Origin of the sequence: Shimia aestuarii, assembly GCF_900114635.1 — a bacterium.
GTDB lineage: Bacteria > Pseudomonadota > Alphaproteobacteria > Rhodobacterales > Rhodobacteraceae > Shimia > Shimia aestuarii.
This window is the reverse complement of the sequence record NZ_FOTQ01000008.1, coordinates 1-113,607: the sequence shown is the minus strand read 5'-3', so window position 1 is coordinate 113,607 and position 113,607 is coordinate 1. Positions and strand designations below refer to the sequence as shown.

Genomic DNA, 113,607 nt, shown 5'->3' with positions numbered 1-113,607 from the left:
CTGCTTGAGGTTGACGATCCCGCAATGGAACGGCGTCACACCCTCGGGCCAGATGATGCCCTTGTCGTCATGGCTGGCCTCGATGATCGCCCCCAAGAGACGCGAAACTCCGATACCGTGCGAGCCCATATGCACCGGCACGCTGCTGCCATCCGGCGTCTGCACCGTCGCGCCCAGCGCCTCGGAATACTGCGTGCCGAAGTAAAAGATCTGACCCACTTCGATCCCCCGCGCCACGCGGCGGCGCTCTTCGGGCAGCGCGTTGAACACGGCTTCGTCATGGGTCTCATCCGTGCGGGCGTAGCGGCTGGTGAACTCTTCGAGCACCGCCTGGCACTGTTCCACGCTGTCAAAGTCGATCTCTCGGTTACCGAACTTCAGATCGGTGATCTCTGCGTCATAGAACACTTCGCTCTCGCCGGTCTCGGCCAGCACGAGAAATTCATGCGTGTAATCGCCGCCGATCGGCCCGGAATCCGCGCGCATCGGGATCGCCTGCAGCCCCATCCGCTCATAGGTGCGCAGATAGCTCACCAGGTGGCGGTTATAGGCGTGCAGCGCGTCTTCCTTGGTCAGGTCAAAGTTATAGCCGTCCTTCATCAGGAACTCGCGCCCCCGCATCACACCGAAACGCGGGCGGATCTCGTCGCGGAACTTCCACTGGATTTGGTAAAGGGTCAGCGGCAAGTCCTTGTAGCTTTTCACATGGCTGCGGAACACGTCGGTGAACATCTCTTCAGCCGTGGGCGAAAACAGCATGTCGCGCCCGTGCCGGTCCTGCATGCGCAGCATCTCTTCGCCATAGCCGTCATAGCGCCCCGACTCGCGCCAAAGGTCCGCCGATTGCAGCGTCGGCATCAGCATCGGGATATGGCCCGCGCGCACTTGTTCCTCGTGCACGATGTTTTCCAGCTTGCGCAGCACCTTGAAGCCCAGCGGCAGCCACGAATAGATCCCGGCGCTGGCCTGTTTGATCATGCCGGCGCGCAACATGTAGCGGTGGCTGACAATCTGGGCCTCGGCAGGGGTTTCCTTGAGCACGGGCAGGAAATAGCGGGACAGGCGCATGTGCACTCCTTGCGACACTTGGACGGTTCATTCGCCCTGTCGTTTATGGCTTTGCGCCCGCTCGCACAAGAGCCGCCTTGACGGAAGATACATCCTGGGGAGGTGAAAGGTGCGCTGCCCCCCTTCTGGGGAAAGAGGGACAGCGCGAATGCGGCGGGAACGGCCAGATCAATTGACCTCACCACATGCTACTCCGAAACCGGCTGCCCGGCTTCGACTCACGGAATACCAAAAGTATGTCAACATTCCCGGATTTCAACCACTGCGGATTTCCGCACTGGCAGAAAGTGGCCCATCCGTCCGATAAAGGCCCGTTCAGGCCCCGGTTTCGTGCTGCACGAACAACTGGTTCAGGAAACTGACCTTCGCAACGGCATGAGCGGTGGTTTCCACGTTCAGACGGTCGCGCGCCGCGCGCAGGTGTTTTTCTACAGCGCTGCGCGACAGCCCGGTCAGGATACAGACATCCGCCATCGCCTTGCCATCCGCGATCCAGCCCAGAATTTCGCTCTGGCGCGCCGTCAGCCGCGCCCGGTCAACCGGCAGGGGCATCTGGCTGAGCTTGAGATGCAGAACATGCGTCAAAGCCATCAAACCGTCCTCGTGGGCGAGCCAATGCGCATCCACCTCCTGCTGGCGCACCCCCACACGCGCCGCAAGAGCCATTGCCCCCTTCGAGCGCGGCGTGTTGACCGGGAAGCTGACCGTGTATCCCGCGCGTTGACGTCCGCTGCCGAGCTGGTCCATGACCGCACATTCATCCGCGCTCAGCCGCCCGGCCCGGCGCTCTTCGCGCACCCAGCCCCAACTGCAGGCGCCGACATTCTCGCGCACCCAGCGAAAATCCGCGCTCCTGAGATAGAGCCCGCTGGTGTGATAGTGCTTTATCGCCTCAAGCGCGTGGGTACTCAGGAAAAACGCATCCGCGGGATCACCGATCCCCACCCCGACGCGGTAGCGGGTATACCCATAGTTCACGCGCTCGAACCCAAACGCACCCAGCGCCTCAATACCGATGCGCCAGGCCATTTCGACCGTGCGCGCTTCGGCAATCCGGTTGATCTGCGCCAGCGTATCCGCCGCGCTGACCGACCCGGCCATTCGGCCTTCGGGCGACTCGTCGGAAAAAAACTCGTTGATACGCGTCATCCTCAAAGGGCTAGCCGCCCCGCGCCTGATTGTCGAGCGCAAGGCGGCATTGCCTTGATCTGCAGCCATGCTAGAAGGCGACAAACAGACAGGCAGCCCCATCATGGCACGCGCATACAGAACCGATATCGACGGGCTTCGCGCCATCGCCATCCTTGGGGTGGTGCTCTACCATATCGGGCTCAAGCAGATGTCGGGCGGGTATGCCGGGGTCGACGTGTTCTTCGTGATCTCGGGCTACCTGATCGGCGGCAATATCCTTGATGACCTTGCCGCGGGGCGGTTCAGCTTCCGCAATTTCTACACCCGGCGCGCAAGACGCATCCTGCCGGCGCTGGTGGTCATGGTTCTTGCGGTGATGGTGCTGGGGTGGTTCACCCTGATGCCCCACCCCTATCGCTACATGGGCGGGGCCGCCGTGACCGCGCTCTTGTCGCTGTCCAATATCTGGTTCCTGACCCGCATCGACTATTTCAACCCCGACGCGCTGCTGGACCCGCTGATCCACACGTGGAGCCTCGGGATCGAGGAACAATTCTACCTCATCATCCCCCTGCTGTTGCTGCTCCTGTGGCGCTGGCGGACCGGCCTGATCGCGCCGGTGCTGCTTGGCCTGATCGCCATCAGCCTCGCGCTCGCCGTCACCAGAAGCGGCGAATACCGGACCGAGGCATTTTACCTGCTGCACACCCGCGCGTGGGAATTGCTGGCCGGGGTCATGGTCGCTTGGGCCGAGCGCAACCGCCCCTTGCGCGCCGACCTGCACACACCTCTCTATGCCGTTGGACTGGTCCTGATCCTTGCCGGGCTCTGGATCGTGCCCCCCGCCGCTCCGTGGCCGGGCCTCTGGACGCTGCCAACGGTGGTCGGCACGGCTCTTATCCTCGTGGCCCCGCAAGCATCAGCCCCTTTGCGCGCGCTGCTGGCCAACCCGCCCATGCGATTTGTGGGTCTGATCTCCTATTCGCTCTATCTCTGGCACCAGCCGGTGATCAGCATGCTCAAGGCGTCGAACTTCTGGCCCGCAACCCTCTGGGGGCTGCTTGTGATCCTTGCCCTGATGATCGCCCTTGCGACGCTCAGCTGGCGATTTGTCGAACAACCGTTCCGCACCCCCGGCCCCCTGCCCCGGTTCAAACCGCGCCTGCTCATGGCCAGCGCGTTGGCGATCCTGCTGATTGCCATCGGGGGCGAGGTCACCGAGGGCTACCCGAAACGGATGCCGCCCCAGGTTCTGGACGTGCTCGCGATGCGCCAATCCTGGGGTCCGACCTACCGCAAATGCCTCTATGTGCGCAGCGAAGTGCCCGGCGTCGACCTTTCGACCTCCTGCCGCTTTGGGCCCGACAAGCCAGAGACCATTGCCGTCTGGGGCGACAGCCATGCCGCCCGCCTTGCCGAGCCGCTGGCCGATGACCTTGCCAAACGCGGCCACTCCGTCCGCCAGCTTACCCTGTCAAGCTGCATGCCGATCTCGGGCTTGATCATCCACGGCCAGACCCGCGCCCAGCAATGCCCGGTGTTCAATAACCTCGTGGAAACCTATCTCGACGCTCATCCCGAGATCACCCGGATCGTGCTTTTTGCACATTGGAAGAAATACATGTTCAACGACACCGGCCCAAACATGTTCGGCTAAGTGGGCGAGGACGGGGTCTATGCCAGACCGCTGGACGCATCGGGCCCCAACACCCGCGGCCTGCGGGAACAGGCCATTGTCGAACTGTTTGCCGCCCAGTTGCAGCGCATCTCCAAGGGGCGGCAGGTGATCCTCGTGCTGCCGGCGCCACGTCCGCTGGTCGATATTCCACGCTACTACGCAACCCGGATGTGGTGGGGCAGCCCGCTGCCCGAAAAAGAAGGTTTCCCCCGCGCCTACGAAGACGCGCTGGGAACTCCCCTTCGTGAGATCTTTGCCCGCGCCATCGCGGCCGCCGACCTTCCCGACAACGCCATCACCGTGATCGATCCGGCCGATTTCTCCTGCGACGCGACCACCTGTGACGTGATCCGCGACGGCAAACTGCTGCTCAGCGATGAAAACCACCCCTCCCTGCCGGGGCTGGATCTGTTCATCCCTGCCATAACAGAGGCGATCACCGGGCCTGTCACGGGATCTAACTCAACCGATTAACCGCTCTGGCCTTGAATCTGCGGCCGGATTGGTCACATTCAATGCAAACAAACAGGGGACAGTCATGGCCTTGCCCGTGCGCGACCAGCTCAAATACTGGAGTTTGGCCGCTGTTATCTTTTTCGTTGCGCTCTGGTATCTGGGCGACATCATGCTGCCCTTCATCCTGGGCGGCGCCATTGCCTATTTCCTCGATCCGGTTGCGGATCGCCTTGAAAACATGGGGTTCTCCCGCACAACGGCCACCGTGATCATCACGCTTGTCTGCCTGTTGACCTTCGTGATTGCCATCCTCGCCGTGGTCCCGACGCTGATCAATCAGGCCGTCGCGCTCGTCGAAGTCATGCCCGAGCTGTTCAGCGATTTGCGCAACTTCGTGGCCGCCAAACTCCCCAGCCTGTCCCAGCCCGATTCCGTCATCCACAAATCACTCGCCTCGTTGGGCGCCATGGTGCAGGAGCGCGGCGGCGAGTTGCTGTCCGGAGTCCTGAACTCGGCGCTTTCGGTGATCAACATCGTCATGCTGCTGGTGATCGTGCCCGTGGTCGCCTTCTATCTGCTGCTGGACTGGGACAATATGGTGGCCGAGATCGACCGCCTCCTGCCCCGCGATCATGCCCCGGTCATCCGTCTGCTGGCGCATGACATCAACCTGACGCTGGCCTCTTTCGTGCGCGGCATGGGCACCGTGTGCCTGATCCTCGGCACCTACTATGCCGTGGCGCTGATGGTGGTCGGGTTGCAATTCGGCCTTGTGGTCGGCTTCATTGCCGGGCTCGTGACCTTCATCCCCTATCTCGGCGCCCTGATCGGCGGCGCATTGGCGATTGGCCTCGCCCTGTTCCAGTTCTGGGGCGACTGGCTCTCGATCGGCCTTGTTGCCGGTATCTTTGCCGTGGGCCAGGTGATCGAAGGCAACGTGCTGACCCCCAAGCTGGTCGGAAGTTCCGTCGGCCTGCACCCGGTCTGGCTCCTCTTGGCCCTGTCGGTCTTCGGGGCGTTGTTCGGCTTTGTCGGCATGCTGATTGCCGTGCCCGTGGCCGCCTCCATCGGGGTTCTTGCACGTTTCTTCACTGGCCAATACATGACGTCCCGGCTCTATCTCGGCCTCAGCGTCGACCAACAGGACAAAGACTGACTCCATGGCTGAACAACTGCCATTCGACCTGCCCGTCCGGGCAGCACTCGGGCGTGACGATTTCTTCGTCAGCCCCGCCAATGCCATGGCGCTGGGGCTGGTGGAAAGCTGGCCCAACTGGGCGGGGAACAAGCTGATCCTGTCTGGCCCGAGCGGCGCGGGGAAAACCCACCTGACCCATGTCTGGGCCGCGCTTTCGGGCGCACGCATCGTCGCGGCATCCGCACTTGTGGCCGAAACCATCCCCGCGCTCGCCACCGGCCCCGTCGCGGTCGAGGACGTGCCCTCCATTGCCGATGATCCCGGGGCCCAGACCGCCCTGTTCCACCTGCACAATCTCGTGCTGGCCGAAGGCCACTCCCTGTTGCTGACCGGAGAAGGCGAACCCGGTCACTGGGGGCTGACGCTGCCCGATCTCAAAAGCCGCATGATGGGCACCACCGTGGCGACGCTGGATCAGCCCGACGACATGCTCCTGATGGCGGTGTTGGCCAAGCAGTTCGCCGACCGCCAGCTCGTGCCGACACCGGACACCATCCCCTACCTGCTCAAGCACATGGACCGCTCTTTTGTCGCTGTCACGGAACTGGTCGCGGCGCTGGATCAGCTCTCGCTCAGCGAAAAACGCCCCGTCACCCGCGCCCTGGCCAAGCGCGTCCTCAAGGATTAGCGCCAAGGCATTTGCAAACGCCTTTCAAGCGGCCTCTAAAGCGCTTGTCCCCACACGGCTAACCCGCTGGACGTCCTGAAAAAACACGCCTAGTGTTACGATCCCGTTACCCACTCCCTATATTGTTCGTATCATGACCCAAGCCGACTTTCTGAAATCCGATTTCCCCGCCCCGATCGACCTGCCCGAAATTGATCTTTCCGGCCCGGGACGCTTCTACAACCGCGAACTCAGCTGGCTGGGTTTCAATTGGCGCGTGTTGGAAGAGGCCGAGAATCCCCGCGTCCCCCTGCTCGAACGCCTGCGGTTCCTGTCGATCTCGGCCACCAACCTTGACGAATTCTACACCGTGCGCGTCGCAGGCCTGCGCGAGCTGGTGCGCGAGAACAATTCCACCCCGGCCCAGGACGGGCTGAGCCCCGCCGAACAGCTTGTCCTGATCAACGACGATGCCCGCAACCTGCTGCAAAGCCAGCAGCGCATGTTCATCGCCCTGCGCGCCGAAATGGAATCCGAGAACATCCATATTCTCGACCACAAATCCCTGACCGATGACGACAAGACCCATCTGGAATCCGTCTTTCTGAACAAGGTGTTCCCGGTGCTTTCGCCGCTCGCCATCGACCCGGCGCACCCGTTCCCCTTCATCCCCAACACCGGCTATTCGCTGGCGCTGCAACTGGAACGCAACAAAGACAAGCGCGCGCTTCAGGCGCTTCTGCCGATCCCGCACCAAATCGACCGCTTCATCTTCCTGCCCGCCCCCGAAGGCACCACCCGCGCCTTGCCGCTCGAAGAACTGCTGCTCCTGCATCTGGACAGCCTGTTCCCCGGCTACAAGGCCAAGGGCCACTGTGCCTTCCGCGTGCTGCGCGACAGCGATCTCGAGGTCGAGGACGAAGCCGAAGACCTCGTGCGCGAATTCGAAGTTGCCCTGAAACGCCGCCGCCGCGGCGAAGTCGTGCGCATGAAGATCTCGACAGACGCCCCCAAGTCGCTCAAGGCGCTGATCATGGACGAGCTGCACGTCACCGAAGACGAGGTGGTCGAGATCGACGGCATGATCGGCCTCGCCGACCTCAAGGAGCTGGTGCTGGATGAGCGCTCCGACCTGCTCTGGCCCTCCTTCACGCCCCGCGTGCCCGAACGGGTACAGGATTTCGACGGCGACATGTTTGCCGCCATCCGACAGAAAGATATGCTGCTGCATCACCCATATGAAACCTTCGACATGGTGGTGCGTTTCCTGCAACAGGCGGCGCGCGACCCCGACGTCGTCGCGATCAAGCAGACGCTTTATCGAACCTCCAAGCTGTCGCCCATCGTCGAAGCATTGTGCGAAGCCGCCGAGGACGGCAAATCCGTCACGGCGCTGGTCGAACTCAAGGCGCGGTTTGACGAAGCCGCCAATATCCGCCAGTCCCGCCGCCTTGAACGCGCGGGCGCGCATGTGGTCTACGGCTTCCTCGACCTCAAGACTCACGCCAAGATTTCCACCGTGGTGCGCCGCGAAGGCGACCAGCTTGTGACCTACACCCATTATGGCACCGGCAACTATCACCCGATCACGGCCAAGATCTACACCGATGTCAGCTTCTTCACCTGCGACACAGAACTGGGCCGCGACGCGACCAAGGTGTTCAACTATCTCTCGGGCTACGTGGAGCCGGAAAAGCTCGACAACCTCGCGATTTCCCCGATCTCGCTGAAATCCCGCCTGCTCGAGATGATCGCCGCCGAAAGCGAACACGCGCGGGCTGGCAAACCCGCCGAGATCTGGGCCAAGATGAACTCGCTCATCGACGCCGAGGTGATCGACGCGCTCTACGCCGCCAGCCAGGCCGGGGTAAAGATCAGCCTCGTTATTCGCGGCATCTGCGGTTTGCGCCCCGGTATCAAGGGCCTCAGCGACAATATCCGCGTCAAATCCATCGTCGGGCGCTTCCTTGAACATTCCCGCATCGTCTGTTTCGGCAATGGCCACGGCCTGCCCCACAAGAAAGCGCGCGTCTTCATCTCGTCCGCCGACTGGATGGGCCGCAACCTCAACCGTCGCGTGGAAACACTGGTCGAGATCAACAACGCCACCGTCAAGGCCCAGATCGTGAGCCAGGTCATGGCCGCCAACCTGGCTGACGTGGCCCAAAGCTGGGTGATGAAGCCCGATGGCTCGTTTGAACGCACCCTCGTCCCCGAAGGCGAATTTGCGTTCAATTGCCACAGGTTCTTCATGGAGAACCCTTCTTTGTCGGGCCGTGGCTCTGCCGGCGCCTCGGATGTGCCCAAACTGACCCATACCGAAGATTGACCCGGTCCCGTCACTGGCGCACATTGAGACAGGCACGTATTCGGGGAACGGCATGGACGGTAATTCGGAACCCGCAAAAGACTGGGCGCTCTTTGGGCGTCCGCTTTTTAACGACCCCGAGGCACGCGCGCTGTCGCGCGTCGGCGTGGTGGATGTGGGCTCCAACTCGGTCCGTCTCGTGGTATTTGACGGCGCCGCGCGCAGCCCGGCCTATTTCTACAACGAAAAGATCATGTGTGCGCTGGGTGCCGGACTTGGCGAAACCGGCCACCTCAACCCCGAGGGTCGCCGCCGCGCCCTCGCCGCGATCCACCGCTTTCAGCGGCTGGCCGACGGAATGGGGCTCGACGGGCTGACCGCTGTCGCCACCGCAGCCGTGCGCGAAGCTGATGACGGGGCCGAATTCTGCGCCGATGTGCTGCGCGAAACCGGTGTCACCATCCACGTGATCGATGGCCGCGAAGAGGCCCGCCTTTCGGCACAGGGTGTGCTTCTGGGCTGGCCCGGCGCCTACGGTCTGGTCTGTGACATCGGCGGCTCTTCGATGGAATTGGCCGAGATCAACAACGGCGAGGTCGGCCGCCGTGTCACCTCCCAACTTGGCCCGCTCAAACTGCGCGACCTCAAAGGGGGCAAGAAGGGGCGCAAGGACTTCATCGACGAAACCCTCGACCGTCTTCAGGCCGAGATGGGTGTCCAGAACAACCGCCTCTTCCTTGTCGGGGGGTCGTGGCGCGCCATTGCCCGCATCGACATGGAGCGGCGCGGCTACCCGCTGCACGTGCTGCACGAATACCGCATGAGCGGCAAATCCGTACGGGCCACCGCCCGCTATATCGCCGAGAACGACCTTGAAGAGCTGCGCGCGCGCTGCGGCATCTCCTCAAGCCGCATGGAACTCGTCCCCATCGCCATCGAGGTGCTCAAAGGCGTCGTCCGCCGCTTCAAACCGCATGACATCGCGGTCTCCAGCTATGGCATCCGCGAAGGCATGCTTTACGAACAGATGCCCGACCGCCTGCGCGCCCGCGACCCCTTGATCGAAGCCTGCCGCTTTGCAGAGGCCAAGGACGCCCGCCTGCCCGGTTTCGGCAAATCGCTCTACGCCTTTCTGCATTCCCTGTTCCGCTCCGCCAATCATGAGCGCAAACGCCTGATCAAGGCCGCCTGCCTCTTGCATGACGTGAGCTGGCGCGCGCATCCCGACTACCGTGCCCAGACCTGTTTCGACGCCGCCACCCGCGCCAATCTGGGCGGTCTGAAACATTCCGAACGGGTGTTTCTCGGCCTCGCCCTGCTGCACCGCTACCGCAACAAGCGCGAAGGCACCGGCTTTGAGGCCCTCTCCGGGCTGCTCGACGAAAAGAACCAGGTTCAGGCGGAAATTCTCGGCAAGGCCATGCGCCTTGGCGCGATGCTCTGGATTCAGAACCGCGACGACATGGGGTATCTCAAATGGCACCCCAAGAAACGCGAACTGCACCTGATCCTGCCCGCCGCCGCCGAGCCGCTGTTCGGCGAGGTGGCCGAGGCCCGGTTCCACTCGCTCTGCAGCGCCCTTGACGCCACGCCCCATGTCGAGATCACCGGCTGACAGCCACGTCAAAAGAGCAGAAGACCATGAACAAACCTGTCAAAACCCTGCTTCTGCTCCTCACCCTGTGGCTCGCCGCCCCCCTCCATGCGCAAGAGCTGGTGCTTGCCATCCGCCATGCCGAAAAACAGGACGGCCCCGACCCTGCGCTGACGGAAGACGGACGCGCGCGCGCCGCCAACTGGGCCACGATGCTGCGCCCCGTCGGCCTCGATGTCGTGATCACCTCCGAGGCCCGCCGCACGGTGGAGACCGGCACCCTCATCGCCAATGCCCTCGATCTGCCCCTGATCTCATTTCCCGCCAACACGCCTTCCGCGCTTCTTGATGCGCTGGAATTCGATCACGAAGGCGACCGTGTGCTCATCGTCGGTCATGTCGAAACTCTTCCCGGCATCCTGACCGCGCTTGGCGCGCCGGATCCGGTTGAGATGACACAGGCGCAATTCGACCGACTCTTCATCCTGAACGCCCCCAACAGCGGCGCCGCGACACTCAATGAACTGCGCATGCCCTGACGCACGCGCGCCAGGCCCCCACTTCCTTTTGCCGCAAATATCCCAGGGGTGAAGGGTGAAAATGCCCGCATTTTCAACCGAGGGGGCTGGCCCCCTCAGATATCGGTTTCACCCTCTTCGGGCGTATCAACCTGTTCCTCGGGCTGTTTGCGCCGCAGGATGATATCGCCGTTGGGCAACATTTCCGGCGGATGATAGGCGCTCCAGTCCTCGACCTTCTCCATCAGGTCCTGAAGCGCCGGTCCCATCTCGACAAAGAATGACCGCATCTGCGGGCCCATCTCCTCGGCAAAGCCCTGCAACCCTTCAAGGGCGGGCTCCATCTGCTGCTGCAATCCCTTGAGGAACAGGCGCGCGCCTTCTTCCATCAGGCTCGTGCCCGAGTCCTCTTCGCTGCCCTGCGCTTGGGCCATGACGGGGGCCACCGGTGCGGCCAGCGCCGCACAAACTGCAATCACATATACTCTCATAGCATCAGATATGGGCCTCAAGCCCTGCCATTTCAAATGTCGATATCCAACACCACCGGAAAATGATCTGACGCGGTCAACAGCGCCTCTCTCAACTCCGGCACCTTCCAGCAATCGTGGTCATCAAACGGATGCCAGATCCGCCAGACCGGTTCTCGCGCCCGCAGGTCCTCCGACACCATCACGTAATCCAGCAGCGCCTGCAGATACCGCCCCTGCTTGGGCAGAAAGAACCGCGCAGAGGTCGGCACCGGCCCCAGCCGCCGCCTGAGCGCAGCGCGGGCATGGGGATCAAACAACCCCAACGGCCCCTCTTCCCCCATGACGATCTCGATCGAGGACCGCCCGAACAGGTGTTCATATTCATCCAGCCCCGGCCCGTCATTGAGATCGCCAAGCAGAATGAGCGATTCTCCCGCCCGCAAATGTGCCTCGATCCGTGCCCGAAGCCAGATCGCCTGCGCCAGCTGCTTGCGCCGGTTGGCAATCGAAAGCCGCATCACCTGGTCGCGGTTGCGCGCCCCATGCGGCGCCTTGGATTTGAGATGTGCCCCGATCATGCGCAGCTCGGTCCCCTTTGCCGTGCGCACCGCCAGTTCCAGCGGCGGCTTGGAAAAGCTCACAAGGTCTTCGGTCGCGTCAATATCGAGGTCAATCCGAAACACCCCGTCAAAGCGCGGTGCATCGCCCGCGCCTTTCTTGCCGGTTTCCTCGCCAACCGGATCGTGGCGCGCGCTCAACACGTCCGGATCATAAAGAAGCGCAATCTCCTGCTGGGTGTCATTCATGAACCCCATCACCGCCTTGCGCGTGCGCAGGTCAAAGGCGCGGGCAAAATCTTCCAGTGCGGCCACCGCATCGCGCCGCCCATTCTGGTCTGGCGCCTCGATGATCATGACCGCATCCGCATCCATCGCCGTGAACACGATGCCCAGCGCCTCGGCCTGCTGGGCGCGGGTCACGTCCTGCCGCCCCGACCAGCGATCATCCACGACAAGCTTGTCACGCGCGTCAAACAGATTGTTGAACCACTCCACGTTATACGTGGCGATCCGCATCACGCGGCCTCGTTGATCTGGTCCCAGGCGCGGTTGATGTCGATCATCCGCTTCTCGGCAAGCCGGATCGCTTCTTCCGGCACCCCGCGCGCAATCATGCTGTCCGGGTGGGTTTCCCGCACCAGCTTGCGCCAGGCCTTGCGAATCTCGACAAGCGGCATGTCCGGCGTCACGCCCAGCACGCTATAGGGGTCCGGCTCCGCATCCGGCACGTAACGCGCCCGCATCGCTTGAAACTCCGGTTCGGGAAATTCAAGGATTTCCGCCACCCGGGCAAGAAACGCATCTTCGGCCGGGTGATATTCGCCATCCGCCACCGCGATGTGGAACAACCCCTCCATCAGGTCACAGAAGCCCTGATTGCTCGGCCCGAACAACCCCTTGATCCGATGGGCATATTCCTCGAAACCCGACACGTCCTGCCGCGCAAGGTTGAACACCCGCGCCGCCTGCGCCTCGTCCTCGCGCGCGATCTGGAACACTTCGCGAAAGGCCGTCACCTCGTCGCGTGTCACCAGCCCGTCGGCCTTGGCCATTTTCGCGCCAAGTCCGATCACGGCAATGGTGAAGGCAATCGAGCGCTCCGGCGGCGTGCTCAGCCGCTCGAAAACGGCCGCCAGCCCCTCGCCCTTGGCAAGGGCGGACAAAGCATCGGAAATACGGGTCCAGATCGACATGTTGCGACCATATCCTTTGCAAACGCAGAAGTCAGCGCCGCATCACAGCATTTTTTGCATCAAGATCAAATCCATCCAGCGGCCGAACTTGCGCCCCACCTCGGGCATCCGCCCGACATGCCGAAATTCCATGGCCTCGTGAAAGGCGATTCCCGCCGCGTTCTCCCCGGATATCCCGGCCACCAGGACATGTGCCCCCTCCCGGCGCGCGCCCTCTTCCGCCGCCGCCATCAACGCGCGGCCCACGCCCCGCCCGCGGGCCACCGCGTCCAGGTGCACCGTGTGTTCGAAACTGTGGGCATACCCCACACCGCCGCGAAACTGTGACCAGGTCGCAAACCCGGCCACGACGCCCTCCACTTCGGCCACGATCCAGGCCTGCGGACGCGCCGCTATCATCCCCGCGACTTCCTCCACCGGCTTCTCGACACTGTTGAACGTGCTCACACCGTCCCGGATCTCCCGGTTCCAGATCCGCGCAATCGCCATCGCATCCCCCGGCTCCGCCTGACGCAGCTTCATGCCAGCACCCTGACCCCGTGTGGCGTGTCGAACGCGGCGCGCAACGCGCTTTCGCCCTCCACGAACACCACCCGCGCATCGTCCAGAGCCACCGCTGCCCGCAACGACGCCGCCTGTGGATGCGCCACCTCAAGACGCCGCAAGGAACAGCCCGACGGCGCCAGAAGCTCTGCCGGTGTCACTGCCACATCCCATTGAATCAACGCCGGAAAACAATTGTCAAACGGCAACACACCGCTCCCGGGCACCGCCATCCGCCAGCGCAGATCGCCCCGCCTCAACGCCACCGGCACCCCGGCATCCACATCCAGCCCCGCCAGCGCCGCATCCATATCCGTCACCCGGCAGATCCAGTTCTGCAACCGCGGCCCGCCGGAAAACCGGTCGAGATCAAACCACCGCGCCTGCCCCGGCTTTTCCGCCTCCGGATCAATCGCAATCGCCTCAAGGTACAACCCGCCCCCGAGGCCCAAAAGCCGATTATAGGTGCCAAAATGATCATGCTTGCCACCGGGCAGCATCTCCACCCCCAACGCCTCTTCAATATGCGCCACCGCCGCGTCCAGCGTCTCCCCGGCCACCGCCAGATGATCCAATTCCATGCGCGCCTCCCTCACGTTACCTGCCCGCATAAAACGCCTTCCCTGACCAAGTTGAAAGCCCTTTCACAAACAGGAAAAGGCGCCGCCCTTTCGGACCGCGCCTCTCTCTTCATTTTGCCGGAAATACTCTGCGGGGGTCCGGGGGTGCAAAACCCCCGGCTATCCTGCGGGTCCGGGGGGGCAACCCCCCCGGCAGCCCTTACCCGCGCGCTTGGCGGATCAGCTTCAGAATATCCTGCGCGGCTTCCGGAATATTGGTGCCGGGGCCAAAGATCGCCTTCACACCCGCCTTCTGCAGGAATTCGTAATCCTGCTGCGGGATCACCCCGCCACAGATCACGATGATATCACCCGCGTCTTTCGCCTTGAGCGCCTCGATCAACTGCGGTGCCAGCGTCTTGTGCCCGGCGGCCTGGGACGAGATCCCGACGACATGCACGTCGTTGTCCACCGCGTCCTGCGCCGCTTCGTCCGGGGTCTGGAACAGCGGGCCCACATCCACGTCAAAGCCGATATCGGCAAAGGCTGTCGCGATCACCTTGGCACCACGGTCATGTCCGTCCTGCCCCATCTTCACGACCAGCATCCGCGGACGGCGCCCCTCGTCGTTGGCAAAGTCCTCGACCGATTTCTGGATCGCGGCAAAGCCCTCGTCGCCCTCGTAGGCGGCGCCATACACTCCGGCCAGCGTCTTGACCTCGGCGCGGTGACGACCGAATTCCTTTTCCATAGCCATGCTGATTTCCCCAACAGATGCCCGTGCGCGCGCTGCCTCCACAGCGGCGGCGAGCAGATTGCCTCCCTCTTTCGCAACCCGCGTCAGCTCGTTCAGCGCGGCCTCGCAGGCCGCGTTGTCACGTGTCGCGCGGATTTTCTCGAGACGGGCAATCTGGCTCTCACGTACGGCCACGTTGTCCACGTCCAGAATGTCGATCGGGTCTTCCTTGTCCTTGCGGTACTTGTTGACCCCGACGATCACCTCGTCGCCCTTGTCGATCATCGCCTGACGGGTTGCGGCCGATTCCTCGATCCGCAGCTTGGGCATGCCCGAGGCCACGGCCTTGGTCATGCCACCCATTTCCTCGACCTCTTCCATCAGCGCCCAGGCTTTCTGGATCAGCTCGTCGGTCAGCGCTTCAACGTAATAGGAGCCCGCCAGCGGATCGACCACGTTGGTCACACCGGTCTCTTCCTGCAGGATGAGCTGGGTGTTGCGCGCAATCCGGGCCGAGAAATCGGTGGGCAGCGCGATGGCTTCGTCAAGCGCGTTGGTGTGCAAGCTTTGAGTCCCGCCCAGAACCGCCGACATCGCCTCGTACGCAGTGCGGATCACGTTGTTATAGGGGTCCTGCTCCTGCAAGCTCACGCCCGAGGTCTGGCAGTGGGTGCGCAGCATTTTCGAACGCTCGGATTTCGCACCGAACTCGGTCATGATGCGGTGCCAGAGCGTACGCGCCGCACGCAGCTTGGCCGCTTCCATGAAGAAGTTCATGCCAATCGCAAAGAAGAACGACAGGCGGCCTGCGAACTTGTCGACATCCATGCCCGCATTCATAGCCGCGCGCACATATTCGCGCCCGTCCGCCAGCGTATAGGCCAGCTCCTGCACAAGGTTCGCGCCCGCTTCCTGCATGTGGTAGCCGGAAATCGAGATCGAGTTGAATTTCGGCATCTCGTTGCTGGTGTACTCGATGATGTCCGAAATGATCCGCATCGACGGTTCGGGCGGGTAGATATAGGTGTTGCGGACCATGAACTCTTTCAGGATGTCGTTCTGAATGGTCCCGGCCAGAAGCGCCTTGTCATGGCCCTGTTCTTCACCGGCCACGATATAGTTGGCAAGGATCGGGATCACCGCGCCGTTCATGGTCATCGACACCGACACCTTGTCGAGCGGAATGCCGTCGAACAGGATTTTCATGTCCTCGATCGAGTCGATCGCCACACCGGCCTTGCCGACATCCCCCACCACGCGCGGGTGGTCGCTGTCATAGCCACGGTGCGTCGCCAAGTCGAAGGCCACCGACACGCCCTGTTGACCCGCAGCAAGGTTGCGACGGTAAAAGGCGTTGGATTCCTCGGCGGTCGAAAAGCCCGCATATTGACGGATCGTCCACGGACGCCCGGCATACATCGTCGCCTTGGGGCCGCGCGTGAAGGGGCCAAAGCCCGGCAGGCTGCCCATGTGGTCCAGCCCGTCGGTATCTTCCTCGGTATAGAGCGGCTTGACGTCGATGCCTTCCAGCGTCTTCCAGGTCAGATCGTCCAGCGGGCGCCCGCGCAGTTCCTTCTCGGCCAGTTCGGCCCATTTCTTGGTATCGGTCATATCCAATTCCTCGTCCATGTCTCACGCGGCCCCGCCCGAGCGGGCGCCGGCCATTTTTCCTCCGCCGGGTCAGGCGGACATAAAATTCCCGTGGCTTTCCAATTTGCCTGTCGCAAATCGGGCGCCACCCCATATATTGGACTGAGCAGGAGAGATCATGACCCACCGCTTAGCCCTTGTTCTATCTGTCTTTCTGGCCGCTCCCGCTGCCATTGCACAGGCCGCCGAGACCGATGCGCAAGCGTCGGAAGACGCACTTTTCCAGAATGGCGAAACCGCCACGCTGGAAGAATTCCGCTGGATCAAACGCCCGTTGGTGATTTTTGCCGACACCGACCGCGATCCGCGTTTTGCCCAGCAGATGGAGTTGTTGAATGCGCTTCCCGACGAGCTTGCCGAACGCGATGTCGTGGTGCTCTCCGACACCAATCCGGGCGCAAAATCGGCATTGCGCGAAGCGCTGCGCCCGCGCGGCTTCATGCTGGTGCTGATTGGCAAGGACGGCAATCCGTACCTGCGCAAACCCTTCCCTTGGGACGTGCGCGCCATCTCTGCCTCGATCGACAAGATGCCGCTGCGGCAACAGGAAATCCGCGACAGCCACCGCCCGTCCCGCTGAGACGGGACATGCGCGGCGCACAAGGCTCCCCCGCCCCGGATATGATCCGGGGCTTCGTGCCATATGTGTCGCCGCGCAGACATCGCCTTATTCGAACTCCATGATCACGTCGTCCACGGCAAGGCTGTCGCCCGCTGCGGCGTTGATCTTGGAGACGACACCGGTCTTCTCGGCGCGCAGGATGTTTTCCATCTTCATGGCTTCCACCGTGCACAGCGCCTGACCTTCCTGCACTTCCTGCCCAACTTCCACGTTGACCTTCACGATCAGACCCGGCATCGGGCACAAGAGCAGCTTGGAAGTATCGGGCGCCACCTTCTCCGGCATCAGCTTGGCAAGCTCGGCCTGACGCGGCGTGCGGACATGCACAGCCAGATCGGCCCCACGCGAGCGGATCCGGAACCCGCCCGAGATCTTGCCAACCTTGAGCACCAGAAGCTCCTTGCCAACCTTCACTTCGGCCAGCTGATCGCCCGGCGTCCAATCGCTCGTCACGCGCAGCTTGTCGCCATCGGCAAATTTGACGGTCGAGCCCTTCTTGTCGGCCTTGATCTTGACCGGGAACTCTTCGCCCTGCAGCGTTACAACCCATTTCGTGCCAACGCGGCGCTCGTGGTTGTCCATGCGGCCCGAGACCCGGGTGCGCCGAATTTCCGCCACGCGATGCATCGCCGCGGTGGCCGCCGCGATCTTCTTGAGCGTGTCGCTCGGCAGGGTCACGCCCTCGAACCCTTCGGGATATTCTTCCTCGATAAAGGCCGTGGTCATGTCGCCGCTGATGAACTTCGGATGGTCCATCACCGCGCTCACGAAGGGCAGGTTGTGACCAATGCCTTCCAGCTCGAACCCGTCGAGCGCGTTGCGCATTGCTTCGATCGCCTCGTCACGGGTCGGCGCCCATGTGCAAAGCTTGGCGATCATCGGGTCGTAATACATGCTGATCTCGCCGCCTTCATAGACGCCGGTATCGTTGCGCACGGCATAATCCTTGCCCTCGATCGCCTTGTCGGCCCATTTGCCATTGTCCTGCATCGGACCGGCAGCCACTTCGGCGGGCGGGCGATAGCGGGTCAGGCGGCCAATCGACGGCAGGAAGTTGCGATAGGGGTCTTCGGCGTATACGCGGTTTTCAATCGCCCAGCCGTTGATGCCCACATCGTCCTGCGTGATGCTCAGCGGCTCGCCGGCCGCGACGCGGATCATCTGCTCGACAAGGTCGACACCAGTGATCAGCTCGGTCACGGGGTGTTCCACCTGCAGACGGGTGTTCATTTCAAGGAAGTAGAAGTTCTTGTCGCCATCGACGATGAATTCCACCGTCCCGGCGCTGGCATAGCCCACCGCCTTGGCCAGCGCGACCGACTGCTCGCCCATCGCCTTGCGGGTGCCTTCGTCAAGGAAGGGGCTCGGGGCCTCTTCCACAACCTTCTGGTTCCGGCGCTGGATCGAGCATTCGCGCTCGTTCAGATAGATGCCGTTGCCATGCGCGTCGCAGAGAACCTGAATTTCGATGTGGCGCGGCTGGGTGACGAATTTCTCAATGAAAATCCGGTCGTCACCAAAACTGTTCGCGGCTTCGTTCTTGGACGACTGGAACCCCTCGCGCGCTTCCTGGTCGTTCCACGCGATCCGCATCCCCTTACCACCGCCACCGGCGGAGGCCTTGATCATCACCGGATAACCGATCTCGTTCGAGATCTTCACGGCCTCGTCCGCGTCCTCGATCAGGCCCATGTAACCGGGCACGGTCGACACGTTCGCGTCCTGTGCGATCTTCTTCGAGGTGATCTTGTCGCCCATGGCTTCGATCGCGCCCTTGGGGGGGCCGACAAAGGCCACGCCTTCGGCCTCAAGCGCCTCGGCGAATTTCGAGTTTTCCGACAGGAAGCCGTAACCCGGGTGCACCGCCTGCGCGCCAGTCTGACGGATCGCATCCATCACCTTGTCGATGACGATATAGGACTGGTTCGCCGGGGGCGGGCCGATATGCACGGCCTCATCGGCCATCTGCACATGCAGCGCCTGCTTGTCGGCATCCGAATAGATGGCCACGGTCTTGATGCCCATCTTGCGGGCGGTCTTGATCACCCGGCAGGCAATCTCGCCACGGTTGGCAATCAGGATCTTGTCGAACATGTCATGTCCCTTCTGGTTCTTGTCCCGCGCGACACGGTCGCGCCGGAATTGGCAACAAAAAAGCCACCTGCGCCCGACAGGGCACAGATGGCGTGTTCATTTTCGATCAGCCCAAACCGGGCCGAGGAATTCAGTCGATCAGCACTTGCCAGGGTTTTCCTTGCAATAGATGACGTTTGCGGCGCTCCCGACAAGCGCACCCGCAGCGACGCTGCCCCCGACAACGGCTGACGTGGCCGCACCGGCGCCCGCACCGATGAGCGCCTGCTCACCGAATGTGTCTCCACAGCCCGCCAGCCCAATAGCGGCCACGCCGGCAAGAGCGAATTTCCAAATTTTTGACATTTGCCTGTTTCCTCTGATCGGCCGGGCATTCCTCCCGACATTCTGACCGCGTTATACGCCACGGCTTGACTAGAAAAAACGGGTGATCCCGCAGGGACGCCACAGGACCACCCGAAAGGGGAAGGGTAACGGAATACACTGTTACAGGAGCGGACCCGAACAAGCCCGTGCTCCACATGGTCCATATTGGCATGGTTTCTTGTCATCTCAACGGCTTGCGTCGAGAGATTTTGACCTTGGGCCGCTTTCTGCCCATTCTGCGCGCGGATCGGCAAGATCATGCCCACCCCCCATCGATCGCATCCGGGAACGAGGCCCGCGCCACGTCCACGTCGATCACCAGCAGCGCTTCGTAATCCTCGGGGTCGAAATTGTCGGGGTCCACCGGTTTCACTTCGCGCCCGAAAAGCCAGCTCAGCCGCCCGGCATCAAGGTTGCCCCGCTCAAACGGCTGGTCCCCGAAATGATCCCACAACGCGGTCATGAACCCGGCATCCGCGCGCCGGTCGGCCGGACGGCGGTCCTTGAACCGTTCGCGCCGGGTGATCGGCGTGGCGCCCTTGGGGTTGGCGCGGCGAATGACAAACTGGAAATCCGTACCCGGAAGACGACCCGGAAAGCCCTTGTGCTTGATCATGCCGCGCTCCTCCGGATGACAGGAGCGTTCTGGCTCAGGGCTGGGCGGACAGGCCCGAGGGCCTGCCCGAATCGCTTGGCGCCAAGCTTACTTGTACTTGCCGGTGTAAACCGGTTCCTGCGAGATCGGCTCGGGGTCGACCACGACATATTCTTCAACCTGTGCGGTGTCTGCACAGGCTGCGACAAGTGCAACAAGGCCAAGGGCCAGGAATGCTTTGATGCTCTTTGACATCTGTTTCTCCAGTTCTTGTTTTCATTGGAAACAGGGCCATTCGACCCTGCCTGCCCCACGATCGCCCACGGGCGACGTGACCGGAGAATAGTGGATTCTACTGCAAAAAGATACGGATAGGGCGCCAAGCTAATGTGATGTGGCCGCAAAGCCGCAATCGCGTCCCTGCCTGCATTCCTTTGCGCAAGATATTGTGGTGTCATCAGAAACCCTCCCAGATACAGGTGCCATCTTGCACCGTGAAGGCTTCGAAATATTGCGTCGCGAGCGTGTCCATGACGCCGAATTCCGTTTCCCGGTCGGCCATCGAAATGACGACCTGATCCACCGTTTCGCCTTGCGTGGTCAGATACGGCACCGCAACGCCAATGCACAGGTGGAAAAAATCGTCTTCGATCTCGGCGAACTCGACCCCCTGCCGGATCAGCGGCATGATATAACGGAACCGCGCCACCCGCAGCTTGTCATCTCGGGTCTCAAGCAGGATTTCCTGAAGGTGAATCTCGTTGCCGGAGGGCACGGCCGGTGTCTCCTCCAAAACCCCGGCCGCGGCCGCGCCACAAAGGGCCCCTCCAAACGCGGCGAATCTCGCTACTGCGCCCACAGTATGGCACATCCGGCGCGGAAAATCCGCTGCCGTATGGGGGCGGGACTTAATATTCCCGCCGAACAAATTCCATGCAGCCCACCGGGTCATGACTGCCCCCCTGACCGGCGCGCATAACGGATCCACCGCGACCGCCGTTCGGGGTGCTCAAGCACGTCCCGGATCATGTTTTCCACGTATTCCCGGCTGAACGCTCCGGCGATCTCGCCCCCGGCGGTGATATGCAGCTGACCTGCCTCGCGGCGCACCTGCACCACGGGCGAAAACCCACGCAGCCCCTGGAGCGCGCGCCACATGTCCTGCCGGACCTGGTGCGCGATGCGCAGCCGCCCGGCATCGGGCAACTCGGTGCGCGCCGCCACATCCAGCCGCGCGCGGTTGCGCCGCGCCAGCGTCAGGGTCTCCCCCTCGCTAAGGATATGCCAGCCCGTCCGGCTCATTCCGGTGCGTCCTCGTCATTGGTGGCAAATTCCGCCGGGCTGATGATCTCGATCAGCTCCATGTCATCGGAATGACGGCACTCGCGATGCCTGATCCCCGGCGGTTGCAACACACAGGACCCGGCGCGCAGCATGTGCTCGCCCTGCCCTTCGTATTCGAACACGACCCAGCCCTTGGTCACATAGACCATCTGGAAGTCGAGCTCATGGGAATGCCACGCGCCCGGGCTTTCCATCCCCGGCACGGCCCGGATCACATGCGCGCCGAACTTGCCCTTGGTGGCGGATTGGATGCCAAGGTCGCGATACTCAAAGAACGCCCGCAGCCCCTCGCCCACGAAGGGCGAGTCATCGGCGTGCGAGACGCTGAAGGCTTGGTTGTTCCAGAGCTGTGTCATGGCATCCTCCGTCGGGTGGGTCTGCTACCCACCCTTTCAATGGGTCCGGTGGGTTACAAACCCACCCGACCTTGCGTGTTCAACGCTCCGCTCAGAGCGGAATGTTGTCGTGCTTCTTCCACGGGTTCTTGACCGACTTGTTGCGCAAGCTGGCAAAGGCCCGGGCCACCCGTTTACGCGTGCCGCGCGGCTGGATCACCTCGTCGATAAAGCCCCGCTCTGCGGCCACGAAGGGCGTCGCAAACCGGTCTTCGTAATCGGCGGTGTGCTTGGCGATCTTCTCGGCATCGCCCAAATCGGCACGATGGATGATCTCGGTTGCGCCCTTGGCGCCCATCACCGCGATTTCCGCCGTCGGCCATGCATAGTTGAAGTCACCGCGCAGGTGCTTGGACGCCATCACGTCATAGGCGCCGCCATAGGCCTTGCGGGTGATCACGGTCACTTTCGGCACCGTCGCTTCGCCATAGGCAAAGAGCAGCTTCGCACCGTGCTTGATCACGCCGCCATATTCCTGAGAGGTCCCCGGCAGGAAGCCCGGCACGTCAACCAGCGTCAGGATCGGGATTTCAAACGCATCACAGAAGCGCACGAACCGGGCGGCCTTGCGCGACGAGTCAATGTCGAGACAGCCTGCCAGCACCATCGGCTGGTTGGCCACGACACCCACGGTCTGCCCTTCAAGGCGGACAAAGCCGGTGATGATATTCTTGGCGTAATCTTCCTGGATCTCGTAGAAATCGCCCTCGTCCGCCAGCTTCACGATCAGCTCTTTCATGTCGTAGGGCGTGTTGGGGTTCTCGGGCACCAGCGTGTCCAGCGAATCTTCGATCCGGCCCGGCTCGTCAAAGAACGGGCGGACGGGCGGCTTTTCACGGTTGTTCAGCGGCAGGAAGTCGACAAGGCGGCGCACTTCGGCAAGCGCCTCGACGTCGTTTTCGAACGCGCCATCCGCGACCGAGGATTTCTTGGTGTGAGTCGACGCCCCGCCCAGTTCCTCTGCGGTCACCACTTCGTTGGTCACGGTCTTCACAACATCCGGGCCGGTCACGAACATATAGGACGTGTCCTTCACCATGAAGATGAAGTCGGTCATCGCCGGGCTGTACACCGCACCACCGGCACAGGGGCCCATGATCACGCTGATCTGCGGCACCACGCCCGAAGCCATGATGTTGCGCTGGAACACTTCGGCATACCCGGCAAGCGAGGCCACGCCTTCCTGGATACGGGCACCGCCCGAGTCATTGAGACCAATCACAGGCGCGCCGTTCTGTACGGCCATGTCCATGATCTTGCAGATCTTTTCCGCGTGGGTTTCCGACAGCGACCCGCCGAACACGGTAAAGTCCTGGCTGAACACGTAAACCATGCGGCCATTGATCGTGCCCCAGCCGGTGATCACACCGTCGCCTGCGGGCTTGTCCTTTTCCATTCCGAAATCGGTGCAGCGGTGCGTCTTGAACATGTCGAACTCTTCAAACGAGTCCTCGTCCAGAAGCAGTTCGATCCGCTCGCGTGCGGTCAGCTTGCCCTTGGCGTGCTGACTGTCGATCCGGCGCTGTCCGCCGCCCAGCCGGGCCACTTCCCGGCGTTCTTCCAGTTGCTGGAGAATATCTTTCATGGCATGTCCCCTATGATTTGAAAGAGACCATAGCCGCAGCGACCCTCCATACAAAGCTTAATTCGGCAAATTTGCAAAGTATGGAAAATCTTTTGACTGAATATTGCAAAACAGCAAAAACTACACAAATCAAATACCAATGATGGACAACGCGGCGTCCAGCACTTACCTCTGAACTCATGAGTTCAAAACCGCGCGGTCAGTTCCTCGACCGCTCCACGCCACCGAACATTTTCACGCTGATCCTGCTGGCCGGGATTTCGGCGCTGAGCATGAACATCTTCTTGCCCAGCCTGCCCAGCATGACGGCGCATTTTGACACGGAATACAGCGTCATGCAGCTTTCCGTGGCGGTCTATCTCGGCGTGAATGCCGTGTTGCAGATCCTTGTCGGGCCGATCTCGGACAAACTCGGGCGCCGCCCGGTGATTCTTGGCGGCATGGTGCTGTTTCTGCTCGCCACCTTGGGCTGCATCTTCGCCCCCAATGTCACCCTGTTTCTGACCTTCCGCATGATGCAGGCCGCGGTGGTGGTGGCCATGGTGCTGAGCCGCGCCGTGGTGCGCGACATGGTTCCGGCAGACGAAGCCGCCTCGATGATCGGTTATGTGACCATGGGCATGACCATCGTGCCGATGCTTGGCCCGGTCTTTGGCGGATTGCTGGATCAGGCTTTTGGCTGGCAGGCCAGCTTCTGGCTGCTGTTCGCGGTGGGCCTGCTGATTCTCGTGCTCACCTGGGCGGATCTTGGCGAAACCAAGCAAAGCAGCGGCCTCTCGCTTGCCAAACAGTTCCGCGAATACCCCGAGCTGCTCACCAGCCCGCGCTTCTGGGGCTATTCGCTGGCCAGCGGTCTGAGTTCGGGGGCCTTCTTTGCCTATCTCGGCGGGGCGCCCTTTGTAGCCACCAATATCTACGGGTTGTCCCCCGCCCTGATGGGGCTTTATTTCGGCGCCCCGGCCGTGGGCTATTTCATCGGCAACTTCCTGTCCGGGCGCTACTCGGTCCGCTTCGGAATCAATCGCATGGTGGTCGCGGGCTGCGCCATTGCCGCCGCCGGGATCGGCGTTCTGATCCTGATCGTCTTTGGCGGCGCCGGAAGCGCCGAACTGTTCTTTGGCATGATGACATTTGTCGGCCTTGGCAACGGGCTGACCATCCCCAACGCCACCTCCGGCGCGCTCTCCGTGCGCCCGCATCTTGCGGGCACCGCATCGGGCCTGTCCGGCTCGATCATGATCGGCGGCGGCGCGGGGCTGTCGGCGCTGGCCGGGGCCCTCCTTGTACCCGGTTCCGGCCCGCTCCCGCTCTTGTGGATCATGTTCGCCACCAGTTTTGCAGGCTTCCTGACCATCCTCGCCGTGATCCGCCGCGAACGCCGCCTGCACCTTTGACGGCCAACGCTTTACAGCGGCAAGTTTCCACTTCCTTGCGCCCTTTGCACAATGCTACCACGGGCCATCAAGGGCAGTAGACCACAGGCAAGCCGGATGAAACTGGAATTCCATCACATCAACTTCGTGGCTGACGATGTCGACCGCATGCATGATTTCTATACCAACGTGCTGGGACTGGACGACATCCCCCAGGAAAACTTTCCGCGCACCCAAGCCGACAGCACCTCGGGATATGATGGCAAGATCCGCTTCGCCACCGAAGGCAAAATGGAAATGCACCTTGCCGAACGCGCCTTTGACGTGGCTTTCAAAAACGGTCGGGTCATCAACCCGGTTGAACGCGGCCATATCGCCTTTCGCACCGATGACCTCGCCGCCTTCCTTGCCATCCTTGACGCGCGTGGCATCCCCTATTCCGACTATGGCACCGCCTTTGCCAAGGAATGGCATCAGGTCTTCTTCCATGACCCCGAGGGCAACGTGATCGAGGTCCACCAACAGGTAACACCCTGATGGGCGAACACCCGCGATCAATTCCTCATGATTGGTAAAGCGCGCCGCGTTAACGTCGACAAATTCCGGCAAAACCCAAATCCATACCGACGCAATACCGACGTGATACCGACACGTTACCGAACTCGGATTCGCCAACAAACACTGGGTTAACCCCCGATTCGCCGGCCTCGTCACATCGCCACTGGCGTACGGTGCTTTGCAAAGCTATCTTTGCAGCTACGCAACCCCTGTGACCGGAGCCCGCCTTGCCCACTCAGAAACTCTATGCCGGCGCCAAGCTGCGCGAGATACGCACCCGGCTCAGCCTCACGCAAAAGGACTTCGCCCAGAAGCTTGGCGTGTCTCTGCCCTATCTCAACCAGATGGAAAACAACAACCGGCCGGTGTCGACCACGGTGGTGCTGGCGCTCGCACAGGAGTTCGGCCTTGACGTTACCGAGCTTTCCACTGGCGACAGCGAACGCCTTGTCTCGGACATGCGCGAAGCACTGGCCGATCCGGTTCTGGCCGAAACCTCGGCCCCCCTGGCCGACCTGCGCCTGACCGCCTCCAACGCCCCGGCATTGGCCCGCGCCTTTCTGGAACTGCACCGCGCCTATCGCCAAACCCACGAACGCCTCGCCTCGCTCGACGAAGCCCTTGGGCGGCAGGATGTGCAGATGCAGGCCAGCCCCTGGGACGAGGTGCGCGACTTTTTTCACTATTGTGACAACTACATAGACGCCGTCGACCGCGCCGCCGAACATTTCGCGGTTCAGGCGCCGGATCAGGGCGGCGTGCGCGCCACGGCGATCTCGGCCCTGCGCAACAAGGGCATTTCCGTGTCCTATTCCGACATTGAACCCCTGCGCCAGTTCGACCCGGAAACCGGCCGTCTGCAAATCTCGCGCTATGCCCAGCCCGAAACCCAGACCTTCCAGCTCCTGTTGCAGGTGGCGCTTCTGCAAAGCGACAAACTGCTCGAAGCCACGCTGGACCTTGCCCGTTTCCAGACCGACGCCGCCCGCGCGATTGCCAAGATCGGGCTGGCAAATTACTTCGCCGGGGCCGCGCTGATGCCCTATGCCACCTTCCTTGATGCCGCCCGCGAAACCCGCCACGATCTGGAGCTCCTGTCACACCGCTTCGGCGCCTCGATCGAGCAGGTCGCCCATCGCCTCAGCACCATGCAGCGCCCCGGCGCCAAGGGCATTCCCTTCTTCTTCGTGCGCGTTGATCAGGCCGGCACCATTACCAAGCGCCACTCGGCCACCCGCCTGCAATTCGCCCGCTTCGGCGGCGCCTGCCCCCTCTGGAACGTGCACCGCGCCTTCGAAACCCCCGGCCGCTTCCTGCGCCAGCTTGCCGAGACGCCGGACGGGGTCCGCTACATCTCGCTCGCACGCGACGTGTCGAAATCGGGGGGTCACTACGGCGCACCGGTACGGCGCTACGCGATCTCTCTGGGCTGCGAAATCCGCCACGCGGACGCGCTCGTCTATGCCGACCACATGGACATCTCGAACCCGCAAGCCTTTGAGCCAATTGGAATTTCCTGCCGAATCTGCGAACGCACCCATTGCCATCAGCGCTCGGTTCCGCCTCTGGAACGCCGCCTGACCATTAATGAAAATGCCCGTGGCGTTCTGCCCTACGAGGTGGGGTGATGCGCCTTCTCTTCAAGCTCCTGACGCTTGTCGTTCTGGGGTCTTTTGGCATGATCGCCCTATCGAGCGTGGCGGAGCGGTTTGTGCTCTACCCTTTTGACCCCTCGCATGTGGAACCGGCCGATGCGGGGCTCTCCGGTGTCACCGAGCACCGTTTTCACAATGACGACGAGACCCTAATTGCCTGGACGGCCGATCCTGCGCCGGGCAAACCGGTGATCCTCTATTTCCACGGCAACGCCGGAAACCTCGCGGTCCGCGCAGGCCGCCTCCGCCGGTTTCTTGACCGGGGCTATGGTCTTTTCGCGCCCGCCTATCGCGGCTCTTCAGGCAGCACCGGCACCCCTTCCGAGGCCGCGCTGACTTGGGACGCTGAAACAGCCTATCATGCGCTTTTTACCCGCTTCAGCGATCTTCCCGCCGGCCGCGTGATTCTCTATGGCGAAAGCCTTGGCACCGCCGTCGCTATCGCGCTGATGGCCACCCCGTCCACCAACTCGCATAAAGGGTTCGGACCACCCGCGGCCATCCTCCTCGAAGCGCCCTTCACCTCAATCTCGGATCTGGCCGAGCATCATTATCCGGGCACGGGTGACTTCGCCGCAAAACTTGAGAACAAATGGCCCAGCCTGACACGCGCCGAGGCACTTGGACCGCCGCTTTTGGTCCTGCACGGCACCAAAGATGACCTCATCCCCATAGAAATGGGGCGACAGATTTTCGCTGCCGCCCCATCCCGAAGGAAAGACTTCCTGACTGTCAAAGGCGCGGGCCATACGGACCTCTGGCGATCCGATGCCCTGCCACGCCTCTGGCGCTTTATTGATCAGTTTGCCTTGAGATAGGCGTAGATCTCGTCCTTGAGCGCCGCGCGCCGCTTGCGCAGATCGACCTCGGAAAGCTCTTCGCGCGGCTCGACGTTGGTCTCGGCGCGGTGCACCTTGCGATTCAGCTCGTGGTATTCCTCGTGCATCTTGGCATAATGGGCATCGCTGACCTTCAGCGCGCTCATCTTTTCAACGAATTCCGGAAATTCCTCGGCCAGTTCATGGGGGGTGTGGGACATTGTTTGCGCTCCTGTTTTGTTCTGTTTGACAAAACCGTATCGGTGCCGGGTCGGCACCCGCTTTGACAGGGATCAAACAGCCCGCGCAAAACGCACAAAAATCACCTCTGAGCGGCCTGCCAACCGGGGTGGAACCACGGCTCGTCATTGGCCGATGGCAGACGCCGCCCCAAAAGGTGGTCAGCCGCCTTTTCGCCGGTCATGATCGACGGTCCGTTGAGGTTGCCATTGGTGATACGCGGGAAGATGGAACTGTCCGCCACACGCAGCCCCTCAACCCCGATCACCCGGCATTCGGGGTCGACCACGGCGCCCGGATCATCCGCCCGGCCCATCTTGCAGGTGCCACAGGGATGATAGGCGCTCTCGGCATGTTCGCGGATGAACCCGTCTAGCTCGTCATCCGTTTGCAAAGCTGCGCCGGGTTGGATTTCATGCTTCACGAAAGGCTTCATCGCGTCCTGTTCAAAGATCTCGCGCGTCAGCCGCAAACAGGCGCGGAAGTCGATCCAGTCCTGTTCTTCGGACATGTAGTTGAAAAAGATTTTCGGGGCCGCCTTGGGATCGGCCGAAGCCAGCGTGACCTCGCCCCGCGACCTGGCCCGCATTGGCCCGACATGGGCCTGAAACCCGTGCCCCTCGGCTGCGGCCTGCCCGTCATAGCGCACGGCGATGGGCAGGAAATGGTACTGGATATCGGGATAGTCGATCCCCGCCCGCGACCGGATAAAGGCCGCGCTTTCGAACTGGTTCGACGCGCCAAGTCCGGTCTTTGTGAACAGCCACTGCGCCCCGATCAGCCCTTTGCCGATCAGGTTCCAGTACTTGTAAAGCGTGATCGGCTGCTTGCTGGCATATTGCATGTAGACTTCAAGGTGGTCCTGAAGGTTCTGCCCCACGCCCGGCCGATCCGCCACAACGTCGATGCCATGCTCGGCCAGATGCGCCGCTGGGCCGATCCCCGACAGCATCAGCAGCTTGGGCGAGTTCAGCGACGACGCGGCAAGCACCACCTCGGCATTGGCCCGGATCACCTGCACCTTGCCGCCCCGCTCGATCTCGACCCCGACGGCGCGCCCGCCTTCGATCACGACCCTGCGCGCCAACCCGCGCACGAGATCGCAGTTCTCACGTTTCAACGCCGGTTTGAGATAGGCATTCGCCGCCGACCAGCGCTGCCCCTTCCAGACCGTCATTTCCATGGCGCCAAAGCCTTCCTGCTGGCGACCGTTATAGTCATCCGTCACCGGGTAGCCGGCCTGTTCCCCGGCTTTGACGAAAGCCGCATGCAACGGGTTGCTGCGCGGCCCGCGCGTGATGTGCAACGGCCCGTCCGTCCCGCGGAACCCGTCCGAGTTTTCGCCTCCGTGCCAATGCTCCATGCGCTTGAAATAGGGCAGTACGTCAGCATAGCCCCACCCGGTCGCGCCGCTTTCGGCCCAGTGATCATAATCGCCCGCATGGCCGCGCACATAGACCATGCCATTGATCGAACTGGACCCGCCGATCACCTTGCCGCGCGGGCAGACCAACTCGCGCCCGCCAAGGTGCGGTTCGGGTACACTTTTGTAACCCCAGTCATAAAGCGACATGTTCATGGGATAGCTCAGAGCCGCAGGCATCTGGATAAGCGGTCCCGCATCGGTGCCACCATGTTCGATCACCAGAACCGATTTACCTGCCTCACTCAGACGATAAGCCATGGCGCAGCCCGCGCTCCCGGCCCCGACAATCACGTAATCCGCCTGCATCCGCCTTCTCCGCATTTGATCGGACGCGCCCCTTTGCAAGCGCTCCAGCCCATCCCGTTCAACCACTCCGACAGCGCCGGATCGGGTCACGTTAGCATTCGACTTCAATTTTTTAAATGGGCATTTAAATTTTTTATTTAAACAACAATATTGCGTCCCCCGCCCCAAGCGGCCACAGTTGATCCATGGGCCGAACACGTATCCGCGACATCCGCCATCAGGAATTGATCGAAGCGACCATCACCGCCGTGCATCAGCGGGGCTATGCGGTTGTCACCATGGCAGAAATTGCCGCACTGGCCGGGGCCTCGGCGGCGTCGATCAACTATTATTTCGGGTCCAAGGAACGGTTGATGGAGGCGACCATGCGCCACCTGATGACCATGCTGAAAGAAGCGATGCTGGAACGCTACGCCTTGGCCAAGTCGCCGCATGATCGTTTGATGGCGGTTCTGGATGCCAACTTTTCCGACCGGCTCTACACGATCGAACAATGTTCACTCTGGGTGCAGTTCTGGGGCAGCGCCCCCTATGTGCCGACGCTGGCCCGCCTGCACCAGATCAACCGGGCGCGCGTCACCTCGCATTTCCGCGCCGAGTTGAGCGCGCTCCTGCCGGAAAACCGCCGCGAAACCGTGCGCGTGGCCCTGCAAAGCTATATGGATGGTGTCTGGCTCGAAGCGGCGCAATCGGCAGTCAGGCTCGATCCCATCCAGGCGCGCGCCGAGGCCCGCAAGGTCGCAGACCTGCTTCTGACCTCCGACGTCTGATCCCTGTCAGCGCCAGTATACCAGCGGGTTCGGGTTGCCGAAATAGATCAGCTCCAGCCAATCCTCTGACACATCCTCAATAAGGTAACAAAACCTCTCGCGGCTTTCCGGGTCGGTCTGGATCATCACCGGGCCGACATTGGGCGCATCCTCACAGCGCGGCGCGATCTGGGCAAAGAGCCGACTCATCCTCGCGCCGCCATAGATTTCCTGAACATCCGACCCCTCGATCAGGATCTGCGATGCTGGGTCATCCGTGCTGGTCCAAAGCCCCTGCATCACAATGCGCTCGGCCTGCCAACGGTCCAGCCCCGGAAAATGGGTCACGTCGCACAGCACGACCTCGCCTGCGAAGCCCCCAAGATCAGAGCTTGGTCTGCCCCACCAGCGGTGTGATCTGTCGCCGGTTCAGAACCGCTTCGCGCCACGTAATAAAGCTGATCGCCCCAATGATCACCAGCCCGCCGACGATCACCCAGATATCGGGCGCCTCGTTGAACAGCACCAGCCCCAACAGCACCGCCCAGACCAGTTGCAGAAAGCTGACGGGCTGTGTCACCGTCACCGGCGCGGCGGCAAAGGCCATGGTCATCGTGTAGTGCCCCGCTGTCGCGAAACAGGCGACAAGAAACAGAACACCCAGTTCCCAAGGTGTCGGCGTCACCCAGACAGCCGCTGCCGCAGGGGCCAACCCGATCGTTACCGTGATCGACAACATGCCTACAACCACGGCCGGGCTGGCCTCGTCGCTCAACACCTTCGCCAACAGGTATCCCCCGGCAAAGAACACGGCGGTGAACAGCATGGCAATATGCCCCATGTCCAATTCACGAAACCCGGGACGCAGGATGATCGCCGTCCCGATCAGCGCCACGACCACCGCCATGATCCGACGCAGGGCCAGCTTTTCCCCGAGAAACAGCGCCGCCCCCACCGTCACATAGACCGGCGCGAGATAGTTCATCGCCGTCACCTCGGCCAATGGAATGCGCGCCATGGCAAAAAACCACAGGATCACACCCCCGGTGTGCAGCACCCCACGCAAGCCAAACAGGCCCAGCTGGCGCCGGGTCAGCCGCGCCCGCCGGATCGGTCCGATCATCGGCAAAAGGAAGACGAGACCCAGCGCATAGCGCAGGAATGCCGCTTCGGCTGCCGGGATTCGAATACCAACCAGCTTTACGAGCGCGGTGACGGCCACGAAACACAGGCCCGTCACCAACATCCAGAAGATGCCGATAACAGGGCGATGGGCGGGGTTCTCAGTCATGGCGCCACACCACCACGTTTGCCGCCCCTTGTCGAGATAGGAAACAGGTTAACGACCTTGCGTTCTTCGCATGGCTTCAGGGCAGGGGAATGAACTCATCCGCGTCGCCGGGCGGCAGATGGAACCGCCCATTTTCCCAATCTCCCTTGGCCCAGGCCTGTTTTGCCTCTTCGATCCGCTCCCTGGACGAGGCCACGAAGTTCCACCAGATATGGCGCGGCCCATTGAGCGTTTCGCCCCCCAACGCCATCAGCCGTGCGCCCTGCGCTCCGGCTTTAACCGTGATCGCATCGCCGGGGCGAAACACCATCATCCGCCCGGCCTCAAACCGCTCTCCGGCAATCTCGACGGCCCCTTCGGTCACATAAAGCCCACGATCCTCGTGATCCTCGGGCAATGGAAGCTTCGCCCCGGCCTCAAGGATCACGTCCGCATAGAAGGTCTCGGAAAAAAGTGTCGCCGGCGCCTTTTCCCCCCAAGCCGAGCCGAGGATCAACCGCACCTCCTTGCCTTCGCCTTCGAGCACTGGCAAAGCCGCGCGCCCGTGATGCTCGAACATCGGCGCGTCATCTTCATGATCCTCGGGCAAAGCAATCCATGTCTGGATGCCGAACAGGCTGCTTGGTGCAGCACGGGTGGCCGCGCTGGTGCGTTCGGAATGGGTCACGCCATTTCCCGCCACCATCCAGTTCACCTCGCCGGGATAGATCATCTGATGCGTGCCAAGGCTGTCGCGATGCTCAAACTCGCCCCTGTAAAGGTAGGTCACAGTGCCAAGGCCGATATGGGGATGCGGGCGCACATCGATGCCCTGCCCGGTCAGGAACTCCGCCGGTCCGGCCTGGTCGAAAAATATGAACGGCCCCACCATCTGACGCCGTGGCGCAGGCAACGCCCGGCGCACTTCGAACCCGCCCAGATCACGGGCGCGCGGAATGATCACGGTTTCAATCGACTCCAGATCACCCGCGTCGGGGCAATGCGGTTCCAGCGTAGGGTTCCAGCTCATGTCGGCACTCCTCCTTGTGTCCCTTCAGCATATGGGGGCAGACCGCCCGCCCCCAAGCTTCGAAGACGCACATGGGCTGTGCAGCGAAGGGACGGCGATCAGGGAAGCTCGAAAACTTGCCTTCCAAAGCCCGGATCATCCACCTCCACACGGTTCTTGTGCCATGTCCATTCAACCGGGTTGCAGTCTTCGGTATAGGTGCCCCGCCCGATCTCTCGCCCGGTGGTCAGGTCAACAACGACCTGATCCACCAGCGTCACGAGATAAGAGGTGCCCGGCTCACCCGCGAAAAAACGCATGACCCCGACACGCCCGCCATATTGTGGCAAAGCCCTCCAGAACAGGATTTCAGGCCGGCCGGGCGAATGCATATCCAGCCGCACGGTCACATCCGGATACCGTGCCGATTCCGCGACATAACCATTGTCCCCCGCCTCGACCCGCCAACCGCTGGCTGAAGCCGAAGGCGTGGGTACGGGGCACTGCGCCATCGCAGAGGTCGCCGTCGACAGGGCCGCCGCAACGGCAATTACTGCATATTTTGATTTCATGTATCTTTTCACCTAGCGCAAAAGATCGTCCACGATCCCCACGGCATCCACGACGGTCGACAAGTCATCCGTCACTTCAAGGATTTCATTATCCACCCGGATATAACGATTTCCCTTGCCCGGTGGCTTGAGTTTCCATTTGGACAGGTCGCCAATATCCCTGTATTTCAGATCTCCAGGAAGCTTGGCCCCACGGGTATAGCGTTTGATCTGCCCCGGCGGGATGGCCTTTGGGCCCTTTCCCGGCTTGTCGAGAACCTGGCTGCTGGCGCCCTTCTTGTTGCCTTTTCCGGGTTTGTCCTTGGCCAAGGTCATATCTGCGGCGCCAAGACCAACCGCCAAGGTGACGACGGCAATCATGCCATTTCGGATCATGCGATGCTTCTCCTTGCGTGGTTTCACGACCAGCAAAGCACAAAGGTCCCGGCCCAAACAAGCCCGACGCGATCACGAAGTGAACAGCACCAGCTTGGCCGCAATCGCCCACATGGTCAGCCCGACCAGGATATCCAACCCCTGCCATGCCCGCGCGCTCGTGAACACAGGGCGCAGCAACCGCGCGCCAAAACCCAGCGAAAAGAAGAAGACGAAACTGCTCAGAGCTGCGCCAACCCCAAAGGCCCAGGCCGGGTTGTACTGCGCCGAGATGCCCCCGAGCAGGACCACTGTATCGAGATAGACATGCGGATTGGCCCAAGTGAGCAGCAGGCAGGTGGTCAACGCTCCGTTGAGCGAGCCTGCCGTGCGCCCCTTGTCCTCAAGCTTGCCCTCCCCCTGAAAGGCAGCACGGAAGTTCATCGCACCATAGACAAACAGGAACCCCGCCCCGCCCCACCGCACCAGCGTCAAGGCCCAAGGATTGGCCGAGACCAGCGCCCCGAACCCCGCCACCCCGGCGGTGATCAACAGCGCGTCTGAAATGGCGCAGGTCAACACCAACGGCAGCACGTATTCGCCGCGCAGCCCCTGCCGCAGCACAAAGGCATTCTGCGCCCCGATCGCCATGATCAGCGAAAATCCCAATGCAAACCCCGCGATACCCGCTTCGATCATCTGCGCCCCCTCTTTGTGCCGGGTCTTGCCTACGCCGCTCCGCCACATTACACAAATTAAAGATTCTACCTTAACATAAGCATAGCTAATGCAAATCGACTACGCCCAACTCTCCGCGCTGGCGGCGATCCTGCGCACGGGAAGTTTTGACGGTGCGGCTGCGGCGCTTGGCATCACACAATCCGCCGTCTCCCAGCGGCTCAAGGCGCTCGAAGAACGGGTCGGCACGCCGCTGGTGCTGCGCGGCCAGCCCTGCAGCGGCACCGAAACCGGGCGCCGTCTGGCCGCGCATCTCGATCAGGTGGGCCTGCTGGAACAGGATCTCGCCCGCGACCTTGCCGGTCTCACGCCCCGCACGGCACGCCTGCGGGTGGCGGTCAATGCCGACAGCCTCGCTACATGGTTCCTGCACGCGGCCGCGCGGGTGCCCGACATCCTTTTCGACCTCGTCGTCGACGATCAGGATTTCTCCGCCGACTGGCTGCGCCGGGGCGAAGTCGTGGCCGCCGTCACCGCCCATGAAACCCCGATCGCCGGATGCGACAGCCACCCCCTTGGCGCGATCCGCTACCTTGCCACCGCAAGCCCAAACTACATGCAACGCTGGTTTCCTGAAGCGGTAACTGCCGAAAACATCGCCCGCGCGCCGATGCTGCGCTTTGATGCCAAGGACCGCCTGCAACAGATTTGGATGACCCGGCATCTGGGCCGCGCCCCGACACCGCCCAGCCACCGCCTGCCCTCCTCGCAAGGCTTCGTCGAGGCCTGCCTTCTCGGGCTGGGCTGGGGCATGAACCCCGAGGCACTGGTCGCCGATCACATCGCCTCGGGGCGTCTCGTGCCGCTCCTGCCTGACGCCCCCCATGACGTGCCGCTCCACTGGCAGGCCTCGCGGCTGGTCGCCCCCGCCCTGGCGCCGCTGACCCGCGAAGTCCGCCGCGCGGCCAGGTCGACCCTGATCTGACCCTCTGACTGCGGCGGACCTGCCTCTTGTGCACAAGCCGTCATTTCAAGGGAACCTGTCGTGAAAACGAACGGCGCGGGCCTGCTTTTTGCCCCGTTTGCGTGCAAACTGTCCCCGCAAAGACCGATTTGAACGCCCCCTTTCCGCACCGGACTTGCAAGAGGCCCTCGCATGACTGCACATTCCCTGCCTGACCAGACCCGCGCCGCCATGCGCATCGAAGTAGACACCATCCGGGCCATCGTCTGCTTCATCCTTGTCCTGCACCATATGGTTGGCATTTCCCCCGATTACGGGCTGGAACTGCCTTGGGAAAACACCGTCAGCATCGTCAGCCACACCACGCAGGACATGCGCATGCCGATCTTCAGCTTCATCTCCGGCATGGTCTTTGCCCGCGCCACCGGGCTGTTGCCCGATGCGCGCACCGTGATCCGCAAGAAGGCCCGTCGCCTGCTTCTGCCCATGGCCGTGGTGGGGTCGCTGTTCTGGCTTGCACGTTTTGTCACCGGGGGCGATCCGATGCCCTACCCGATGATCTTCGTGACTTCCTTTGCACATTACTGGTTCCTGCAGGCCAGTTTCCTGATCATGACGGCCTTCGTCCTGCTGACCTGTGTTTTCGGCGGCCCACATCACAAGACCGTCGCGCTCGGACTTGGTGCGCTCGGCATCCTGTGGTGGGGCTTTGCCATCCTGCCCTTTCCCATGACCAACTGGTTCTCGATCGTGAACGCCGTGTTCCTGCTGCCGTTCTTCATGTCGGGCTATCTGCTCACGCAAACCCCGGAGCTGCGCCAGAAACTGCGCACACACCCGCTCGCCCGTTCGGTCGGCGCGGCGCTCCTTGTGATTGGCCTCGTCATCGGCTGGAACATCGCCACCCACAACCTTGATCTCACCGGACTGCCCCGCCGCCTGATCGCCATCTACCTTGGCTTCTCTGCCTGTTTCGGCCTGATCATGCTGCGCCTGTCCTCGGGTTTTCTTGCCCGGATCGGCGCCTATTCCTACGCGATCTACCTGTTCCACGTGTTCTTCACGGCGCTGACCACAAAACTCTGGCACGCCACCGGACAGCCGATCCCCCTGCTCGCCATTGTCATTCTCGGACTGATGCTTGGCACAGGCGGGCCGATGATTCTGCAAAACCTGATCCTGCGCTGGCCGCTTGCCGGGGCCGCCTGCCTAGGCCTACCGCTCGACAAGCTGCGCGCGCGCAAACTGGCCACCCAGCCCAGCGGCGCATAATCCCGCCGCTGCGCCCTAGCCGTCGCGCCCCGGCTCTGCCGGGTTGCTTGAAAACAGCGCGATCTTGTTTCCCTGGGGGTCACGCAGGTATCCCACGTAGAACCGTGGCCCGTATTCCGCCCGAAAGCCCGGCCCGCCCTCATCGGTTCCCCCCGCCGCAAGAGCCGCCGCATGCAGCGCACGCACCTGCTGCTGCGTTTGCGCCTCAAACGCAACCATCGCGCCATTGCCAACCGAAGCAGGCCGCCCGTCAAAAGGCGGTTTGACATAGAAATCCGGCAAAACCTGAGTCTGCGCTTCGTCAACCAGAAGCGAGAAACTCAGCCCCTCCGGTCCCTCTTCCAGCCCAAACCCAAGCGCCGGCAGAAAAGCCGTGTAAAACCGCTTAGCCGCCGCGATGTCATCCGCACCAACCGTCACATAAGAAATCATCCGTCGCCTTCTCCTCAAAAGATGGGAAATGACCGGCCTCGGCTCCGCCCCAATCACGTCCTACGCCATGATTGGCTCGATGCGTCGTCCGGGCAACGAAAAAGGGGCGCGCCCCGTGGCACGCCCCTTGGAAAACTCGCAGGATGCAACCGGCCCTCAGAGCTGGTCCATCACCTCGTCGCTGGCTTCAAAGTTGGCCGTGACGCGCTGCACGTCATCATCATCTTCCAGCGCATCAATCAGCTTCATCAGCTTCTGCATGCCCTCAAGGTCCATCTCGGTGGTGGTGGTCGGCTTCCACACCAGCTTGGTCGATTCACTCTCGCCCAGAGCCGCTTCGAGCGCATTCGACACCTCGTTGAGGTCTGTGTCCGCACACCAGATGACATGGCCATCCTCACTGCTTTCCACATCCTCGGCGCCCGCTTCGATCGCGGCTTCGAAAATCGTGTCCGCATCCCCCGCATCCGCCGGGTAGACCACTTCGCCCTTGCGGTCGAACATGAACCCGACCGACCCGGTCTCGCCAAGGTTGCCACCGTTCTTGGAAAAGGTCGAGCGCACGGTCGACGCGGTGCGGTTGCGGTTGTCGGTCATCGCCTCGACGATCACCGCCACGCCATTGGGGCCATAGCCCTCGTAACGGATTTCTTCGTAATCGTCGCCATCACCGGCAACCGACTTCTTGATCGCGCGGTCGATCACGTCCTTCGGGACCGACTGCGACTTGGCCTCTTTTACCGCCAGACGCAGGCGCGGGTTCTTGTCCGGGTCGGGATCGCCCATCTTGGCGGCGACGGTGATCTCCTTGGAAAGTTTCGAAAACAGCTTGGAGCGCGCCGCATCCTGACGCCCTTTACGATGCTGAATGTTTGCCCATTTACTGTGGCCGGCCATGTTTCGCCTCCGGTAATCTTCTGCGCTTGGTCGCGTTATCGACGCTTCTATAAGGCAGACCGGCCAAGACCCGCAAGCAGCTTGCATTCCTATGCCTGCTGCGTTTGGATCGGGTAAAACACTTGGGGCGCGCATGACCACCGACCAGATCATCCTGTTTTCCCTCTTTGGTGGCGTTTTTGTCATGCTGCTCTGGGGCCGGTTCCGCTATGACCTCGTAGCCTTTTCGGCGCTTCTCATCGGCGTGGTACTGGGCGTTGTTCCGGTCAAGGATGCCTTTACGGGCTTTGGCCACCCGGCCACGATCATCGTCGCGCTGGTGCTGGTGGTCTCGGCCGGGCTGGTGCGCTCGGGGGCAGTGTTCCTGATCACCCGCACCCTTGTCGACAGCGCCCGCAGTCTTGGCAGCCATATCGCGATCATCGGCAGTATCGGCGCCGTTCTCTCCGCCTTCATGAACAATGTCGCCGCCCTTGCTCTCCTCATGCCGGTCGACATCCAGACCGCTCGCAAGGCCGGGCGCAGCCCCGCCAAGTCCCTGATGCCGCTCAGCTTTGCCACCATCCTCGGCGGCATGGCCACGCTGATCGGCACGCCTCCCAACATCATCATCGCCTCGATCCGCGAAGAATCCCTTGGCGCGCCCTTCAAGATGTTCGACTTTGCCCCGGTGGGCGGACTGACCGCGCTTGCGGGGCTGGTCTTTGTCGCCCTGATCGGCTGGCGCCTGATTCCTGACCGCGAAGATGCGGGCAAAAAGGTCTCGGATCTTGGCCAGTATATTGCCGAACTGACCATTCCGACCGAGAGCAAGCTGATCGGCAAGCGGGTCGCCGAGCTCGGTGAACAGGCCGAGGAAAGCGACGTCGCTGTTCTTGGCCTGATCCGCGACGGCAAGCGGCTCTATGGCGCGGCGCGCAACTATACCCTGCGCGAGGGCGATGCGCTCGTGCTCGAAGCCACCCCGGACGCGCTCGACGAATTCCGCTCGGCCCTGTCGCTGAAATTTGCCGATGAGAAACGCGAAGAGCACCTCAATGCCGCAGGCGACGGGCTTGATATCATCGAGGTTGTCGTTCCCGAAACCGCCCGTATCGCGGGCAAGACCGCGCAATCTCTGGGTCTGGCGTGGCGTCAGGGCGCCGTGCTCATGGGCATCTCGCGCAAGGGCCAGCGCATCCGCAGCCAGATCCGCAAAACCATCGTCGAACCCGGTGACATCCTCCTCATCCTCGTGCGCAAGGATTCGGGGCCGGACGTTATCGACTGGCTGGGATGCCTGCCGCTGGCCGATCGGGGGCTGGTCGTTACGGCTGACTCCAAGGTCTGGCTCGCCATCGGCCTCTTTGCAGGCGCGGTGCTGGCCGCTTCGCTCGGGCTGATCTACCTGCCCATTGCACTGGGTCTGGTGGTCGTGGCCTATGTGCTGGCCAAGATCATCCCGATTTCCGAGATCTACACCCATATCGAATGGCCCGTTGTTGTGCTGCTCGGCTCCATGATCCCGCTGGGTGCCGCGCTCGACACGTCCGGCGGCACCGCGCTGATTGCCAATTCGCTCGTTTCTCTGACCTCGGGTCTGCCCGCATGGGCCGTGCTTACCGTGCTGATGCTGGTGACGATGACACTCTCGGATGTGCTCAACAACACCGCCACCACCATCGTCGCCGCCCCGGTGGGCATCCAGATGGCGCAATCCCTTGGCGTTTCGCCCGACCCCTTCCTGATGGCCGTCGCGGTTGCGGCAAGCTCGGCCTTCCTCACCCCGATCGGGCACAAGAACAACACCCTTGTCCTTGGCCCCGGAGGCTACCACTTCGGAGATTACTGGCGCATGGGCCTGCCGCTGGAGGTGATCGTGGTCGCCGCGTCGATCCCGGCAATCCTGCTGTTCTGGCCCCTCTAGAGGCCGTTAACCAAAAGAAAAGCGCGCCACGTTAACCGTGGCGCGCTTTTCTGTTCTCTCCTGCTCACACCGACGCAATACCGACGTGATACCGACGCGAAACAGAACCGGCTTTTCCCAGTAAATTCAGAGATTTACCTTTGAGTCGCACGGGGGAGTCACACCCCCCGCGCAACACCTGCGTTCTTAGCCGTAACTGGATACATCCGTCCCGGCGAGTGCAGCGGTATTAAGCAATCCACGCACGGTGATCGACGGCGTCACGATATGCGCCCGGTTGCCCATCCCCATCAGGATCGGCCCCACTTCCAGACCATCTGCCACGGATTTCAACACGTTACGTGTCGCCCCGGCGGCATCGGTGTTGGAGTAGACCAGCACGTTCGCCTTGCCCGTCAGACGCCCGTCCGGGAACAGACGATCGCGCAGATCGGGGTCAAGCGCGGCATCAGTGTGCATCTCACCTTCATATTCAAAGTCCAGCTCATGCGAGTCCAGCGCCTTGAGCGCCCCACGCATCACCCGCCCCGAGTGGCTGTCGAGATTGCCAAACTGGCTCCCCGAACACAGCGCGATCTTGGGGTCCACGCCAAAGCGGCGCACATGCCGCGCAGCCGCGATCACCGTCTCGGCCACCTGCTCTGAGGTGGGTTCGATGTGGATATGGGTATCAGCCAGGAAGAGCGCGCCTTTATCCAGCAATATCAAAGACAAGGACGCCACCGGATGCAGATCATCATTGGCCAGGACCTGCGTGACATAGTTCAGATGCCAGCGGTATTCGCCAAAGGTGCCACAGATCATGCTATCCGCATCACCCCGGTCCACGGCAATCGCCGCAATCGCAGTGGCGTTGGTGCGCAGAATCGCCTTGGCCGAATCCGGCGTCACGCCGTCGCGACGCATCTTGCGATGGTAATGGGTCCAGTAGTCCCGGAACCGGTCGTCTTGCTCGGGGTTGATCAATTCGAAATCGACACCCGGCTTGATCTTGAGCCCCGTGCGCTTCAGACGATGTTCCACAACCTCGGGCCGCCCGATCAGGATCGGCGTATCCACCGTTTCCTCGATCATTGCCTGCGCCGTACGCAACACGCGTTCGTCTTCGCCTTCCGCAAAGACAATCTTGCGGCGCGTGCGGCTGGCTGCCTCGAAAACGGGGCGCATGATCATCGAAGACCGGAACACCTGCGCCTCAAGGCGGTCTTCATATTCGAAGAGATCAATTTCCTTGGTCGCCACGCCCGATTCCATCGCTGCCTTGGCCACCGCCACGGCGATCGTCGGCAACAGGCGCGGGTCAAACGGCTTGGGAATCAGATAGTTAGGCCCAAATGACAGTTCTTCTCCGCGATAGGCCACCCCCACCTCGGCGCTGGTGGTTTCCCGCGCCAGAGAGGCAATCGCCTCAACACAGGCCAGCTTCATCGCGTCGTTGATCTCGGTCGCACCTACATCCAGCGCACCCCGGAAGATGAACGGGAAACACAGCACGTTGTTGACCTGGTTCGGATAGTCGCTGCGCCCGGTGGCGATCAACGCGCCCGGTGCCGCCTCACGCGCCTCTTCGGGCATGATTTCCGGTGTTGGATTGGCCAGCGCAAAGATGATCGGATCGTCCGCCATCTGTTCGACCATTTCCTTGGTCAACAGGCCCGGCCCCGACACACCAAGGAACAGGTCTGCACCTTCCATGGCTTCCATCGTGGTCCGCTTGGGTGTGTCTTGAGCGAACTCGGCCTTTTCGGGCGTCAGATCGTTGCGCTGCTTGTGTACCACGCCCTTGGAATCCAGCATCAGGATATTCTCGTGCCTGACCCCCATGGTCATCAACATCTTGAGACAGGCAATCCCCGCCGCCCCTGCGCCCAGCGCCACAACCTTGATCTCATCGACCTTTTTATCGGCCACGATCAACGCGTTATAAGCCGCGGCTGCCGCAACGATGGCGGTGCCATGCTGGTCATCGTGAAAGACCGGGATATTCATCCGTTCTTTACAGATACGCTCTACAAGGAAACAGTCGGGCGCCTTGATGTCCTCAAGGTTCACGGCACCAAAGGTCGGCTCCAGCCGGCACACCAGATCGGCGAGCTTTTCCGGATCGGGCTCGTTCACCTCGATATCGAAACAGTCGATGCCGGCGAATTTCTTGAACAGGACGGCCTTGCCTTCCATCACCGGCTTACTGGCCTGCGCCCCGATATTGCCAAGACCCAGAACCGCCGTACCGTTCGAGATCACCGCGACAAGGTTGCCCTTGGCCGTATAACGCGTGGCGTCTGCCGGGTTCTTCTCGATCTCGAGACAGGCTTCGGCCACACCCGGACTATAGGCCCGGCTGAGGTCGCGGCCCGTGGTCATGGGCTTGGTTGCGCGGATCTCCAGCTTACCCGGCTTGGGAAACTCGTGATATTTGAGAGCTGCCTCGCGGGCGCTTTCACGCGCCTTGTCATCCATTGTCATGTCTTACTCCCGGTTTCCCCTCGCACGGCGCCACGCCGCCCCATCAATCTTGCCATACCCAACATACGGTTGGAAAATCCCCACTCATTATCGTACCAGCCAAACACTCGCAACAGGCCACCCACCGAAACCGACGTCTCGCGCCCGCTCAGGATCAGCGACTCCGGACGCGCCCGAAGGTCGGTCGAAACCAGCGGTTTCGTGGTCCAGCCGATCAGCCCGTCGCGCGCCGCTTCCGCCTTCAAAAGCGCGTTCACATCGGTGGCGTTTGTTGGCTTATCCGTTTGTATTGTCAGGTCTATTGCCGACACGCTTGCCGTCGGCACCCGGATCGCGCGCGCCTCGACCCGTCCTTTCAGATGCGGCAGCACCTTGTCGATCAGACGCTGCGCCGACGTCGTCGTGGGAACCATCGACAGCGCCGCCGCCCGGCTGCGCGCCAAATCGCCGCGCGGCTTGTCCACGGTCGGCTGGCTGCCGGTATAACAATGCACGGTGGTCATGTGGCCGCTGATCAACCCGTAGGCGCCATCCAGCACCTTGAGCAACGGCGCCAGCGCGTTGGTGGTGCAGGACGCGTTCGAAATGATCCGATGATCGCCCATCAGCGCTTCATTGGCCCCCATCACCACCGTCATGTCCGCCTCGTCCGACGGCCCCGAGATGAGCACCGATCCGGCCCCCGCCTGCAACCCGCGTTCCGCCACGGCCCGAGCCCCGGCCATGCCGGTACATTCCAGCACGACATCCACCCCCCTAAGGTCAAGCGCGGTCAGGTCGCGTTCGCCGTGAAACGGGATGGTATGACCGTCGATGATCAGGCCCTTGTCGTCATGCGAAACAGATCCGGTGTAGGCACCAAAAACACTGTCATATTCAAAAAGATAGGCGCAGGTTTCCAACGGTTCGATATCGTTGATCCCGACAATCTCCACATCCGGAAAATCGCCGCGCGCCCAAATCCGCAAAAGGGTCCGGCCAATGCGCCCGAACCCGTTGATGAAAATCCGAACCTGGTCTTGCGCCATGTCATGGCTCCCACAGTCATCCTGACGCCTATTGAACGGTTTTGCACCCGAAAGGCCACCCCGAAAAACAGTCCGGATTCGTGAATCAGTTTCCGCGAAAACGCCACCGCCGCTCTTTCTTTTTCCGGAAATACCCCGGGGGTGAAGTTTGAAAATGTCGACATTTTCAAACGAGGGGGCTGGCCCCCTCTTACCGCGGCCCGTCCCGCGTGACCGGCTCGATCAACTGCGCGCCCTCGGCCCGGCTCGAATTCACCGCCCGGTCCACTGCATGAAAAGTCAAAAGATCCTCGTCCGGCGCCCGCATCAACCGCGCCGCGCCATGCCCCTCTTCGCCCAGCCACAGCCCCCAGTCTTTTTGCGCGATGACGACGGGCATCCGGTGGTGAATCCGCGACATCGCCGCGTTGGCCCCGGTCGTGACGATCGCGCAGGTCTCCAGCGGCGTGTCCCCCTTGTCCCAACGCTGCCACACCCCGGCCAGCGCCAGGGTCTGCTTCCCATGGATGTACCAGGGCCAGCGCACCCCGTCGCCGTCCTTGGTCCATTCATAGAACCCGCTGACAGGGATCAGGCATCGCCTTTCGCGACACGCGGCGCGAAAGGCCGGTTTCTCGGCAATTGTTTCGGCCCGCGCATTGATCAGCAGCGGCCCGTCAGAGGGCCCCATGTACCAATGCGGCAGAAACCCCCAGCGCATCGCCACCAACCGCCGCTGCGCCCCCGCCCCCCCAACAACGCTGTGCACCTGGTTTGTCGGGCAAACATTGTAGTTGGGCACAGTGGGCAGGTCATTCGCCGGAGCTGCCGCAAACAGTTGCGCCATCGCGTCCGTGGGCAAGGTGATCGCAAATCGTCCGCACATCGTCCGTCACATGCTCCGTCATCCCTCCGCCACAGGGGCGGCTCCTAGCGATGGGCCTTGCGGGCCAGCTCAATGCGCGCTTCCATCATCGACATCTCTTTCATGATGTCCCGCCGCCGCGTCCGGTCGCCCGTTTCGCGCAGCTCTTCACGCAGTGTCGCCAGTTCCCGCGACAGCGACACGAATTCCGGCACCGCGCCGTTTTCCCTGATCAGCCGGTTGATGAGAGCGTTCTCCGGGTCTTCCATGTTGGGCAACGGTTTTCCCGCGCCTTCGAGATTGTCGAACGCGCCCGCTTCCTCCGCCTCGCGGATTCTCTGGTTGATCAGGTCGATCAGAGGATGGTCCATGCGCACCCCAAAACAAAAGCCCCCGCCAGTCTCCCGGCGGGGGCTGCAAAGGTCAAGCACAGGCTTTATTTCGCCACGATCCGTCCATCCAGATACGGTTTGAACGGCCCCTGCGCAGCGAGATACTCGGCCGTGACATCAGCCAGATCGGGGCCGAAATCATAGGCATTCATCGCGCCGCGGAACATCTTGTAACCGTCCCCACCGTTGCGGACATAGTTGTTCGAGACCACGCCATAGACCTTGTCCATCTCGATCGGCTTGCCGCCCACCATGACGTCGCTGATCCGGCTGCCTGCCGGCTGACTGACGTCAAACGCATAGGTCATCCCGGCGACCTGCGCGAACCGCCCGGCACCTTCCTCATGCTGGCTGACCCCGTTTTCGAGCGCGGCCACGATGGTGGCGCCCGTCACCTGAAACGTGCTCAGCGTGTTCTGGAACGGCAGCACGGTCAGCACCTCGCCCATCGTCACTTCGCCCGCATCAATCGACGCCCGGATGCCGCCGCCGTTCTGAATGGCAATCTCGACACCCTGATCCTTGACCCGGTCCAGCATGGCATCCGCGATAAGGTTGCCCATGGAGCATTCCTGCGACCGGCATGACCCGCGTTCGCCGTCGATGGCCTCGGCCGTTTCGGCCACAACACGGCTGCGGATTTCCTCAAGCGGTGCAGCCGCCTTGGCAATGCGCGCCTTGGTGTCCACGTCCTCGGCCACCGCCGCGTCCATGATGATCGGCTCACCCGTCGCTTCAACGACCTCGCCCGCATCATTGAACGTGACGTTCAACTCTCCCAGGAACTTGCCATAGGCATAAGCCGACACGATCGCGGTGGTTCCGACCATGGTCGGGTACGGCCCCTCGGCCCTGTCCGACGTGTTCGAGAGATAGGTATTGGAATGCCCCCCTACGATCACGTCGACGCCGGTGGTTTCCGCCGCCACGCGCTGATCCACGCCGTAACCGGAATGGCTTAGCACGATGATCTTGTTGACCCCCATCTCGGTCAGCTTGTCCACCTCTCCCTGCACCGCATCCACCGGATCGGTGAAGATCACGTTCGGCCCCGGGCTGGCCAACTCATCCGTATCCTGTGGCGTCAGGCCGATCAGGCCGATCATCTCGCCGTCCTTCTGGATCACCGTCGATTTGCGCAGCGCATCCTTGAGCAGCTCCTCGCCGCTGACATCCGCATTCGACATCAGCACCGGGAAAGTCACCGCATCCATGAAGCCGCGCAACACCTCAGGCCCATCGTCGAATTCGTGGTTGCCCACGGTCATCGCGTCATAGCCCATCTTGTTCATCATTTCGGCGGCCAACTTGCCCTTGTAATAGGTGTAGAACAGCGTGCCCTGGAACTGGTCCCCGCCGTCGACGAGGATCGAATTGTCCGACCGCGCCCGCGCCGCTTCAAGCGCCGTAACAAGCCGCGCCGAACCGCCAAAGCACTTGCCCTCGGCATTGCTTTCTTCTGAACACCCCGAGTCATATTTCGAGATCGGCTCGAACCGGGCATGGAAATCATTTGTGTGCAAAATCGTCAGCGAGTAGTCGGCCGTCGCCATACCCGCCGTTACGGCCAGGGCCGCTGCACCCGTCATCAAACGAGCTTTCATGAGAATCCCCTCTCTGTTGTCTTGTTATGTGGAAATGTTGCCCTTTGCGCCCTCCCCCTGTCAAAGCCTTAGAGCGCTTGACCTTGCTGCCCGCGCGATGCATGTGAACGCCATGCTGATCTTCAAGATATTCCGGGCCGAGGAATGGGCGGCCCTGCGCAGCGCCGGCCACACCGCGGGCGCCCCCGTCGATATTGCCGATGGCTTCGTGCATTTTTCGACCGCCGAACAGGTCGGTGAAACCGCGGCCAAGCATTTTGCAGGTGAAGACAACCTCTTCCTTTTGGGGCTCGAGACTGACACGCTGGGCAACGCGCTCAAGTGGGAACCGTCCCGGGGCGGGGCGCTCTTTCCCCATCTCTACCGCGACCTGCAACTGTCCGATGTTGTCTGGGCGCAACCGCTGCCACTTGTCGACGGCACGCATCAGTTTCCCGCAGGAGTAAGCATATGAAAGCGCTTGAATCCCTTGGCATGAAGGCCCTGCGCGGCATGGACCCCGAGGCCGCGCATGGCCTTGCCATCCGCGCCCTGCAGATGGGGCTGGCTCCGGCCCCCGGAAAAATCACGTCGCCGCGCCTCAAAACCACACTCGCGGGGATCGCCCTGACGAACCCGGTTGGCCTCGCCGCGGGTTTCGACAAGAACGCCACCGCGCTCAATGGCCTCGCCCGCGCCGGTTTCGGCTTTTTCGAGGTCGGCGCCGCCACCCCACGCGCCCAGCCCGGCAACCCCAAACCACGCCTCTTTCGCCTGACCGAAGACGCGGCGGCCATCAATCGTTTCGGCTTCAACAATGACGGTATGGACGCGATTGCCGAGAGGTTGGCGAACCGCCCGAAGGACGCCGTGATCGGCCTCAACCTTGGCGCCAACAAGGACAGCGACGATCGTGCCGCCGATTTCGCCCGCGTGCTCGAACGGTGCGGAATGCACCTCGATTTCGCCACGGTGAACGTCAGCTCGCCCAATACCGAGAAACTGCGCGACCTGCAGGGCAAATCCGCCCTCACTGCGCTGCTTTCGGGCGTGATCGACACCCGCAATGCCCTGACCCAACCGATCCCGGTCTTCCTCAAGATCGCGCCCGATCTCAACGACACGGAGCTCGCCGAAATCGCCGAGGTGGCGCAGGACACCGGCATTGACGGCATCATCACCACCAACACCACCCTGTCGCGCGACGGCCTGCAAAGCCGCCACCGCGACGAGACAGGCGGCCTTTCGGGCAAGCCACTGTTTGACAGGTCGACACGCGTTCTGGCGCGCATGAGCCAGCTCACTGACGGCCGGATCCCCCTGATCGGCGTGGGGGGCATCGCCTCAGCGAAAGACGCCTATGCCAAGATCTGCGCCGGCGCCACGGCGGTACAGCTTTATACGGCGCTGGTTTATGGCGGGCTCTCACTGGCGGAAGAGATCATCCGGGGGCTCGACGCTCTCCTGAAGGCCGACGGCTTTGCCAACGTGGCGGACGCGGTCGGAAGTAAACGAGAGGACTGGCTATGATCACCATCTGGCACAACCCGCGCTGCTCGAAATCGCGCCAAACCCTTGCGCTGATCGAAGAAAAGGCCGATGTCACCATCCGCCGCTATCTCGAAGATGCACCAAGCGCAGTGGAGATCACTGCCGTGCAGGCCCTGCTCGGCCTGCCGCTGATCGATATGATGCGCCCCAAGGAGGCCCGCTTCAAGGAACTGGGGCTGAGCAAAAGCGACGACGCGGCCACCCTGCTGGCTGCCATGGCGGACAACCCGGTTCTGATCGAACGTCCCATTGTGATCGCCAATGGCAAAGCCGCGATCGGCCGCCCGCCCGAGGCCGTGCTCGACATCCTCTGACCCGGCGCGCGCCCTCATCCACTTTCTTTTTCCAAAAATACCCCGGGGGAATGTTGGAAACCTTCGATTTTCAACGTGGGGGCAGCGCCCCCGCCCCTCTTTCCGCCAGCGCCTCCAGCCGCGGATAACGCACCCCCAACGTCACCCCGCGCGCCACGAAGCTGATCAACAGGGCAAGCCACAATCCGTGATTGCCCCAAAGCGGCACCAACGCCCAGACCGCCACCACATAAACGATCAGTGACAGCACCATCATGTTGCGCATGTCCCGGCTCTGTGTCGCGCCGATGAAGATCCCGTCCAGCATCCAGCTCGCCACACCAAGCAAGGGCGCGGCCACCATGTACGGCAGGTAGTCCCGCGCCGCCGCGCGCACATCCGGCGCCGTGGTCATCAGGTCGATGATCATGCCGCCCGCCAGCGCGAACGCCAGCGACAGCACGACCACGCAAAACAGCCCCCAGCCGCTCGACAACAACGCCGCGCGGCGCAATCCCGCCCGGTCGCGCGCCCCCAGCGCCTGCCCCACCAGCGCCTCGACCGCGAAGGCAAACCCATCGAGCGCATAGGCCGTGATGTGCAGGAACTGCAGCAGAACCTGATTGGCGGCAAGCGTGATGTCCCCGAAATCCGCCCCAAGGAACAGGAACGAGACAAAGATCGCCTGCAACATCAACGAGCGTAAAAGTATATCGCGATTGACTGCCGCCATCTCGATCAGGCGGGCGCGGTCAAACACCCGCGCCCAGTCCCGCCACGCGGGGCTTTGAAACGCATCCCGGCACAGCCAGAAGGCCAGCGCAAACCCGCTCCATTCCGCAAGGAAGGTGGCAAAGGCCACCCCCTCAACACCCCAGCCCAGACCCAGCACGAACCACAGGTCCAACAGGATATTGAGCCCGTTCATCCAGACCTGGATCACCAGAACTGCCCGCGCGCGCTCAAGCGCGATCAGCCATCCGGTCAACCCGTAAAGCCCGATCGCCGCAGGTGCGGACCACACCCGGATCGTGAGATACCCGCGCGCCAGTTCCTCGACCTCCGGACTGGCCGGTGACACGAAAAACGACGCGCGGAACAACAGCGTTTGGGTCAGGATCACCAACACACCACCGGCGATCCCGATCATCAGCGCGCGCACAAGCAGAGCCGCAACTTCGCCGCTCTTTCCAGCGCCGTGCGCCTGGCTGGTCAGCCCAGTAGTCCCCATGCGCAGGAAACCGAACACCCAGTAAAGGGCCGACAGGATGATGGCCCCGATCCCGACCGCGCCAATCGGCGCCGCCTCGCCCAGCTGCCCCACCACGCCTGTATCCACCGCCCCCAGAATGGGCACGGTGGCATTGGCCAGAACGATGGGCAGGGCATTGCGCAGAATGCGGCGATGCGTGACGGGGCCGAGGTCAGCCATCCCTGTCGGCATCGCGCGGGGGCATCAGGAAATGCCCCGTCGCCTGTGCAAAAAGCACCGCCCGCTGATCCTGCCAGGCTTCGACATGCACCGACGCATAGCGGCGGCCCGACCGGTTCACACGTGCCCGCGCATAGGCATCGCGCGGCAGACCCGAGCGCAGGTAATCGACGGTGAAATCAATTGTCTTGGGCAGGCGCGGCATGTGACCCAGCGACAGCTCCTCAACATCGATCCGCCCTGTCTCGATGTCATCCCACATCACCGACCACGCCAGCCCGATCACTGCGGTAGTCTCAAGGAATCCAGCCGTCACACCACCATGAATCGCGGGCAGGATCGGGTTGCCGATCAACTTCTCATCAAAGGGCAGGATCGCCGTAAGCTCATCGCCGCGCCGCTCGAACTCGATGCCGAGAAACTGGATGTAAGGCACCCCATGCACAAGCGCGCTCAGCGCCGCATCGCGCCGCTGTTTGACAACCTGAACCGGTTCGGGACGTTTGCGTGCCATCATTTGATCCCCTCGACCGTAAAGGCGCCCGTCGCGGTCGCGACCGGGTTCTCTGCATCATCATCCACCGCCGTGGCCCGAACGAAAGCCACGCTGCGGGTGATCCGGTAACACTCGGCGCGGGTATGAATGGTCTGTCCGGGCGTCGCCGCCCGCATGTAATCGATTCTCAGGTCAATGGTTGCCGTGCCTGACGGAGACGCCGGGTGGCTCATCGCCGCCGCCCCGCAACAAGTATCCATCAATGCCGACACCGCGCCGCCATGTATGACACCGGTTTCGGGATCCCCCACGATCCGAAGATCATAGGGCAACATCATTTCCGCAACGCCCGCCCCGATATTGGTCAGTTTCATGTTGAGCGATTTGCAATGCGGGATCGCATTGATGAACTGCTCTGCAATCTTGGATTTGTCCGGGGTCATTCGCTGCTCCGCGTTTCGTTTGCATATTTATGAGCGCCATTTTCCGGAATGGGCAAGGGGGCGGTTGCTCTTGCTGCAGTTGCGAACTAAGTTTTACCGACAAGGGAGAATTGCCAGATGTCCGAAACTCGCCTGTCTTTCAAGGAAATGTGCGCACGATTCGACGTCACGCCGAGAACGTTACGTTACTATGAGTATATCGAGCTGTTGCGACCCGATCGCGAGGGCAGATCGCGTTACTTCGGTCCCCGTGAAGTAGCGCGCATGACGTTGATCATGCGCGGACGCAAGTTTGGGATCAAACTCGAAGACATCCGCCAGTGGTTGCTGATCTACGAAAACGAGGGCACCGAGGCGCAGATGCGCGCGTTTATCGACATGGCAGATCGTCAATATGCCGAGTTGCTCGACCAGCGTTCACAGCTGGACGACGCCATGAACGAGCTGAAATCCCTGCGTGACGAGACCGCCGGCTTCCTCGAAAAATCTGGCTGACCGCGCAAAACGGCTGCCAAACGCAACGTCACAAAATCGCGACTTCCCTTCTCTGCCCGCACGTCCACAGCCAAGACGTGCGGTTTTTTATATTTATTTTCAACAACTAAACACAGCCGACATCGGCGATACATGCTCATCTCAGATGGACAGTTGCGTCATCTCCAAAGTGACGCAACGTCTTACTTACGTCAACGTAAACCTCTATTGTAACCAACGGGGCATATCCCATTTTGTCTGATGAGAGACGAAGCCGAGGACGATACGATGAGTGAAAATCTGCTGACCATCCGCGAGATGTGCGACACCTACGACGTGACCCCGCGCACCTTGCGTTTTTATGAAGCCAAGGAACTTCTGTTCCCGATCCGCGAAGGCCAGAAACGGCTCTTCACCAAGCGGGACCGCGCCCGGCTCAAGCTGATCCTGCGCGGCAAGCGGTTTGGGTTCTCACTCGAGGAAATCCGTCAGCTTCTTGATCTTTACGACATGGGAGACCAGCAGGCGACCCAGTTGCAGCGCACCTACGAAGTGGCCCAGCAGCGCCTGCAGGACATGGAAGAACAGCGCGACGAGCTGAACGAGGCGATCGACGATCTCCGCGAGCAGCTCAAGTGGGGCGAAAAAATCCTCGCCTCCTTCGCTGAAGAAAAAAAAGCCGCTGAGTAAGTCAGAGCAATTCAAGGGAAGAGATTCATGCCCACCTATACCGCCCCCGTCAAAGACATGCAGTTCGTACTGCACGACGTCCTGAACATCTCGCAGTCGGACATCCCCGGCTATGATGAGCTTGAGGCCGAGTTCACCAACGCTGTCCTCGAAGAGGCCGGCAAGCTGACCGGTGAAGTGCTTGCCCCGCTGAACGTCGTGGGCGACCACGAAGGCTGCCGCCTCGAGAATGGCGTTGTCTACACCCCGACCGGCTTCAAGGACGCGTTTGAACAGGTCAAAGAAGGCGGCTGGACCGGGCTCGACATGCCCGAGGAATACGGCGGCCAGAACATGCCCTACGTGCTGGGCACCGCCGTGGGCGAAATGTTCTCGGGCTCAAACCAGGCGTTTACCATGTACCAGGGTCTGACCCACGGCGCGGCCTCGGCGATTCTGGCACACGGCACCGAAGAGCAGAAGAACAAGTGGCTGCCCAAGATGGTGTCCTGCGAATGGACCGGCACCATGAACCTGACCGAGCCGCATTGCGGCACCGATCTGGGCCTGATGCGCACCAAGGCAGAGCCGCAAGGCGACGGCACCTACAAGATTTCGGGCCAGAAGATCTTCATCTCGGCAGGCGACCACGACATGGCCGACAATATCGTGCACCTCGTGCTGGCCAAGATTCCCGGCGGCCCCGAAGGCATCAAGGGCGTGTCGCTCTTCATCGTGCCCAAGTTCAAGGTTGATGACGCCGGCAACATCGGCGCGCGCAACGGCGTGTCGGTCGGCAACATCGAGAAAAAGATGGGCATCCACGGCAACTCGACCTGTGTGCTGAACTACGATGAGGCCGAAGGCTATCTGCTGGGTGAAGAACACAAAGGCATGCGTGCGATGTTCACCATGATGAACGAAGCGCGTCTCGGCGTGGGCATGCAGGGCCTCAGCCAGGCCGAAGCCGCTTACCAGAACGCGGTGGCTTATGCCAAGGACCGCCTGCAGGGCCGCGATGTGACCGGCGTCAAGAACCCCGACGGTCCGGCCGACCCGCTGATCGTGCACCCGGATATCCGTCGCTCGTTGATGGACCAGAAAAGCTTTGTCGAAGGTGCGCGCGCCTTTATCCTCTGGGGCGCGACAATGATCGACGCCGCCCATCGCAAGGGTGACAAGGATGCCGACGGGCTGGTCAGCCTGCTGACCCCGGTCATCAAAGGCTTCCTGACCGACGAAGGTTACGACATGACCGTGCAGGCCCAGCAGATCTATGGCGGACATGGCTATATCGAAGAACACGGCATGAGCCAGTTCACCCGTGACGCACGGATCGCGATGATCTACGAAGGCGCCAACGGCGTTCAGGCCCTCGACCTCGTCGGCCGCAAACTGGCGCAGGACGGCGGCAAGCACGTCATGGCCTTCTTCGAACTGGTCAAGAATTTCTGCAAGGACAACAGCGACGACGAAGCCTTGAAGGATTTCATCGAACCCCTGAAGGCGGCGTCCAAGGATCTTCAGGCCGCAGGCATGTATTTCATGCAGAACGGTATGAAGAACCCCAACAACGCATTGTCGGGATCTTACGACTTCATGCACATGTTCGGCCACGTCTGCCTCGGCCTGATGTGGGCGCAGATGGCCAAGGCCGCGACGTCACAACTGGCCGCGGGCACCTCTGACGCCGCGTTTTACGAGACCAAGCTGACCACCGGGCGCTACTATATGGCGCGTCGCCTGCCCGCGACCGCAATGCACCTTACCCGTATCCAGTCGGGTGCGGACACGGTCATGGCGCTGGACGCAGAAGCGTTCTGATACACGGTGCGTGACATCACGCACCCTACGGAGGAGAGACATGCCAAAACGCTTTCGCCTGACCCGCCGCTTCCCGGTCGCCATGACCGAGGATGGCTATCGCAAGCTCAGAAGCTTCGCGGCAGAGGCCGGGTTGGACGAAGGTGAGGCACTGTCTTTCCTGTTCGAAAATTTCGACAGCGTGACCGACGGAGAGATGCTGGCGATGCGACTGCGCATGTTCAATTCGGAACTGGAGGCGCGAAAACGGTGACTCGGCAGGTGCTTCCTTTTTGGCACCTGAGACAGTCGCCTTAAGTGAAATTGAGTATTTTTGGCAAAATGAAGAAGCAAGTCCACTCCACCACCCGACCCGACCGCCAGGCGGAACGCAGGCGGGGTGGCAGAGCTTCACCTTGCACGGCCATCGGCTCTCCAGCCTGTACCGTAAAAGGCAGAGAACAGCATTAACCTTGATGAATGGTGAAACCGCGCCCCCTTCATTTTGCCGGAAATACTCCACGGGGGTGCGGGGGTGTGAAACCCCCGCTGCGACATCGGAAACTGGGAGGGTCCTATGACAATCAAACTTTATTGCTTTGGAGAAAGCGGCAACGCCTACAAGGCGGCGCTCGCGCTTGAGCTTTCCGGCCTCGACTGGGAACCGGTCAAGGTCGATTTCTTCGCTGGCGAAACCCGCACGCCGGAATATCGCAGCACTGTCAATGAAATGGGCGAAGCCCCGGTGCTGGTCGACGGAGATTTCCGCACCAGCCAATCGGGCGCAATACAGGCTTACGTGACCGAAAAATCCGGCAAGTTCGGCGGCAAGGACCGCGACGAGAACTACGAGATCTTCCGCTGGGTGCTCTGGGACAACCACAAACTGTCCTCGCAGGCAGGCATGACCCGGTTCCTGATGAACTTCCTGCCGGAACAGCATCGCAACGCCGACGTGATCGCCTTCAATCAGGGCCGTCTCAAAGCCGCCTATGACGTGCTCAACACCCATCTTGAGGGGCGCGACTGGATTGTCGGGGATGGCATGACCAATGCCGATCTCTCCTGCTGCGGCTATCTCTTTTACCCCGAACCTTTCGGGTTCGATCGCGCCGACTGGCCCAATATCGACCGTTGGCTGACCAACATCCAAGAAACACCGGGGTGGAAACACCCTTATGACCTGATGCCCGGTTCCCCCGCGGACCGCGCCTGATCAAGGAGATTCAAATGACCGAAGCCTATATCTATGACGCCGTGCGTACCCCGCGCGGCAAGGGCCGCAAGGACGGCGCCCTGCACGAGGTGACGTCTGTCCGCCTCTCGGCCAACGTTCTGAACGCGTTGAAAGAGCGTAACAATCTCGACGGCCACGCGGTCGAGGATGTGATCTGGGGCAACGTCACCCAGGTCAAGGAACAGGGCGGCTGCCTCGCGCGGACCGCTGTCATGGCCTCTGACCTGGATGAATCGATCCCCGGCCTTGCCATCAACCGCTTTTGTGCCTCGGGCATGGAAGCCGTGAACCTCGCTGCCAACCAGGTCAAAGGTGGTGCAGGTGACGCCTATATCGCCGGTGGCGTTGAAATGATGGGCCGCGTGCCGATGGGCTCGGATGGCGCCGCCGTTGCCGTCGATCCTTCCGTCGCCATGGAAGAGTACTTCGTGCCGCAGGGCATCTCGGCCGACATCATCGCGACCGAATACGGGTTCACCCGCGATCAGGCCGACGCGCTGGCCGTGGAATCCCAGCGCCGCGCCAAGGCCGCGTGGGACGACAACCGCTTTGCCAAGTCGATCATCACCGTGCGCGACGTGAACGGCCTGCCGATCCTGGATCATGACGAATACATGCGCCCCGGCACCGACATGCAGTCGCTCGGCAGCCTCAAGGCCTCGTTCGAAGAAATGGGCAAGGTCATGCCCGGCTTCGACAAGATCGCCCTGATGAAATACCCCCATCTTGAAGCGATCAACCACATCCACCACGCCGGCAACTCGTCGGGCATCGTGGATGGGTCTGCCGGCGTTCTGATCGGCAACGAGGAGTTCGGCAAGAAGTTCGGTCTCAAGCCGCGCGCCCGCATCCGCCAGACCTGCAAGATCGGTACCGATCCGACGATCATGCTGACCGGGCCTGTGCCTGCGACGCAAAAAATCCTCGCAGATAGCGGCATGAATATCGGCGACATCGACCTCTTCGAGGTCAACGAAGCCTTTGCCTCGGTCGTGCTGCGTTTCCAGCAGGCCTTCGACGTCGATCCCGAGCTGGTCAACGTCAACGGCGGGTCCATCGCCATGGGCCACCCGCTGGGCGCCACCGGCGCCATCATCATCGGCACCCTGCTGGACGAGCTGGAACGCTCGGACAAGGAAGTGGGTCTTGCCACCCTCTGCATCGCATCCGGCATGGGTGCGGCCACCATCATCGAGCGCGTGTGAGGAACAAGAACAATGACTGATTTCACAATGAACGTGGGCGACGACGGCGTCGCCATCATCACCTGGGACGTGGTCGGCAAGAGCATGAACGTCCTCAGCGTCGACGCTTTCCCGGTGCTGGAAGGCTTTATCGACGAAGTCCTGTCCAACGACGCCATCAAGGGCGCCGTGATCACCTCGGGCAAAGACACCTTTGCCGGCGGTATGGACCTCAACGTGCTGGGGTCGATCCGCGCCAACGCGGGCGACGAACCGGCCCAGGCGCTGTTCGACTTTACGATGAACGGCCACAATTTCCTGCGCAAAATCGAACGCGCAGGCATGGACCCCAAGACCAACAAGGGCGGCAAGCCGATTGCAGCCGCCCTGCCCGGCACCGCGCTTGGCATCGGTCTGGAACTGCCGCTGGCCACGCATCGCATTTTCTGCGCCGACAACCCCAAGGCCAAGATCGGCCTGCCGGAAATCATGGTCGGCATCTTCCCCGGCATGGGCGGCACCACCCGTTTCGTGCGCAAGATGGGCGCCATGGCCGCCTCGCCCTTCCTGCTGCAGGGCAAGATGGTTGACCCGAAGAAAGCCAAGGCCGCTGGCATCATCGACGAAGTGGTCGACGATCCGGTTGCCGCCGCACGCGAATGGGTGCTCAATGCCAAGGACGCGGACCTCGTGAAACCCTGGGATGCCAAGGGCTACAAGATGCCCGGCGGCGAACCCTATCACCCCGCGGGCTTCATGACCTTCGTCGGCGCATCGGCCATGGTCAACGGCAACACCTGGGGTGTTTACCCCGCCGCCAAGGCCTTGCTGAGCGCCGTCTATGAAGGCGCGATGGTGCCGTTTGACACCGCGCTCAAGATCGAGGCGCGCTGGTTCGTCAACGTGCTGATGAACCCCTCTTCCTCGGCCATGATCCAGTCCCTGTTCATCAACAAGGAAGCGCTGGAAAAAGGTGCCAACCGTCCCGACGTGCCGGACCAGACTGTCAAGAAAGTCGGCGTTCTGGGCGCAGGCATGATGGGTGCGGGCATCGCGCTGGTCTCGGCCAAGGCGGGCATGGATGTCGTTCTGATCGACACCTCGCAGGAAGCCGCTGACCGGGGCAAGGCCTACTCGGCCAACTTCATGGACAAGGGCATCAAGCGCAAGAAAGCCACCGAAGAGCAGAAAGAGGCGATGCTCGCCAAGATCAACGCCACCACCGATCTCAACGCGCTTTCGGACGTGGACCTGATCATTGAGGCCGTCTTCGAAGATCCCGGCGTTAAGGCCGAGATGACCAAGAAGGTCGAAGCGATCATCCCCGAGGATGCGATCTTTGCCTCCAACACCTCGACCCTGCCGATCACCGGCCTGGCCGAAGCCTCTGTCCGCAAGGATCAGTTCATCGGCATTCACTTCTTCTCGCCAGTCGAGAAAATGATGCTGGTCGAGATCATCAAGGGCAAGGAAACCGGCCCGCGCGCCGTGGCCAAGGCGCTGGATTACGTGCGCCAGATCCGGAAGACACCGATCGTCGTCAATGATGAGCGTTTCTTCTATGCCAACCGCTGCATCATCCCCTACATCAACGAAGGTGTGATGATGGCTGGCGAAGGCGTGGCGCGTCCGCTTCTGGACCACGCGGCGCAGCTGCTGGGCTTCCCGGTGGGACCGATCCAGCTGGTCGATGAAACCTCGCTTGATCTCGGCGCTAAGATCGCCAAGGCGACCATGGCCGCGATGGGCGACGCCTATCCGAAGTCGATCGCGGATGACGTGACCTTCTGGATGGTCGATGAAGGCCGCTTCGGGCGCAAATCCAAGGCCGGGTTCTTCGACTATGACGAAAACGGCAAGCGTCTGGGCTACTGGAAAGGCTTCAACGACAAGTTCCCGCTGCTCGAAGAGCAGCCCGAAGTCATCGAAGTCCAGCACCGCCTGATCTTTGCACAGGTTCTCGAAGCCGTGCGCGCGCTGGAAGCCGGTGTTCTGGAAGACATCCGCGAAGGCGACGTCGGTGCGATCCTTGGCTGGGGCTTCATGCCGTGGTCAGGTGGCCCCTTCTCGTGGCTCGACATCGTTGGCGCGCCTTGGGCCGCCGAACGTTGTGACGAACTGACCGCCAAGTTTGGCGACCGTTTCGCATGCCCGCCGCTCCTGCGTGAAATGGCCGACAAGGGCCAGACCTTCTATGGTCGGTTCGGCCCACAAGCCAAAGCCGCCTGATACGCTCGGATTTAGAAAAAGAAAAAGCGCCCGGTTGCTGCGGCAACCGGGCGTTTTTTTTACTTTCGGTGGTCCGCATCAGGCGACGGCGACGTCATCCCCGGCGTCCAGCATCACCTCCAAAAGCGCTTTCGCAGCCCCCACCGTCAGCATCCGGTACCCGGTCACGCCGTTGTTCATGGGCAACAGCCCCTCGCGCAATCCCCAGTGGCTGGGACAGAACATCAGACCACCGTGGTTTGCAAAAATCATTTGATCCTGATCGAAAACCGGCATGAACGCGTCTGCTGACCCGCCCGGTTGCTGGCGATGAACACCGGGCAAAACCTCAAGCGCGGCTCCCGGCGCCACCGCGTAAGGGTCACCATGCGCGTCCGACACATCCTCGCATTCGATCAGCACGCCCTGATGTGGCAGCACCCAAAGATCTTCGCGATTGTCCAGCGTGCCGGCAGGCACAACCAATGGCCAGAGCACCTTGGGGCACAGTTTCTCTTCGCTCCACGCCTCGTCGCGAATAAGGGCCGTCAGTTTCTGGAACCCATGGTCGAATGTCAGCACCTCGTCCCCGACAGAGAGGTGCTCGATCGGGACCCATCCGCCCCGACCCGCCACGCGCGTGCCTTCGATCAGGCCACACCCCGCGCCTGTCACTACCGGATCATTCAAGGACCGGTGCCGACCTGCCTCAACATCCCGGCGCCGTGCGTTGCGTTTGATGCCGAACATCCTGTTCCTCACTTGGGAGACGACCTCATTCTCGTCTCAACCAATAAGCGAATAAATTTCGAAACAAGTTTGCTTCAAATGCGGTGGTTTTGCGGCATTGTCCGGGAAAATCAAACAGTTGTTTCCAATCAGAAATCAATCACCGCGAACGCAGGGCAATCACGGTGCCCGCCAGCACGATCAGACCAATACCGAGACCCTGCCATAGCCCAAGGGTCTGGCCAAACATGACCCATGCCATTGCCGGGGCAAAGATCATTACCGAATATTCAAAGACCGCGACATTCGCCGGTTCGTCCATCTGGTAGGCACGGATAATCAAAAAGACCCCGCCCAGTGACCCAACTGCCTGCAAAACCACCCATGGCAACGCGTCCCGCACAGGCCAGACCCACGGCCGGGTCAGGTAGTCAGTGCCCGCCCCGCCACCCAGGCTCAAACCGACAAGCACCATGGCCGCCAATCCGCCCAGCATGATCATGTTCGCGCCCAGCAACGCCAGCGCACTCTCGCCCGCACACCAACTGCGCGTGGCAATGGCCGAAATCGCATAGAAGAACCCCGCAGCCACGGGCATCAACATGACGGGGCTGAAGCGTTCGGTGTCTGGTTCCAGCACCAAAAGGATACCGACAAACCCGCACGCCACCGCCAGAATTCGAAAAGGCCCTATCCGCTGGCGTTGCACGACCACATTGATCAGCAGAACAAAAATCGGCGAGGTGAACAGCCCCGCCAGCGCCTGGGAAATGGGCATCAATCCCAGCGCGCCGAAATAAAGGAACATGGACGTCGCCAAAGCCGTTGCACGCCCCAGAACCGGCACCCAGCGACGGGGGCTGAGTGTGCCAAAACCAATGCGCGCCATGACTATGAGCAACGGCAGCATGAGCACGCTGCGCATGACCACAAATTGCCAAAGACCCATAGTCTCCGAAATCACCGCGATGAAATTGTCGATGAATCCAATCACCACCATGGCGGACAGCATGGAAAGCGCCGCGCCAAGCGGACGGTTGCCGCCGACCCCGCTCTGGGATGCATCAAGGCTCATGTTGGATATGCTCTGCGTGTCATGTGGCGAGGAAACAGGATTTTTGCGTCATTGCAAGCCAACCTGCGACACCGCGCGCGGGATTGCCTCTTTTCAAGTGCTGCACCGCACCGCAAAATCGCCCGACCAAGACAGACCGCCAAGGGGAGGAATCGCATGGGCTGGATGAAGGATGAAACCGGGCTGGACAAATGCGCCGCCAATTACGTGCCGCTGACCCCGCTGTCGGGATTGAACCGGGCGCTCGAAGTATTCCCCGATCATCTTGCCGTGGCCTACGGCGCGCATCGCAAGACCTACCGGGAATACCATGAGCGCGTGACCCGGCTTGCCTCGGCCCTGACCAGGCTGGGGGTCGCGCCCGGCGACGTGGTTTCCACCATCCTGCCCAACATCCCCGCTGCCGCCGAGGCCCATTTTGGCGTGCCTGCCTGTGGCGGTGTTCTCAACAGTATCAATATCCGGCTCGACGTGCACACGGTCGCCTATATCTTTGATCATGGCGAGGCCAAGGTTGTGCTTGTCGATACCGAGTTCCTGCCACTGGCCGAGGCCGCCTGTGAAGAGATGCAGGGCGATGCCCCGATCATCATCGAAGTGGCCGATGCCGCCAACGGCCACCCGGCCACGGGCCGCTATCCGGAATACGAAGACCTTCTGGCGGGGGGCGATCCGGGCTTTGACTGGGTTCTGCCCGAAGACGAATGGGAAAGCATCGCCCTCAACTACACGTCCGGCACCACTGGCCACCCCAAGGGCGTCGTCTATCACCATCGCGGCGCCTACCTGAACGCGATGGGACAGGTGATCAGCTGGCGTATCGTGCTGCACCCGGTCTACCTCACCATTGTACCGCTGTTTCACTGCAACGGCTGGTGCCATACGTGGATGATGCCCATGGTCGGCGGCACGGTTGTCTGCTGCCGCGACATCACCGCCACCAATATTTTCAATGCCATCGCGGACGAGGGCGTGACCCACTTTGGCGGCGCACCGATCGTGCTCAACATGTTGGTCAACGCCCCTGAAAGCCAACGTCGCAGCTTTGACCACGTGGTCGAGGTCTTCACAGCCGGTGCGCCCCCCGCACCGGCGACGCTTGCCAAGATCGAGCCGATGGGCTTTCACGTCACCCAGGTTTACGGGCTGACCGAGGTCTATGGCCCGGCCACCGAATGCCTGTGGGATCACGCCCGCTGGGACGATCTCGAAGGCGCCGACCGCGCCGCGATCAAGGCGCGGCAGGGCGTGGCGATGCCCTTTATCGAGCATGTCACCGTGCTGGATGAAACCATGACCCAGATCCCGATGGACGGGGAAACCCAGGGCGAGATCATGATCCGCGGCAACGGCGTGATGAAGGGCTATCTCAAGAACCCCGACGCCACCGCAGAAGCCTTCAAGGGCGGGTATTTCCATTCCGGCGACATCGCGATCCAGCATCCCGACACTTATGTGCAGATCACCGACCGCGCCAAGGACATCATCATCTCGGGCGGCGAAAACATCTCTTCGGTCGAGGTGGAAGGCGTGCTCATGCACCACCCCGCCGTCAGCCTTGCCGCCGTGGTCGCGAAGCCCGACGAGAAATGGGGCGAAGTCCCCTGTGCCTTCATCGAACTTCTGGAGGGGGCAACGGCGGAAGAGGCCGAGGTGATTGCCTTTGCCCGCAAGGAGCTCGCCGGCTTCAAGACCCCCAAGAAGGTTGTCTTCCAGGAATTGCCCAAAACCTCGACCGGCAAGATCCAGAAATTCGCGTTGCGCAAACTGGCCAAGGAAATCTGATTGCGCGCCATGCGGTGCACAGTTTTTTTCGGCGGGGGCGCTGCCCCCGTCGCAGTCCGGGCTGTGACTCCCCCGAGGTATTTGAGACCGTTGAGAAATGGGAACGGGGCGCGGTTCTGCTTCTGGCAAGGTGTGGCAGGGCGTGATAGGTTGCGACCCAGAAGAGGCAGAGCAGGCCCTCCATGACAACGGCACTCGACAAATACCAGCGGCTGGAAGCATCCGGGCTATGGCGCGCCTCCCCGGATGAGCAGCGCAAGGATGTGATTGTGTCCATCGGGGATGCCACGCTGATCATCACCGACATGCAGGACCGTGCGCTGACTCATTGGTCGCTTCCGGCCGTGCGGCGGCGCAATCCCGGCACGCGGCCTGCCGTGTACCATCCAGACGGCGACCCCGGTGAAACGCTGGAAATCGCTGCCGATGAAACCGAGATGATCGAGGCCATCGAGAAGCTGCGCACCGCCGTGGCGCGGCAGGCCCCGAAGCCCGGTCGCTTGCGCACGCTGGTTCTGGCCGGATCAGTGCTGAGCATCGCCGCGCTGGCAGTGTTCTGGTTGCCCGGTGCCCTGCTCAACCACGCGCTGGGGGTGGTGCCCGAGGCCAAGCGACAGGATATTGGCGACGCCCTGCTTGAGCAGGCCACGCGTCTGACAGGAACCCCCTGTCACTCCGTTCTGGCCAGCTCTGCCCTACGCAAACTCGAACAGCGCCTGAACCTGCGCAAGCTGGTTGTCGTGCCCAGCGGCGTTCCGGCGGCGGCCGCGCTACCCGGTGGGATTGTCCTGGTCAACCGGAACGCCATAGAGGATTACGAAGAGCCCGATGTCGTGGCCGGTTTCATCATTGCCGAGAACCTACGCAACGGGGATCCGCTTCGCGGTGTCCTGCAGGCGGCGGGGATTTCGGCCAGCTTTCGGCTCTTGACCACGGGCGACCTTTCAGACGAGATTCTGCGGGCCCATGCCGAAACGCTTGTCCTTGACCAGACCGAACGCCCTGCGGACGAGGCGCTCATCACGGCATTTGCAGAAAACAACCTGCGCATAAGCCCCTATGCCTATGCGCTGGATCCTTCGGGTGAAACCACCCTGTCATTGATCGAGGCCGATCCCTTTACCGTCACGCCGGAGCCGGTGCTGAGCGATGGGGATTGGGTGGCGCTGCAGGGCATCTGCGACGGCTGATCGGCATTTGCCGGGATCACTGACGAACGAACGCCCCGTTGAACCCGGCATCCCAGGATTTTTCCAACGCCTTCTCGGCGGCAGGGACCGTTGCGAACGGCCCGGCCAGAACCAAGCGCTGCGTCGCGCCTTCACGTTCAAACTTGCCGATCCGAACAGGCAGGCCAAGGCGCTGGACAGAACGCGCGGCGGCTTGCGCCGCATCCGACGATCCAAAGGTGCCGATCTGAACATAGGGTGTCCCGGCAAGGCGCAGGGATTTCTCAGTGGCCGTCGAGCGGGTCGACACGACCGGGGCCGAAGGAGCCGAAACCGGCTCTGCCGCCACCGGGGCCGGTTCCGGTTCGAACGGGGCGCCCGTGCTGCTGGACTTCGAGGACAGGACGATCACTTCGCCGGTGCGGCGGTGGATCAGCTGGCGCGGCGTTTCCCGTGTCCATATCCGATCCGCCTGCGCCTTTCCGGCAAAGGTCATCTCGGCACGGCGCGGGTTCAGTCGCCCGTCGTCGAATACACGCCGATACCCCGGCGGCACGGCTGCGGACACGTGTGTCACGAGGTTGTGCTCGTAAACATGGCGCGGCACGACGCGGGTTTCCGGGTGCACGTCGCCTTCACGCACCACTTGCCCCACGGCACCGGGCGTAAGAGCGCTTTGGCGGTCAAACTGTATCTTGGGCGGCGGTGCGGTTGGGCCACCCCGACCCGGCGTGACAGGGCTTTCGCTTTGCGGACCACAGCGCACAGCCATCCCCTTGTAGGTCGTCGCACCGTTGCGACAGGGTGACAGGCTTCCGGCTGCGCGCGGCGGCTGAGCCGTCGTGCGGCGCGGCGCAGTTGCGGACGCCGGCGCGGTTGTCGGCGCAGGAGCGGGCGCGGCCGCGCGTGCCTTCGGTTTCTGTGCCGTAGGTGTGGTGTAAAGCGGCTGCCCGGTTGCCGTTGTCGACGCCGCCTTGGGTTTTGGGGCGGGTTTTGGTTTCGGCGCCGCGCGCACGGTTGTGGTTTGTGGCTTCGGGGTCGGCTTCGGAGCCGCGGCTGTCGCTGTCTTCGGGGCGGGCTGGGGCGCGGGTTTTGCCGCGGGTTTGGCCACGGTGGTGGCCTTGGGGGCCGTGGTCGTCGCAGGCTTGCTTGCCGGTTTGGGGGTGCCAAAGATCGACGGCTTTTCGCTTGGCTTGGCAGCGGGCTGAATCTGGACAACATTCTTGTCCAACTTCGGGGCAGGCGCCACCCCGACAGTGCCCTTTGGCAGGCTGGGTTTGAACCCGCAAATCACCTTGCGGTCGCGGGTCACACGCGGCACCCATGCGACGGCCCCATCCACACCTGCGCGGATATAGACACAGCCCCGGCTGTCCACATATTGCTTGCCCTTGTAACTCGCCGGGGGAAACTCTGCCGGCGTGTCCATGGGACTGAAGGATTGCGCGTTTACCACGCCCAACCCCAAAGATGCCGCGATCACGCTGATCGCGATGACTCTGGTCAGTTTCATTTTGCCCCCACAAGATGTAGGGGCAGTCTAGACGCAAATATCTATATGAGTAAACCGTTGATATCGCGGATTTACATCTATTTGGTGCCGAACATCCGGTCGCCCGCATCCCCGAGACCGGGCATGATATAGCCTTTTTCATTCAGGCGTTCATCCAGCGATGCGGTCACGATCGGCACGTCGGGATGGGCCTCTTTCATGCGCGCCACGCCTTCCGGCGCGGCCAGAAGACAGAGGAACCGGATGTCCTTGGCCCCCGCCTCCTTGAGCAGGTCGATTGCGGCCGCAGAGGAGTTGCCCGTGGCCAGCATCGGGTCGACCGCAATCACCAGCCGCTCGTCCAGTTCCGACGGCACCTTGAAGTAATATTGCACCGGCTCAAGCGTCTCTTCATCACGGTAGAGACCGACAAACCCCACCCGCGCCGACGGCACAAGTTCCAGCATCCCGTCCAGCAACCCGTTCCCGGCCCGCAGGATCGACACCAAGGCCAGCTTGCGCCCATCGAGAACCGGCGCATCCATCTCTTGCATCGGGGTCTGGATGCGCTTGGTCGTCATCGGCAACTCGCGCGTCACCTCATAGGCCAGAAGTTGGCTGATCTCGCGCAGCAGGCGACGGAACTCGGCCGTCGAGGTCTTGGTCCGGCGCATCAGCGTCAGCTTGTGTTGCACCAGCGGGTGATCGACGACGGTCAGGTGATCCATCAGGCTTTCTCCAGTTCTTTCTTGACCCGCGCGCGGGTGTCTTCATCGCAAAATGCCGCGTCGATCGCGACTGTGTTCAGGGCGCGGAAATCGTCCATACCCCAGCCGAATGCCTCGGCCAGCATGTCATATTCGCGGCGCATCGTGGTGTGAAAAAAGGGCGGATCGTCGGTCGAAACCGTCACCTTCACCCCGGCGTCGCGCAAGCGCGCAATCGGGTGAGTTTTGAAGTCGGGGTAAAGCCCCAGCACCACGTTTGATCCGGGACAGACTTCCAGCGTGATTTGGCGCGCCACGAGTTCCTGCACCAACGCACGATCCTCGATCGCGCGCACGCCATGGCCGATCCGTTCGACGTTCAGATCACGGATCGCTTCCCAGACGCTTTGTGGCCCGCCGAACTCTCCGGCATGGGTCGTGAGCCGCAAGCCCGCTTCGCGCGCCATGTCGAACGCATAGGCGAAATCGCCCTGATGCCCCTTGCCTTCGTCGCCACCCATTCCCAGTCCGACGATCCAGTCCCCGGCCGTTTCCGCCGCACACAACGCCGTGCGCTTAGCCTGATCGGGTCCGAAATGGCGCACGGGGGTGACGATGCCGCGCATGATGACACCAAAATCGACCTCTGCCCGGTTTGCCGCTTCCTGAATGGCGTGTAGGTATTCGCGCCACGCGGCCACATCCCCCCCACCACAGAAATCGGGGCTGAGGAAAGTCTCGGTATAGATCACACCGTTTTCGGCGCTCTTTTCCAACACCGCACGGGTCAGCTGCGCAAAATCCTCCGGCGTCTGCAACACGCTTGTCGCCGCCTCATAGACCTGCAGGAAATGCACGAAATTCTCGAACGCATAACTGCCATCCGGGGCAAATATCCGGCTGATGTCGATCTTCTTTTCAAACGCCAGTTGCCGGATGAACTCCGGAGGCGCCGCCCCTTCGAAATGCAGATGCAGCTCGACCTTTGGCAATTCGGCGGGCAATTCGGCTGACGTCACAGAAAGCTCCTTCCGCGCGGAGGGGTCACACCCAGATGGCTGGCAACGCTGGCCGCGACATCGACAAAGTCGACGATCCCCGCCTGCCCCGCGCCAACCCCGGCACACAGAACCGGCACCCGTTCGCGCGTGTGATCCGTGCCGCTCCAGGTGGGGTCATTGCCATGATCGGCGGTCAGGATCAACAGATCGCCATCGCGCATTCCGTCGATGAACCGCCCGATCTCGGCATCGAACCATTCCAGCGCGCGGGCATAGCCTGACACGTCGCGCCGATGCCCGTAAACACTGTCGAACTCGACAAAATTGGCAAATGTCAGGCTGTTGTTTTCCGCTTTCTGCCCCAGCGCATGCAATTGCAGCATAAGGTCGGCGTCGCTGCCCTTCACGCAATCGGCAATGCCCGTCATCGAGAAGATATCTCCGATCTTGCCAACACCATGCACGATGCCGCCCGCCTCGCTGATCCAGTTGCTCAGCACCGGCTCGGGCGGGGCAATCGCAAAATCCTTTCGGTTGGCCGTGCGCGTATAGCCGCTCTCACGATCCCCGACAAAGGGGCGCGCAATCACCCGTCCGACCTTTTGCGCATGCAACACGGGTGCCAGCTCCCGGCACAGGGTCAGAAGGCGCTCCAAACCAAAATGCTCTTCGTGTGCCGCAATCTGAAAGACGCTGTCCACCGAGGTGTAGCAGATCGGATAGCCCGTTTTGACATGCTCTTCGGCCAGATCTTCGATGATCAGGGTTCCAGAGGCGTGGCAGTTGCCCAAAATCCCGTCCGTCCCCGCAATTTCACAGACCCGCGCCACCAGGTCGTCAGGAAAACACGGTTCCCCTTTGGGAAAATAGGTCCAGTCCCACGGCACCGGCACCCCGGCCAGCTCCCAGTGACCCGACGGGGTATCCTTGCCGTTGGATTGCTCGGTGGCCGCGCCCCAAACGCCGGTTGGCGTGGCTTCCAGCCCCGGTGTGTCATCGCCCGACGCCAGCCGGATCGCCGCGCCCAGACCCAGCGCATCCATGTGCGGCACTTGCAACGGCCCGCTCCGGCCTTCTTCGGCCCGTCCTTCAGCGCACGCCTGAACGATGTGGCCCAGCGTATTGGACCCGGTATCGGGCAGCTCACCGTTAAAGAAACGGTCCGCATCCGGCGCGCCACCGCACCCGACGGAATCCATCACCACCAGAAAGGCACGGGGCATCAGCGAATCCTCTCATGAACAAGAGGGGGACAATCGGGGCTTTGCGCGCCCAGCGCAATCGCATTCTGCACCGCCTCCGCCGCCCGCTGCGCCGCATCTTCGCGCGCCGCGTGCAGGCGCAACAAGGGTTGCCCCTTTTCCACCCATTGCCCAAGCCGCACCACGTCGGAAAAGCCAACCGCCGGGTCCACGACGTCGCTCTCCACCTGACGTCCCCCGCCAAGCGCGACCACGGCCAGCCCCAGCGCCTCGCCATCAATCGCGCCCACGTACCCGCTCTCCATCGCGGGCACTTCGCGGATCACCGGCGCCTCGGGCAGGAACCGCCGCCAGTCGTCCGTGAACCGCACAGGTCCGCCCATCGCCGCGACCATGCGCCCGAAAACCTCGGCGGCGCGCCCGTCCGACAAGGCCGACAGCATCCGCGTGATCCCGTCTTCCAGATCCTGCGCGATACCGGCATCGGCCAGCAACACCCCGCCCAGCGAGACCGACAGCTCCGCCAGAGCCCCGCCCTGACCGCCACATAGAACCTTCATGACCTCGGCCACCTCGAGCGCATTGCCAAGGCTGGCCGCAAGCGGCTGGCTCATATCGGAAATCACCGCGCTGGTTGGGCACCCGGCCAGATTTGCGGTCTCCACCAGAGCCCCGGCAAGAGCGCGCGCCTCGTCAACCGTTTTCATGAACGCACCCGAGCCGCATTTCACGTCCAAAACCAGCCCCTCGAGTCCCGCCGCCAGCTTCTTGGACAGAATCGAAGCGGTGATAAGGTCGAGGCTCTCCACCGTCGCCGTCACATCGCGCACCGCGTATAGCCGCTTGTCTGCCGGGGCGATTTCGGCCGTCGCGCTGACAATCGCACAGCCCGCCTCGCGCACCACCTGCGCAAACCGCTCCTCGCTCAAACCCGTGGACAGACCCGGAATGGCCTCCATCTTGTCCAGCGTCCCGCCGGTATGGCCCAAACCGCGCCCCGAAATCATCGGCACATAGGCCCCGCAGGCCGCCAATGCGGGCGCGAGGATCAGCGACACGCAATCGCCCACGCCTCCGGTCGAATGTTTGTCGAGCACCGGCCCCGGCAAATCCCATTTGAGCGTATCGCCGCTGTCGCGCATCGCCAGCGTCAGGGCCACGCGCCCCTCTTCGCCCAGGCCCCGCAGGCACACGCCCATCGCAAAGGCCCCTGCCTGTGCATCGCTCACCGCGCCATCGGCCAGCCCCCGCGCAAACCACGACAGCTCTGCGCGATCCGGTACCTCGCCCCGCCGCAGCTTGGCTATGATCGCCCGCGCATCCATCTCAGTCGCGGTCCCCGTGGCCCTCGGTCAGGTGATCCTTGCCAAAGGCACCCGGCAGAAGTTCGGCCAAGGTCATTTCCTGCCGCACGCCGTCAAGATTGGACAACGTCACCTTCGCATCACCGGTCCCAAATTCCGCCAGCTTCTGACGGCACCCGCCACAGGGCGTCACCGGCACAGGGCTGTCGGCCACGACGAACACCTCGGTCAGCCGGGTTTCGCCCGCCGCGACCATGGCCGCAATCGCGCCCGCCTCGGCACAGGTGCCTTCGGGATAGGCAATATTCTCCACGTTGCATCCCGCAAAGATCGTCCCATCGGCGGCGCGGATCGCCGCCCCCACCTTGAAATGGGAATAGGGCGCATAGGCGTTCTCACGCACGGCAAAGGCAGCTTTTTCCAGACTCATGTTTCCTCCACGATCGTGCTTCCTGCATCCGGCAAGGCGAAGTTTGGAAATTCGACATCACCAATCGGCGCAGACTAGCGGGTTTTCAGACCAAGCGAGAACAAAAAACACGCCCTGCCCGCCGCACACAAGGGCGCAGGAAATCCACGCGCGTTTTCAGCGTTTTGGTGTAAAACGGGATATCGTCGCGCAATTCCCGCGTGGGCAGGCGTATTTCGGCCCGTGTTTTTGGCATATATTCTCCCTCGCTGCCCGGAAACTGTGGAGCGGGCCTGCGCGATTTGCAAGAGTGTGCCGTTGCGTCAGGATTGCCCATTCCCTCGCGGCGAAAACTAGTTTAATGCTAAACCAAATTATAAAGCCGAGTCCTGACATGTCCGAAAACAGCAATGAATCCCTGCGCCAGGCGGCGCTCTTCTATCACGCCAATCCCAAGCCGGGAAAACTCGAGGTGCGCGCGACCAAACCGCTGGCCAATGGCCGCGACCTTTCCCGCGCCTACAGCCCGGGCGTGGCCGAGGCCTGCCTTGAGATCAAGGACGATCCGGCCAACGCCGCTCTCTACACCGCGCGCCAGAACCTCGTGGCCGTGGTGTCCAACGGTTCTGCCGTTCTGGGCCTTGGCAATATCGGTGCGCTGGCCTCCAAGCCGGTGATGGAAGGCAAGGCGGTTCTTTTCAAGAAATTCGCCAATATTGACTGTTTCGACATCGAGCTGGACGAACCGGACCCCGAGAAACTGGCCGACATCGTCTGCGCCATGGGGCCGACCTTTGGCGCGATCAACCTCGAAGACATCAAGGCCCCCGACTGCTTCATCGTCGAAAAGCTCTGCCGCGAACGCATGAACATCCCGGTATTCCACGACGACCAGCACGGTACCGCCATCGTGGTCGGCGCGGCGGCCACCAACGCCCTGCGCGTGGCCGGCAAGAAATTCGAAGACATCAAGATCGTTTCTACTGGTGGCGGCGCGGCGGGCATCGCCTGCCTCAACATGCTCCTGAAACTCGGCGTGAAACGCGAGAATGTCTGGCTCTGCGACATTCACGGGCTGGTCTACAAGGGCCGGACCGAAGACATGAACCCGCAAAAGGCCGAGTTCGCCCAAGACAGCGACCTGCGCACGCTGGACGATGTGATCGACGGCGCGGACATGTTCCTTGGCCTCTCCGGTCCCGGTGTGCTCAAGCCCGAGATGGTTGCCCGCATGACCGACACGCCGATCATCTTCGCGCTGGCCAACCCGACGCCGGAAATCATGCCCGACCTCGTGCGCGAGGTGAAACCCGACGCCATCATGGCCACAGGCCGCAGCGACTTCCCGAACCAGGTCAACAACGTCCTGTGCTTCCCCTTCATCTTCCGGGGCGCACTCGACGTGGGCGCGACCGAGATCAATGACGACATGGCGATTGCCTGCGTCTCCGGAATCGCGGAGCTGGCCCGGATCACCACCTCTGCCGAGGCCGCCGCCGCTTACAAGGGCGAACAGCTGACCTTTGGGCGCGAATACCTGATCCCCAAACCCTTTGACCCGCGCCTTGTCGGGGTTGTGTCGGCCGCAGTGGCCAAGGCCGCCATGGACAGCGGGGTTGCCACCCGCCCGATCGACGACCTGAACGCCTACAAGCAGAAACTGAACCAGTCCGTGTTCAAATCCGCCCTGCTCATGCGCCCCCTGTTCGAGGCCGCCCGCGCTTCAAGCCGCCGCATTGTCTTTGCGGAAGGCGAAGACGAACGGGTTCTGCGCGCGGCACAGGCCGTGCTAGAGGAAACCACTGAAACTCCGATCCTGATCGGCCGCCCCGAGGTGATCGAGGCACGCTGCGAACGCCACGGGCTTTCGGTCCGACCGGGGCGCGACTTCGAACTGGTAAACCCCGAAAACGACCCACGTTATCGCGACTACTGGACCTCTTATCACGAGCTGATGGAGCGTGACGGCGTCACCCCCGACATCGCACGCGCCGTGATGCGTACCAACACCACCGCAATTGGCGCCGTCGCGGTTCAGCGCGGCGATGCCGACAGCCTGATCTGCGGCACTTTCGGCGAATATCGCTGGCACCTGAACTATGTCACGCAGGTGCTGGGCCGCGACGGGCTCTCGCCCCACGGCGCCCTGTCGCTGATGATCCTCGAAGACGGGCCGCTGTTTGTCGCCGATACGCAGGTCATGGAACTGCCCACCCCGGAGCAGATCGCCCGCATCACGATCGGTGCGGCGCGCCACATCCGCCGCTTCGGGCTGGAGCCGAAAATCGCGCTCTGCTCCCAGTCGCAATTCGGCAACCACCGCGAAGGCTCCGGTCGACGTCTGCGCGACGCGATCGAACTCCTGGATCAGAAGGGATGCGACTTCATCTACGAAGGTGAAATGAACGTCGACACCGCGCTCGACCCGGACCTCTGCGCCCGCATCTTCCCCCGCTCGCGCCTCAAGGGTCAGGCAAACTGCCTGGTCTTTGCGCATGCCGATGCTGCCTCGGGCGTGCGCAACATCCTCAAGATGCGTTCGGACGGGCTCGAGGTTGGCCCCATCCTGATGGGCATGGGCAACAAGGCCCATATCGTCAGCCCCTCGATCACGGCGCGCGGATTGCTGAACGTGGCCGCCATTGCCGGCACCCCGGTCACACAATACGGCTGAACCGCGGACATCCAGGCACGTCACAGGCTCTCAAGAGGCGCAGCGAATCCTGCGCCTCTTTTTTATGGCGGTTTTGCAGCCACAAGATTTGCAGTTTTGCAAACTACTTAAAAAATCCAGCGAACCCCGCTAAATGCGAGAGATTTGCAAAAGTTTGCAACCAAAAACACCCCATCTCTGCAAATATTTCGCGATAATGTGACGCGGCGTCCTCAAAGTTCTTGCCGCAAAGCCCATGCGTTGCGTAACACCTTTTCAGCGATTTCGGAGGAGAAGCTCATGTCGTACAAAGACGTTTACCAAGGTTGGAAAAACGATCCCGAGGGATTCTGGATGGAGGCCGCGCAGGCCATCGACTGGGATCAGGCCCCAAGCAAGGCTCTGTTTGACAAGGGTGATAACCTTTACGAATGGTTTGCCGATGCCAAGGTCAACACCTGCTGGAACGCCGTCGACCGCCATGTCGAGGCTGGCCGGGGCGAACAGACCGCCATCATCTACGATTCTCCCATCACCCACACCAAGCGCGCCATTTCCTATATCGAACTGCGCAACCGCGTGGCCTCGCTGGCAGGTGCCCTGCGCGCCAAGGGCATCGAAAAGGGCGACCGCGTCATCATCTACATGCCGATGATCCCTGAAGCGCTCGAAGCCATGCTCGCCTGCGCCCGTCTCGGCGCCGTGCATTCGGTGGTGTTCGGCGGCTTCGCAGCCAACGAACTGGCCGTGCGTATCGACGATGCCAAGCCCAAGGCGATCATCGCCGCCTCCTGCGGTCTCGAACCGGGCCGCGTCGTACACTACAAACCGCTTCTGGACGGCGCGATCGAGCTTTCCGCGCACAAGCCGGACTTCACGGTCATCTTCCAGCGCGAACAGGAAGTCGCTCACCTCGAAGAGGGGCGTGACTTCAACTGGCACGGCTTCCAATACGGTGTTGAACCGGCCGAATGCGTCCCGGTCGAAGGCAACCACCCCGCCTACATCCTCTATACCTCGGGTACCACGGGCCAACCCAAGGGTGTGATCCGTCACACCGCGGGTCAGCTCGTGGCACTGAATTGGACCATGAAGAACCTCTACAACGTCGATCCGGGCGACGTGTTCTGGGCCGCGTCGGACGTGGGCTGGGTCGTGGGCCACTCCTATATCTGCTACGGCCCGCTGATCCACGGCAACACCACCATCGTATTCGAGGGCAAGCCTGTCGGCACCCCCGATGCCGGTACCTTCTGGCGCGTGATCTCCGAGCACAACGTCAAGTCGTTCTTCACCGCCCCTACCGCTTTCCGCGCCGTGAAACGCGAAGACCCGACCGGCGAATATGTCAAGAAATACGACCTCTCCTGCCTCAAACAGGTCTATCTGGCCGGCGAACGCGCTGACCCTGACACCATCGTCTGGGCACAGGACCAACTGAAGGTGCCGGTGGTCGACCACTGGTGGCAGACCGAAACCGGCTGGGCGATTGCCGCCAACCCGATCGGAATCGAGGAACTGCCGACCAAGCTGGGCTCGCCCACGGTGCCGATGCCGGGCTATGACGTGACCATCCTGGACGATGCGGGCCATCCTGTGGAACCCGGCACGCTTGGTGCCATCGCCATCAAGCTGCCCCTGCCTCCGGGCACGCTGCCCAACCTGTGGAACGCCGAGGACCGCTTCAAAAAGAGCTATCTCAATTCCTTCCCCGGCTATTACGAAACCGGCGATGCGGGCATGATGGACGAAGACGGTTATGTCTACATCATGGCGCGCACGGATGACGTCATCAACGTCGCGGGCCACCGCCTTTCGACCGGAGCCATGGAAGAAGTGCTTGCGGGCCACCCGGACGTCGCGGAATGCGCCGTGATCGGTGTCGCCGACAGCCTCAAGGGCCAGATGCCCGTCGGCTTCCTCTGCCTGAACGCCGGCGTCGACCGCGATCATGGCGATGTGGTCAAGGAAGTTGTGAAGCTTGTGCGCGAAAAGATCGGCCCCGTGGCCGCCTTCAAGCTGGCCATCGTTGTGGATCGCCTGCCCAAGACCCGCTCGGGCAAAATCCTGCGCGGCACCATGGTCAGCATCGCAGACGGAACCGATTGGAAAATGCCCGCCACCATCGACGATCCCGCCATCCTGGACGAGATCACCGAGGCGCTGCAAACCATCGGTTACGCCAAGGGCTAGTCTCCTACACTCCCCAAGACTGCCCTGGAAAGCCCCGCATCCGTGCGGGGCTTTTTCATTACGTCGGTACTGTCGAAATGGGCCAAGCTGCCAAATTCATCGAATCCCCACCAATCCGGCGAAGAGTTTCTTCGTAGTGACCTCTGCACCCAAGAGAACGCGATTCCTCCGTGACTTGCCACAGGCACCCGTCTACGCTGCGGGCACGCGCGGTTGTTTCGAGAGTGAGGATGGGTATGGCTGTGTCAGAATCCTACACCGACGTGTATATCGTGGGCTTTGTCGCCAACCAAACGTCGGTCTACTTGAACCAGGACATCCAAGTCTATTGGTCGCGAGGCATCAACGGCAGCCGCTACGATGACGACTACATGGATGCCTATTTCTCGCACAGCACGCTCGTGTTGTCTTCAGACCCGGTCATCGATGCCTCGGACAGAGTGTTGTTCGACAGCACCTTTCGCTATCCGAATTACAGGTTCACTTTCGAAGACTTCGACGTCACTCCGGGCACGTATTGGCTGGGGCTTATCGTAGACGCGCGCGATGAGGTTGACGAGGGACCGACGGGCGAGGCCAACAACATTTCCGCCCCCATCGAAATCGAAATCCACGCACCGGCACTCAACAACGGGTTCGCGAGGGGGCGCAGTGAATTTCTTGAGTATTACTGGGATCGGCCGTTCAGCAACTTCGCGGAGTTCCTTGTAGGAGATTTTCGAGGCAACGGCGGGGCTGACGGCATCGGTTTGGTGGCCATGGAAAACGGCGCGCGCTTCGTGGATATGCCGTTCGGCGACACTCTAAGAAGCTTTAACACCGCTGTTATCGGCGGCCGGGACCCAAACCCAATGCCAGTCTATGAAGATCAGACCTGGCTTGTCGCGGATTTTGACGGAAATGGTATCGACGATATTCTGGCACTTTATGACGTCAGAGGCGAAGTGCGTCAGCGGGTCTATCTGGGAGAAGGCAAAACCGGTGCGGCGCGCGTTTCTTTTCAAGCGCCCGAAATCTGGACCGGTCGCGAGGCCCTGCCTTATGACAATGTCGACCATTGGTTGACTGGCGATTTCAACGGCGATGGCAACGCCGATGTGTTGGCGCTTTACGGGGTCAGAGGAGATGTGAGGCAGCGCGTCTATCTAAGCGAGGGCGACGGCTTTGGCGATGCATTTATCTGGAGCGCGGCAACGCCCACGGAATATGCCAGTAACCAACGCTGGCTCACTGGAGATTTTGACGGCGACGGGCTTGACGATGTCGTGGTCATCCATGGCGCCGGAGGTGCCTTGCATCAGCAAGTCTTCTTGTCCGAAGCGGATGGGTTTGCCGACGCAGCCGATTGGCTGCCTGATGTGCCAATGAGTTTCTGGAGCGCTCAAACCTGGCTTGCGGATGACTTCAACGGCGACGGTCTGGATGATCTTGTCGCAATTTTCCAGACAAACCCGGATGATCCGGAACGTTATTTCCGCGTCTACCTCTCAGAAGGGGACGGTTTCGCCAACCCCAGAAACTGGGCACCCAATCAAGTCTGGGCCGAGCCGTTCGAAGAGGCGGGTTGGGCAACGGGTGACGTGAACAATGACGGCGCCGCCGATATTCTGCGGTTCTACGGCAATGTTTGGGAAAACACATATGTGTCGGGCTTCTACTCCGAATTCGTCGGTCTGGTGTAAACACTGTCAAACCGAAGCGGCCCGCCACCTGCCGTTCAGCGGCGGCGCGGCCTAACGCGCGCATCAGACGAACTGTTCGCGCAGCAGCCGCTCTTCCAGCCCATGACCCGGGTCGAACAGGATGCGGTGACGCACGCTTTCATCCGAACGCACCACCACCGAGGCCACGTTTTCCACCGACCGGCTGTCGGCATCCGCCATCACCGGGCGCTTGGCAGGCTCAACGACGTCAAACCGCACCTTGGCCATCTTGGGCAACAGCGCCCCACGCCAGCGGCGCGGACGGAACGGCGCAATCGCGGTGAGCGCCAGCACATCGGATCCGATGGGCAGGATCGGCCCATGCGCGGAATAGTTATAGGCCGTCGATCCGGCGGGTGTGCTGATCAGCGCCCCGTCACAGACCAGCTCTTCCATGCGCAGCCGCCCGTCGATGGTGATGCGCAGCTTGGCCGCCTGCGGACCCGCGCGCAGCAAAGACACCTCGTTGATCGCCAGCGCCTCGTGCACGCTGCCATCCACACAGGTCGCGCGCATCGCCAACGGGTTGAGCACCTCTTCCTCCGCCGCGCTAAGACGTTCCAGAAGATCACTCTCGGAATAGGCATTCATCAGGAACCCGACCGTGCCCCGGTTCATCCCGTAAACCGGTTTGTTCAATCCGTTGATGCCGTGCAGCGTCTGCAACATGAACCCGTCCCCGCCCAGCGCGACGATCACGTCGGCCTCTTCCGGGGGGCAGTTACCATAGCGCCCGATCAACGCCGCCCGCGCTGTCTGGGCAACCGGGGCCTCGCTGGCCAGGAATGCGATTCTCTCGGGCATCTTTGCCTCGACCTTGCGTTTCCACTCCCCGACACGGGTTTCCGATCGGGGTATATGTTTATCCCCTGCACCATTGGCGGCGCAGGGGCAAGCCATTGCGTCGCTTTGGGACCTTTTATCCGTCAGGTCTTTCCTTTAGGACATCCGCCTACGTGAACACCTTATCCTGGAGCTTAGTCCATGACTGCATCCCGCGACCCCGGCTTTTTCACCGAAAGCCTGTCGAGCCGTGACCCGGAACTCTATGAGTCGATCACCAACGAACTTGGTCGCCAGCGCGACGAAATCGAACTGATCGCCTCGGAAAACATCGTCTCTGCCGCCGTGATGGAAGCGCAGGGTTCGGTCATGACCAACAAATATGCCGAAGGCTATCCCGGTCGCCGTTACTATGGCGGATGCCAGTATGTCGACGTGGCAGAGCAACTGGCCATCGACCGCGCCAAGGAACTTTTCGGGTGCGGCTTTGCCAACGTGCAGCCGAACTCCGGGTCCCAGGCCAACCAAGGCGCGTTCCAGGCGCTGATCAAACCGGGCGACACCATCCTCGGCATGAACCTCGCCTCGGGCGGTCACCTGACCCACGGCGCTGCGCCCAACCAGTCGGGCAAATGGTTCAACGCGATCCAGTACGGCGTGCGCAAGCAGGACAACCTGATCGACTATGACGAAGTGGCCGCGCTCGCCAAAGAGCACCAGCCCAAGCTGATCATCGCCGGTGGTTCGGCCATCCCGCGCCAGATCGACTTTGCCAAGTTCCGCGAGATTGCTGACAGCGTCGGCGCCTACCTGATGGTCGACATGGCCCACTTTGCCGGTCTGGTTGCAGCCGGTGAACACCCCTCGCCCTTCCCCTATGCCGACGTGGCCACCACGACGACTCACAAAACCCTGCGCGGTCCGCGCGGCGGCATGATCCTGACCAACAACGAAGAGATCGCCAAGAAGGTCAACTCTGCCATCTTCCCCGGCATTCAGGGCGGCCCGCTGATGCACGTGATCGCGGCCAAGGCGGTCGCTTTTGGCGAAGCGCTGCGTCCCGAGTTCAAAGCCTACCAGAAGCAGGTCCGCGCCAACGCGGTTGCGCTGGCGGATCAGCTGATGAAGGGTGGGCTCGACATCGTCACGGGTGGCACCGACACCCACGTGATGCTGGTTGACCTGCGCCCCAAGGGTGTGAAGGGCAACGCCACCGAAAAGGCACTGGGCCGCGCGCACATCACCTGCAACAAGAACGGCATCCCGTTCGACCCGGAAAAGCCGATGGTCACCTCGGGCATCCGCCTTGGCACTCCGGCAGGCACCACCCGCGGCTTTGGCGAGGACGAGTTCCGCCAGATCGCTGACATGATCGTCGAAGTCGTGGACGGGCTGGCCGCCAATGGCGAAGACGGCAACGGCGCCGTGGAAGACGCGGTCAAAGCCAAGGTCGCCGACCTCTGCGCCAAGTTCCCGCTTTACCCGAACCTCTGAGCCACGCACCGGGACTGAAACAGCCGCCGCCCCCTGGGGCGGCGGTTTTCGTTTTATTGTGCCCCCGTGCGAGCGCAGGCGCAGGCTGTTTTTTGAGTATTTTCGGCAAAATGAAGAGATGGGGGAATTGAGCCTTGATGTCGGATCGCCCGACGCTAGCCTGCCGTCATGAGTTTTCGCCTTTCCAACCGGGACGCCCGTCGTTTGTGGCTTGCCAATCAGGGCCTCGCGCCAACGCCGACCGGCCCTGCCGATCCGCTGACCACGATCCGCCGGCTTGGCTTCGTGCAGCTTGATTCCATTCAGGTGCTTGCCCGCGCGCACCACCACATCCTGTGGTCGCGCAACCAGAATTACCGCGAACCGATGCTGGATCGGATGCTGGCCAAAGATCGCAGCGTTTTTGAGCATTTCACCCATGACGCCTCGGTCCTCCCGGTCGAAACCTACCCCTATTGGCGCCGCCAGTTCGGGCGCAAGGAAAAGACCATGGGCAATGCCAGCTGGTTTCGCGGCATGCCCGACGCCGAGGGGCGCGCCGCAATCAAGGCGCGGATCGGCCGTGAAGGGGCGCTTTCGACCATGGCGTTTGACTCGCAAATCGAAGGCCCCAAGGAAATGTGGCGCCGTCCACCGCACAAGCTGGCGCTCGATTTCATGTGGTACACGGGCGAGCTTGCCACCTGTTACCGCGAGAATTTCCGCAAGTTCTATAACCTAAGCGAACGGGTGATCCCGGCCCGGCATCGCGAAACAGAGATCGAGGACGCCGCCGCGCTTGACTGGCTGTGCACACAGGCGCTCAACCGGCTGGGGTTCGCGACACCCGGCGATATTCAGCGGTTCTGGGACGCCGCCACCAGCGCCGAAGTGCGCGGCTGGGTCGCCAACGCCGATCTGCAACCCGTCGAAATTCAGACCGCGAACCGGGAAACGCTTTCCCTGATGGCCCCGCCCGATCTGTCCGAGAGGCTGGCCGAGGCCCCACCCCCCACATCGCGCCTGCGTATACTGAGCCCGTTCGACCCGGTGGTGCGCGATCGCGACCGGCTCAAGAAACTGTTCGGCTTTGATTACCGCATCGAAATATTCGTACCTGCGGCCAAGCGCAAATGGGGCTACTATGTCTATCCGCTTCTTGAGGGCGACCGGTTCGTGGGGCGGATCGAAGCCAAAGCCGACCGCGCCGGTGGCACGCTCACCGTGCTGAACCTCTGGGCCGAACCCGGCGTGCGCTGGACAACGGCGCGCGCGGCCAAGCTTGAGGCGGAGCTGGATCGCATGGGGCGGTTCCTTGGCACAACCGAGATCGTCTGGCAGTGCCCCGCCCAGCCCGACGCCTAGCGAGAAAATCAGTTTACAGACCCGGCCCAAGCCGCCTAACTGTCCGGATGGACACGCAAATCTCCTCCACACGCGCGCTTGAACGCCGTCTTGGCGACTGGATGCGCGCGCGTCTGCCCTTTGCGCTGGCGGAACTGGTGATGTTCTGCCTCAAACAGGGCTGGGCATCGCTGTTTGGCGGGCTGTTGCTGATCGGCATGACCGTGACCAACCGCATATGGCAGGCGGACTGGCCGGTCGCGCGCTATGACGCCTTGCTGGCTTATGCGCTCGGGTTGCAAGTGCTGTTTCTTGCCCTGCGCATGGAATCCCTGCGCGAAGCCAAGGTGATCCTGCTCTTTCACCTGACCGGCACCGTGATGGAAATCTTCAAGGTCAACGCCGGCAGCTGGGCCTATCCCGGCGACGGGGTGTTCAAACTGTGGGGTGTACCGCTGTTTTCGGGTTTCATGTATGCCTCGGTCGGGTCTTACATGGCGCGCGTCATCCGCCTGTTCGAGATGCGCTTTGCCCCCTATCCGCCCTTCTGGACAACCATGCTGTTGGCGACAGCCATCTATGTGAACTTCTTTGCGCACCATTTCCTGCCCGACATCCGGCTGATGCTGTTTGCCGCGACTGTCCTGCTCTTTGCACGCACTCGCATCTGGTATCATATCGGCGGCAATTGGTACTGGATGCCGCTGCCGCTTGCCGCCTTCCTGTCCTCGGTCTTCCTGTGGCTTGCCGAAAATGTCGGCACCGCCACGCGCATCTGGCTCTATCACGGTCAAGGCGCGGGGGATTGGGTCAGCCTCGCCAAGATGGGCTCATGGTACCTTCTGCTCTATGTCAGCTTTGTCACAGTCACGATCGTGGTGCGCGATGTGCTCCTTCCCCAAGGTTGGCACCCTAGAGAAACCCCTGCCACTTCAAGAACAGGATCAGCAACACTGCCACCGCTATCAGGTTGAAACTCAGCGAACCCAGCGTGCTCAGGATCGTGCCCATGCGCCGGTCAGCGCGGTCTTCGGCCTTGAAGGCCTTCTGAATTCCGTCGAACGCGGCCTCGACCTTGTCGGCATCCACCTGCAACATCAGCTTCGGGTGTCCGCCCAGCCTCTGCGCTTCGCTGATGACCCTGGCCTGATCATGCACGCGCTTGGGCACCCGGCGCCCGATCTTGTGCATCGCCTTGTCCAGCGTGTCGGCCTTGACCCCGTATTGCTCACGCGCCATGCGCAACAGGCGGGCCGTCTTTCTTTCGATATCAGAAGCGTCGATCATGGCCGAACCCTAGCCACACATCCTGACACACTCAACCACTCTGGAACCCGACGCCAAGCCGCGCTATCACGCGGTCATGTTGAACCTCAACGAATACGGCACCGCCACCAACCTTCCCGACTTGCTGATCGTGCATGGCCTGTTTGGCTCGGGCCGAAATTGGAGCGCCATTGGCAAGCGTCTTGCCATGACCCGCCGCGTGGTTTCCGTGGATCAGCGTAACCACGGCCACAGCCCGTGGTTTGACACCCATTCCTACGAGGACATGGCCGCCGATCTGGCTGAAGTGATCGAGGCACAGGGCAAACCGATGGATGTGCTCGGCCACTCGATGGGCGGCAAGGCGGCGATGGTTCTCGCCCTCACCCGCCCCGAGCTTGTCAAACGTCTGATCGTGGCCGACATCGCGCCGGTCACCTATGAACATGACCAGACCCAGCACATCCAGTCGATGCAAAGCGTCGACCTGAGCACTGTCGCCAAGCGCTCCGAAGCCATGGACCAACTGGCCGAAACCGTTCACGACCCGGCCCTGCGCAGCTTTTTCACACAGTCGCTGGATCTTGAGGCAAAGCGCTGGCGCCTCAACCTCGAAACGCTGGACCGCGAGATGCCCAAGATCCTCGCCTTTCCAGAGCTGGACGGCACGTACGAAGGCCCGGCCCTGTTCCTCTCAGGCGCCGACTCTGAATACGTGCGCCCCGAACACCGCCCGACCATGCGCGCCCTGTTCCCCAAGGCACGCTTCGCCAAGATCACCGGCGCGGGCCATTGGCTTCATGCCGAAAAACCGCGCGAGTTCATCCAGTCGGTGCAGGCGTGGCTGGATCACGCCCCGGTTTCGTAAAGCTTCTTGGCCACGACCCATGTGACCGGAAAGGCGATGATGAATCCGATCAGCGCCGAAATCAGGATCGGGGCCAGCGTGTCCTGACCGATGACAAGGGCAACGATAACCCCAATGCCGGCCAGCGTGGAACCGATGAACAGGTGCAGGATAAAGGCGAGTCGAAACATGAGAAAACCTCGGTCGAAAATCTACGACCGAGGTTTATATGCGATATTCTTTATGTGATTTGATCTAGGTCAGAATGGCGGGAGTTATTCCGCCTTCAACCACATCAGCCCCTCGCCCGCCGCGTTGAGCAGAACCAGCGTGCCGTCGTCGATACGGTAGGATACAGTCTCCTCCATCGCCTTGAACACGGCTCGCTCCTGTTGATCCATAGGTCCGGGGCACGCCATGTTCGTGACCGCCATCAGGCCAAACTTGAGCGCCTTGCCTTCGCGTTCCACCCCACCGTTGAACCGGTTGCAGCCGCTGGTCCCGGAGACACGGCCCGCGGCGTCAAACACCAAAAGCGGCAAGCGATCGGTATCAAGCTCGATCCCCGGCAGGGAAATCGCGTTCCAGCTTGTGTCTTCCAGCCCCGGCATATCCGGCTCGGACATCATATTCACCATCACGTCCACCTTTTTCGGGGCATCCTGCGTCAGCGCCGGAAACACCTGTGTGGTGCGGAACATGGTCCTGTCCTGCACCGTGATCTTGGCCTGCACCGCGAACCGCCCGCTTTCGGACACCATCGCATCGTCATAGGTCAACTGCCACCTGATCGGCACCTGACCTTCGGGGCGCACGGTGACGGCCCCAAGCAGGGTTGACGGTGCATCGGCGCGCGACACATCAACCAACTGCACCTCTACCAGCGCGCCGGGCGGCAGCGCGATCCGCTCGCGATAAGCGACGGTCCCTTCCAGCGTTTGAAACTCGGCCCAGGCGGGCAGCGCGGCCAAACCGACCCCCGCTGCCAGTGCTGCCCTCAGAAGTGCTGTGCGCATGATGTGGTTTCCTTGTTGTTCGGCCCATACCTAAGATTGCGACGACACCAATCAAGCCCGCCCGCCAATGTGCGGCAGAACTTTGCCCAGCTTACGACCTTTGGCGCATTTGGCGCGGCTTCATTCCCCTGCTAGGCTGGCTCCGGAACAAAGGCCCCGACCGACATGACCCTGACCGCCACGCCCCGCTCTAAGCCCCGCTTCCACAGCGCCCTCGTGGTCGACGATCACCCGCTGTTCTGCGATGCGCTCACCATGACGCTTCAGGCCGTCTCGACCGTGCGCGAGATCGCGACCGCGCCCCGGCTGGGCGACGCGCTTGAACAGCTGGAACAGGGCGCGACGCCGGACCTCGTCGTACTGGATCTGAACCTGCCCGACGTGGACGGGCTTGATGGCCTGCTGCGCCTGCGCAAAGCCACCCGCGCGCCGATCGTGGTCGTTTCCTCCATGGCCGACAACCGCGTGATCTCGTCTGCCATTCAGGCCGGTGCCGCCGGGTTCATCCCCAAGCACAGCCAGCGTGACGTTTTTCGCCGCGCACTCGACACTCTGTCACGCGGCGAAACCTTCGTTCCCGAAGGCTGTGTCCTGATGCAGGACGATGCCGCCGCGGCACGCGATGATGCCCTTTCGCGTCTTGCTTCGCTGACCAATCAACAGGCGCGCATTCTGCAACTGATCTGCGAAGGCAAGCTCAACAAGCAGATCGCCTTTGACCTGTCGATTGCCGAAACCACGGTCAAGGCACATGTCACAGCGATCATGCGCAAGCTGGGCGTACACAGCCGAACCCAGGCGGTGCTGATCGCCAAGGAAACCAGTTTCGACCAGGTCTTGCGCCAAAACGGCTAGCCTGCCTATTCTGGCGGGCGTTCAAGGGAGGAGAGCGGATGGACGAGGTCAGAGGCCTGTCCATGGCAGAGCCTGTTCAGGCAACGGGACTGGTGCGCACGGCATTTGCCGATTGCCGCGCCCCCGACGCAGTGGATCAACTCGTCAAGGCGCTCTCACCTGCCGACCTCTCGCTCGTGATCCTGTTCCTGTCGCCTCAAACAGACCTGAAAGGCTTCATGCACGCCGCAAGTGGCCGCTTCGCGCCCGCGCGTGTTGTCGGATGCACCACGGCCGGAGAGCTGGGGCGCGATGGCTACACTGAGGGCGAGATTGTTGCCATTGGCCTGCCCAGCGCGCATTTCACCGCCGCGCCGCTTCTCATCGACGACCTGACCACCCTTGCCCCGCAGGACCTGATTGCCGACACCATCCGCAACCGCCACGCGCTGGCCGCCGATCACCCTGACTGGCACAGCGAATTTGCCCTTTTGCTGGTCGATGGCCTCTCCACCCGAGAAGACGCGCTGGCCGCCGAGCTTGCCGTAGGGCTTGGGCCGGTGCCGCTCTTTGGTGGCTCCGCCGGGGATGGCAACGATTTCGGCACCACCTACATTCTTCACGAAGACCAGCTGCTCACCAACGCCGCCGTGCTGATCCAGGTGCGCTCGGACTGCCCGATCCGGGTCTTCAACACCGACCATCTGCAGCCCACCCCGCGCCGCATGGTCGTGACCGGCGCCGACCCGGCCAAACGGCTGGTGCATGAAATCAACGCCGAGCCCGCCGCGCGCGAATATGCGCGCCTGCTCGGCAAAGACCCCGAACAGCTGTCAACCTTCACCTTCGCCGCCCATCCGGTTGTGGTGCGCATCGGCGAACAGACCCATGTCCGCGCCATCCAGCGGGTCGCCGAAAACGGCGACCTCGTATTTTTCTCGGCCATCGACGAAGGCGTGATCCTCACGCTGGCCGAACCGGAAAACATGGTCACACATCTCGAACGCGAGCTTTCCGCCCTTTCCGAACAAGGGCCGCCCGACATGATCCTCGGATGCGACTGCCTGCTCCGCCGGGTCGAGGCCGAGCAGAAACAAATGGCCAACGACCTCTCGCGCCTGCTCGCCCGCCACCGTGTCGTCGGCTTTTCCACCTATGGCGAACAGGTCAACTCGATGCATGTGAACCAGACCCTGACCGGGGTCGCGATCTATCCGCCAGAGCGGAGCTAAGCCATGCCCGAAAGCCTGATCAACCCGCAAGACAGCCTTGAGCGGCAGAACGAGAAACTTCTCAAGATCATCGGCACCCTGATGCGCCGCGCCGAACAGGGCGGCGATGCGGCAGGCGTTGCCTACGCCCAGTTCGAACGCTCGGTCATGCTCGAAGACGAGGTGCGGGCCCGCACCCGCGAACTCGAACAGGCGCTCGACCTTCTCAACGACTCCAACGCCCAGCTTGCGCAGGCCAACGCCGCCGCCGAAGCCGCCCGCGCCAACCTCGCCAACGCCATCGAAACCGTGCAAGAGGGCTTTGCCCTTTTTGACGCCGACGAAACCCTTGTCATGTGCAACAGCCGCTTTGGCAAACACATGCGCGACATTCACCACCTCTTCAAACCGGGCCTGCAGTTCCGCGATTATGTCCGGCTGGTGTCCGAAAGCCCCTACCTGTCCCTGCCCGAAGGCGACACCCCCGCCGCATGGGCGGCGCAACGCCTTGCCCTTCATAAGGACAACCATGTCGTCTTCAACGCCCGCATGGCCGGGAGCCGCTGGTTGCAGGTCAGCGAACACCGCACCCCCGATGGCGGCACTGTGGTGCTGCAGACCGATGTCACCGACATGGTGCTTCTGGAACGTCAGGAACGCGAACGCCTGCTGGATGACCAGGCGCGGCTGATCAAGGCCACGCTCGAACATCTCAACCAGGGCATCTGTATCTTTGACAGCGCCGCCCGGCTGGTGGGCTGGAACGGGCGCGTCGGCGAACTCCTGTCGATCCCGGTCGGGCGCTTTCGCATCGGTTCGTCCTTTGCATCCATATTCGAACAACTCGGCCGGGACATGGCCTTTCTCGATGGCGCCGATGCCCAGACCCTGACCGACTGGGCCGGCAGCAACACGCGCCGCGCACCACTCTCCTTTGAGATCGCGGTCGGCGGCACCCGGACCCTTGCGGTCTTTGCCCAGCAGATGCCGGATGGCGGCTTCGTGATTTCCTTTACCGACATCTCCGCCGAACGCGCCGCGATGCGCGCCATCTCCGAGGTCAACGAAACACTAGAGCGGCGTGTGATGGAACGAACGCTCGAGCTTGAAGACGCGCTGGCCGAGGCCGAACGCGCCAATGCCTCCAAATCCCGCTTCGTGGCCGCCGCGAGCCATGACCTCCTGCAACCCTTGTCGGCGGCCAAGCTTTATGTCGCCTCGCTGGAAAGCGATCTCGAAGATGCAGCCCAGCGTGACAGGCTGGCCAAGACCAACAATGCCCTGCAAAGCGTCGAACATATCCTCGGGGCCTTGCTGGACATCTCGCGGCTCGATTCGGGCGCCGCGTCCGTGGACTTGGGTGAAATTGCGCTGCACGACATGCTTGCCCAACTTCATGACGAAATGCAGCCACTAGCCCGCGACAAGGGGCTGGCCTTTGCCCTCGATGCCGCCCCCGCCACAGTGAAAAGCGATGCCACCTACCTGCGCCGTATCCTGCAGAACCTGATCGCCAACGCCCTGCGCTATACCGAGGCCGGGCGCGTCGACATTGCCGTGTCGCAGGAAGACGGACGTGTCCGGGTTGAAATCATCGACACCGGCCCCGGCATTCCCGAAGATCAGCACGAGAAAGTCTTTGACGAGTTTCACCGCGTCAATGCCAGCGCCAGCCCCGCCGAAGGTCTTGGGTTGGGACTCGCCATTGTCGACCGGGCCTGTCGCCTGCTGTCCCACCCGCTCGTCATGCACTCCGTCCCCGAACGCGGCACGCGCTTTGCCCTCGACCTGCCATTGGCCCGCCCGGCCCGCACGCGCACCGCGTCCCCCCCGTCAACCGAGGCGGACATGCCAGTCCATCGCATTGTGCTCCTGATCGAAAACGACGCCGAGTTGCGCCACGCCCTCACCGTGACGCTGGAAAGCTGGGGGGCAGACGTACTCGCCTGCGCCTCCGCACAAGAGGCATTTGCCCTTCTGGCCGAGATTGACATCGCACCCGATGTTGTGCTTGCCGACTATCAGCTCGATCACGGAGAATTTGGCACCGATGCCGTCGCAGCATTGCACGCCCGGTTTGGCCCAATCCCGGCCTGCGTGATCACCGCGAACCGCGACGCCGCGCTGGGAGAGATCTGCGCCGATCTGGGGGCCGCGCTGCTCTACAAACCCATAAACCCGGACGCTCTGCGCCGGTTCGTGCTGACATCTGAACAAAACCCTTCTGAATCCGGGTCCGTTTCTCATCCGGCACCTCGATACCGACGTAATACCGACGTGATACCGACGTGATACCAAAGCGCCAAATTCGGGTTTTGCCGGGTTGCCCCTGCGCCTGCACCCACATAGGTTTCGCCTCGAACAGACCAGCCATCGGAGCCACCTTTTATGTCCAAACTTGACGTCACCCTGGCCGCCATTGATGCCGCCAACGCACAAGACCCGCGCCAGGACGAAGGCCAGCCCGAAGCCCTGCTCTATGGTCAACGCATGAGTTCCGAAGTCGCCCGCCTTTTCCCGGATGCCCCGGACGCCCTGCAAATCGCGGCACGTGGTCAGCACATCGAACGCTGGGTTCTCAAGCGGGCCGACTATCCCGAGGGACGCGCTGGCTATCTCAAATGGCGTCGCGATCTGGCCGCACATCACGCGACCCGCGTGGGCGAGATCATGGCCGATGCGGGCTATGACGCCGAAGACATCGACACCGTGGGCAAGATGCTCCGCAAGGAAGGCATCAAGCGCAACGAACTTGTTCAGGCGCTGGAAGACGTAATCTGTTTTGTCTTTCTCAAGTGGTACTTCGCTCCCTTCGCGGCCAAGCATTCCCACGAGAAAGTCGTTGATATTGTTCACAAAACCGCGCGAAAAATGTCTACAGATGCACGGACGCGCGCCCTGAGTGAATTCGATCTGCCTGATGACCTGCGCAACGCTGTCGAGACCGCCTCGTGACCGATGAGCCCCTCAAACACGCCTTGATCGTTGCCCACGGTCAACCCTCGGACCCGGCGCCCCCCGAGCGCCGCCTGGCAGATTTGGCACGCGATGTCGAAAGCCACCTCAAGGGGTGGCGCGTGCGCTCAGCCACTATCGCGGCCCCAAACGCACTCGAGACACAGGTAGCCGAAATGCCTGCAGGTGGGGTCATCTACCCAATGTTCATGTCCGACGGCTGGTTCGTGAGCCGTGTGCTTCCCCGACGGCTTGGCACGAACGCCCCGGACATTCTTGACCCGCTGGGGTTTGATCCGAACCTGCCCGCGCTGGCGTCGGATATTCTACGGAACGCGATCCTCGAAAATGGCTGGCGCGAGGAGGAAACATCGATCCTGCTTGCCGCCCATGGATCAGGTCGCGGTGACAAGGCGGCCAAGGCTGCCCTTGCCTTCGCAGACACACTTCAACCCCTTGTTTCAAAATCAAAAATTAAACTCGGCTTCATCGAGGAAGAGCCTTATGTCGACGCGGCCGCCACAGGCCTTGGCCCGCACTCGATCTGTCTTCCCTTCTTTGCGCTGGAAGGGGATCACTGTCGAGAAGATATCCCGGAAGCGCTTGAAAAGGCTGACTTTCAGGGCAAGCTTCTCCGCCCCTTGGGAGAGGATGCGAATATCCCGAAACTGATCGCACGGGCGCTCGACAACGCCTGATCCTTCCACCCTGATCAGTTCAGAGAGACTGTCCGGGCACAGCCTTGGGGTCGAGCCTGACGATTTGCGGCGTCATGGGCATTCCTTGCCCTGCATCCAAAACGATCTGCGCCGCCCGTTGACCAATTTCAAAACGGTGTGCATCCGTCGTTGCCAATTGCATTGGCAGTCCCTTGAGCAGGTCGAGGTTGTTGAAGCCTGCAAGCGCAAGATCCCCGGGAATCGAAATCCCCTGCGCCAAGCAATGCATGTACGCCCCCACGGACATCATGTCGCTGGAGAAATAGATGCAGTCCAGTTCGGGTGAGCGCGCAAGCAGTTGCCTGGTCAGGTTCCTCCCGGTTTCAATCGAGGACGCTCCGGAATAAAGCTCCTGATCCCAAAGCGTTACGCCGCTCTTCTCCAATTCACCCAGAAACCCCCGCAAACGTTTTTCGGCCCGGAAATCCTGCGGCATCTTCGTTCCGACAAATCCGATGCGCCGGTGCCCTTTGTCCAGAATGATCCGGGCCATGTCCTGCCCGGCTTGCAGATGGGATATTCCCACGCAATGCGCGACCGGCGTGCCATCCACATCCATCACTTCCACCACGGGGCAGTCAGCAGCGCCCAGCATTCTGCGTGCCGGATCGGAATGTTCCAACCCCGCGACAATCAACCCCGCCGGGCGCCAGCTCAGCATTTCACGGATGACTTCCTCCTCTTCCTGCAGATCATAGCCGGTCACGCCGATCACAGGTTTCAGTTGCGTGTCGCGCAAGCTTGACGAGATACCCGAGAGCACCTCGGGAAAGACAGAACTGTTCAGGCTGGGAACAACGACGCCGACTAGATTGACCTTGTTCGACGCCAGCGCCCCGGCAATGCGATTCGGGACGTATCCGACATCTCGGGCAATCTCTTGGATTTTTTGTTTCGTCGTCGGCGAAACGTCCGGCGCACCGCGAAGTGCGCGGGATGCGGTCATTTCACTGACCCCAGCCAGACGCGCAACATCTTTCAGAAGAAGCTTTTTTGCCATGGCGCGATGGTCTGACAACTTCCTCGAAACCGCAAGCAGGAATGCGCAATCGCAAAACGTCGGAGCAAGGGTTGATTTTTGAGATGGACGCCTGTACCGATAGCGATACCGATAGCGCTAACGGTTGGCAAATTTGCGTTGAACCGGTTTCAGGTGCTGAGCATGCGGAGGAAAAACATGACCACGAAGATCGCCATCAACGGATTCGGGCGCATTGGGCGGGGCGTTTTGCGCGCGCTGATCGAAAGCGGTGCTAAAGACCTTGAGGTTGTCGCGATCAACGATCTCGCCGCCGCGCCTAACCTTCTTCACCTGCTCAAATATGACAGCGTGCATGGCCGCCTGAAATCCCCCGTTACGCTTGACGGCAACACCCTGAAAATGGGCGGTAGTACGATCCGTCTGACTTCAGAACGAAACCCGCAGGACCTGCCATGGGCGGACGTTGACATCGCGTTTGAATGCACTGGGCTGTTCAAAAGCCGCGAAAAAGCAGGGCTCCTGCTCGCAAACGGGTCCAAGCGTGTCCTGATCTCTGCCCCCGGATCCGACGTGGACCGCACGGTTGTTTTTGGCGTCAACCATCAGGACCTCACGCCTGAAGACGTGATCGTCTCAAACGCCTCCTGCACAACAAACTGCCTTGCGCCGGTGGCAAAGGTTCTGGACAAGACCGTCGGCATTCGGACCGGCTACATGACCACGATCCACGCTTTCACCGGCGATCAGCCAAGTCACGACAGCAATCATGACGATCTTTACCGCGCCCGCGCCGCTTCGATGTCGATGATCCCGACCTCAACCGGCGCCGCCCGTGCGATTTCTCAGGTTCTGCCGCAACTTGAGGGCCGGCTCGAGGGATCAGCCGTGCGCGTTCCGACGCCCAATGTTTCCATGGTGGATTTCTGTTTCATGCCCGAACGTGCCGCCAGCCGAGAAGCTATTAATGCTGCGATCCGCGAGGCATCCCAAGGCGAACTGGCCGGCATTCTTGGCTACGAAGAAGACCCGCTTGTCTCGATAGACTTCAACCACGATCCGCACTCTTCTGTTTTTGCAGCAGCGCAAACCTCTGTGACCCGGGACGGTTTGGTGCGGGTGGTAAGCTGGTATGACAATGAATGGGGCTTTTCCAATCGGATGCTCGACAATGGCCGCCTGATGGGGGCCCTTTTGCGCGGCGCGCCCACAGCGCCACTGCGCATGGCGGGTTAAAGACCGATGGTTGCGCGCGTCATTCCGGTAAACCCCTTTGACCTCGTCATCTTTGGCGCAACAGGTGATCTTGCCCGCCGAAAGATCTTGCCGGGCTTGTTTCACAGGTTCCGTGTCGGCCAGATGCCGCTCGAATCCCGCATCATAGGCGCGGCACGTTCCAACATGTCGGGGGATGCTTTCCGAGATCAGGTCAGAGCGGCACTGGAAGAGTTTGTGGCCGCCGACCAACGCCCCTCAGACGACCTCGCGGCCTTCCTCGAGCGGCTGTATTACGTGCAGGTTGATGCAACCGGAGCGGCCGGTTGGAGTGAGTTGGCACAGCTTTTGCGCCCCGACATGATTCAGGCCTTCTACCTTTCCGTCTCCCCCGATCTCTTTGGTTCGATTGCCGATCAGCTCAGCAAGCGCGGGATTGCGACGCCTGACACTCGGATCGTCGTTGAAAAACCATTTGGTCGCGATCTCGCTTCGGCCAAGGCCTTGAACGCAGATCTGCTCCGCAGTTTCGACGAAACCCAGATTTATCGGATCGATCATTACCTCGGCAAAGAGACAGTTCAGAACCTGATGGCGCTGCGCTTTGCCAATTCCCTGTTCGAACCTCTTTGGAACAGCACACATATCGACCATGTTCAAATTACTGTCGCCGAAGAAATCGGCGTCGCCGGGCGTGGCGGGTATTATGACCGCTCCGGCGCGATGCGGGACATGGTGCAGAACCACCTGATGCAGCTCCTTTGCCTGATCGCGATGGAACCGCCTGCGCGGTTTGAACCAAACGCGGTCCGCGACGAAAAGGTCAAGGTCATAGAGGCGCTTGGGGCTGTGACCCCGGACAACATCGTCCGCGGCCAATACCGTGACTGGAACGGCATGTCCGGGTATCCCGAAGATGCCGGGGCACCAGACTCGCGCACTGAAAGTTACGTTGCGCTCAAACTGGCCGTGGCCAACTGGCGATGGGCCGGGACACCGTTTTACCTGCGCACTGGCAAACGTCTGAGGACGCGTGCGTCGGAAATTGCTGTCGTGTTCCGCGATCCACCCCACATGATCTTTCCGCCCATGGAGGGGCGCAAGGGCAATGCGCTCATCATCCGTCTACAACCTGATGAGGGCATAACGCTGCGCACCACCATCAAAGAACCGGGGCCAGGCGGAATGCGGTTGAAAGAAGTCGACATGGACATGACCTTTGCGGATGCTCTGGGAAGCGACTTGCATTCTCAAGATGCATATGAACGATTGATCATGGATGTGATCCGTGGCGACCAGACGCTATTCATGCGTGGGGACGAGGTCGAGGCGGCCTGGAGTTGGGCCGATCCACTCATCGCGGCTTGGGAGGAATCGCCGCTGCGTCCGGTTGCCTATGATGCGGGTGGCTCGGGACCGGAAGAGTCCCTGATGCTGTTGCATCGAGACGGTCGACGTTGGAGAGCGATCGGCGCCTGACGCCGGGGCAAAGCGAAATTTCTTTGAAGGGTTCCGATATGGCGCTCCAAAAAACCATAAAGACCGTGACCGACCGAATTGTCGCGCGGAGCGCTGATACACGCCAGGAATATCTGGACCGGATGGATGCCGCAGCCAAAAGAGGCCCCGCACGCGGGCACCTGAGCTGTTCCAACCAAGCGCATGCATTCGCTGGCGCGGGCGTCGACCAATCAGCGCTAGCGAACGGGAATGCGGGCAATCTGGGGATCGTCACCGCCTATAACGACATGCTGTCCGCGCACCAGCCTTTCGAAACCTACCCGGCAATGATCCGCGACGCAGCCCGCGAAATCGGGGGCACAGCCCAGGTGGCCGGTGGCGTTCCGGCTATGTGTGACGGGGTCACGCAGGGCGAAGCCGGCATGGAGTTGAGCCTGTTTTCGCGGGACGTGATTGCATTGGCAACCGGCGTGGCGCTGAGCCACAACACGTTCGACGCAGCGGTATTTCTTGGTGTTTGCGACAAGATCGTTCCGGGGCTTGTCATCGGTGCCCAGGCTTTCGGGCACCTCCCTGCCGTTTTCCTTCCGGCAGGTCCGATGACCAGCGGGCTGGCCAATGACGAAAAAGCCAAGGTCCGCCAGAAATTTGCCGCCGGAGAGGTCGGGCGAGACGCCCTGATGGCGGCGGAAATGGCCGCCTACCATGGTCCTGGAACGTGCACCTTTTATGGTACGGCAAATACGAACCAGATGTTGATGGAGTTCATGGGGTTACACCTGCCTGGCGCAAGCTTCGTCACTCCGAATACGGACCTGCGCAGCGCCCTGACCCGCTCCGGCGCGCAACGCGCGCTGTCGCTGAGTGCACTTGGCGACAGCTATACGCCTGTGTGCCAGATCCTCGACGAGCGCGCCTTCGTGAACGGGATCGTCGGACTTAACGCGACTGGCGGGTCCACCAACCTGCTCATCCATCTCGTGGCGATGGCCCGAGCGGGTGGCATCATTCTCGACTGGCAGGATTTCTCAGACCTTTCCGACATCACACCTTTGCTTGCGCGTGTCTATCCCAACGGGCTTGCGGATGTGAATCACTTCCACGCCGCCGGCGGACTGGGCTTTATGATTGGCGAGTTGCTGGCCGCCGGGTTGTTGCATCCGGATACGCAAACCGTCGCTGGACAAGGCCTAGAAAACTACACCCGTGACCCCAAGCTGGTGGATGGCAATCTGCACTGGGCCGATGGTCCAACCGAAAGCCTGAACGACAAGATCTTGCGCGCTCACGACAGGGCATTCCAACCGACGGGCGGTCTCAAGCGTTTGAGCGGGAATGTCGGCACGTCCGTCATGAAAGTCTCGGCGGTGGCGCCCGAACACCGCATCGTCGAGGCACCCGCCCGCGTGTTTCACGATCAGGATGCCGTCAAAGCCGCGTTCAAGGCTGGTGAACTGAACGGCGACATCGTTGTTGTTGTGCGCTTCCAGGGGCCACGGGCCAACGGCATGCCCGAACTCCACAGCCTCACTCCGATCCTCTCCATTCTTCAGGGGCGCGGACAGAAAGTCGCCCTTGTTACAGATGGGCGCATGTCGGGCGCATCGGGCAAGATCCCTTCGGCCATTCACGTCAGCCCCGAGGCGCTCGATGGCGGTCCGATCGCCAAACTGCGCGACGGCGACCTTGTGCGTGTGGACGCGGAACAGGGCGTGTTGGAGGCTTTGGTCGACGACCTTGACAGCCGCTCGTCTGCCACCGTGGACCTGTCAGGCGCACATGCAGGAACAGGTCGGGAACTGTTTTCGGCTTTCCGAAACGCCGTCGGTCCTGCCACGCGGGGCGCATCCATTTTCGAGGTCTGACCCATGCCCATTTCCCCTAATAAAGCAAGTGAACGCACGCGCGAAATCTGTGCGATTGCACCGATCATCCCCGTCCTGGTTGTCAACAATCCATCGGATGCCCGTCCCTTGGCAAAAGCGCTCGTTGCTGGCGGCCTGCCCGTTCTTGAAGTGACTTTACGCACACCTTCGGCGCTCGAAGTCATTTCCGAAATGGCCAAGGTGGAAGGGGGCTTCGTTGGCGCCGGTACCTTGCTGACCCCCAAGGATGTCCAGTTGGCCAAGGCCGCTGGGGCCACATTCGGTGTATCACCGGGCGCAACCGACCGGCTTCTCGCGGCATGCGAGGCCGCAGGTTTGCCGCTCCTACCTGGCGCGGCTACAGCCACCGAAGCCATGCGGCTTCTGGAGCGCGGATACGACATGCTCAAGTTTTTCCCTGCGGAAGCTTCAGGCGGCGCCAAGGCACTTGGCGCACTCGCCAGCCCCCTGCCCCAAATTACATTCTGCCCGACCGGGGGCGTGAGTCCGACCAATGCAAACGACTACCTTGCGCTCCCCAATGTGATCTGTGCCGGCGGAAGCTGGGTTGCTCCAATGGACCTGATCTCGAAAGGCGCATGGGAAGAAATCGAAACCCTTGCGCGTGCCGCGTCACAACTTGGCGCGTAGTGCCTCGCCGGACTGTCGCACCACTTCGGCGATTTGCTTGAGTTGCGGCGCCAGCGGGCTGGTTTTTCGCCAGATCATTCCAATGGATCGGCGCGGCGTCGCGACATCGAACCGCGACACCGCCACTTTTGCAGAACGGGTTTCAACCGGAACGGCCATCTCCGGAATAAGCGTTACACCGATCCCCGCGCCAACCATCTGTACAAGCGTCGACAGGCTGCTCCCGTCCAGCCCTTCCTTTGGAAGCGCGTTGCGCACATTGCAGAACGCCAGCGCCTGATCCCGAAAACAATGCCCTTCTTCCAGCAGCAAAAGCCTCATCTTGCGCAGATCCTCTCCAGAAGGCACAGGTTTGTCACCATCCCATCCAGGCCTGACGAGGACGAACTCCTCGCTGAAAAGGGCGATTTCCTCAAAACCGGGCTCGTCAACCGGCAAGGCAAGGATAGCCGTATCCAGCCGACCTTCCGACAGTTCACGCAAAAGGGTGGATGTCAGCGTTTCGCGCACGTGAATGTCGAGATCGGGATACCGTTGTGACAAGGCGCCAATGATACTGGGCAAAAGATAAGGGGCGATCGTGGGAATAACTCCGATTCGCAACCGCCCCGAAAACCCTGTTTGCGCCGCGCGCGCCATGTCGCCCAGTTCTTCGATCGAGCGGAGAATTTCGCGGGCACGAACGGCAAAATCTTCACCAAAGCTGGTCAAGCGCACATTTCTGGCAGACCGCTCAAAAAGTTGCACCCCCAGTGTTTCTTCCAACTCCTTGATCTGAACCGACAAGGCAGGCTGGGAAATCGCGCAGATATCAGCGGCCCGACCGAAGTGGCGTTGTTGAGCAAGGGCCTCGAAATAACGCAGCTGTCGAAGGGTGATATTTATCATAATGAAAAACTATCAATCCTATAAAAAAGTACAACTTAGAATAATTATAAATGCGGGTTACGCTTTCCCCATCAGGCGGACACAAGCTCCGTCGGGCTCTGGCAACGCGCCAAACCGGTCGGTCTTAATGAGCAGACGTGCCGGACAGCGCTCAACAGGAATTGGAGGATTTTATGGACGGAAATGATATCAACACCGGCGGCAAATGCCCGGTCATGCATGCGCAGGCCACCTTGGGGGTCAATTCCAATCGCGATTGGTGGCCCAACCAGCTCAATCTGAAAATTCTGCACCAGCAATCCGACCTGTCCAATCCGATGGACAAGACATTCAGCTATCGTGAAGCCTTCAAGAAGCTCGACTATGACGCACTCAAGAAAGACCTCACGGCCCTGATGACGGACAGCCAGGATTGGTGGCCTGCCGATTATGGGCATTATGGTGGGCTTTTCATCCGCATGGCTTGGCACAGCGCGGGCACTTATCGCATCAGCGACGGGCGCGGTGGTGGCGCAACGGGCACGCAACGGTTTGCTCCGCTCAACAGCTGGCCCGACAACGGCAACCTCGACAAGGCGCGCCGCCTGCTTTGGCCGATCAAACAGAAATACGGGGACAAGATTTCCTGGGCCGACCTCATGCTTCTGGCCGGGAACGTGGCCATCGAATCAATGGGCGGCAAGACCTTTGGTTTTGCCGGTGGGCGACCCGACATCTGGGAGCCGGAAGAAGACATTTACTGGGGTGCGGAAACCGAGTGGCTGGCGCCCAGTGACGCGGAAAACGGCCGCTATTCAGGTGACCGCGAATTGGACAACCCGTTGGCCGCCGTTCAGATGGGGCTGATCTATGTGAACCCCGAAGGACCGGACGGGAACCCCGATCCAGTGGCATCTGGCTATGATGTGATCGACACGTTCGGGCGCATGGCAATGAGCCCCGAAGAAACCGTCGCCCTGGTTGCGGGTGGCCACACCTTTGGCAAGGCGCATGGCGCTGGCAACCCGGACCTGGTTGGCGCGGAACCGGAAGGCGCCGCGATTGAAAACATGGGTCTTGGCTGGATCAACACACATGGCAGCGGCAAGGGCGGCGACACGACCACGTCCGGGATCGAAGGGGCGTGGAAGCCCAACCCGACCCAGTGGGATCACGGCTACTTCGAAGTTCTGTTCGGTTACGAATGGGAGCTGACCAAAAGCCCGGCAGGCGCGCATCAGTGGGTTGCCAAGGATGTGAAACCCGAACACATGATCGTAGACGCTCATGACCCGGACAAACGTCACGCTCCGATGATGACCACGGCGGATCTCTCGCTTCGCATGCATCCCACGCTCGAGCCGATTTCGCGGAACTTCCTGGAAAACCCGGATGCCTTTGCCGATGCATTTGCGCGGGCATGGTTCAAACTCCTGCATAGGGATATGGGACCGCGTTCTCTCTATCTTGGACCGGAAGCCCCCGAAGAAGAACTGATCTGGCAAGACAACGTACCAGCCGTCGATCACGCGCTGATCGACGCTGCCGACCAGGCTGCTCTCAAGGCAAAAATCGTGGCGTCGGGGCTCTCGGTAGCTGACCTGGTATCCACGGCGTGGGCCTCGGCGTCCACTTTCCGTGGGTCGGACAAGCGCGGCGGAGCCAATGGTGCACGGATCAGGCTGGAGCCACAAAAGAACTGGGAGGCCAACGAGCCGGAGAAACTCGCACGGGTCCTTGAAACCCTCGAAGGTATTCAGGCCGAGTTCAACGGGTCGCAGGATGACAAGAAAGTTTCGCTGGCAGACCTGATTGTCCTTGGCGGAAACGCCGGGATCGAGCAAGCCGCCAAGGCGGCCGGTCATGATCTCGAAGTGCCTTTTGCACCGGGCCGGACCGATGCGTCGGACGCTCAAACCGACGCCGATTCCTTTGCCCCACTCGAACCTCTCGCAGATGGGTTCCGCAATTTCCAGAAGGCAGAGTATTCGGTCTCTCCAGAGGAAATGCTTGTCGATCGCGCCCAGCTTTTGACGTTGTCGGCTCCGGAAATGACCGCGTTGGTTGGCGGTATGCGGGCCATGGGTGCCAATCATGGTGGCAGTTCGCACGGTGTCCTGACCAAGCGTCCGGGCGCGCTCAGCAATGACTTCTTTGTCAACCTGCTGGACATGAGAACCGAGTGGAAACCGGACAACGATAATCCCGGTGTTTTCATCGGACGCGACCGCAGCAATGGCGATCAGGTCTGGACAGGAACTCGCGTTGACCTCGTGTTTGGTTCCAATTCGCAGTTGAGGGCGCTGGCCGAGGTCTTTGGCAGCGCAGATGGCGAAGGCCGGTTCCTCGACACCTTCGTCTCCGCATGGACCAAGGTCATGAACGCCGATCGGTTTGACCTTCTGGACTGACAAAATCGCATTGCAGGTTTCCGCAGGCGTCCTGAAACGCGGGGTGGCATACAGAGCGTATGCCACCCCTTTCTGTCTTACTCCCGCATGTTGTGTGTTTTCCTGCCAGTAACGTAGGGGCACAGCCTATGGACGAAACGCGGTGGTCCAAGCAATCTGACAGGACGACAGCCCAATGCACCAGCAACAGGATACCCTCATGACCGACTCTCTTTTTGACCTTACGGGACGCGTTGCACTCGTAACGGGTGCCAGCCGCGGCATCGGAGAGGCTATTGCACGCCGCCTCGCAGATCACGGCGCTCATGTGATCATCGCCAGCCGCAAGATTGGCCCCTGCGAAGAAGTGGCCGCGTCAATTCGCGATAACGGTGGCAAGGCATCGGCGCTTACCTGTCACATCGGCGAAACCGCTTCGATCGCAGCCGCATTCGGCGAAATTGCGCAGACGCATGGCCGGCTAGACATTCTGGTCAACAACGCGGCGGCCAACCCGTATTTCGGTCCGATCCTCGATACGCCGGAAAGCGCGATTGACAAGACAATAGACGTTAACATCAAAGGATATTTTCTGGCCTCACAAATGGCCGGGCGCATGATGCGCGCGCAAAAAAACGGCGTTATCATCAACGTGGCATCCATTAACGCTTTGACCCCCGCGCCCATGCAAGCCGTCTATTCGATTTCCAAGGCAGCCGTCGTATCCATGACCAAAGCCTTTGCCAAGGAGTGTGCGGCGTTTGGTATCCGGGTCAACGCCATCCTGCCCGGCCTAACAAAAACCGATTTTGCCGGTGCACTTTTTGAACATGAAGGGATTTACAAGCAGATCATCAGTATGATCCCGCAGGGCCGGCACGCCGTTCCGGACGAGCTTTCAGGGGCGGCGCTCTTCCTGGCGTCCGACGCAGCGTCCTTCACCACGGGGACAACGCTCGTCGTTGACGGTGGCATGACCGCCTGAAATGGCGCATCCTTCGATGAGAGACGCTGCTGAATAAACGTTCGCTTTTGAAAAACGCCGGCAGCGTCCCACCTCGCCAAACAAATGATTTGCGCAAATGCAACTCGGAACCGACCGGCTGTGTGTTTCCTGCAGGCGCAAACATCTCGGGGCAAATTACCTTCCTTGCGGAGCGATTCGGAGCCGGCTTCCGATCACGAATGATTTTCCCTTTGAATTGGGTCAAAATCCCATGCCCGCTCAAACCTTGCAAGAAAACAACCGATCAAGACGAGTGAGCACGGGCCAGACCATTCCCGGCAATTGAGCCAACCTGAGGCAATTGGGCGAGACGCAACGGCCGCTGAAGATAGGTTCAGATTTCCGCACGGCCCGTGAGCAACCGCTGTTCACGCTGCCTTTCCACGATTCTTGAAAAATACACCCGGCGCAGCCGTGGACTTCACCCAACAGACCGTCTGTCCAATTTGACCTCATGGCGCTGAGTTATTTGACAAATTTCAAGCCACGCGGAACTTCTGCAAACATTGCGCTCCCGCCTCCGGGGCATTAGCTCCACCGATCACCCCGCCCAGTTCATGGATAGGAACCAACAAGCTTCCCTAGGGCAGCCAACCCGCACGTTTCCCCGATGGAACAGTTTCCAAAGTGCCCGAAGTTTACGCTCCGGCACCTATGTCGAAAGCAACCGTTGCTTCAATCGTTTCACAATCCGGATTCAGTTGGTTAAGAGTAAAAACGAAACTGGCTTGAGGAGTTCACGTGTCACTCTTTTTCATTGTTGCTCTTCCCTTTTTTGGTGCGCTGCTACCAGGACTCATGAACCCGGCAGGGCGGTCAGCCTGTGGTGGCGTGACTTTCACTGTCTCTCTGGCGGCATTTGTAGGTTTGTTGACGAACCTTCCATCCGTTCTCGCTGGCGAGGTGGTCAAGGTCCAGGTGAACTGGCTGCCATCTCTGGGACTGAACTTTTCTCTCATGCTCGACGGGTTGGGCTTTTTCTTTGCCTTCCTGATCCTTGGCATTGGCCTTCTGATCATTGCTTACGCCCGTCATTACCTCAGCCGCGACGACAACATGGGCGAGTTCTTTACCTATCTGCTGCTGTTCCAGGGCGCGATGGTGGGGATCGTGTTAAGTGACAACATTCTGCTGCTGTTGGTTTTTTGGGAACTGACCTCGCTCTCTTCCTTCTTGCTCATCGGGTATTGGAAACACCTGCCCGAAGGTAGACAAGGCGCGCGCATGGCCTTGACCGTGACCGGGATGGGCGGGCTTTCCATGATCGCAGGCATGTTGCTGCTGGGGCAGATCGTGGGGAGTTACGACCTGAGCGTGATCCTGTCGAGCCGGGAACTTATTCAAGCCGATCCCCGGTATCTTCCTGCATTGATCCTGATACTCTTGGGCTGTTTTACGAAATCCGCCCAGTTCCCATTCCACTTCTGGCTTCCACATGCCATGGCCGCCCCGACCCCGGTTTCGGCTTACCTGCACTCGGCCACGATGGTCAAAGCAGGCATTTTCCTTATGGCCCGCATGTGGCCCGTATTGTCAGGAACCCCGGAATGGTTCGCGATCGTGACAACTGCTGGCCTGATCACCATGGTTCTCGGCGCTGTGATCGCGTTGTTCAAACACGACCTGAAAGCCCTTTTGGCCTTTTCCACGGTCAGCCATCTCGGTCTAATTACCATGCTGCTCGGTACCGGAACTGCGTTTGGTGCACTGGCCGCAATGTTCCACATCCTGAACCACGCAACCTTCAAGGCGGCGCTGTTCATGTCAGCGGGTATCATTGACCATGAAACCCACACACGCGACATTCGCCGCCTTGGTGGCTTGCGCCGGTTGATGCCGATCACCTTCGCGATCGCCACGCTCGCGGCACTTTCCATGGCCGGCATTCCTCTTCTGAATGGCTTCCTGTCCAAGGAAATGATGCTGGAAGAGGCGCACCACACCGTTCTGTTCCAGTCGCATTGGCTGGTTCCGGCACTGGCCACGCTCGGTTCGCTCTTTTCCGCTGCATATTGCTTCAGGCTGATCAGCCACACTTTTCTTGGCCCGGTTCGCGACGACTACCCTTCGAAACCGCATGATCCCGGCCTGGGCCTTTGGATGCCTCCGTCGATCCTCGTCATTCTTGTGGTTGTGATCGGCCTGGCACCATTCCTTGCGGAACCTTTTGTCAAACTCGTTACAGCGTCTGTTCTGGGTGACACAGCCGAAGTGCCCAAGGCCCATTTCAAGATCTGGCACGGGCTGACACCCGCCCTGTACATGTCGATCATTGCAACGGTTGGCGGCTTGCTGGTTCTGGCCGCGTTCAAACCCTTGCTGAAAGCCTGGGACGCCGCACCGCGCCCGGAGGCCAAGGTGATTTTCGAGGCGGTCATCCAAATTGCGGTATCGACGGCCCGGGGATTGATCCTGCCGCTGCATAACGGCGCTTTCACACGGTATGCCGCTATTGGATCCGTAGTAATGATCGCGGTAGGTGCCTATGCATGGCAAACCGGAACAGTCGGCGCACCGACGCGTACAGTGCAGGCGGCGGGGGCCGTCCCCATTGCCGGCTGGGCCATGCTGGTCGCGGCGACTGTCGCTTTGATGTTCCTGCACCGGAACCGTCTTTTCTCGCTCATGTTGATCGGGATCGTTGGTTTGATGGTTTCGATCGGCTTCATCTTCTTCAGCGCACCTGACCTGGCGATGACACAATTCACGGTCGAAGTGGTTACCATTATCCTGCTTCTTCTGGCCCTCAACTTCCTGCCAAAGCAGACCCCTGTCGAAAGCACGGTCCTACGCCGCGTACGGGATGCCGGCGTCGGAATTGCGGGCGGGTTGGCGACGTTCATGCTGTCGTATCACTACTTGTTGCGGGATTCCGTGGCGACGCCGATTTCCGAGTTCCACCTCGCGAACTCCTACAAGGGTGGCGGTGGCACGAACGTGGTCAACGTGATCCTCGTCGATTTCCGCGGATTTGACACCTATGGCGAAATCATCGTTCTGGGGATTGCGGCACTGCTGATCTATGCCCTGACAGAGACACTCTTGAACGGTCCTGTCCGCGCACGGTTGCTGAACCGCGAACCCGACCTGCCACAGGCCGGAGACACGCATCCGATGATGATGGTGGTGCTGACGCGCGTGATGATGCCGCTGGTGCTTCTGGTCGGCTTTTACATCTTCCTGCGGGGACATAACGAACCCGGAGGCGGGTTCATTGCTGGTCTGATTGTGTCGATTGCCGTCGTGATGCAATATATGGCCAGCGGGTTTGCCTGGACATCTGCACGGCTGAAATACCCCTATCACGGGGTAATCGGCGCAGGCGTCCTGATTGCGGGCTTCACAGGCATGGGCGCGTGGTTCTTCAGCAAGCCGTTCCTGACGTCGGATTTCACCTATGTGCGCATCCCGCCCTTCCAGAAATTCGAACTGGCGACAGCAGCACTATTCGATTTGGGCGTATTCCTTGCCGTTGTTGGCGCGGTGATGCTGTCTCTGGAAAGCTTCTCGCGATTGGCGCGCCGTGCGAATATGCCAGATAGCGAATACCCCATGGATATCGACCCATCCCGAACCGATCCTCCCCCCGACAAAGCCGGATCAATGACACAGGAGGGCGTATGACATGGAGATTCTCGTCGCCTCGGCCATCGGTATCATGACCGCCGCCGGTCTCTACCTCGTCCTACGTCTGCGGACTTTCCCGGTCATCCTGGGGATGTCCCTGCTGACCTATGCCGTGAACGTGTTCTTGTTTGCGTCCGGTCGCCTCACGACAGCCGCGCCACCGGTGCTACGCGATGACATGTCGGTTTACACCGACCCTCTGCCGCAGGCATTGGTCCTGACCGCAATCGTGATCTCATTCGGCATGACGGCAGTGGTCGTCATGATCGGCCTTGGTGCATTCCTCGGGTCCAATGACGACCACGTGGACGACCAGCCGGAAGGCGCACAAGACCAGGCGGAGGGCCAATCGTGACTCACTGGATTATTGCCCCCGTCGTTCTGCCGGCGTTGCTGGCACCGTTCATCGTGCTGGCCGCACGTTATCACATCGGGATACAACGCGTTTTCTCGGTTGTCGGCGTACTGGCCCTAATCGCCATTTCTGCGGGCCTGGCCTGGCAGGTGGCGGATGGCGACATATTGCTTTATCAACTCGGCGACTGGGCCGCCCCCTTCGGCATCGTGCTTGTCGGAGATCGCCTTTCGACGCTGATGGTGCTGTTGACGTCCCTGCTGGCGCTTTTCGTCCTGCTTTATGCTATCGGCTCGCGCTGGGATGATCGCGGGCGCCATTTCCATGCTCTGTTCCAGTTTCAGCTGATGGGGATCATGGGTGCCTTTCTGACAGGCGACCTGTTCAACCTGTTTGTCTTTTTCGAAGTCCTGCTGATCGCGTCTTATGGCCTGATGATCCACGCCGGGGGCAACACACGACTTCGTGCAGGCGTTCAATACGTGTTGTTCAACCTGATCGGTTCGACCCTGTTCCTGTTCGCGCTGGGGTCGATCTATGCCGAGACCGGCACCCTGAACATGGCGGATCTGGGTCAACGCGCCGCCCTGATCGGGCCAGACGCGACCGTGGGCATCCGCGTGGCCTCGGTCCTGCTGTTGATGGTGTTCGCGATCAAGGCGGCGGTTGTTCCGCTCCACTTCTGGCTCCCGTCAAGCTATGCAGAGGCTCCGGCCCCCGTCGCGGCGCTGTTTGCGATCATGACCAAGGTCGGCGCCTATGCAATCATCCGCGTCTATACGCTGATCTTCCCCCCCGATCTTGAAGTGACGGCCGGGCTGCAGGACACTTGGCTGCTACCAGTTGCGCTGATTTCCCTGGCTTTGGGCATGATCGGCGTTCTGGCCGCAAAAAAGCTCGACAGGCTTGTTGCCTTTTCCGTGATTGGCTCCATGGGTATGGTGATGGTCGCAATCTCGTTCTTCACGGCAGAGGGAATTGCGGCGGCGCTGTACTACATCGTTCACTCCACATTTGCGGGCGCCGCATTGTTCCTCGTCTCAGATCTGGTTCGCACAGGCCGCTCCAATCTGGACCTCACGGCCCAGCCACCGATGGCGGGAACTTCGCTCACGTCCGGGCTGTTTTTCGTATGCGCCATCGCGATGGCCGGGCTTCCTCCCCTGTCGGGATTCCTCGGCAAGTTGATGGTTCTCGACGCCGCCAGTGGCACCGACATGCTCTCATGGATCTGGGCGATCATTCTCAGCTCGAGCTTGATCAGCATCGTCGGTTTTGCACGCGCTGGGTCGGTGCTGTTCTGGAAATCCCACGGCGTTGAAACGCCCGAAGACGCGGTGGTCACATCTCGCCCAACCACCTTGTCCTATGTATCGGTTGGGGGGCTTGTCACGCTCCTTGTCGCGCATACTGTGTTTGCCGGACAGGTTTACGGCTACGCCACGACCATCTCCCAACAGCTTTTTGCGCCGGAACCCTACGTCTCAACCGTGTTGGAAACTCCCGGCAAACTGAGCACTCCGAAGGAGGATCACTGACATGTCACGTCTGTTCAACAGATTGGTGCCCCACCCTGTCCTCACCCTGCTGCTAGCTGTGGTTTGGACCATGCTCCAAAACGACGTTTCGGCGGGTATGGTGGTATTCGGGATCATCCTTGGCATTGTCATTCCATGGGGGACGTCGATCTGGTGGCCCGACACCCCCAAAGGGGTGCGCGTGGGCAAGTTGATCAGCTACACTCTGCTGGTCATCTGGGACATCGTCGTCGCCAACATCCAGGTGGCATGGATCGTTCTGACCGTGCCGAATTCCAAGCTCAAGCCAGCCTGGATCGTGGTACCTCTGGAACTGCGCCAACCCGAGGCAATTACAGTGTTGGCCGGAACCATCACGCTGACCCCGGGAACGGTGTCGTCCGACCTTTCCGACGAAGGCCACAGCCTGCTGGTACACGTATTGCACACCGATGATCCGGACAGCGTGCGGGACGAAATCAAGACGCGATACGAGCGCCGCCTCAAGGAGATCTTCTCATGAACATGGCTATGCAAGTTGTCGACGCAACCATTGCCATCGCGTTCGTCGCCTTGGCCCTGGGGCAGATTTTTTCAATGGTCCGCCTTGCCCTTGGACCAACACCGGGGGATCGCATTCTGGCCCTCGATACGATGGTTATCAACGCGCTTGGGCTTGTGGTGATGCTTGGGATTTCGCAAGGAGTGCAAATCTATTTCGAAGTGTCCCTTTTGATCGCGATGCTTGGCTTCGTTTCAACCGTGGCTTTGGCGCGGTTCATCCTTCGGGGAGACATTATCGAATGACACTTGAGATCCTCGGATATTACGCCGTTGCAATCTGCCTGTTGATCGGATCCGGTTTTGTTCTGGTCAGCGTGATCGGGCTTTTGAAGTTCAACGACCCCATGACCCGTCTGCACGCGCCGACCAAGGTCGGGACCGTCGGCATTGGCATGCTGCTTTTGGCCTCCATCATACACTCCGCTCTTCTGGGAGAATTTTCTTTCCATGAGTTGCTGATCACCGCATTCCTTTTTGCGACGGCCCCCATCTCGGCAAATTTCATTGCCAAGGTGAATATCCATCGCGAAGCCTGTGAAACACCTCCCAACCCTCCGCAGGACGATACATGGTCAACTCTGAACGTGCCGGAGCCCGAGCAAAGAGAAAGCTAAGGGGTTCCGGGGCCGCATTGCCGCCCTACGCCCCGAAACAAGAGGTCAACGCTCTTGGCGGCCTCACACAGCCTGGTTTGTTTTGAGCAGCTCTCAACCGCCTCGAACTTCGGGAGCAAAACACGGCAGACAAAAAAACAGCTGCCAGTCAAAATGACATAAAGCAGCTGTACAGTTGGGGGATGAAACCGGACCGGTCGGGGCAACATCACCCGACCGGCATTTCTTTTAGAAGATCAGGTTCGGCAACCACAATGCGATCTGCGGAAACGCCACGACAAGCGCCAGTCCGATGATCTGCAGAACAACGAACGGGATCGCTGCCCAATAGATGTCGCCAATCGAGATGCTGTTTGGCGCAACAGAGCGCATGTAGAACAGGTTGTAGCCGAAGGGCGGCGTCAGATAGGCGGATTGCATCGACAGGATAAACAATACCGCGAACCAGGTCGTGTCGAAGCCAAGTTCACGAACGATCGGAACGAACAGCGGCACCGTGATGAAGACGATGGCAAAATCATCCAGAAACATGCCAAGGATAAAGTAGGTTGCCAGCATGGCGATAATCACCATCATCGGCGCCACTTCAAAATCCTCGATCAATTCGCCCACGACCATGCCCGCACCAACACCAACGTAGATCTTGGAGAAAAACACCGCCGCGATTGTGATCCACATCAGCATGCCCATCAATTTCGTGGTTGTGATCATCACGTAGCGCAGCATGTCCCAGTTCAGACGCCCCTGCACCGCCGCGATCAGCAGCGATCCGAATGCACCGATGGCCGAAGCCTCGGACGGTGATGTGACGCCACCAATGATACAACCCAGAACAGTGAAGATCAGCAAACCCGGCGCAATCAGGAAGCGCAGGGACTTGACCTTTTCCATGGCCGTGAACTGTTCTTCTGCCGGGGGACCGAGCTGAGGGTTAATCCGGCATCGCACCAAAATGTAGACGATGTAGATACCTGCCAGCATCAAACCGGGAACCAGCCCAGCGGCAAACAGCTTGCCCACGGAATCGCGACTGAGGAATGCGTAGATGATCATCAGAACGGACGGCGGGATCAGAAAGCCCAACGCCCCCCCTGCCATGATCGTCCCTGTGACCAGCCGTGCGTCATAGCCGCGTTTCAGCATTGCCGGCAGGGCGATGATGCCAAGGCTCACCGTTGCGGCGCCCGAGACCCCTGCCATTGCGGCGATCAGCGCGCAGATGATGACGGTGCCAATGCCAAGCCCACCGGGCAAGCGGCCCATGAGCTTGTGGATCATCTCGAACAGGTCGTCGGTGATGCCGGATCGCTGTAGCACCAAGCCCATGAAAATGAACATTGGCAAAGCCACAAGCAGGAAGTTGTCCATCGCGCTGAATGTAGAGCTTACCAGCAGGTCAAGCCCGCCATCGCCGTAGATGGCATAAGCGCTCCAAACGCCACAGATGGTCAGTGCCCAAGCCAGCGGAGCCCCTAGGGCCATGAGCGCCAGCATGGATAGAAACATAATCGCTGTAATCGTCAGCGGATCTAGTTCGGCCATAAAATATCTCCCTCGGAACAGGTTGATCTGAACCGTGCAAACCGTTCTGGGTCAGTTTTGATTTTTGTCGATTTCGACCGCTTCATCGGGATCACTGTCAGGTACGCTCGGCAGCAAATCCGGGTCCACCTCTGCGTCCAGCTCTGCTTCTCGCGGATCCTCGTAGTCGATCCCCAAAAGCGTAAGCACCGACCGCAGCAATTCGGCGATGTTCTGCAACAACACCAAACCGACTGCGATCGGGATCACCGTCTTAATCGGGTAAAGCGGCGGCTGCCAGATACTCTTGTTGGAATATTCCTGACGCGCCCAACTTTCGGCAGCAAACTCGATCGACATCTTCAGAAAGATTGTCAGAACGATGAGCCCGAGCGTAAAGATCACCGTATCGCAGGCCGCCTTGCCACGTTTTGGCAGCGCACCCCAAATCACTTCACTGCGCACGTGCCCGCGATGCCGCAGGGTGTAGCTGCCTGCAAGAATACAGAAACCGCCATACAACATGGTGCTGGTTTCATGTGCCCAGATCGTTGGAGAATCCAGGAAATAGCGAAACACGATCTCGATCATCAAAACCGCGATCATGGCCAATGTCAGCCAGGAAATGGCCCGTCCAACGAACTCGGACAGGCCATCCTGTGCGACAAGATACCTTGTCACGGAAGACATCAGAGACGTCCTTGCGCCTGCGCGTTTTCCTTCAGGATGCGGATGAACTCAGCATTGCGCTCAGAGCGCCCGGCCTCTTCATCCCAAACACCTTGCGAGGCAGCAGTGATGGCGTTGGAATCTTCGCTCGGCAGTGTGGAGAACTCGAAAACGTCGCCCTTGTCGATCACCGACTGGTTACCTTCGGCAAGCCAGTCATGAATGTCCTGTGCGAACTGCGCAACGGCCGTTTCCATAATTGCCTTGTGTTCATCCGAAAGCTCGTTCCAGCTGGCAGGATTTGCTAGGAAGGTTTCGGTCCAACCGGGCATCAGCATGTTCAGGTAAGTATAATGCGACGCGGTTTCGTTTAGCTTCAGCTGTTCGTATTCGACCGGCCCACCATAGATGGCACCATCAATCACGCCCGTCGACATGCCGATATAGAGTTCCTGCGCAGGGAGGTAGACCGTGGGAATTCCGAAGGTTTCAAGCACCTTGGCCACGTTCGAGGTCGCGCGGATCTTGCGGGTCTTCAGATCCTCGAGCGAGGTCACGGGTTCCGACGTCAAAAGATCGTAGCTGTGTCCGTACCCCTTGCCCAGGTAGACCACGCCGGCTTCTTCGTAAGCCTGAGTCAGAAGGGCATCAACGGGTTCAGAGGCAAACAACGCCTTGGCTTCGTCAACGCTTGTCCAGGCACCAGGCAAACCGGCTTCGATGTTGCCGATGTCCACCTGACCCGACCAATACCCACCAACACCATGGACAATATCGACCGACCCTTTCGAAGCAGCATCCAGCAACTGATCGCTGGCCACCAGCTCGCCTCCGCGGAACACCTGCACACGCAGATCACCACCCGACGCGTCTTTGACCGACGCGCGGAACTTCTTGATGATCGGATCGATCTCGGTGCCATAGAACGTGTGGAACCGCAGGCGAACAGTGTCGGCCGACGCCGAAGTCGCCAGGGTCGCAAAGGCTGTTGCACCTGCAATAGCACCAATAGCGGCACGGCGGGTGATGTTGGCTAGTTTCATTTATGTCTCCTCCTAGTGTGTCGTCCGCGAGAGCGAACCACGATCTTGCGCGGACCACTTGCATCTGCGCGTAAACGTAGACAATCTCGTACACCATGATCTATGATGTAATCAATAGTTTCGCGTTTTATGGAAGAAATACAGAGTATTTTCTCCAGATTCTCGCAACGAGAAGGGATGAAAGGACAAGGAATATCTTTCTTTCGTAGATACTTAGGTAGCTTCATAAGCTTGCGATCAAGGCAAAAAAGCAAGCTCGCGCCCTATCAAATCAGCGCCGAAGATCAATCACCCACCATAGGCAATAATGTCGCACACTCCGATTCGAAATTGCCGCAACGTAACCCTCGACTTAGCATGCCTGTGAGGAGGACACACATGTCGCCAGAAAAAGAACAACTGTCGGGCCTGACCGACATCTATCGCTTTCTCAGAAGCAACCGGAAACCGATCTACGTCATCATGCCAACACCGTTCAACCTGATGGGCCTGGACCAATGGGTTGGCGGGCTGGAATTCGTGAACTACTTCGACATTTTTGACGGCGCGCACCCACGTGTGTTTATCCCGACTCTGACAGAAGCCCAGGATTTCTACTCGATGGAGGAGGTTGGAAACTACCTGGTCAATCACCCGGAATTTCGCGACAGAGTGAAATCCCAGGAACCGGGTTTGGCCCTGTTTGTGCAGTTCGACGAAAAAACCGAAGAGCTCTGCAAGGAAATTGGCCTCGAGATCGCGCTTCCGTCAAACGAACTGCGCAATCGGCTGGACAGCAAGATTGAAACCACCCGTCTGGGGAATGAAGCTGGCGTGGCCAGCGCCCCGAACATCATGGGCGAAGCCAATACCTATGGCGAGCTCAGCAAACTGGCTGAGCGCGCCGGTTTGGGCAGCGATCTGGTTGTGCAGACACCGTATGGAGACAGTGGTCGCACCACCTTCTTCATCAAGAGCGAAGAGGATTGGAAGAAATTCTCATCCAAGATTGTTGGCCAACAGCTGAAGATCATGAAACGGCTCAATCACTTGCCCGGAACGATCGAAGGCTGTGCCACCCGGCACGGTGCGCTAGTTGGCCCGGTGATGACAGACATCACCGGTTTCGAAGAAATCACACCCTACAAAGGAGGCTGGTGTGGCAATGACATATCGCCTACGATTCTTCCGGACGGAGTGCCGGAGAAGGTGCGCGACATGGCACGCAAGTTTGGTGACCGTCTTTATGAAGAAGGCTACAAGGGCGTCTACTGTATCGACTTCTTATTGGATACCGACACAAACGAAGTCTACTTGGGCGAATTGAATCCGCGCATCTCAGGCGCATCGCCGCCCACGAACCTGATTACTTCAACCTATGGCGGCTGTCCGCTTTTCCTGTTCCATCTTCTTGAGTACCTCGATGTCGACTATCAAATTGACATCGAAGAGGTTCAGAGCCGTTGGAACCACTATGATCATTGGGCTCAGCTGATCCTGAAGCAAACCGAGGACAAGGTCGAACTGATCACCAAGGCGCCGCAATCCGGGGTCTGGCGCATGAACGAAGATGACGAAATCGAGTTCGTCCGGCCCAGCCACAACATCAACACCATAGGCCATGAAGATGAGGCGTTCTACTTGCGCGTCTATGGCGTGGGTGAATATTGCTATCACGGTGCCGACCTCGGGTGTCTACTCGCTCGTGGCAGGATGCAGTCGGATGGCAGACAATTGTTGGACCGGGCCCGAAAATGGAACGCTGCGATTAAAGGCGAATTCAAAAGCGTGCCGTTGTCTCCCAACACCAACGTCACGGTTCCGACCGACATCAGTGCCGGGAAATGGTTCTAACCGGACTGCTTTTGCAGGCTCAGCGCTTCTACCCCAAACGCCCCTGCCCGTCACCGGGCAGGGTTCACGATTCTGCTGAGGCAACCGGCTCAATGTCGTTTCGCACCCAAAAAAAGCCGAAACCTTGCTCTCGCAGCCAGGTTTCGAGCCGATCCAGACTACTCCATTCACGGCGCAAACCACGTGCGCTTTCCAGCTGCACCCAAACGTTGTCGACCAGAAAATAGACGGTCCACGTATTGGGCTTGCTGACCTGATCACCAAACCCTCCACCCTGAACCATGCGGGGTGCCCGGACAACCACCGGGTAATGCGTAATTCTATACGCGGCGAGAAGCGGCTGAATATCACTCTGGCGAATGGAAGCGGTGGGAGAAGGGGCAGGTAACATGAGGCGCGATGTTGACAATACTGCTCCGGATGTCAATATACACCATGGATCATGGTGTTGGAGGGCTGCCTGTATTCATCGTTCGCGATCTGAATTCAGGCAGTTAAGGGAAAGACTGTTCAAGAATGCAACTGACCTTTCGTAGCCTGTCTGAAGATGCGCCCGGCGACGCCTGGCGCAAGGTTTTTGCGCACGGGTGGCCCGGCTGGAGCGAATGGTTCCGGCATCGCTCTGACGGCACTCCCTCACTGGAAGATGCGCGCCGCGGGCTACGCCGTCACATGCCTGACTATGAAACCTTATGGGACGAGCTGAATACAGTTTGCGGCGCAGACGACGAGGCCGCGCGTTTCCTGAGCTTTTGGGCTCCGCCCCGATACCTGGTGAATTGCAGCCAGGCGGTTGTCGTTGATGACGACGGCCCGTTCCTGATCCGCAACTACGACCTCGACCCGGATCTTAACGAGGCAACTTTGCTCTCGACCCGGTGGCGCGGCCAACGTGTCGTGGGGATGGTCGAAGCGATGGCCGGCTTGGCCGACGGCATGAACGAAACGGGTCTCGCGGCGTCTCTGACCTTTGGCGGACGCGTGGAAAGACGGCCCGGTTTTGGTATCCCGCTGATAATGCGCTACCTACTGCAGTCTTGCCGTGATGTGCAGGATGCCGTCGAAGTGTTGCGCAGCATCCCCTCCCACATGTCCTACAATGTCACGGTGCTCGATCGCAACGGCAATTGGGCGACGGTGTTCCTTGCCCCGGACCGCCCAACGATCGTGACCGAACAACCCTGGGCCACAAACCACCAACTGGGCGTGGAATGGCCCCGGCATGGGCGCATTTCCCGCACGATGGAACGCGCCGAAGTGCTCGAAGAACTCTTACAACAAACCGGCGTGTCCGCCACGCAGTTGCGAAAGGCCTTCCGGAACGCTCCTATTTTCAGCACGAACTACGCCGAAGGATTCGGTACTGTCTACACGGCGACCTATCGACCTACACAAGGCGAGATAACGCTAAGTTGGAAAGACGGAACCGAGCAGAGCTGGAATCTTCACGACGTCGACGCCCGTCACCAGCCCATTCGCTATGGCGATGGCGGCTCAAGCACGGCGACGACCCTTACCACTCTTCAGGCCTCCACGGAACGCCCAACCTGGTACAGCGATTTCCTGAAATTCGCAGTTCACCCATATCCTGATCCCGACGGTTCGCTCCACGCACGGCTGGCTGCCTTCTGGCGCCGCAACCACTTGGGAGAGGACAGGGACTGGTCGAACCTGACACCGCTTCACTCATCATCCGCAGAACAGGAGTAAACATATGTCGCGCTTTTCAATCGCTGGCATCCAGATGCACATTACCACGCACCGAAATCTTGAAGAGATGCGGCAGCGGATGGAAATCCTGTTCCATCTCTACCCTTGGGTGCAGATGGTCGTATTTTCCGAACTGGCGGCCCATGGTCCGGCCCTGCACGCTGCTCAGCCTGCAGGCGGGTCGTTCGAACGTGAGTTCGCTGAAATGGCGCGGCACTATGATACCTGGCTGATCCCCGGCTCGTACTTCGAAGAAAAGGACGGCTGTATCTATAACACCACCCCGGTGTTCAATCCCGACGGCGAAGTGGTGACCCGCTACCGCAAGATGTTCCCCTTCACCCCTTATGAAAAGGGTGTGACCCCGGGACGTGAATTCTGCGTATTCGATGTTCCCAACATTGGCCGCTTCGGTGTGTCCATCTGCTATGATCTCTGGTTCCCCGAAGTGACCCGCACATTGACGTCCATGGGAGCCGAGGTGATCATCAACCCCGTTCTGGCCTCTTTCGTTGACCGCCCTGCCGATCTGGCGATTGCCCAAGGTTCGGCCGCAATGTTCCAGAGCTACATTTTTCATATCAATGGTCTTCTGGCGGGCGGCAATGGCTACTCTACGGTAATCGATCCGGCCGGACAGATCCTGCACAAGGGCAATGTACAGGAAGAGATGATCCCGATCGAAGTCGATTTCGAACTGGTGCGCCGCCAACGCCGCGAAGGCATCTTACGGATGGGGCAACCGCTGAAAAGCTTCCGGGACAACACGGTGGAATTTCCCGTGTACCAAGCAGGGTTTGATCGGAGCTATTTGAATTCCCTTGGGCCCCTTGAGAAACCCTCCCGTCCCGTAATGGGAACGAAAGCCGCGGCAAGGGAAAAACCGGTCGATCATCCCAACGCAAAAAAGAAGGCAGCCAGCTAACAACCCAGTCTGCCCGAATAACCACATATTCGGGCGATCCGCATCAAAGGACTTTAAATATGACATCCCCGAACCCGAAAGTTGCCCCTGTTCCCAAAGGGTTTCGCAGCATTACCGCAAGCCTTTCCGTGCAAGACGTCTCGGCCGCGATTGCGTATTACACCAACGCATTCGCCGCGGAAGTCATCGACACTCTTAGCGCACCGGACAGCGATGAGATGCTGCATGCGCAGATCAAGATTGCCGGCACCACGCTCCTTGTGACACTGAATAAGGCGGCACTCCCCACCGCTGGGACAGGCCATGTGACGCTGCACCACTATCTCGATGACATAGAAGGAACATATGAATCGGCCATCGACGCGGGCGCCCTGCCTGAAAGCCCGCTCGTCGCAACTTGGTGGGGCGACCTGAATGCTTCTCTGATCGATCCTTTTGGGATCCGCTGGAATCTTGCCAAGCGCGTCGAGCGCTTAAGTAAGGATGAAAAGGACGCTCGCCTGAAAGAGCTTTATCTTGGGGCTGTGCCGGAACAAACAGCGGACGCGACCGCGCTAGGAGACCATGCCGAAACCTTTTCCGCAATTGACGCCAAGGAACCCGCCGAAAATTAAGGCTTTCAACCAGATGCGGGGCCACCAAGGCCCCGCGTTTCTGTTTGGCGCGGCTCACTCTTTCCACTCAGGAACGCGATTGCGCACGACTACCTCCAAGGCGCTGGTTTGAGCTGAGGTGCCCCTAGATTTGTAGACGCTTTGCTTGGTAATTTTGGAAGCAAAGGAAGACGCAAATGCCAGGGCAAATTCGCTACTCAGATGAGTTCAAAATCGACGCGGTGTCACAGGTCACAGAGCGTGGATATTCGGTCAAAGAGGTTGCTGAACGTCTCGGGATCAGCACCAAATCGCTCTACACTTGGATGGCACAATTCTCAAAGCCGCAAAGGCAGACGGACCAAGAAGCGGAGGTCAGGCGTCTTAAGAAGGAACTGGCCCGCGTGACCGAGGAGCGTGACATCTTAAAAAACCGTTCCGGGCCGCGACCCGCCTGTGCGCGGTATAAACAGCCT

Annotated in this window: 107 protein-coding genes and 1 pseudogene (1 of these 108 only partly in view); 56 read left to right on the top strand and 52 right to left on the bottom strand. The window is 61.0% G+C overall.

The genetic code is table 11. From position 1 onward, the window contains the following. Both proS and BMZ35_RS16955 read right to left on the bottom strand, forming a co-directional pair. Positions 1-1,068 carry the 5' portion of a proline--tRNA ligase gene (gene proS, locus BMZ35_RS16960; RefSeq protein ID WP_093095414.1) on the bottom strand. The gene continues 270 nt to the left of window position 1, outside the view, so only the first 1,068 of its 1,338 coding nucleotides appear in the window; its start codon is at positions 1,066-1,068; its stop codon lies beyond the left edge, outside the window. A gap of 315 nt (positions 1,069-1,383) precedes the next feature. Continuing rightward, positions 1,384-2,217, bottom strand: coding sequence for a helix-turn-helix transcriptional regulator (locus tag BMZ35_RS16955; RefSeq protein WP_242654836.1), 834 nt, complete (start codon positions 2,215-2,217; stop codon positions 1,384-1,386). Between the two features lie 67 nt (positions 2,218-2,284). On the opposite strand from BMZ35_RS16955, the pseudogene BMZ35_RS16950 reads away from it, so the two are divergent. The 6 genes and pseudogenes from BMZ35_RS16950 (at position 2,285) to BMZ35_RS16920 (ending at position 10,579) form a co-directional block, all read left to right on the top strand. Continuing rightward, positions 2,285-4,351 (top strand): annotated as a pseudogene (locus BMZ35_RS16950) (acyltransferase family protein). Positions 4,352-4,415: 64 nt separating this feature from the next. Continuing rightward, positions 4,416-5,489: an AI-2E family transporter gene (locus BMZ35_RS16940; protein WP_093095408.1), complete on the top strand. Its 1,074-nt coding sequence runs from the start codon at positions 4,416-4,418 to the stop codon at positions 5,487-5,489. A 4-nt stretch (positions 5,490-5,493) separates the two neighbouring features. Continuing rightward, on the top strand, positions 5,494-6,159 hold the full coding sequence (locus tag BMZ35_RS16935) for an HdaA/DnaA family protein (protein WP_093095406.1): 666 nt from the start codon (positions 5,494-5,496) through the stop codon (positions 6,157-6,159). Positions 6,160-6,292: 133 nt separating this feature from the next. Then, positions 6,293-8,467 carry an RNA degradosome polyphosphate kinase gene (locus BMZ35_RS16930; RefSeq protein ID WP_093095404.1) on the top strand — a complete coding sequence of 725 codons (2,175 nt, stop codon included), beginning with the start codon at positions 6,293-6,295 and terminating at the stop codon, positions 8,465-8,467. Positions 8,468-8,519: 52 nt separating this feature from the next. Continuing rightward, entirely contained in the window at positions 8,520-10,061 is a 1,542-nt protein-coding gene (locus BMZ35_RS16925) for a Ppx/GppA family phosphatase (RefSeq protein ID WP_093095401.1), read from the top strand. Between the two features lie 26 nt (positions 10,062-10,087). Continuing rightward, positions 10,088-10,579, top strand: a complete 492-nt coding sequence (locus BMZ35_RS16920) for a SixA phosphatase family protein (RefSeq protein ID WP_093095397.1) — start codon at positions 10,088-10,090, stop codon at positions 10,577-10,579. 95 nt (positions 10,580-10,674) lie between these two features. Here the strand turns inward: BMZ35_RS16920 and BMZ35_RS16915 are convergent, their stop codons facing one another. The 6 genes from BMZ35_RS16915 to scpA all read right to left on the bottom strand — a co-directional run bounded on the left by BMZ35_RS16915 (position 10,675) and on the right by scpA (position 16,234). Continuing rightward, positions 10,675-11,049 (bottom strand): hypothetical protein, encoded by a 375-nt coding sequence (locus tag BMZ35_RS16915; protein ID WP_093095395.1) that lies wholly within the window; start codon positions 11,047-11,049, stop codon positions 10,675-10,677. 32 nt (positions 11,050-11,081) lie between these two features. After that, positions 11,082-12,107, bottom strand: a complete 1,026-nt coding sequence (locus tag BMZ35_RS16910) for an endonuclease/exonuclease/phosphatase family protein (RefSeq protein ID WP_093095393.1) — start codon at positions 12,105-12,107, stop codon at positions 11,082-11,084. Next, on the bottom strand, positions 12,107-12,784 hold the full coding sequence (locus BMZ35_RS16905) for a TerB family tellurite resistance protein (protein WP_093095390.1): 678 nt from the start codon (positions 12,782-12,784) through the stop codon (positions 12,107-12,109). Before BMZ35_RS16905 ends, BMZ35_RS16910 begins: the two co-directional genes overlap by 1 nt. 42 nt (positions 12,785-12,826) lie before the next feature. Next, positions 12,827-13,306, bottom strand: coding sequence for a GNAT family N-acetyltransferase (locus BMZ35_RS16900; protein WP_093095386.1), 480 nt, complete (start codon positions 13,304-13,306; stop codon positions 12,827-12,829). Next, entirely contained in the window at positions 13,303-13,908 is a 606-nt protein-coding gene (locus BMZ35_RS16895) for a VOC family protein (protein WP_093095383.1), read from the bottom strand. The genes BMZ35_RS16900 and BMZ35_RS16895 overlap by 4 nt, the downstream gene beginning before the upstream one ends. A 199-nt stretch (positions 13,909-14,107) precedes the next feature. After that, the gene (gene scpA / locus BMZ35_RS16890; RefSeq protein WP_093095571.1) at positions 14,108-16,234 is read right to left on the bottom strand and encodes a methylmalonyl-CoA mutase; all 2,127 of its coding nucleotides are present in this window, start codon (positions 16,232-16,234) and stop codon (positions 14,108-14,110) included. A gap of 157 nt (positions 16,235-16,391) precedes the next feature. Between scpA and BMZ35_RS16885 the strand changes: the two genes are divergently transcribed. Beyond that, on the top strand, positions 16,392-16,853 hold the full coding sequence (locus tag BMZ35_RS16885; RefSeq protein WP_093095380.1) for a DUF4174 domain-containing protein: 462 nt from the start codon (positions 16,392-16,394) through the stop codon (positions 16,851-16,853). Between the two features lie 87 nt (positions 16,854-16,940). On the opposite strand, the gene BMZ35_RS16880 is transcribed toward BMZ35_RS16885, so the two are convergent. From BMZ35_RS16880 to BMZ35_RS16850, 8 genes are all read right to left on the bottom strand, one after another. Continuing rightward, positions 16,941-18,989 carry an acetyl-CoA carboxylase biotin carboxylase subunit gene (locus BMZ35_RS16880; RefSeq protein WP_093095377.1) on the bottom strand — a complete coding sequence of 683 codons (2,049 nt, stop codon included), beginning with the start codon at positions 18,987-18,989 and terminating at the stop codon, positions 16,941-16,943. A gap of 138 nt (positions 18,990-19,127) precedes the next feature. Further along, the gene (locus BMZ35_RS16875) at positions 19,128-19,334 is read right to left on the bottom strand and encodes a hypothetical protein (RefSeq protein ID WP_093095373.1); all 207 of its coding nucleotides are present in this window, start codon (positions 19,332-19,334) and stop codon (positions 19,128-19,130) included. 277 nt (positions 19,335-19,611) lie between these two features. Beyond that, a complete protein-coding gene (locus tag BMZ35_RS16870; RefSeq protein ID WP_093095368.1) occupies positions 19,612-19,971 on the bottom strand; it encodes a hypothetical protein in 360 nt (119 codons plus the stop codon). Positions 19,972-20,058: 87 nt separating this feature from the next. Beyond that, positions 20,059-20,205, bottom strand: coding sequence for a hypothetical protein (locus BMZ35_RS20990; RefSeq protein ID WP_165610109.1), 147 nt, complete (start codon positions 20,203-20,205; stop codon positions 20,059-20,061). Between the two features lie 202 nt (positions 20,206-20,407). After that, entirely contained in the window at positions 20,408-20,821 is a 414-nt protein-coding gene (locus BMZ35_RS16865; RefSeq protein WP_278247159.1) for a DUF6497 family protein, read from the bottom strand. 77 nt (positions 20,822-20,898) lie between these two features. Further along, a complete protein-coding gene (locus BMZ35_RS16860) occupies positions 20,899-21,252 on the bottom strand; it encodes a hypothetical protein (RefSeq protein ID WP_093095361.1) in 354 nt (117 codons plus the stop codon). Continuing rightward, a complete protein-coding gene (locus BMZ35_RS16855) occupies positions 21,249-21,650 on the bottom strand; it encodes a cupin domain-containing protein (protein WP_093095358.1) in 402 nt (133 codons plus the stop codon). Before BMZ35_RS16855 ends, BMZ35_RS16860 begins: the two co-directional genes overlap by 4 nt. A 91-nt stretch (positions 21,651-21,741) precedes the next feature. Further along, a complete protein-coding gene (locus tag BMZ35_RS16850) occupies positions 21,742-23,274 on the bottom strand; it encodes an acyl-CoA carboxylase subunit beta (protein WP_093095356.1) in 1,533 nt (510 codons plus the stop codon). Positions 23,275-23,453: 179 nt separating this feature from the next. Here BMZ35_RS16850 and BMZ35_RS16845 point away from each other — a divergent pair, with 179 nt between their 5' ends. The 4 genes from BMZ35_RS16845 (at position 23,454) to BMZ35_RS16830 (ending at position 27,678) form a co-directional block, all read left to right on the top strand. Next, positions 23,454-24,668, top strand: coding sequence for a multidrug effflux MFS transporter (locus BMZ35_RS16845; RefSeq protein ID WP_093095353.1), 1,215 nt, complete (start codon positions 23,454-23,456; stop codon positions 24,666-24,668). Between the two features lie 96 nt (positions 24,669-24,764). Continuing rightward, on the top strand, positions 24,765-25,184 hold the full coding sequence (locus BMZ35_RS16840; protein ID WP_093095352.1) for a VOC family protein: 420 nt from the start codon (positions 24,765-24,767) through the stop codon (positions 25,182-25,184). A gap of 248 nt (positions 25,185-25,432) precedes the next feature. Further along, positions 25,433-26,833: a helix-turn-helix domain-containing protein gene (locus tag BMZ35_RS16835; RefSeq protein WP_093095350.1), complete on the top strand. Its 1,401-nt coding sequence runs from the start codon at positions 25,433-25,435 to the stop codon at positions 26,831-26,833. Next, positions 26,833-27,678, top strand: coding sequence for an alpha/beta hydrolase (locus BMZ35_RS16830; RefSeq protein ID WP_093095348.1), 846 nt, complete (start codon positions 26,833-26,835; stop codon positions 27,676-27,678). Before BMZ35_RS16835 ends, BMZ35_RS16830 begins: the two co-directional genes overlap by 1 nt. On the opposite strand, the gene BMZ35_RS16825 is transcribed toward BMZ35_RS16830, so the two are convergent. Together BMZ35_RS16825 and betA are read right to left on the bottom strand one after the other, a co-directional pair. After that, a complete protein-coding gene (locus tag BMZ35_RS16825) occupies positions 27,660-27,899 on the bottom strand; it encodes an HP1242/YdcH family protein (protein WP_093095346.1) in 240 nt (79 codons plus the stop codon). The genes BMZ35_RS16830 and BMZ35_RS16825 overlap by 19 nt on opposite strands. A gap of 101 nt (positions 27,900-28,000) precedes the next feature. Continuing rightward, entirely contained in the window at positions 28,001-29,650 is a 1,650-nt protein-coding gene (gene betA, locus BMZ35_RS16820) for a choline dehydrogenase (protein ID WP_093095345.1), read from the bottom strand. Between the two features lie 185 nt (positions 29,651-29,835). On the opposite strand from betA, the gene betI reads away from it, so the two are divergent. Further along, positions 29,836-30,420 carry a choline-binding transcriptional repressor BetI gene (gene betI, locus BMZ35_RS16815; RefSeq protein ID WP_093095343.1) on the top strand — a complete coding sequence of 195 codons (585 nt, stop codon included), beginning with the start codon at positions 29,836-29,838 and terminating at the stop codon, positions 30,418-30,420. A gap of 6 nt (positions 30,421-30,426) precedes the next feature. On the opposite strand, the gene BMZ35_RS16810 is transcribed toward betI, so the two are convergent. From BMZ35_RS16810 to BMZ35_RS16785, 6 genes are all read right to left on the bottom strand, one after another. Then, positions 30,427-30,747 carry a hypothetical protein gene (locus tag BMZ35_RS16810; protein ID WP_165610108.1) on the bottom strand — a complete coding sequence of 107 codons (321 nt, stop codon included), beginning with the start codon at positions 30,745-30,747 and terminating at the stop codon, positions 30,427-30,429. A 37-nt stretch (positions 30,748-30,784) separates the two neighbouring features. Beyond that, a complete protein-coding gene (locus BMZ35_RS16805) occupies positions 30,785-31,690 on the bottom strand; it encodes a DMT family transporter (protein WP_093095339.1) in 906 nt (301 codons plus the stop codon). A 76-nt stretch (positions 31,691-31,766) separates the two neighbouring features. Then, positions 31,767-32,699: a pirin family protein gene (locus BMZ35_RS16800; protein ID WP_093095337.1), complete on the bottom strand. Its 933-nt coding sequence runs from the start codon at positions 32,697-32,699 to the stop codon at positions 31,767-31,769. A 98-nt stretch (positions 32,700-32,797) separates the two neighbouring features. Further along, positions 32,798-33,250, bottom strand: a complete 453-nt coding sequence (locus BMZ35_RS16795) for a hypothetical protein (RefSeq protein WP_093095336.1) — start codon at positions 33,248-33,250, stop codon at positions 32,798-32,800. Positions 33,251-33,262: 12 nt separating this feature from the next. Further along, positions 33,263-33,625, bottom strand: coding sequence for a hypothetical protein (locus tag BMZ35_RS16790; RefSeq protein ID WP_093095334.1), 363 nt, complete (start codon positions 33,623-33,625; stop codon positions 33,263-33,265). A 72-nt stretch (positions 33,626-33,697) separates the two neighbouring features. After that, entirely contained in the window at positions 33,698-34,303 is a 606-nt protein-coding gene (locus BMZ35_RS16785) for a LysE/ArgO family amino acid transporter (protein ID WP_093095332.1), read from the bottom strand. 88 nt (positions 34,304-34,391) lie between these two features. On the opposite strand from BMZ35_RS16785, the gene BMZ35_RS16780 reads away from it, so the two are divergent. Beyond that, the gene (locus BMZ35_RS16780; RefSeq protein ID WP_093095330.1) at positions 34,392-35,267 is read left to right on the top strand and encodes a LysR family transcriptional regulator ArgP; all 876 of its coding nucleotides are present in this window, start codon (positions 34,392-34,394) and stop codon (positions 35,265-35,267) included. Between the two features lie 171 nt (positions 35,268-35,438). After that, positions 35,439-36,518, top strand: a complete 1,080-nt coding sequence (locus BMZ35_RS16775; RefSeq protein ID WP_093095329.1) for an acyltransferase family protein — start codon at positions 35,439-35,441, stop codon at positions 36,516-36,518. Positions 36,519-36,533: 15 nt separating this feature from the next. On the opposite strand, the gene BMZ35_RS16770 is transcribed toward BMZ35_RS16775, so the two are convergent. Then, positions 36,534-36,950 (bottom strand): VOC family protein, encoded by a 417-nt coding sequence (locus BMZ35_RS16770; RefSeq protein WP_093095327.1) that lies wholly within the window; start codon positions 36,948-36,950, stop codon positions 36,534-36,536. 156 nt (positions 36,951-37,106) lie between these two features. After that, a complete protein-coding gene (locus BMZ35_RS16765; protein WP_093095324.1) occupies positions 37,107-37,847 on the bottom strand; it encodes a YebC/PmpR family DNA-binding transcriptional regulator in 741 nt (246 codons plus the stop codon). Positions 37,848-37,980: 133 nt separating this feature from the next. Here BMZ35_RS16765 and BMZ35_RS16760 point away from each other — a divergent pair, with 133 nt between their 5' ends. After that, positions 37,981-39,753: an SLC13 family permease gene (locus tag BMZ35_RS16760; RefSeq protein ID WP_093095569.1), complete on the top strand. Its 1,773-nt coding sequence runs from the start codon at positions 37,981-37,983 to the stop codon at positions 39,751-39,753. Between the two features lie 186 nt (positions 39,754-39,939). Here the strand turns inward: BMZ35_RS16760 and BMZ35_RS16755 are convergent, their stop codons facing one another. From BMZ35_RS16755 to BMZ35_RS16735, 5 genes are all read right to left on the bottom strand, one after another. After that, entirely contained in the window at positions 39,940-42,213 is a 2,274-nt protein-coding gene (locus BMZ35_RS16755) for an NADP-dependent malic enzyme (RefSeq protein WP_093095322.1), read from the bottom strand. A gap of 2 nt (positions 42,214-42,215) precedes the next feature. Next, the gene (locus tag BMZ35_RS16750) at positions 42,216-43,247 is read right to left on the bottom strand and encodes a type I glyceraldehyde-3-phosphate dehydrogenase (protein WP_093095321.1); all 1,032 of its coding nucleotides are present in this window, start codon (positions 43,245-43,247) and stop codon (positions 42,216-42,218) included. Positions 43,248-43,437: 190 nt separating this feature from the next. Further along, positions 43,438-44,112: an SOS response-associated peptidase gene (locus BMZ35_RS16745; RefSeq protein WP_093095319.1), complete on the bottom strand. Its 675-nt coding sequence runs from the start codon at positions 44,110-44,112 to the stop codon at positions 43,438-43,440. A 44-nt stretch (positions 44,113-44,156) separates the two neighbouring features. After that, positions 44,157-44,462 carry a DnaJ family domain-containing protein gene (locus BMZ35_RS16740; protein ID WP_093095317.1) on the bottom strand — a complete coding sequence of 102 codons (306 nt, stop codon included), beginning with the start codon at positions 44,460-44,462 and terminating at the stop codon, positions 44,157-44,159. 65 nt (positions 44,463-44,527) lie between these two features. After that, a complete protein-coding gene (locus tag BMZ35_RS16735; protein WP_093095315.1) occupies positions 44,528-46,087 on the bottom strand; it encodes a bifunctional metallophosphatase/5'-nucleotidase in 1,560 nt (519 codons plus the stop codon). 112 nt (positions 46,088-46,199) lie between these two features. Between BMZ35_RS16735 and BMZ35_RS16730 the strand changes: the two genes are divergently transcribed. From BMZ35_RS16730 to arsC, 3 genes are read left to right on the top strand one after another with little or no spacing between them, the layout of a single operon-like run. Then, positions 46,200-46,541, top strand: coding sequence for a DUF952 domain-containing protein (locus tag BMZ35_RS16730; RefSeq protein WP_093095567.1), 342 nt, complete (start codon positions 46,200-46,202; stop codon positions 46,539-46,541). Beyond that, positions 46,538-47,596, top strand: a complete 1,059-nt coding sequence (locus tag BMZ35_RS16725; protein WP_093095313.1) for a quinone-dependent dihydroorotate dehydrogenase — start codon at positions 46,538-46,540, stop codon at positions 47,594-47,596. Before BMZ35_RS16730 ends, BMZ35_RS16725 begins: the two co-directional genes overlap by 4 nt. Continuing rightward, complete coding sequence (arsC, locus tag BMZ35_RS16720; RefSeq protein ID WP_093095311.1) at positions 47,593-47,931, top strand: arsenate reductase (glutaredoxin); 339 nt, start codon at positions 47,593-47,595, stop codon at positions 47,929-47,931. The genes BMZ35_RS16725 and arsC overlap by 4 nt, the downstream gene beginning before the upstream one ends. Before the next feature lie 70 nt (positions 47,932-48,001). Here arsC and BMZ35_RS16715 read toward each other — a convergent pair whose 3' ends face one another. The 3 genes from BMZ35_RS16715 to BMZ35_RS16705 are packed head-to-tail and all read right to left on the bottom strand — an operon-like array spanning position 48,002 to position 50,281. Then, positions 48,002-49,342, bottom strand: a complete 1,341-nt coding sequence (locus tag BMZ35_RS16715; protein ID WP_093095309.1) for an MATE family efflux transporter — start codon at positions 49,340-49,342, stop codon at positions 48,002-48,004. Then, a complete protein-coding gene (locus tag BMZ35_RS16710; RefSeq protein WP_093095565.1) occupies positions 49,335-49,856 on the bottom strand; it encodes a PaaI family thioesterase in 522 nt (173 codons plus the stop codon). The genes BMZ35_RS16715 and BMZ35_RS16710 overlap by 8 nt, the downstream gene beginning before the upstream one ends. Beyond that, a complete protein-coding gene (locus BMZ35_RS16705) occupies positions 49,856-50,281 on the bottom strand; it encodes a PaaI family thioesterase (protein WP_093095307.1) in 426 nt (141 codons plus the stop codon). The genes BMZ35_RS16710 and BMZ35_RS16705 overlap by 1 nt, the downstream gene beginning before the upstream one ends. 117 nt (positions 50,282-50,398) lie before the next feature. Here BMZ35_RS16705 and BMZ35_RS16700 point away from each other — a divergent pair, with 117 nt between their 5' ends. The 7 genes from BMZ35_RS16700 (at position 50,399) to BMZ35_RS16670 (ending at position 57,877) form a co-directional block, all read left to right on the top strand. Next, a complete protein-coding gene (locus BMZ35_RS16700) occupies positions 50,399-50,776 on the top strand; it encodes a MerR family transcriptional regulator (protein WP_093095304.1) in 378 nt (125 codons plus the stop codon). Positions 50,777-51,043: 267 nt separating this feature from the next. After that, positions 51,044-51,445, top strand: a complete 402-nt coding sequence (locus BMZ35_RS16695) for a MerR family transcriptional regulator (RefSeq protein WP_093095302.1) — start codon at positions 51,044-51,046, stop codon at positions 51,443-51,445. A 27-nt stretch (positions 51,446-51,472) separates the two neighbouring features. Continuing rightward, positions 51,473-53,248, top strand: coding sequence for an acyl-CoA dehydrogenase C-terminal domain-containing protein (locus BMZ35_RS16690; protein WP_093095301.1), 1,776 nt, complete (start codon positions 51,473-51,475; stop codon positions 53,246-53,248). A gap of 40 nt (positions 53,249-53,288) precedes the next feature. Further along, entirely contained in the window at positions 53,289-53,501 is a 213-nt protein-coding gene (locus tag BMZ35_RS16685; protein WP_093095300.1) for a hypothetical protein, read from the top strand. Between the two features lie 303 nt (positions 53,502-53,804). Then, the gene (locus tag BMZ35_RS16680; protein ID WP_093095298.1) at positions 53,805-54,443 is read left to right on the top strand and encodes a glutathione S-transferase family protein; all 639 of its coding nucleotides are present in this window, start codon (positions 53,805-53,807) and stop codon (positions 54,441-54,443) included. Positions 54,444-54,457: 14 nt separating this feature from the next. Further along, positions 54,458-55,669 carry an acetyl-CoA C-acetyltransferase gene (locus BMZ35_RS16675; protein WP_093095294.1) on the top strand — a complete coding sequence of 404 codons (1,212 nt, stop codon included), beginning with the start codon at positions 54,458-54,460 and terminating at the stop codon, positions 55,667-55,669. A gap of 12 nt (positions 55,670-55,681) precedes the next feature. Further along, on the top strand, positions 55,682-57,877 hold the full coding sequence (locus BMZ35_RS16670) for a 3-hydroxyacyl-CoA dehydrogenase NAD-binding domain-containing protein (RefSeq protein ID WP_093095293.1): 2,196 nt from the start codon (positions 55,682-55,684) through the stop codon (positions 57,875-57,877). 78 nt (positions 57,878-57,955) lie between these two features. On the opposite strand, the gene BMZ35_RS16665 is transcribed toward BMZ35_RS16670, so the two are convergent. Then, complete coding sequence (locus tag BMZ35_RS16665; RefSeq protein WP_093095291.1) at positions 57,956-58,606, bottom strand: Hint domain-containing protein; 651 nt, start codon at positions 58,604-58,606, stop codon at positions 57,956-57,958. Positions 58,607-58,745: 139 nt separating this feature from the next. After that, the gene (locus BMZ35_RS16660; RefSeq protein ID WP_093095289.1) at positions 58,746-59,660 is read right to left on the bottom strand and encodes a DMT family transporter; all 915 of its coding nucleotides are present in this window, start codon (positions 59,658-59,660) and stop codon (positions 58,746-58,748) included. A 156-nt stretch (positions 59,661-59,816) separates the two neighbouring features. Here BMZ35_RS16660 and BMZ35_RS16655 point away from each other — a divergent pair, with 156 nt between their 5' ends. Then, the gene (locus tag BMZ35_RS16655) at positions 59,817-61,445 is read left to right on the top strand and encodes an AMP-binding protein (RefSeq protein ID WP_093095285.1); all 1,629 of its coding nucleotides are present in this window, start codon (positions 59,817-59,819) and stop codon (positions 61,443-61,445) included. 182 nt (positions 61,446-61,627) lie between these two features. After that, positions 61,628-62,635 carry a hypothetical protein gene (locus tag BMZ35_RS16650; protein ID WP_093095281.1) on the top strand — a complete coding sequence of 336 codons (1,008 nt, stop codon included), beginning with the start codon at positions 61,628-61,630 and terminating at the stop codon, positions 62,633-62,635. A 16-nt stretch (positions 62,636-62,651) separates the two neighbouring features. On the opposite strand, the gene BMZ35_RS16645 is transcribed toward BMZ35_RS16650, so the two are convergent. The 6 genes from BMZ35_RS16645 to BMZ35_RS16620 form a co-directional block, all read right to left on the bottom strand. Next, positions 62,652-64,127 carry an SPOR domain-containing protein gene (locus tag BMZ35_RS16645; protein WP_093095277.1) on the bottom strand — a complete coding sequence of 492 codons (1,476 nt, stop codon included), beginning with the start codon at positions 64,125-64,127 and terminating at the stop codon, positions 62,652-62,654. Between the two features lie 77 nt (positions 64,128-64,204). Continuing rightward, positions 64,205-64,837, bottom strand: a complete 633-nt coding sequence (gene upp / locus BMZ35_RS16640; protein WP_093095273.1) for a uracil phosphoribosyltransferase — start codon at positions 64,835-64,837, stop codon at positions 64,205-64,207. Then, entirely contained in the window at positions 64,834-65,832 is a 999-nt protein-coding gene (locus BMZ35_RS16635) for an adenosine deaminase (RefSeq protein WP_242654835.1), read from the bottom strand. The genes upp and BMZ35_RS16635 overlap by 4 nt, the downstream gene beginning before the upstream one ends. Continuing rightward, positions 65,829-67,037: a phosphopentomutase gene (locus tag BMZ35_RS16630; protein ID WP_093095270.1), complete on the bottom strand. Its 1,209-nt coding sequence runs from the start codon at positions 67,035-67,037 to the stop codon at positions 65,829-65,831. The genes BMZ35_RS16635 and BMZ35_RS16630 overlap by 4 nt, the downstream gene beginning before the upstream one ends. After that, positions 67,037-68,341: a thymidine phosphorylase gene (locus BMZ35_RS16625; protein ID WP_093095267.1), complete on the bottom strand. Its 1,305-nt coding sequence runs from the start codon at positions 68,339-68,341 to the stop codon at positions 67,037-67,039. Before BMZ35_RS16625 ends, BMZ35_RS16630 begins: the two co-directional genes overlap by 1 nt. Position 68,342: 1 nt before the next feature. Further along, positions 68,343-68,750, bottom strand: coding sequence for a cytidine deaminase (locus tag BMZ35_RS16620; protein ID WP_093095264.1), 408 nt, complete (start codon positions 68,748-68,750; stop codon positions 68,343-68,345). A 373-nt stretch (positions 68,751-69,123) separates the two neighbouring features. Between BMZ35_RS16620 and BMZ35_RS16615 the strand changes: the two genes are divergently transcribed. The 3 genes from BMZ35_RS16615 to BMZ35_RS16605 all read left to right on the top strand — a co-directional run bounded on the left by BMZ35_RS16615 (position 69,124) and on the right by BMZ35_RS16605 (position 75,257). Then, positions 69,124-71,403 carry an NADP-dependent malic enzyme gene (locus BMZ35_RS16615; RefSeq protein ID WP_093095262.1) on the top strand — a complete coding sequence of 760 codons (2,280 nt, stop codon included), beginning with the start codon at positions 69,124-69,126 and terminating at the stop codon, positions 71,401-71,403. A gap of 279 nt (positions 71,404-71,682) precedes the next feature. Then, the gene (gene prpE / locus BMZ35_RS16610; RefSeq protein ID WP_093095259.1) at positions 71,683-73,575 is read left to right on the top strand and encodes a propionate-CoA ligase PrpE; all 1,893 of its coding nucleotides are present in this window, start codon (positions 71,683-71,685) and stop codon (positions 73,573-73,575) included. Positions 73,576-73,811: 236 nt separating this feature from the next. Beyond that, a complete protein-coding gene (locus BMZ35_RS16605) occupies positions 73,812-75,257 on the top strand; it encodes an FG-GAP repeat domain-containing protein (RefSeq protein WP_165610107.1) in 1,446 nt (481 codons plus the stop codon). Positions 75,258-75,320: 63 nt separating this feature from the next. Here BMZ35_RS16605 and BMZ35_RS16600 read toward each other — a convergent pair whose 3' ends face one another. Next, on the bottom strand, positions 75,321-76,082 hold the full coding sequence (locus BMZ35_RS16600; protein WP_093095254.1) for an NAD kinase: 762 nt from the start codon (positions 76,080-76,082) through the stop codon (positions 75,321-75,323). Between the two features lie 180 nt (positions 76,083-76,262). Here BMZ35_RS16600 and glyA point away from each other — a divergent pair, with 180 nt between their 5' ends. From glyA to BMZ35_RS16585, 3 genes are all read left to right on the top strand, one after another. After that, positions 76,263-77,555 (top strand): serine hydroxymethyltransferase, encoded by a 1,293-nt coding sequence (glyA, locus tag BMZ35_RS16595; RefSeq protein WP_093095252.1) that lies wholly within the window; start codon positions 76,263-76,265, stop codon positions 77,553-77,555. 168 nt (positions 77,556-77,723) lie between these two features. Continuing rightward, positions 77,724-78,899 carry a winged helix-turn-helix domain-containing protein gene (locus BMZ35_RS16590; protein WP_093095249.1) on the top strand — a complete coding sequence of 392 codons (1,176 nt, stop codon included), beginning with the start codon at positions 77,724-77,726 and terminating at the stop codon, positions 78,897-78,899. A gap of 47 nt (positions 78,900-78,946) precedes the next feature. Continuing rightward, on the top strand, positions 78,947-79,852 hold the full coding sequence (locus BMZ35_RS16585) for a DUF817 domain-containing protein (RefSeq protein WP_242654834.1): 906 nt from the start codon (positions 78,947-78,949) through the stop codon (positions 79,850-79,852). Here BMZ35_RS16585 and BMZ35_RS16580 read toward each other — a convergent pair. Continuing rightward, entirely contained in the window at positions 79,791-80,165 is a 375-nt protein-coding gene (locus BMZ35_RS16580; protein WP_093095246.1) for a hypothetical protein, read from the bottom strand. The two genes, BMZ35_RS16585 and BMZ35_RS16580, sit on opposite strands and share 62 nt — an antisense overlap. A 76-nt stretch (positions 80,166-80,241) precedes the next feature. Between BMZ35_RS16580 and BMZ35_RS16575 the strand changes: the two genes are divergently transcribed. Continuing rightward, positions 80,242-81,012, top strand: coding sequence for an alpha/beta fold hydrolase (locus BMZ35_RS16575; protein ID WP_093095244.1), 771 nt, complete (start codon positions 80,242-80,244; stop codon positions 81,010-81,012). Here BMZ35_RS16575 and BMZ35_RS16570 read toward each other — a convergent pair. Then, the gene (locus BMZ35_RS16570) at positions 80,994-81,182 is read right to left on the bottom strand and encodes a CTP synthetase (RefSeq protein WP_093095240.1); all 189 of its coding nucleotides are present in this window, start codon (positions 81,180-81,182) and stop codon (positions 80,994-80,996) included. The genes BMZ35_RS16575 and BMZ35_RS16570 overlap by 19 nt on opposite strands. An 84-nt stretch (positions 81,183-81,266) precedes the next feature. After that, the gene (locus BMZ35_RS16565) at positions 81,267-82,007 is read right to left on the bottom strand and encodes a YbaY family lipoprotein (RefSeq protein ID WP_093095236.1); all 741 of its coding nucleotides are present in this window, start codon (positions 82,005-82,007) and stop codon (positions 81,267-81,269) included. 165 nt (positions 82,008-82,172) lie between these two features. Here BMZ35_RS16565 and BMZ35_RS16560 point away from each other — a divergent pair, with 165 nt between their 5' ends. The 5 genes from BMZ35_RS16560 to BMZ35_RS16540 all read left to right on the top strand — a co-directional run bounded on the left by BMZ35_RS16560 (position 82,173) and on the right by BMZ35_RS16540 (position 87,705). After that, complete coding sequence (locus BMZ35_RS16560) at positions 82,173-82,862, top strand: response regulator (protein WP_093095232.1); 690 nt, start codon at positions 82,173-82,175, stop codon at positions 82,860-82,862. A gap of 38 nt (positions 82,863-82,900) precedes the next feature. Continuing rightward, a complete protein-coding gene (locus BMZ35_RS16555) occupies positions 82,901-84,073 on the top strand; it encodes an FIST N-terminal domain-containing protein (protein WP_093095230.1) in 1,173 nt (390 codons plus the stop codon). Between the two features lie 3 nt (positions 84,074-84,076). After that, positions 84,077-86,344: a hybrid sensor histidine kinase/response regulator gene (locus tag BMZ35_RS16550; RefSeq protein ID WP_093095227.1), complete on the top strand. Its 2,268-nt coding sequence runs from the start codon at positions 84,077-84,079 to the stop codon at positions 86,342-86,344. A 96-nt stretch (positions 86,345-86,440) separates the two neighbouring features. Next, on the top strand, positions 86,441-87,007 hold the full coding sequence (locus BMZ35_RS16545) for a DUF4202 domain-containing protein (protein WP_093095225.1): 567 nt from the start codon (positions 86,441-86,443) through the stop codon (positions 87,005-87,007). Beyond that, positions 87,004-87,705, top strand: a complete 702-nt coding sequence (locus BMZ35_RS16540; RefSeq protein WP_093095223.1) for a CbiX/SirB N-terminal domain-containing protein — start codon at positions 87,004-87,006, stop codon at positions 87,703-87,705. Before BMZ35_RS16545 ends, BMZ35_RS16540 begins: the two co-directional genes overlap by 4 nt. Before the next feature lie 19 nt (positions 87,706-87,724). Here BMZ35_RS16540 and BMZ35_RS16535 read toward each other — a convergent pair whose 3' ends face one another. After that, complete coding sequence (locus BMZ35_RS16535) at positions 87,725-88,726, bottom strand: LacI family DNA-binding transcriptional regulator (protein ID WP_093095220.1); 1,002 nt, start codon at positions 88,724-88,726, stop codon at positions 87,725-87,727. Between the two features lie 177 nt (positions 88,727-88,903). On the opposite strand from BMZ35_RS16535, the gene gap reads away from it, so the two are divergent. The 4 genes from gap to eda are packed head-to-tail and all read left to right on the top strand — an operon-like array spanning position 88,904 to position 93,897. Then, positions 88,904-89,941 (top strand): type I glyceraldehyde-3-phosphate dehydrogenase, encoded by a 1,038-nt coding sequence (gap, locus tag BMZ35_RS16530; RefSeq protein WP_093095216.1) that lies wholly within the window; start codon positions 88,904-88,906, stop codon positions 89,939-89,941. Between the two features lie 6 nt (positions 89,942-89,947). Then, on the top strand, positions 89,948-91,399 hold the full coding sequence (zwf, locus tag BMZ35_RS16525) for a glucose-6-phosphate dehydrogenase (protein ID WP_093095212.1): 1,452 nt from the start codon (positions 89,948-89,950) through the stop codon (positions 91,397-91,399). Positions 91,400-91,437: 38 nt separating this feature from the next. Further along, entirely contained in the window at positions 91,438-93,246 is a 1,809-nt protein-coding gene (edd, locus tag BMZ35_RS16520; protein WP_093095555.1) for a phosphogluconate dehydratase, read from the top strand. A 3-nt stretch (positions 93,247-93,249) separates the two neighbouring features. Then, positions 93,250-93,897 carry a bifunctional 4-hydroxy-2-oxoglutarate aldolase/2-dehydro-3-deoxy-phosphogluconate aldolase gene (gene eda, locus BMZ35_RS16515; protein ID WP_093095207.1) on the top strand — a complete coding sequence of 216 codons (648 nt, stop codon included), beginning with the start codon at positions 93,250-93,252 and terminating at the stop codon, positions 93,895-93,897. On the opposite strand, the gene BMZ35_RS16510 is transcribed toward eda, so the two are convergent. Continuing rightward, entirely contained in the window at positions 93,880-94,785 is a 906-nt protein-coding gene (locus BMZ35_RS16510; protein WP_093095204.1) for a hydrogen peroxide-inducible genes activator, read from the bottom strand. The two genes, eda and BMZ35_RS16510, sit on opposite strands and share 18 nt — an antisense overlap. Before the next feature lie 173 nt (positions 94,786-94,958). Here BMZ35_RS16510 and katG point away from each other — a divergent pair, with 173 nt between their 5' ends. The 8 genes from katG (at position 94,959) to mnhG (ending at position 104,837) form a co-directional block, all read left to right on the top strand. Then, positions 94,959-97,175 carry a catalase/peroxidase HPI gene (gene katG, locus BMZ35_RS16505; RefSeq protein ID WP_093095202.1) on the top strand — a complete coding sequence of 739 codons (2,217 nt, stop codon included), beginning with the start codon at positions 94,959-94,961 and terminating at the stop codon, positions 97,173-97,175. Positions 97,176-97,374: 199 nt separating this feature from the next. Beyond that, positions 97,375-98,139 carry an SDR family oxidoreductase gene (locus BMZ35_RS16500; RefSeq protein ID WP_093095552.1) on the top strand — a complete coding sequence of 255 codons (765 nt, stop codon included), beginning with the start codon at positions 97,375-97,377 and terminating at the stop codon, positions 98,137-98,139. 762 nt (positions 98,140-98,901) lie between these two features. Next, positions 98,902-101,784, top strand: a complete 2,883-nt coding sequence (locus BMZ35_RS16495) for a monovalent cation/H+ antiporter subunit A (protein WP_093095200.1) — start codon at positions 98,902-98,904, stop codon at positions 101,782-101,784. A 1-nt stretch (position 101,785) separates the two neighbouring features. After that, on the top strand, positions 101,786-102,142 hold the full coding sequence (locus tag BMZ35_RS16490) for a Na+/H+ antiporter subunit C (RefSeq protein ID WP_093095196.1): 357 nt from the start codon (positions 101,786-101,788) through the stop codon (positions 102,140-102,142). Beyond that, positions 102,139-103,680 carry a monovalent cation/H+ antiporter subunit D gene (locus BMZ35_RS16485; protein WP_093095194.1) on the top strand — a complete coding sequence of 514 codons (1,542 nt, stop codon included), beginning with the start codon at positions 102,139-102,141 and terminating at the stop codon, positions 103,678-103,680. The genes BMZ35_RS16490 and BMZ35_RS16485 overlap by 4 nt, the downstream gene beginning before the upstream one ends. Position 103,681: 1 nt before the next feature. After that, complete coding sequence (locus BMZ35_RS16480) at positions 103,682-104,182, top strand: Na+/H+ antiporter subunit E (protein ID WP_093095192.1); 501 nt, start codon at positions 103,682-103,684, stop codon at positions 104,180-104,182. An 8-nt stretch (positions 104,183-104,190) separates the two neighbouring features. Further along, positions 104,191-104,466, top strand: coding sequence for a K+/H+ antiporter subunit F (locus tag BMZ35_RS16475; RefSeq protein WP_423227764.1), 276 nt, complete (start codon positions 104,191-104,193; stop codon positions 104,464-104,466). Beyond that, positions 104,463-104,837, top strand: a complete 375-nt coding sequence (mnhG, locus tag BMZ35_RS16470; RefSeq protein ID WP_093095188.1) for a monovalent cation/H(+) antiporter subunit G — start codon at positions 104,463-104,465, stop codon at positions 104,835-104,837. The genes BMZ35_RS16475 and mnhG overlap by 4 nt, the downstream gene beginning before the upstream one ends. A 228-nt stretch (positions 104,838-105,065) precedes the next feature. On the opposite strand, the gene BMZ35_RS16465 is transcribed toward mnhG, so the two are convergent. From BMZ35_RS16465 to BMZ35_RS16455, 3 genes are read right to left on the bottom strand one after another with little or no spacing between them, the layout of a single operon-like run. Further along, a complete protein-coding gene (locus BMZ35_RS16465; protein WP_093095185.1) occupies positions 105,066-106,379 on the bottom strand; it encodes a TRAP transporter large permease in 1,314 nt (437 codons plus the stop codon). 51 nt (positions 106,380-106,430) lie between these two features. Then, complete coding sequence (locus BMZ35_RS16460) at positions 106,431-107,048, bottom strand: TRAP transporter small permease subunit (RefSeq protein WP_093095181.1); 618 nt, start codon at positions 107,046-107,048, stop codon at positions 106,431-106,433. Then, positions 107,048-108,070 (bottom strand): TRAP transporter substrate-binding protein, encoded by a 1,023-nt coding sequence (locus BMZ35_RS16455; RefSeq protein ID WP_093095178.1) that lies wholly within the window; start codon positions 108,068-108,070, stop codon positions 107,048-107,050. Before BMZ35_RS16455 ends, BMZ35_RS16460 begins: the two co-directional genes overlap by 1 nt. Before the next feature lie 378 nt (positions 108,071-108,448). On the opposite strand from BMZ35_RS16455, the gene BMZ35_RS16450 reads away from it, so the two are divergent. Further along, the gene (locus BMZ35_RS16450) at positions 108,449-109,903 is read left to right on the top strand and encodes a biotin carboxylase (protein ID WP_093095175.1); all 1,455 of its coding nucleotides are present in this window, start codon (positions 108,449-108,451) and stop codon (positions 109,901-109,903) included. Between the two features lie 64 nt (positions 109,904-109,967). Here BMZ35_RS16450 and BMZ35_RS16445 read toward each other — a convergent pair whose 3' ends face one another. Continuing rightward, positions 109,968-110,294 (bottom strand): hypothetical protein, encoded by a 327-nt coding sequence (locus BMZ35_RS16445; RefSeq protein ID WP_093095172.1) that lies wholly within the window; start codon positions 110,292-110,294, stop codon positions 109,968-109,970. A gap of 125 nt (positions 110,295-110,419) precedes the next feature. On the opposite strand from BMZ35_RS16445, the gene BMZ35_RS16440 reads away from it, so the two are divergent. The 4 genes from BMZ35_RS16440 to BMZ35_RS16425 form a co-directional block, all read left to right on the top strand. Beyond that, positions 110,420-111,613, top strand: coding sequence for a C45 family autoproteolytic acyltransferase/hydrolase (locus BMZ35_RS16440; protein ID WP_093095169.1), 1,194 nt, complete (start codon positions 110,420-110,422; stop codon positions 111,611-111,613). Positions 111,614-111,617: 4 nt separating this feature from the next. Then, complete coding sequence (locus BMZ35_RS16435) at positions 111,618-112,538, top strand: carbon-nitrogen hydrolase family protein (protein ID WP_093095167.1); 921 nt, start codon at positions 111,618-111,620, stop codon at positions 112,536-112,538. A 59-nt stretch (positions 112,539-112,597) separates the two neighbouring features. Further along, positions 112,598-113,152, top strand: a complete 555-nt coding sequence (locus tag BMZ35_RS16430) for a VOC family protein (protein ID WP_093095164.1) — start codon at positions 112,598-112,600, stop codon at positions 113,150-113,152. Positions 113,153-113,328: 176 nt separating this feature from the next. Continuing rightward, positions 113,329-113,607: transposase (locus tag BMZ35_RS16425; RefSeq protein WP_131814396.1), on the top strand; the 279-nt coding region annotated here is incomplete at its 3' end.

Excerpts from the sequence above, each read along its gene's own strand:
- BMZ35_RS16955 (WP_242654836.1), bottom strand. The coding sequence starts at position 2,217 with ATGACGCGTATCAACGAGTTTTTTTCCGACGAGTCGCCCGAAGGCCGA.
- BMZ35_RS16940 (WP_093095408.1), top strand. The coding sequence starts at position 4,416 with ATGGCCTTGCCCGTGCGCGACCAGCTCAAATACTGGAGTTTGGCCGCT.
- BMZ35_RS16935 (WP_093095406.1), top strand. The coding sequence starts at position 5,494 with ATGGCTGAACAACTGCCATTCGACCTGCCCGTCCGGGCAGCACTCGGG.
- BMZ35_RS16930 (WP_093095404.1), top strand. The coding sequence starts at position 6,293 with ATGACCCAAGCCGACTTTCTGAAATCCGATTTCCCCGCCCCGATCGAC.
- BMZ35_RS16925 (WP_093095401.1), top strand. The coding sequence starts at position 8,520 with ATGGACGGTAATTCGGAACCCGCAAAAGACTGGGCGCTCTTTGGGCGT.
- BMZ35_RS16920 (WP_093095397.1), top strand. The coding sequence starts at position 10,088 with ATGAACAAACCTGTCAAAACCCTGCTTCTGCTCCTCACCCTGTGGCTC.
- BMZ35_RS16915 (WP_093095395.1), bottom strand. The coding sequence starts at position 11,049 with ATGAGAGTATATGTGATTGCAGTTTGTGCGGCGCTGGCCGCACCGGTG.
- BMZ35_RS16910 (WP_093095393.1), bottom strand. The coding sequence starts at position 12,107 with ATGCGGATCGCCACGTATAACGTGGAGTGGTTCAACAATCTGTTTGAC.
- BMZ35_RS16905 (WP_093095390.1), bottom strand. The coding sequence starts at position 12,784 with ATGTCGATCTGGACCCGTATTTCCGATGCTTTGTCCGCCCTTGCCAAG.
- BMZ35_RS16900 (WP_093095386.1), bottom strand. The coding sequence starts at position 13,306 with ATGAAGCTGCGTCAGGCGGAGCCGGGGGATGCGATGGCGATTGCGCGG.
- BMZ35_RS16895 (WP_093095383.1), bottom strand. The coding sequence starts at position 13,908 with ATGGAATTGGATCATCTGGCGGTGGCCGGGGAGACGCTGGACGCGGCG.
- scpA (WP_093095571.1), bottom strand. The coding sequence starts at position 16,234 with ATGACCGATACCAAGAAATGGGCCGAACTGGCCGAGAAGGAACTGCGC.
- BMZ35_RS16885 (WP_093095380.1), top strand. The coding sequence starts at position 16,392 with ATGACCCACCGCTTAGCCCTTGTTCTATCTGTCTTTCTGGCCGCTCCC.
- BMZ35_RS16880 (WP_093095377.1), bottom strand. The coding sequence starts at position 18,989 with ATGTTCGACAAGATCCTGATTGCCAACCGTGGCGAGATTGCCTGCCGG.
- BMZ35_RS16875 (WP_093095373.1), bottom strand. The coding sequence starts at position 19,334 with ATGTCAAAAATTTGGAAATTCGCTCTTGCCGGCGTGGCCGCTATTGGG.
- BMZ35_RS16870 (WP_093095368.1), bottom strand. The coding sequence starts at position 19,971 with ATGATCAAGCACAAGGGCTTTCCGGGTCGTCTTCCGGGTACGGATTTC.
- BMZ35_RS20990 (WP_165610109.1), bottom strand. The coding sequence starts at position 20,205 with ATGTCAAAGAGCATCAAAGCATTCCTGGCCCTTGGCCTTGTTGCACTT.
- BMZ35_RS16865 (WP_278247159.1), bottom strand. The coding sequence starts at position 20,821 with ATGTGCCATACTGTGGGCGCAGTAGCGAGATTCGCCGCGTTTGGAGGG.
- BMZ35_RS16860 (WP_093095361.1), bottom strand. The coding sequence starts at position 21,252 with ATGAGCCGGACGGGCTGGCATATCCTTAGCGAGGGGGAGACCCTGACG.
- BMZ35_RS16855 (WP_093095358.1), bottom strand. The coding sequence starts at position 21,650 with ATGACACAGCTCTGGAACAACCAAGCCTTCAGCGTCTCGCACGCCGAT.
- BMZ35_RS16850 (WP_093095356.1), bottom strand. The coding sequence starts at position 23,274 with ATGAAAGATATTCTCCAGCAACTGGAAGAACGCCGGGAAGTGGCCCGG.
- BMZ35_RS16845 (WP_093095353.1), top strand. The coding sequence starts at position 23,454 with ATGAGTTCAAAACCGCGCGGTCAGTTCCTCGACCGCTCCACGCCACCG.
- BMZ35_RS16840 (WP_093095352.1), top strand. The coding sequence starts at position 24,765 with ATGAAACTGGAATTCCATCACATCAACTTCGTGGCTGACGATGTCGAC.
- BMZ35_RS16830 (WP_093095348.1), top strand. The coding sequence starts at position 26,833 with ATGCGCCTTCTCTTCAAGCTCCTGACGCTTGTCGTTCTGGGGTCTTTT.
- BMZ35_RS16825 (WP_093095346.1), bottom strand. The coding sequence starts at position 27,899 with ATGTCCCACACCCCCCATGAACTGGCCGAGGAATTTCCGGAATTCGTT.
- betA (WP_093095345.1), bottom strand. The coding sequence starts at position 29,650 with ATGCAGGCGGATTACGTGATTGTCGGGGCCGGGAGCGCGGGCTGCGCC.
- betI (WP_093095343.1), top strand. The coding sequence starts at position 29,836 with ATGGGCCGAACACGTATCCGCGACATCCGCCATCAGGAATTGATCGAA.
- BMZ35_RS16805 (WP_093095339.1), bottom strand. The coding sequence starts at position 31,690 with ATGACTGAGAACCCCGCCCATCGCCCTGTTATCGGCATCTTCTGGATG.
- BMZ35_RS16800 (WP_093095337.1), bottom strand. The coding sequence starts at position 32,699 with ATGAGCTGGAACCCTACGCTGGAACCGCATTGCCCCGACGCGGGTGAT.
- BMZ35_RS16795 (WP_093095336.1), bottom strand. The coding sequence starts at position 33,250 with ATGAAATCAAAATATGCAGTAATTGCCGTTGCGGCGGCCCTGTCGACG.
- BMZ35_RS16790 (WP_093095334.1), bottom strand. The coding sequence starts at position 33,625 with ATGATCCGAAATGGCATGATTGCCGTCGTCACCTTGGCGGTTGGTCTT.
- BMZ35_RS16785 (WP_093095332.1), bottom strand. The coding sequence starts at position 34,303 with ATGATCGAAGCGGGTATCGCGGGGTTTGCATTGGGATTTTCGCTGATC.
- BMZ35_RS16780 (WP_093095330.1), top strand. The coding sequence starts at position 34,392 with ATGCAAATCGACTACGCCCAACTCTCCGCGCTGGCGGCGATCCTGCGC.
- BMZ35_RS16775 (WP_093095329.1), top strand. The coding sequence starts at position 35,439 with ATGACTGCACATTCCCTGCCTGACCAGACCCGCGCCGCCATGCGCATC.
- BMZ35_RS16770 (WP_093095327.1), bottom strand. The coding sequence starts at position 36,950 with ATGATTTCTTATGTGACGGTTGGTGCGGATGACATCGCGGCGGCTAAG.
- BMZ35_RS16765 (WP_093095324.1), bottom strand. The coding sequence starts at position 37,847 with ATGGCCGGCCACAGTAAATGGGCAAACATTCAGCATCGTAAAGGGCGT.
- BMZ35_RS16760 (WP_093095569.1), top strand. The coding sequence starts at position 37,981 with ATGACCACCGACCAGATCATCCTGTTTTCCCTCTTTGGTGGCGTTTTT.
- BMZ35_RS16755 (WP_093095322.1), bottom strand. The coding sequence starts at position 42,213 with ATGGATGACAAGGCGCGTGAAAGCGCCCGCGAGGCAGCTCTCAAATAT.
- BMZ35_RS16750 (WP_093095321.1), bottom strand. The coding sequence starts at position 43,247 with ATGGCGCAAGACCAGGTTCGGATTTTCATCAACGGGTTCGGGCGCATT.
- BMZ35_RS16745 (WP_093095319.1), bottom strand. The coding sequence starts at position 44,112 with ATGTGCGGACGATTTGCGATCACCTTGCCCACGGACGCGATGGCGCAA.
- BMZ35_RS16740 (WP_093095317.1), bottom strand. The coding sequence starts at position 44,462 with ATGGACCATCCTCTGATCGACCTGATCAACCAGAGAATCCGCGAGGCG.
- BMZ35_RS16735 (WP_093095315.1), bottom strand. The coding sequence starts at position 46,087 with ATGAAAGCTCGTTTGATGACGGGTGCAGCGGCCCTGGCCGTAACGGCG.
- BMZ35_RS16730 (WP_093095567.1), top strand. The coding sequence starts at position 46,200 with ATGCTGATCTTCAAGATATTCCGGGCCGAGGAATGGGCGGCCCTGCGC.
- BMZ35_RS16725 (WP_093095313.1), top strand. The coding sequence starts at position 46,538 with ATGAAAGCGCTTGAATCCCTTGGCATGAAGGCCCTGCGCGGCATGGAC.
- arsC (WP_093095311.1), top strand. The coding sequence starts at position 47,593 with ATGATCACCATCTGGCACAACCCGCGCTGCTCGAAATCGCGCCAAACC.
- BMZ35_RS16715 (WP_093095309.1), bottom strand. The coding sequence starts at position 49,342 with ATGGCTGACCTCGGCCCCGTCACGCATCGCCGCATTCTGCGCAATGCC.
- BMZ35_RS16710 (WP_093095565.1), bottom strand. The coding sequence starts at position 49,856 with ATGGCACGCAAACGTCCCGAACCGGTTCAGGTTGTCAAACAGCGGCGC.
- BMZ35_RS16705 (WP_093095307.1), bottom strand. The coding sequence starts at position 50,281 with ATGACCCCGGACAAATCCAAGATTGCAGAGCAGTTCATCAATGCGATC.
- BMZ35_RS16700 (WP_093095304.1), top strand. The coding sequence starts at position 50,399 with ATGTCCGAAACTCGCCTGTCTTTCAAGGAAATGTGCGCACGATTCGAC.
- BMZ35_RS16695 (WP_093095302.1), top strand. The coding sequence starts at position 51,044 with ATGAGTGAAAATCTGCTGACCATCCGCGAGATGTGCGACACCTACGAC.
- BMZ35_RS16690 (WP_093095301.1), top strand. The coding sequence starts at position 51,473 with ATGCCCACCTATACCGCCCCCGTCAAAGACATGCAGTTCGTACTGCAC.
- BMZ35_RS16685 (WP_093095300.1), top strand. The coding sequence starts at position 53,289 with ATGCCAAAACGCTTTCGCCTGACCCGCCGCTTCCCGGTCGCCATGACC.
- BMZ35_RS16680 (WP_093095298.1), top strand. The coding sequence starts at position 53,805 with ATGACAATCAAACTTTATTGCTTTGGAGAAAGCGGCAACGCCTACAAG.
- BMZ35_RS16675 (WP_093095294.1), top strand. The coding sequence starts at position 54,458 with ATGACCGAAGCCTATATCTATGACGCCGTGCGTACCCCGCGCGGCAAG.
- BMZ35_RS16670 (WP_093095293.1), top strand. The coding sequence starts at position 55,682 with ATGACTGATTTCACAATGAACGTGGGCGACGACGGCGTCGCCATCATC.
- BMZ35_RS16665 (WP_093095291.1), bottom strand. The coding sequence starts at position 58,606 with ATGTTCGGCATCAAACGCAACGCACGGCGCCGGGATGTTGAGGCAGGT.
- BMZ35_RS16660 (WP_093095289.1), bottom strand. The coding sequence starts at position 59,660 with ATGAGCCTTGATGCATCCCAGAGCGGGGTCGGCGGCAACCGTCCGCTT.
- BMZ35_RS16655 (WP_093095285.1), top strand. The coding sequence starts at position 59,817 with ATGGGCTGGATGAAGGATGAAACCGGGCTGGACAAATGCGCCGCCAAT.
- BMZ35_RS16650 (WP_093095281.1), top strand. The coding sequence starts at position 61,628 with ATGACAACGGCACTCGACAAATACCAGCGGCTGGAAGCATCCGGGCTA.
- BMZ35_RS16645 (WP_093095277.1), bottom strand. The coding sequence starts at position 64,127 with ATGAAACTGACCAGAGTCATCGCGATCAGCGTGATCGCGGCATCTTTG.
- BMZ35_RS16630 (WP_093095270.1), bottom strand. The coding sequence starts at position 67,037 with ATGCCCCGTGCCTTTCTGGTGGTGATGGATTCCGTCGGGTGCGGTGGC.
- BMZ35_RS16625 (WP_093095267.1), bottom strand. The coding sequence starts at position 68,341 with ATGGATGCGCGGGCGATCATAGCCAAGCTGCGGCGGGGCGAGGTACCG.
- BMZ35_RS16620 (WP_093095264.1), bottom strand. The coding sequence starts at position 68,750 with ATGAGTCTGGAAAAAGCTGCCTTTGCCGTGCGTGAGAACGCCTATGCG.
- BMZ35_RS16615 (WP_093095262.1), top strand. The coding sequence starts at position 69,124 with ATGTCCGAAAACAGCAATGAATCCCTGCGCCAGGCGGCGCTCTTCTAT.
- prpE (WP_093095259.1), top strand. The coding sequence starts at position 71,683 with ATGTCGTACAAAGACGTTTACCAAGGTTGGAAAAACGATCCCGAGGGA.
- BMZ35_RS16605 (WP_165610107.1), top strand. The coding sequence starts at position 73,812 with ATGGCTGTGTCAGAATCCTACACCGACGTGTATATCGTGGGCTTTGTC.
- BMZ35_RS16600 (WP_093095254.1), bottom strand. The coding sequence starts at position 76,082 with ATGCCCGAGAGAATCGCATTCCTGGCCAGCGAGGCCCCGGTTGCCCAG.
- glyA (WP_093095252.1), top strand. The coding sequence starts at position 76,263 with ATGACTGCATCCCGCGACCCCGGCTTTTTCACCGAAAGCCTGTCGAGC.
- BMZ35_RS16590 (WP_093095249.1), top strand. The coding sequence starts at position 77,724 with ATGAGTTTTCGCCTTTCCAACCGGGACGCCCGTCGTTTGTGGCTTGCC.
- BMZ35_RS16585 (WP_242654834.1), top strand. The coding sequence starts at position 78,947 with ATGGACACGCAAATCTCCTCCACACGCGCGCTTGAACGCCGTCTTGGC.
- BMZ35_RS16580 (WP_093095246.1), bottom strand. The coding sequence starts at position 80,165 with ATGATCGACGCTTCTGATATCGAAAGAAAGACGGCCCGCCTGTTGCGC.
- BMZ35_RS16575 (WP_093095244.1), top strand. The coding sequence starts at position 80,242 with ATGTTGAACCTCAACGAATACGGCACCGCCACCAACCTTCCCGACTTG.
- BMZ35_RS16570 (WP_093095240.1), bottom strand. The coding sequence starts at position 81,182 with ATGTTTCGACTCGCCTTTATCCTGCACCTGTTCATCGGTTCCACGCTG.
- BMZ35_RS16565 (WP_093095236.1), bottom strand. The coding sequence starts at position 82,007 with ATGCGCACAGCACTTCTGAGGGCAGCACTGGCAGCGGGGGTCGGTTTG.
- BMZ35_RS16560 (WP_093095232.1), top strand. The coding sequence starts at position 82,173 with ATGACCCTGACCGCCACGCCCCGCTCTAAGCCCCGCTTCCACAGCGCC.
- BMZ35_RS16555 (WP_093095230.1), top strand. The coding sequence starts at position 82,901 with ATGGACGAGGTCAGAGGCCTGTCCATGGCAGAGCCTGTTCAGGCAACG.
- BMZ35_RS16550 (WP_093095227.1), top strand. The coding sequence starts at position 84,077 with ATGCCCGAAAGCCTGATCAACCCGCAAGACAGCCTTGAGCGGCAGAAC.
- BMZ35_RS16545 (WP_093095225.1), top strand. The coding sequence starts at position 86,441 with ATGTCCAAACTTGACGTCACCCTGGCCGCCATTGATGCCGCCAACGCA.
- BMZ35_RS16535 (WP_093095220.1), bottom strand. The coding sequence starts at position 88,726 with ATGGCAAAAAAGCTTCTTCTGAAAGATGTTGCGCGTCTGGCTGGGGTC.
- gap (WP_093095216.1), top strand. The coding sequence starts at position 88,904 with ATGACCACGAAGATCGCCATCAACGGATTCGGGCGCATTGGGCGGGGC.
- zwf (WP_093095212.1), top strand. The coding sequence starts at position 89,948 with ATGGTTGCGCGCGTCATTCCGGTAAACCCCTTTGACCTCGTCATCTTT.
- edd (WP_093095555.1), top strand. The coding sequence starts at position 91,438 with ATGGCGCTCCAAAAAACCATAAAGACCGTGACCGACCGAATTGTCGCG.
- eda (WP_093095207.1), top strand. The coding sequence starts at position 93,250 with ATGCCCATTTCCCCTAATAAAGCAAGTGAACGCACGCGCGAAATCTGT.
- BMZ35_RS16510 (WP_093095204.1), bottom strand. The coding sequence starts at position 94,785 with ATGATAAATATCACCCTTCGACAGCTGCGTTATTTCGAGGCCCTTGCT.
- katG (WP_093095202.1), top strand. The coding sequence starts at position 94,959 with ATGGACGGAAATGATATCAACACCGGCGGCAAATGCCCGGTCATGCAT.
- BMZ35_RS16500 (WP_093095552.1), top strand. The coding sequence starts at position 97,375 with ATGACCGACTCTCTTTTTGACCTTACGGGACGCGTTGCACTCGTAACG.
- BMZ35_RS16490 (WP_093095196.1), top strand. The coding sequence starts at position 101,786 with ATGGAGATTCTCGTCGCCTCGGCCATCGGTATCATGACCGCCGCCGGT.
- BMZ35_RS16480 (WP_093095192.1), top strand. The coding sequence starts at position 103,682 with ATGTCACGTCTGTTCAACAGATTGGTGCCCCACCCTGTCCTCACCCTG.
- BMZ35_RS16475 (WP_423227764.1), top strand. The coding sequence starts at position 104,191 with ATGCAAGTTGTCGACGCAACCATTGCCATCGCGTTCGTCGCCTTGGCC.
- mnhG (WP_093095188.1), top strand. The coding sequence starts at position 104,463 with ATGACACTTGAGATCCTCGGATATTACGCCGTTGCAATCTGCCTGTTG.
- BMZ35_RS16465 (WP_093095185.1), bottom strand. The coding sequence starts at position 106,379 with ATGGCCGAACTAGATCCGCTGACGATTACAGCGATTATGTTTCTATCC.
- BMZ35_RS16460 (WP_093095181.1), bottom strand. The coding sequence starts at position 107,048 with ATGTCTTCCGTGACAAGGTATCTTGTCGCACAGGATGGCCTGTCCGAG.
- BMZ35_RS16455 (WP_093095178.1), bottom strand. The coding sequence starts at position 108,070 with ATGAAACTAGCCAACATCACCCGCCGTGCCGCTATTGGTGCTATTGCA.
- BMZ35_RS16450 (WP_093095175.1), top strand. The coding sequence starts at position 108,449 with ATGTCGCCAGAAAAAGAACAACTGTCGGGCCTGACCGACATCTATCGC.
- BMZ35_RS16445 (WP_093095172.1), bottom strand. The coding sequence starts at position 110,294 with ATGTTACCTGCCCCTTCTCCCACCGCTTCCATTCGCCAGAGTGATATT.
- BMZ35_RS16440 (WP_093095169.1), top strand. The coding sequence starts at position 110,420 with ATGCAACTGACCTTTCGTAGCCTGTCTGAAGATGCGCCCGGCGACGCC.
- BMZ35_RS16435 (WP_093095167.1), top strand. The coding sequence starts at position 111,618 with ATGTCGCGCTTTTCAATCGCTGGCATCCAGATGCACATTACCACGCAC.
- BMZ35_RS16430 (WP_093095164.1), top strand. The coding sequence starts at position 112,598 with ATGACATCCCCGAACCCGAAAGTTGCCCCTGTTCCCAAAGGGTTTCGC.